Below are 114,707 nucleotides of genomic sequence, written 5' to 3' on the forward strand. Positions count from 1 at the left end.
CTGTTCTGCCTGTGGGTGGGGTGGGGTTGCTGGTGTGGGGCTGTGGGGTTGTGGGTTGGTTGTTTGTTGAGAATTACACAGTGGACGCGAGCATCTTTGTGGTCAAGTTGTCAAGGGCGAACGGTGGATGCCTTGGCACCAGGAGCCGATGAAGGACGTGGGAGGCCGCGATAGGCCTGGGGGAGCTGTCAACCGAGCTGTGATCCCAGGGTGTCCGAATGGGGAAACCTGGCACCAGTCATGTGGTGTCACCCACACCTGAACACATAGGGTGTGTGGGGGGAACGCGGGGAAGTGAAACATCTCAGTACCCGTAGGAAGAGAAAACAAATAGTGATTCCGTGAGTAGTGGCGAGCGAAAGCGGATTGAGGCTAAACCGGTTGCGTGTGATACCTGTCAGGGGTTGCGTGGTCGGGGTTGTGGGACCCTGCTGAGTGTACTGACATGCACTCGAGGAGTTATAAAGTCAGTGGCTAGCCGAATGGTGTGGAAAAGCCAACCGTAGTCGGTGAGAGTCCGGTAGGTGAAAGTTGCTGATCTTCTGTGGGTGTTCCCGAGTAGCGGCGGACTCCTGTAATCTGCCGTGAATCTGCCAGGACCACCTGGTAAGCCTAAATACTTCCTGGTGACCGATAGCGGACGAGTACCGTGAGGGAATGGTGAAAAGTACCCCGGGAGGGGAGTGAAATAGTACCTGAAACCGTTCGCCTACAATCCGTCGGAGCCTTGCGGGGTGACGGCGTGCCTTTTGAAGAATGAGCCTGCGAGTTAGTGGCATGTGGCGAGGTTAACCCGTGTGGGGGAGCCGTAGCGAAAGCGAGTCTGAAGAGGGCGTTTGAGTCGCATGTTCTAGACCCGAAGCGGAGTGATCTAGCCATGGGCAGGCTGAAGCGCGGGTAAGACCGCGTGGAGGGCCGAACCCACCAACGTTGAAAAGTTGGGGGATGATCTGTGGTTAGGGGTGAAAGGCCAATCAAACTCCGTGATAGCTGGTTCTCCCCGAAATGCATTTAGGTGCAGCGTCGTGTGTTTCTTGCCGGAGGTAGAGCACTGGATGGTCTAGGGGGCCTACAAGCTTACCGAAATCAGCCAAACTCCGAATGCCGGTAAGTGAGAGCGCGGCAGTGAGACTGCGGGGGATAAGCTTCGTAGTCGAGAGGGAAACAGCCCAGATCACCAGCTAAGGCCCCTAAGCGTGTGCTAAGTGGAAAAGGATGTGGGGTCGCATAGACAACCAGGAGGTTGGCTTAGAAGCAGCCACCCTTTAAAGAGTGCGTAATAGCTCACTGGTCAAGTGGTTCCGCGCCGACAATGTAGCGGGGCTCAAGCACACCGCCGAAGCTGTGGCATTCACATTTTAACTTCGCGTGCCCTTGATGGTGCGTGCAGGTGTGTGGATGGGTAGGGGAGCGTCGTGCCGGGGGTGAAGCAGCGGGGTGACCTAGTTGTGGACGCGGCACGAGTGAGAATGCAGGCATGAGTAGCGAAAGAAGGGTGAGAAACCCTTCCGCCGGATGACCAAGGGTTCCAGGGCCAGGCTAATCCGCCCTGGGTGAGTCGGGACCTAAGGCGAGGCCGAGAGGCGTAGTCGATGGACAACGGGTTGATATTCCCGTACCCGCGAAGGAGCGCCCGTGATGAACCTCGTTGTGCTAACCACCCGAGCTGGCTGATGTCTTCGGACGGATGTTGGGGAGCGTGGGAACCTGGCGGGTAGTAGTCAAGCGATGGGGTGACGCAGGAAGGTAGCTGATCCCGGCCGGTGGTTGTGCCGGGGTAAGCGTGTAGGCCGTGCCGTAGGCAAATCCGCGGTACACAGGGCTGAGACGTGATGCCGAGCCGATTCAGGTGAAGTCAGTGATCCTATGCTGCCGAGAAAAGCCTCTAGCGAGTTTCGAGCGGCCCGTACCCCAAACCGACACAGGTGGTCAGGTAGAGAATACCGAGGCGATCGGGCGAACTGTGGTTAAGGAACTCGGCAAATTGCCCCCGTAACTTAGGGAGAAGGGGGGCCGGAGACGTGAAGCCCCGTGCGGGTGGAGCGTTGTATGGCCGCAGAGAGCAGGGGGAAGCGACTGTTTACTAAAAACACAGGTCCATGCGAAGAAGTAATTCGATGTATATGGACTGACGCCTGCCCGGTGCTGGAACGTTAAGGGGACCTGTTAGCTCTTCGGGGCGAAGCGGAGAACTTAAGCGCCAGTAAACGGCGGTGGTAACTATAACCATCCTAAGGTAGCGAAATTCCTTGTCGGGTAAGTTCCGACCTGCACGAATGGCGTAACGACTTCCCCACTGTCTCAACCACAGGCCCGGCGAAATTGCAGTACGAGTAAAGATGCTCGTTACGCGCGGCAGGACGGAAAGACCCCGGGACCTTTACTATAGCTTGACATTGGTATCTGAATGGACTTGTGTAGGATAGGTGGGAGCCGGTGAAACCTGTACGCCAGTATGGGTGGAGGCAATCTTGAAATACCACTCTGGTTGATTTGGGTATCTAACTTCGGACCGTTATCCGGTTCAGGGACAGTGTCTGGTGGGTAGTTTAACTGGGGCGGTTGCCTCCTAAAGGGTAACGGAGGCGCCCAAAGGTTCCCTCAGCCTGGTTGGCAATCAGGTGTTGAGTGCAAGTGCACAAGGGAGCTTGACTGTGAGACTGACAGGTCGAGCAGGGACGAAAGTCGGGACTAGTGATCCGGCACTTGCGTGTGGAAGCGGTGTCGCTCAACGGATAAAAGGTACCCCGGGGATAACAGGCTGATCTTCCCCAAGAGTCCATATCGACGGGATGGTTTGGCACCTCGATGTCGGCTCGTCGCATCCTGGGGCTGTAGCAGGTCCCAAGGGTTGGGCTGTTCGCCCATTAAAGCGGTACGCGAGCTGGGTTTAGAACGTCGTGAGACAGTTCGGTCCCTATCCGCCGTGCGCGTAGGATACTTGAGAAGGGCTGTCCCTAGTACGAGAGGACCGGGACGGACGAACCTCTGGTGTGCCAGTTGTCCCGCCAGGGGCACGGCTGGTTAGCTACGTTCGGAAGGGATAACCGCTGAAAGCATCTAAGCGGGAAGCCTGCTTCAAGATGAGGTATCCCACCCCACTTTGTGGGGGTAAGGCCCCCAGCTAGACGACTGGGTTGATAGGCCGGAAATGTAAGCTCGGTAACGGGTTGAGTTGACCGGTACTAATAGGCCGAGGACTTGATAACAAGGCTGCTACGCGTCCACTGTGTAACTCTGAACAAACATCGAACAACCCCCCGGTGTGAGCCTGGGTGTGTGTGTTGTTTGATATGTTCATAGTGTTACGGCGGTCATGGCGGAGGGGAAACGCCCGGCAACATTCCGAACCCGGAAGCTAAGCCCTCCAGCGCCGATGGTACTGCACTCGGGAGGGTGTGGGAGAGTAGGACACCGCCGGACAACCTTTCAGTTGAGGCCAACCCCATCGGGGTTGGCCTCAACTGCATTCCACACCGTTTCTTCCCGGAACCCGGTCCCCGTCACCACCCAGAACACACCCCCCCCGGGGGGTGTTCGCCCGACCCCACGGCCCACCAGAGGCCTCCGAAGGTCGGGGCTGGTGGGCGGGAGAAGCGGTGATCCGGGCACGGAACACCCCTACATCCCCGAAGTCGGGGTAATCGACGGCGTCTCGGCTCCACGCCGGCCCGGCCCGGCGCAGCCCAGCCCGGCGGATCACGGCTGCACCGGCCAGCTCCGTGCATTGCACGGGCGCCCCGGCTGCACGGGCGCCCCGGCTACGTTGAGGCAAGCCCCTGGACCGGCCCGCCCGCCCTGTACCGGAGACTCGTGGGCGACGTTCGGTGAATCGGCCCGGACGACGCCGGTGACCTCGTACCGTCGATGCGGGACCTGACTCCCGGGGCCCCGCGCCCGGGTCGGTGACGACGTGACGTGGTGCACGCCTCGTCCGCAATCGGAGCGGACCTGTCGGGGTACCTGCTGACCGTACGACCGGAACTGACCGTCGGGACCGGCGGAGGCAGGAGTGGCCATGAAGATCGGAATCATTGGTTCGGGGCACATCGGCGGCACCCTCACGCGGCGGCTGAGCGCCCTCGGGCACGACGTGACAGTCGCCAACTCGCGGGGCCCGGAGAGCCTCACCGAGCTGGCCCAGGAGAGCGGCGCGACCGCCGGCACCGTGGAGCAGGCCGTCCAGGACGCCGAGCTGGTCGTGGTGGCCATCCCGCTGTTCGCGGTGCCCGCGCTGCCGGTGCAGCCGTTCGACGGCAAGATCGTGGTCGACGCCAACAACTACTACCCGCAGCGCGACGGCGACATCGCCGAGCTACTCGACCGTAGCCTCAGCTCCAGCCGGTGGACCGCCGACCACATCAAGGGCGCCCGGGTCGTGAAGACCTTCAACAACATCCAGGCGGCGCACCTGATGGACCACGGCAGGCCGGCCGACGCCGGTGACCGGATCGCGCTGCCGGTGGCCGGGGACGACGCCGACGCCAAGCAGGTCGTGATGCAGCTCGTCGACGCCCTCGGGTTCGACCCGGTCGACGCGGGCACCCTCGACGAGAGCTGGCGGCAGCAGCCCGACACCCCCGTGTACGGCACCGACCGGGACGCCGAGGGCGTCCGGCAGGGCCTCGCCGAAGCCCGCCCCTGACCTGGCCTCGTCGGCGGGTCGCGGCCGGGTGGCACCGCCACCCACCACCGCAAGCGACTCGATGTGCCGGGAGGCACCGGAGTGCCCGCGCCGGCCCGGAAGTCCGGTAAAAACCCGGATGTCCGGTAGTCACCGCGTACCCGGGAGACAGCGAGCCCCGTCGGCTGATCAGCCGACGGGGCTCGGTCGTGTCCGGGGTCGGTGTCCCCGACCCGCTCGGGCAGGGGCGTGGGTCAGGGCTTGGGGCCGCAGACGAAGTTGGGCTCGGGGTCGTACGTCCAGGTGAACTTCTCCCGCTTGACGACCTTGCCGTCCTTCTTGATCACACGGAAGGCGTCCTGGGTGAAACCGGTGCTGCCGGCGGCGGCGATGCAGCTCGGGCCGGGCTCCAGGTAGACCGTCCTCGGCGAGGTGATGTTGCGGCGCGGGCCGTACTCGGTCTTCACGCTGTCGTAGATCTTGGTGCTCCACATCGACACGGTGATCGTGTTCGAGGTGTACGCGGTGTCGATCAGGACCCCGTACGGCGTGTTGTTGCGGAACTTGAAGTCCAGGTCCGGCCAGAAGATCGTCGACTCGATCACCGCCGGGTAGCGGCTGAAGTAGAACGAGTGCGGCTTGTGCTCGACGTCCTCCAAGCCGGCGTAGTAACTGGCGTTGAAGAGCGTGGTGGTGAACTGGGAGACGCCGCCACCCACCCCGGGAACCAGCTTGCCGCCGAGGATCACCGGGGCGTCCTTGTAGCCCTGGGCGTAGCCACGCTCGCCGGTGTGCCCGTTGAGCGAGAAGGTCTCCCCGGGCTTGACGATGGTGCCGTCCACGTCCTTCGCCGCCTGGATGATGTTCTGGCTGCGCGGCGAGGAGAGCCCTCCGGGAAACTTCGTGGAGAAGGTGGAGACCCGCTCCTTGATGCCCAGCTCGGCGAGCTTCGCCTCGGTCAGCTCCGGCTCGGCATCCGTGAGCTGCCCGGTGACCGTCCGGCCGTCCGGCTTCGGCAGCACCGCCAGCAGGTCCCGGCTCAGCGCCGCCGAGTCGAGCTGCTGGCCGGCCCGGCCCGGCACCACCTTCGGCTTACCGCCCGAGATGGTCAGCCCGGCGTCCTTGGGTGTCGACTCGATCGCGGCCAGCTTGCTACCCAGCGCCGACCGGAGCCGCTTCACGTCGACCTTCGGCGTCAGCTTCCCCTCGTCGTCGGCCGAGAAGCGCAACGCGCGGGCGATCGCCGTGGGCGGGACGCTCACCGACCCCTTGCTGGAGGTGATCGTCACCGGTGCGGCGACGGCCGGCTTCGCCAGCTCGGCGATCATCCGGTCCACCTCCTCCCGGGTGGTCACCGGGTTCTTCTCCACCACCGGCACCGTCACCGGCTGTCCGGCCAGCCAACCCGCGCGGACCACCCGGGCGGACTGCTCCGGGTCCAGGCTCAGGCTCGGCTTCGGGTAGACCGGCTTCGGCGTGGTGCCGGTGAAGATGATCGCCGGCAGGGTCATGTCCCGACCCTGCTTGCCGAGGATCTGCCGCAACGCCGCGTCCAGCTTGGCGGCGTCGACAGTCACCACCGGATCGACCGACCGGGAACCGAACAGCCGGTCCACCGGGTGCGCCTGCGCGTCGGTGGCGGCGGCGACGGTGGCGTCCACGTCCACTGCCAGGCCGACGTCGGCGGGCTTGATCTCCGCCCGGTTCTCGCCCACCACCACGGTCAGCGGGGCGTCGAGTGTCGCGGCCCGCTTCTCCAACTCGGCACGCAGCTCTTTGGCCGCGTCGGCCCGGCTGCGGCCCCCCAGCTCGGTGCCGAGCACGCTGGTGCCGCGCGGCACGTCCCCGGCGTACGCCCAGGCACCCGCGCCGACCACCCCGGCCAGCACCGCGGCGGTCACCCCGCCGGCGAGCAGCACCCGACCGCGCCGCCACCACGGCCCCGGCCCGGCACCGGGACCTGCGGCCCCACCGGCCGGTGGGGGTTCGTCCTCGGACGGCCAGCTCACCGCGGTGACCTGCACCGTGGGGCGGTCGTCGGAGACCGGTTTGTCGCCGTACAGGGTCACAGCCACCTCGATCGGACGTACCACGTGGGGGGTTGCGGGCCCCCAGGGACACCTACGGTAGCCAACCGGACGGCCAGCCGACAGCGTGCGTCCGGCCATCCTCGCCGTCGCGTGTCGCGGCCGGTCACGCGGTGTATGGGCGTTCGTGGCACGGTGTCCGGATGGCCGCCCGGCGGCTGTGGTCGGCGGCACAGCGACCGACGGCGGTCAGTGGATACGGACGCCGACCGCCGGGGTCGGTGGGCCGTCGTCGCGTCCGTCGGTCACGGCCACCCGGAACTGGTAGTCGTGCCCCCGGGTCAGCAGCACCGCCGTGTGCCGGGTGTCCCGCACCGGGTACGGGTCGGCCCGCCACCGTTCCCCGGCGGTGACGTCGCGCCACTGCACCCGGTAGGCGAGCCCCGGCCCGGCCGGTCGCCAGGTCAGTCGGGCCTCACCGGCACCGACGGCGGTCACGACGAGCCCGGTGGGGGTGGGTAACCGCGGGGTGGCCCGGACCGGCGTGCTGCGCGGGCCCGGGCCGGCCTGGTTCGTCGCGGCCACCGTGAACTCGTACTCATGCCCGTTGCGCAGCCCTGCCACGACGGCCCGGGTGCCCCGGGTGGGGATCTCCTCGGTGGTGAAGTCGCGTTCCCCGGCGGTGACGTCGCGCCGGTGGACCCGGTGCCAGCCGTCCGGCGTCGACGAGCGCCAGGTCAGTTCGACGCTGCCGACACCGGCCTCGGCGCGCAGTTCCCGTGGGGCGTCGCCGGGTGCGGTGAACCGGGCGTGGGCCCGGACCGGCGTGGACCGGGCCCCCTCGCCGCCGCCGTTCACCGCGCTGACCGTGAACTCGTACCCGTGGCCGTGTTCCAGGTACCGGGCGAGGTGCCCGGCGGTGGACTCCACGGCGGGTGGGCCGTACGCCCGGCTGCCGGTGGTCAGGTCGCGCCGGTACACCCGGTAGGAGATGCCCGGCCCGAGGGTGCGCCAGGCCAGCCGGACGGTGCCGTCGGGCAGCCCGGTGGCGACCAGACCCGACGGCGGCGCGGGTGGGGTGACCAGCGCGGTGACCCCGACCGGGGCCGACGGCGGGCTGTCCCCGCCGCCGCCGACCGCGACCACGGTGAACTCGTAACGGTGCGCGTGCCGCAGGAACGCGACGCTGGCGGTGGTGCCGGTGAAGGTGCCGACCGTGCCGCGTTCCCCGGTGTCCAGGTCGTGCCGGTACACCCGGTAGAGCTGGACGAAGGGCACCGGTTGCCAGCTCAGCGCGACGTCACCGGCCCGGCCCGGCACCGCCCGCAGGCCGCCCGGAGGTGGTGGGGGCGGCACCGTGGCGGTGACCCGGCCGGGCGGTGAGGGCGGGCCCTCGCCGCGCCGGCCCACGGCGCTCACCCGGAACTCGTAGTCGTGCCCGTTGACCAGGAAGTCGGCTCTGGAGCGGGGCTCGTCGACGGGTTCGCCGATCCGGACGAAGTGGGTCTGGCCGGCGGTGACGTCCCGCCGGTGCACCTGGTAGCGCAGTTCGTCGTCGGCCCGTACCGGCGGCCAGTCCAGCTCGGCGGTGCCGGCGCCGCCCGCACGGGCGGTCACCGCCGCCGGTGGCGGGGGCAGCTCGGCCGGGTCGGGGCGGCGGCGGGGCCACGGCACCTCGACGAAACGCGGCCGGTAGAGGCCCGCGTCGGCGTAGGTGACCGCGTCGTCGACGTCGTTGACGTTGTAGGAGAACAGCAGCCGGCCGGGACGGGCCAGCTCGGGATGCAGGTCGACGTCGTAGACCAGGTGGCCGGCCGCCGTCTCGGGAGCCCGGTGCAGGTAGTCGGGACCGGTGAACGGGCCGGTCGGGGCGTCGGCCGAGTAGGCCACCAGGTCACCGCTGAACACCAGGTTGTTCTCCTGGGTGACCAGCACGTACCGGCCGTCGACCCGCTGCACGCCGTAGGCGGTGCCGACGCCGCTGAGCAGCCGGGCCGAGGCGCGGTCGTCGGGGGACCAGCCGTCGCCGGTCCAGAACTCCCACCGGCCGGTCAGGTCGTCGCCGGCCACCCGGGCCAGGTGGGCGAACTTCGCCTCACCGGCCGCCTCGGTGCCGTACACGTAGGTGTGGTCGCCGTCGCGCAGCAGCTCGGAGCCCCAGGAGACCCGGGGAGCCAGGGGCAGCGGGCGGACCCCGGTGGGGGTGAGCGCGGGCAGCGCGAAGGTGGCCAGGGCGGTGCCGAGCAGGGCGTGGTCCAGCGGGCTGGCACCGGTACGCCGGTAGCGGTGGACCAGCACCTGGAGGGTGTCGCCGGAGACGGTGGCGTCGCCGATCCAGCTGAACTCGCCGGGCGTCGTCGCGGGGATCAGGTCGCGTGGGTCGTCGGCGGTGCCGCCGTGCAGCGTGGCGGTGAGCCGGTCGCCCTCCTGCACGACTGCCGAGTTGTGCACGAACGGTGCGGTGCGGGGGCGGGAGCCGCCGGGGTGCACCGGGCCGAGGAACGTGTCGGAGAACAGCCAGAGCAGCCGGCCGTCGGGCAGCCGTACCGAGGCCGTCCGGTCGGCGCCGTTCCACCGGCCGGAGGCGTCGCCGTAGTCGTCGAAGGCGGCGGTCAGCCGGGCGGCGGCCGTCCCGCCGTCGGGCCGGGGCGGGTGCGGCGTCGCGGGGGGTACGACGGCGAGCAGCCCCACCAGCCATACGGCGAGCAGCCAGCGGGCACCGCCCCGGCCCACGTCGACCACCGCCACCAGAAACCCCTGTCTACCGGTCACCGGCCCGTAGGGTGTCACGATCGACGGCGGGGGCGGTAGCCGTCGGCCGGGTGGGCGTGGCCGGTGCGTCCGGGTTGCGGCGGATCGTCAGCACGCCGGTGACGAGGGCGGTGACCGCCGCCGTGGCCAGGGCGGCACCGGCGATACCGGCGACGGTGTGCGGCACCACCGTGGCGGTCGCGGCCAGGAAACCCGCCGTGGAGATCCACAGTGGTGCCGAGGGCCATCGCGCGGCCGCCGCGACCCGCGCGTTGATCAGCACGAAGACCAGCGCGTACAGCGCCCCGGTGGCGGCGAACAGCGGGGCGAGACCGCCGTGGCGGGTGTACTCCGGGCCGCCGGCCAACCCGAAGGCCAGGCCGCCGGCCAGCGTCGCGGCGAGCACCAGCGCCGCGCCGGCCGCCCCGACCAGCAGCAGCGCGGCCCGCAGGGTGCCCCGGTCACCCCGGGCCAGCCGGGGCAGCGCGATCACCGTCACCACCTGGGGGGCCCACAACGCGCCCTTGGTGAGCACCGTGCCGACCGCGTACGTGCCGGAGGCGTCCGGGGGCAGGAACCGGCGGGCCAGCAGCAGGTCGGCGTACGACACGACGAGCATCGCCAGGGTCGCCCCGCTGGCGGTGAGCACCGTCCGGGTGGCCAGGGTCGGGGCGACCGGGTCGAGGCCGGCCCCCCGGTTGAGCCGGACCAGCAGCGCCAGCACCAGCACGGAGGTGACCGCCCCGGCCAGCAGCGCGCCGGTCAACCCGCCACCGAGCGCCAGCCCGGCGATCATGCCGCCGTACCGGCCGGCGGCGAGCAACGCCATCCCGCCGGCCAGCCGCAGGAAACGCTGGTCGCCCTGGAGTTCACCGAGCCACCGGCCGGCGGCCACCACGGCCACGGTCAGCACCCCGAGCAGCAGCACCGCCGGGCCGGTCAGCCGCAGCCCGACGGCGGCGACCGGCAACGTCACGGCCAGCAGCGCGGCGGTCACCGTCACGGTCAGCAGGGTGGGGCGGGCGGTGCCGGCCCGACCGTGCCGGGCCCGGTGCACGGCCACCGCGATCTGCAGGCCGGTGCCGGCCACGCCGCCGATCGCGCCGAGTGCCAGCAGGGTGGCCAGCGCGCTCAGCTCGGCCGGTGCGAGGTGCCGGGCACCGAGGACCGGCACCACGTACGCGAGCCCGTTGACGAATACCCCGGCCAGGGTGACGGCCACCCCGGCGACGCCGATCCCGCCCGCCTTGCCCGGCCCGTCGCCCGGACCCCCACTCGGTCCGTCGCCCGGACCCCGGCCCGCGACGTCGCCGGTCCCGGGACGCCTGTCGTGCGCGCCGTCCGATGCTGTGCCCATCACCGCTCCGTGTCGCCGGCCCCGCCGGTGCTCCGCTGCCCGACCGCGATCGCCCGGGTCGTCGGCTCCGCCCGTCGCCAGCAGCGCAAGTACAGTGTCGCCACGCCGGCGCCGATCGCCGGGTCAGCCTAGTGAGGAGGTCAACCCCTGCGGGAGAGGCCGATCCTCGTCGCCACCGGGCTGGCCGTCACCGCGCTGGTGCTGGCCCCGCTGGCCGCGCCCGGGTACGTGCTCAGCTACGACATGGTCTTCGTGCCCCGGCAGCCGTGGCGGGCCGAACTGGTCGCTCCGGTCGACTCGCTGCCCCGGGCGGTGCCGCTGGACGCGCTGGTGTCGCTGGCCAGCCAGGCGGTGCCGGGGTGGCTGCTGCAACGGTTGGTGCTGGCCGGGGTGCTGCTGCTCGCCGCGACCGGGGCCGGTCGGTTGGTGCCCGCCCGGCGGCCGGTGGTCCGGGTGGTCGCCGCGGTCGGGTACGCGTGGACGCCGTACCTGGCGGAGCGGCTGCTGATCGGGCACTGGGGACTGCTGCTGGCGTACGGGGCGCTGCCCTGGCTGGTCGACGCCGCGATCCGGGTGCACCGGCCGGGCGGGGTACGCCGGTTGGTGCTTGTCGCGTTGCCGGCCGTGGTCACCCCGACGGGTGGACTGGTCGCCCTGGTCACGGTCGCCGTGCTGGTCGCCCGACGGGGTGCCGCCCGGACGACCGCGCTGGCCGTCGGCGCGTTGCTGCTGCTGAACCTGCCGTGGCTGGTGGTCGCCGGGTTCAGCGCGGCCGACGCCCGGACCGACCCGGCGGGGGTGGGCGCGTTCGCGGCGCGGGCGGAGAACTGGAGCGGGGTGGTCGGCGCGCTGGCCGGCACCGGTGGGATCTGGAACGGGCAGACCGTCCCGGCGAGCCGCGCGTCGCCGTTGACCCCGCTGGCGACGGTGGTCCTGCTGGTGCTGGCGGGCTACGGCCTGCGGGGGTTGCGCCGGCGGTGGCCGGCCGGGGCGGCGGACCGGCTCGTCGGGTTGGCGGTGGCCGGTTTCCTGGCCGCCCTGGCCGGGGCGCTGCCGGGCGGGTCGGCCGGGCTGGGTTGGCTGGTGGCGACGGTGCCCGGGGCCGGGGTGCTGCGCGACGGGCAGAAGTTCCTGGTCCCGTACGCGCTGCTGCTGGCGCTGGCCGCCGCGCTGGGGGCGGAGCGGTTGGCCGACCGGGTCGCCGCCCGGGGTGCGCCGGGCGGGGCCGGTGCGGTGCTCGTCGCCGTGCTGCTGCTGCCCGTGGTGGTGCTGCCCGACCTGGCGTTCGGTGCGGCGGGCCGGCTGCGTCCGGTGGCGTACCCGGCGGACTGGGACGCGGTGGCCCGGCGGCTGGACGGCCGGTCGGGGGAGGTGCTGTCGCTGCCGTTCGGGGCCTACCGGGCGTACCCGTGGAACGACGGTCGGACGGTGCTGGACCCGCTGCCCCGCTACGTCGACGCCGACGTGCTGGTGGACGACACGCTGTGGGTGGGGACGACGGCGGTGCGGGGGGAGAACCCGCGCGCCGCCGAGGTGGGCCGGGTACTCGCCGCCGGTGGCCCGGTCGCCGCGACCGGGGTGCGGTGGGTGGTGGTGCAGCGGACCGTCGGCGGCCGGGTGGACCCGGCGGCGCTGGCCGGGTTGCGCGAGGTGTACGTCGGGACCGACCTGACCCTGTACGAGAATCCCGCCGGCCGGTGACCGGGCGGTCGCCGCCTGTTTCTGCTGCCTGCCGGGCCGGTGGTTGATCGTCCGCGCGGCTCTCCCGGCGTTGGCTACTTGGTGGTAACGTGCCGCGCACGCAGCTCACGAGGAGGAATACAGCACCATGCGCAGTGCTCTCTCGTTGGTTCTGGTCGCGGTGGCCGCGATCGCTCTGGGTGCCTTCGGCACGGTGGCGTTGGCCACCAGCCTGACCGGCACGTCGGCGGCCGAGGCGGCGAAGGCCGAGCAGGCCGCCCGCACCGAGTCCGGCGGCGGCAACGGTGGTGCCAACCAGCCGCTGGTCTACGGCACCAGGTAGGACTGTTCCACCTGTCCGGCCGGTGATCCCGCCGGCACCGTCGACCCTGACTGTTCTTTCTGCTCCGACCGTTGCGCCGGTGTGTCCGCCGGCCCCGACCGCCCGACCGGCGTGCCCGCCGGTCCGTTCGCGGCCCTCGTCACGAGGGCCGCGAATTTTTCGCCCGAGACCGGCCAGGTGAACCGGGCGGCGTGGGCGCGGGCCGCCGCGCCCATGGTGGCCCGGTGGTCGTCGTCGGTCAGCAGCCGCCGCACCTTGGCCACGAAGTCGTCGACGTCCTCGGCGAGCAGGCCGGTCTCGCCGTCGACCAGGGACTCCTCAACCCCGCCCGCGCCCCGGAAGGCGACCGTCGGGGTGCCGACCGCGCCGGCCTCGACGATGGTGAGCCCCCAGCCCTCCTTGAGCGACGGGGTGAGCGCCACCCAGGCCGAGGCGAGCAGGTGCCGCTTGTCGGCGTCGGAGACGAAGCCGGTGAACCGGACCCGGTCGGTGAGGCCCAGCTCGGCGGTGGTGTGCCGCAGTTGCGCCTCCCACCAGCCCTGCCCGGCCACGGTCAGGGTGAGGCCGGGCAGTTCGTCGGCGAGCGCGGCGAGGGTGGCCAGCGCCACCTCGACCTGCTTGTGCGGGACCAGCCGGCCGAGCACCACCAGGGAGGGTTCCGCCGAGCGGGCCACCGGGCCGACGGTCATGTCCGGGGTGCCGTTGTGCACGATGTCGACCCGGGCCGGGTCGATGCCGAGGGTGGCCAGCTCGTCGCGGGTGGCGGCGGAGACGGTGACGTACCGGCAGCGGCGGTAGACCCGGGGGGCGAGCCAGGATTCCACCCACCAGCCGAACCGGGCCAGGCCCGGGCCGAGCACCACCGGCCACTGTTCCCGGTGCACGTGGTGCACCAGCGCGATGACCGGCCGGCGGGCGTAGAGGGCGGAGAGGAAGGGCAGCCCGTTGCCGACATCGACGATCAGGTCGGGTCGGCCGCCGTGGCGGTGGCTCAGCGGGCCGAAGCCGAGCGCTCCGGCCAGGTACGCCAGCGCCGCCCGGAGATAGACGGTGTGCCGGCCGCCGCGCCGCAGCACGCGTACGCCGTCGGGGGTGGTCTCCTCGCCGGGACCGGCGGGATGGGTGGCGCAGAACAGGGTGGCCCGGTGACCGCGGCGGACCAGTTCGCCGGCGATCCGCTCGACGTAGACCTCCGAGCCACCGCCCTCCGGATTGCGGGTGTCCCGCCAGTTGAGGAACAGAACGTGCCTGGTGGTGGCGGCAGCGGGTGCGTCCAACACTCAACTCCTACTGCCGAGTAGTCTTCGCGGTCGCGTCACACTATGGGCTGCGTCACGCACGTCGCAATGCCCGATCGGAGGCGAGATGCAGCAGTCGCCGGGCCGTCCGGGGACGGCCGAGGGGCAGGACGACACATCGAGCACGGTGTGGCGTGTGCGCTTGGTGGCGGTGTGTCTGGCTTTGTCGGCACTGGCGTTCCTCCAGGACCCCGGGCTGATCGCCATCGACACCAAGGTCGACCTGGCGATCGATCCGGCCGGATGGCTGACCCGGGCCCTGCACGTCTGGGACCCGGACGGCACCTTCGGGCAGTTGCAGAATCAGGCGTACGGCTACCTGTGGCCGATGGGTCCGTTCTTCCTGCTCGGCAAGCTGCTCGCCGTACCGGCGTGGGTGGTGCAGCGGCTGTGGTGGGCGCTGCTGCTGACGGTGGCCTGTGTCGGCGTGGTCCGGCTCGCCGAGCGGCTGCACGTCGGCACCCCGTGGGCCCGGCTGCTCGCCGGGGCCGCCTTCGCGCTCTCCCCCCGGCTGCTCACCGAACTCGGCCCGATCTCGGTGGAGGCGTGGCCCAGCGCGCTCGCCCCGTGGGTGCTCGTCCCGCTGGTCGGGCTGGCCGACGGTGCGCCGGTGCGCCGGGCGGTCACCCGGTCGGCCCTCGTGGTGGCCTGCGCCGGCGGGGTCAACGCGACAGCCGTGCTGGCCGTGGTGCCGCTGGCCGCGCTCTGGCTGCTCGGCCTGCACCCGTTCCGGCTCCGGGTGAAGGCGCTGGCCGCCTGGGGGCTGGCGGTGGGCGCGGCGACCGCCTGGTGGCTGGTGCCGCTGCTGCTGCTCGGCCGGTACAGCCCGCCCTTCCTCGACTACATCGAGACCGCGCCGGTGACCACCACCCCCACCGACACCACCACCGTGCTGCGCGGCGCCTCGCACTGGCACGCCTACCTCACCGGCGCGTACGGGCCGCCGTGGACGGCGGGCTGGCGGCTCGCCACCGAACGTCCCCTGGTGGTCGCCACCCTGGTGGTGGCCGGGCTGGGCATCGCCGGGCTGGCCCGCCGGGGCATGCCGCACCGGCGGTTCCTGGTCACCGGCCTGCTGGTCGGGCTGGCCCTGGTCGGGCTGGGCCACCTCGGTCAGCTCGACGGGTTCGGCGCGCAGACCCAGCGCACGTTCCTCGACGCGGCCGGCGCACCCCTGCGCAACGTGCACAAGTTCGACGTGGTGCTCCGGCTGCCGCTCATCCTCGGGCTGGCCCACCTGGTCGGGCTGGTGCTGCGGGCCGCCCGCACCGGCGACCGGCCGGAACTGGCCGCCGTGCTGCCCCGGGCGCTGCAACCGGTCCGGCTGCGCGCCGGCCTGGTCACCGGCACCGCCCTGGTCGCGGTCGCCGCGGTGGCCACGCCCGCGCTCGGCGGTGGGCTGGCCGCCCAGGGCAGCTTCACCGGGGTGCCCGGCTACTGGCGGGAGGCGTCGGACTGGCTGGACCGGGCCGTCGGCGACGACCGGGTGCTGGTGGTGCCCGCCGCCCGGTTCCCCCGCTACCTGTGGGGCAGCCCCAGCGACGAGATCACCCAGCCGTTGTCCGACCGGCCGTGGGCGGTGCGCAGCTCGGTGCCGCTCACCCCGCCCGGCACCATCCGGCTGCTGGACACCGTCGAGTCGGCGCTGGCCGACGGGCAGGGTTCCGCCGGCCTCGCCGACCTGCTCGCCCGCTCCGGGGTGAAGTACCTGCTGCTGCGCTCCGACCTCGACTACGGCCACAGCGGGGCCGTCCGGCCGGTGGTGGTCCGGCAGGCGCTGCTGCGTTCCCCCGGCATCGTGCCGGTGCGCGGGTTCGGCCCCGAGGTCGGCGGGGGGCGGCTGCCCGGCAACGTCGTCGACCGGGGACTGGACGTCGCGGTCCGGGCCCTGGAGGTGTACGAGGTGCGCCGTGACGTCGACCGGGTCGTCGCGTACGACGCCGCCGACCTGACCACGGTCGTCGGCGGCCCCGAGTCGTTGCTGCCGCTGGCCGCCGCCGGCCGGCTCTCCGCCGCGCCGACCGTGCTCGCCGGGGACCGCCCGGCCGGGCTGGACGCGTCGTCGGTGACGCTCACCGACGGGTTGCGCCGCCGGGAGGTGGCCTTCGGGCAGCAGCACGACAACGCCTCGGCCACCATGACCGCCCGGGACCGCCCCCAGCTCGACGCCCCGGCCCGGGACTACCTGCCGGACTGGGCCGACGGGGAGTCCACGGTGGTGCGCTACCTCGGCATCGGCGGGGTGTCCGCGTCCAGCTCCTGGTCGCAGGCGCAGCCGCTGGGCGGTGGCCGCCCCGAACACCAGCCGTACGCGGCGGTCGACGGCGACCTGAGCACGTCCTGGCGGTCCGCCCCGGGGACCCGCGCGCCGGGGCAGTGGTTCGAGGTGGAGCTGGACCGGCCGCAGGTCGTCCGGCAGGTGCGGATCACCTTCGACACCGGGGCCGACTCGCTGCCCACCAGGATCACCGTGACCGCCGGCCGGCAGCAGACCACCGTGCCGACCGCCGGGCAGACCGTCGAGGTGACCCTGCCCGACGGCTACCCAACCCGGTTCGTCCGGGTCACCGTCGAGGAGGTCTTCGACGTCCGGGCCGGCTTCGGCGGGGTGGGCGTCGCCGAACTCGTCATCCCCGGTGTCGAGGCCGCCCGGACCCTGGTGGTGGCGGACCCGCCGGCCACCGACCGGCCGGCCACGATGGTGTTCACCGCCGCCCCGGCCATCCCGGCGTGCGTCTTCGACGAGGGCCGGCCGATCTGCGCCGGGGCGATGGCCCGCGGCTCCGAGGACAGCGACCGGATCGACCGCACCGTACGGTTGCCGGTCGGCGCGGACCACCGGGTCGCGCTGTGGGCCCGGCCCCGACCCGGCGGGGCGCTCAACGCGCTGCTCGACCCCGGTGGGGCGGCGGCGGTCACCACCGGGGTCACCCCGACCGTGGCCGCCTCGACCGTCGGCGTGTCCCACCCGAGCGCCCGTCCCGGCGCGGTGGTCGACGGGAACCCCGCGACCGTCTGGTACGCCGCCGACGCCGACCGGCAACCGTGGCTGCGGTTGACCTGGCCGAAGGCGCGTACCGTCACCGGGTTGCGGATCACGCTGCCACCAGGTGCTGCGGCGGCCCGCCCGTGGCGGGTCACCGTGCTCGGCGACGAGGGGATGCGCGGCGGGGTGCTCGACGAGGGCGGCACCCTGCTGTTCGACAGGCCGATGCGCAGCGACGACCTGACCGTGCTGATCGCCGACGTGGTGCCGGTGGTGTCGTACGACCCGTACCGGCGGGTGACGCAGGACCTGCCGGTGGGGGTGGGCGAGTTGACCGTGCTGCCGGACGGCCCGGCCACCGCAGTGGACGCCACGAGGCGGGTGACGCTGCCCTGCGGCACCGGTCCCACCGTGACCGTGGCCGGTGGGCAACGCCGGACCGCGCTGGTTGCCAGCCGGCGGGACCTGGTGGAACTGCGCGAGGTGCCGGTGGTGCTCTGCGGTCCGGCCGCGAGGACGCCGCTGCGCCTGGCCGCCGGGGAGAACCGGGTGGTGGCGGCGGGGACCCGGCTGACCGTACCGACCCGGCTCGCGCTCACCCCGACCGGCGGGGCGTCGGCACCGTCGGCCCCGGCCGGTGGCACCGGTACGAGCGGGGCGGCCGGTACCGGGGCCGGCGACGCGACCGCCGGACCCCGGCAACCCGGGGCGACCCGGACGGTGCTGCGCGTCGACGAGTGGTCGGCCACCCACCGGGTGCTGCGCCTGGAGAGCTATCCCGGCCAGCGGGTGCTGGCGTTGCGGGAGAACGCCAACGCCGGCTGGGTCGCCACCGCCGGCGACCGGACCCTCACCCCGTTCGTGGTGGACGGCTGGCAGCAGGGTTGGCTCGTCCCGGCCGACGTGGCCGGCACGGTGACGCTGCGGTTCGCCCCCGACCGGGGGTACGTGCTGGCGCTCGGTGCCGGGGCGGTGCTGCTGGCCGGGGTCGCCCTGCTGGCGGTGCTGCCGTCGCGGCGTACCCCGGGGGCGGTGGTGGTGCGACGGCGGCGCGGCCGGGTGCTCGCCGCGCTCGTCGGCGGTGCGGCGTTGCTGTCGTTCGGCGGGCCGGCGGCGGTCGGGGTGGCGCTGGCGGTGGTGGCCGTGGTGCTGGCCGGGCGGGCGTTGGAACCGCACCTGCATCCGCCGGACCGGCGGGGCATGCACCGGCTGCGCCGGGCCACCGTGCGCTGGCTGCCGGTGGCGTGTTTCGCGGTGGCCGGCTGGTGGGCGGCGACCCGGGGCGGGCACACCGCCTGGCTGCCTCAGTTGGCCGCGGTCGCCACCGCCACCCTGCTCTGGCTGTCGCTGATGCTGCGCCGACGCGGCCACCGGCCGCCCCAGCGCTGGAAGGGGCGCTCCACCGCGTAGTAGCTGACCGCCGCGAGGACCAGCCCACCGGCGACGGTGAGGGCGAACGTGCCGAGCGGGTCACCGGTGAACTCCGGCCGGCCGTCGAGCAGGTAGATCCCCTCCAGCACGAACGGGTGCCAGAGGAACAGTCCGTACGACACCCGGCCCAGCCACCGGCCGACGATGCTGTCGAAGACGCCCTTGGTGCGGGTCTGCGGCCCGAACGCCACCGGCACGATCAGCAGCACCGCGACGACCAGGTAGAGCACCAGCTTGGTGGCGAACTGGCCGGCGGTCGGTTCGGCCAGGTCCCGGGGGCCGGTGACCGGGGTGGTGGCGACGGCCAGCGCGCCCAGGGCGATCGTCCAGCAGGCCAGCGGGGCCCGACCCAGGTCGTCCAGGAAGCGCCAGCGCCCGCCCCGGCCGGTGCGCAGCGCGACCTGCGCGCCGGCCAGGGCCATCCCGGCACCGAACCAGCCGGCGTACGAGGGCAGCCACATGGTGTGCAGGCCGAGGCTGAGCAGGCCCGCGCCCATCAACGCCACCCAGCCCCCGGTCACCACCGTCGCGGCCAGCGCGATCCGCAGCACCCCGTCCGGATGGGCCGACGTCGGTGTGGTCGGTGCCGCCCGCCGCCGGCCGGGCAGGAGGATCGCCAGCACCGGCAGCAGCAGGTAGAACGTGACCTCGGTGGCCAGGCTCCAGGTCTGGCTGAGTCCGTGCCGCAGCTGCCCGTGCTGGTAGATCTGGGTCAGCGTGAGGTGTCGCAGCCAGTCACCTGTCGATGCCGGCCGGTTCTGCGGCAGGACCAGCAGGCAGACCACCACCGCCACCCAGTAGGCGGGCAGGATCCGGGTGGCCCGCCGCCACAGGTAGCGACCGGTGCCCGGGGGCCGCTGGCCCGTCGCCCGAGCGTGCGCGTACGGCCGGAACAGCAGGAACCCGGAGAGGACGAAGAAGACCGCGACGCCCACGTCCAGCCGGGACAGCCAGGCCCCGACGGCGGCGTCGCCGGTGTTGCGCCCGGTGGCGAAGCCGACGTGGTGCCCCACCACGGCGAGTGCCCCGATCACCCGGACGGCGTCGAGGGCGGGCAGCCGCCGCAGGGCCTGATCGGGAATCGGGGCAGACATCAACCGTCCAGAGGGTCGCGGGGCTATGTGACTCGGGAGTAACCTGCGGCCAAGTTTTACATCCTCGATCTTCCGCCGGTAACCGGCTGACCGTCTTTGTTAGGGAGGACCAGTGAAGACTCGCCTGGGTGCCGCGTTGTTCGGCATCGGCGTGCTGTCGCTCGCGGTCGCCGCGGGAACGGCGTACTACGTGGCGCCGTCGGTGACGAAGCTGCCGTACGACCTGACGTTCTGCAACGCGGACGGCAAGCCGGACGGGTGCCTGCGGGCGAGCGTCGCGGTCGCCGACAACGCCACCTTCATGCAGGTGCTCGACGGGAAGCCGACGATCCAGACCGGTCAGCTCAAGGCCACCACCGAGGTGGTGCCGCAGGCGTCGACGACCGAGAAGGAGATGACCGGCGACCTCAAGGGCGAGGCGGTCGTGTGGGACGTCTACGGCACCGTCGTGCGGACCGACAACGGCTCCGACGTCAGCAAGTACGCGGCCGAGTTCGCCCTGGACCGGGTCACCGCCGCGGCCCGGGACTGGGACAAGCAGTACCTGGACACCGACGGCCCGGGCGGCACCGACGACTCGGTGACCTTCGCCGGGCAGACCTACAAGTTCCCGTTCCGCGCCGAGCGGCGGGACCACACCTTCTTCGACCGGGACCTGCGCCGGGCGCTGCCGATCGCGTTCGACGGCACCGAGCAGATCAACGGCACCGAGGCGTACCGGTACGTGCAGCAGATCCCGGAGACCGACCTGGTCACCCCGGCGGGTTCACTGACCGCGTTGGCCGGTGCGCTGGCACCGGGGGCGACCACCGGCAAGGTCACCTACAGCAACACCCGGACCATCTGGATCGAGCCGGTCAGCGGCAACTTCGTCAAGGTGCGTGAGCAGCAGCGGAAGAACTTCGTGCCGAACCAGGGCAGCCCGGTGACCCTGCTGGACGCGGACTTCGTCTACGACGAGGCGACCATCGCCAACAGCGTGAAGTCGGCCGGCGTGACCCGGGACAAGCTCCAGTTGATCGGCCGTACCCTGCCGATCGGGCTGGCCGCCCTCGGTGGTCTGCTGTTGCTGGTGGGCCTCTGGCTGGTCGTCGCCGGGCGGCGGCGCGCGACGCCGGCCGCCGGGTCGGAGAGGGCCGGTGCCGCCCCGGCGGCCGACGTCCCGACCCGCGACGGGAAGGCCGAGCCGGCGGCCGTGGGGCGGTCGGGCGGCCCGCTCACCGATGAGATCCCACCTGCGTCGACGAACTGGCGGGGCGGGGGCGAGCCCGGTTCGCGCTGACCGCGCACGTCGGCACACCAGGGCGGGTCGGGTCTCCCGGCCCGCCCTCCGGGTCTCCGTGGTGACCGTACGCGTCCGTTACGAAATCGTAACTAGTCGATGGTTTATCAACTCACAGTGATGGATGGCGTCGGATTTGACGGCATCTATCCGGTCGACTGTCGGCGGTTGGTTGCACCCAGCGTGAGTGCGGTGACCGGCGCGGGCGATCGACGGTTACCGGTCGGTAGGTGGGGTCTTGTGAGCCACGCCTCAGTGGGTGCACCATCAGGCACGCATTCGTTACCCGTCGGTAACAGATCTTCCGGCCCGGTCGCGGCCCGACCGGCTCCCACGACCGGCACCAGCCTGAGGAGGAATCCGTGCAGAATCGGACCGACGAGCCGGGACGTACCCGGTGGCGGCGCTTCGCCGCGATGATGGTGCCCGCGACGGCCGCCGTGGGCGCCATCCTGTTCGGCATGCAGAGCGGGGCCATCGCCTCCGACATCACCGTCTCCGGGCAGACCTTCAAGATCGGGGCGGAACGCCTGGAGGGCGACGGCTTCACCCAGTACGGCGGCATCGTCAAGGAGAAGAACGGCAAGGTCCACCCGGTCGCCCTCTCCGAGATCAGCAGCGCCCAGCTCTACAAGCTCTGCCAGTCCGTCCGCGCCGACCTGCCCGGCCTGCCGGTGGTGCTGACCATCAACGCCGGTGACGACAAGCCGGCCACCGCCAAGAACATGATGATCGCGATGGACAGCCTGGGCGGCAACGCCACCTTCACCAACATCCGCATCGGCCGGGACGCCACCGACCTCAACGCCTCGGCGCAGGCCGGCTCGTTCGGCCAGGACGCCCAGCACGTCACCATCACCGACCTGCGGCAGGTGTCCCGCTACACCACCGCGGCCACCTTCAACCTGACCGGCCTGCGACTCAAGGTGAACGTCGGGGAGGCCGCGAAGGGCAAGGAGTGCTTCGCGGACGACTGAGCCGCACCCGACGACGCCGGGCCGGACCCCTCGCGTCACCCCCCGCCGGACGGCAGGGGCCCGGCCCGCGGCGACCCCGTACCCATCCGCCCAGGAGGAGCACGTGACAAGCGCGCAACCGCCGTACGCCCCGACCGGCCCCGGTCGCGGGTGGCGGAGCTTCCGCCGGTGGCGACGCAGCCGGCCGTTCTGGGGTGGCCTGCTCACCGTGCTCGCCGGGGTGGAGATGTTCGCCTCCACCAGAATGACCCTCAACGGGCTGAGCTTCTCCTCCGGCGCGACCGGGCTCTACTCACTGCTCATCCCGATCATCCTGGTCACCTGCGGGCTGCTGCTCTGGTTCAGCCCCGGGCAGCGGCTGTTCTACTCGATCGTCGCGGCGGTCACCACGGTCTACTCGCTGATGGGCCTCAACCTCGGCGGATTCTTCCTCGGCCTGCTGCTCGGCCTGGTCGGCAGCGCCCTCGGCTTCGCCTGGACCCCGATCCGCCCCGCCCCACCGTCCGCCGCCGAGCCCGACGCGTCGACCGCCGCCGGCACCGCCGGACCGACCGCAGCCGCAGCCCACCCGGACGCCGACCCCGGTGCCGACGGCGGGTTCGACGCCGACGGCCGGCTCGGCTTCTTCGGCGGCTCCGGGGCGGACGCCGCCGCGCGGCGCGACCCGGCGGAGGATCCTGCCGGCGGGCGGGACCCGCGCCACCTCGGGGTCGCGCTGCTGGTCCTCGGCCTCGCCGCCGGTGGGCTGGTGGCCGCCGCGCCGCAGCCGGTACGGGCCGCCGCGCCGGGCCCGGTACGGGCCGCCGCGCCGGGCCCGGTACGGGCCGCCGCGCCGCAGCCGGCACCGACCGCCTGCCCGCGACCGGCACCCACCGGGACCGCCGCCCCGCGCCCCACGGCGAGCCGGCCGGCGACCCCGACGGCCACCCCCGACCCGGCCAGCCCGTCGCCGTCGCCGGCCGGCAACCTGCTCACCGACCTGCTGCACGGCCTCGGTGACCTGTTCACCGGCGGTGGGAAGACAGATCCAACCGCCACCCCGTCGCCGGGCACCGGGGCGACCCCGGAGGCCACCCCCACCGCCCGGCCGAAGCCCACCGCCACCCGCTCCGGCACCCGCTGCACCCCCGGCAGACCCGCCCGCCCCGGCACCGTACGGCCGGGACGGCCGCTGCCGAGGATCGCCCCCGAGCCGGGGCAGCCGAGGGTGGCCCGGCAGCCGTCGAAGCTGACCGGCACCCGGGTCACCATGACCGGGCTGCGGTTCGAGGGCATCGTCGAGCTGCCCACCGCCGACGGCACGCTGAAGGCGTTGAAGTTCAGCATGAGCCGGGCGGTCACCGTCGACTTCAGCCTGGTCGCGGACGGTCCGGCGGGCCGCCACCAGCGGTACGTCACCGACGAGCTGACGGTGCGGGGCGACGTCGCGTTCTACGCCACCCGGTTCGTCGGCAAGCTGCTCGGCATCACCATCACGCTGACCCCCGACCTGCCGTTCCCCGACGGCATCCCGGTCACCTCGCCGGTCCCGATCACCTTCACCGACCCGGCCATCGACCTGGCGTTCGTCGACGCCGACACGCTGACCGCCCGACCGGCACTGGCGTTGAGCCTCTCCTGACCCTGCTCCCACCCCCACGGTGTGTCGGGGGCGGGCATCCGCCCGCCCCCGACCACCCGTCACGCCCGCCGACCGGCGGTGCGGATCAGAGCCGGGCCAGGGCCCGGCGCAGCGGGTCGAGGCCCAGCGCACCCAGGTCGAGCGCCTGCCGGTGGAACTCCTTCAGGTCGAAGTCGGCGCCCTTGCGGGCCATCGCCTCCTCCCGGGCCTGGAGCCAGATCCGCTCGCCCACCTTGTACGACGGCGCCTGCCCCGGCCAGCCCAGGTAGCGGTTCAGTTCGAAGCGCAGGTTCTCGTCCGGCACCCGGCAGTGCGCCCGCATGAACTCCCAGCCCAGCTCCGGCGTCCACCGCTCACCCGGGTGGAAGCCGAACGGGTTGTCCCGGGGGATCTCCAGCTCCAGGTGCATGCCGATGTCGACGATCACCCGGGCCGCCCGGAACGCCTGCCCGTCGAGCATGCCGAGCTTGTCGCCCGGGTCCTCCAGGTAGCCCAGCTCGTCCATCAGCCGCTCGGAGTAGAGCGCCCAGCCCTCGCCGTGGCCGGAGACCCAGCACAGCAGCCGCTGCCAGCGGTTGAGCAGCTCCGCCCGGACGGCGGTCTGCGCGACCTGGAGGTGGTGGCCGGGGACGCCCTCGTGGTAGACGGTGGTCACCTCGCGCCAGGTGGAGAAGTCGGTGACGCCCTGGGGCACCGCCCACCACATCCGCCCCGGGCGGGAGAAGTCCTCGCTCGGCCCGGTGTAGTAGATCGCCCCGTCGCTGGTCGGGGCGAGGCAGCACTCGATCCGCCGGACCTGCTCGGGGATGTCGAAGTGGGTGCCGTGCAGCTCGCTGATCGCCTTGTCGGCCAGCGCCTGCATCCAGTCCCGGAACGCCTCCTTGCCCTGGATGGTGCGCGCCGGGTCGGCGTCCAGCACGGCCACCGCCTCGTCGATGGTGGCACCCGGGCCGGCGATCCGGCCCGACACCATCCGCATCTCGGCCTCCAGGCGGGCCAGCTCCGCGAAACCCCAGGCGTACGTCTCGTCGAGGTCGACCTTCGCGCCGAGGAAGTACTGCGAGGCCAGCTCGTAGCGTTCCCGGCCGGCGGCCTGCTTGTCCCGTCCCAGCGGAACCAGCTCGGTACGCAGGAACTGGCCGAACTCGGCGGTCGCCGCGGTCGCCGCCGCCGCGCCCCGGCGCAGCTCGGCACCGAGCGTGCCGTCGGCGTCCAGCCGCTGCACCAACCCGTGGAAGAAGTTGTCGCCGTGCGGGTCCGTCCAGGTGTCGCACTGCTTGGCCACCTCGGTCAGCTGCACCTTGGAGCTGACCCGACCGGCGGCGGCGGCCTCACGCAGCGTGGTCTTGTAGCCCTCCAGGGTGGCGGCGAACCGGTTGAGCCGGGCGGCGACGGCGGCCCGACCCTGCTCACCCTCGGTGGGCATCAGGTCGAAGACCATCCGGATCTCGTGCAGTCCGCTGGCGATGACGTTCACCTCGCTGGTGATCTCGCCCGCGTCGTGCCGGGCCAGCTCCAGCCCCAGGCGTTCCTGCATCGCCTCCTTCGCGGTCCGCTCCGCCTCGGACTCCGGCTCGGTCACGTCCAGGTCGGTGAGGGCGCGCCGGGTCAGTTCGGCCCGTGCCTCGTAACCGGCGGGCGAGAGGTCGTCGAGCTGGTCGTCGTAGCCGGCGATGCCGACGTAGGTGGCGCCGGTCGGGCTAAGCTGCGCCCAGTCGGCCACGTACCGGTTCGCGAGGTCATCGATTCGTCCCACGCTGCGACCCTACGTGACCGTCGGGGCCGGTTGTCGAGTGTGTTTGCCGGGCCGGGGTGAACGGCACGCCGGAGCCGATGTTGCGGTATTCCTGGGCTCGGATACCGCAACATCGCCCCAGAAGGGTGGATCAGCCGCCGGCGCGGGCGCGGGTCCAGTCGACCAGGCGGTCCGCCGGCCAGGTGTTGACCACCCGGTCGGCGGGGACGCCGCACAGGGCTGCCCGCACACAGCCGAACCGCTGCCAGTCGAGCTGCCCGGGGGCGTGCGCGTCGGTGTCGATGGCGAACCGGCAGCCGGCCTCCATGGCCCGGCGGATCAGCCGCTTCGGCGGGTCCTGCCGCTCCGGCCGGGAGTTGATCTCCACGGCCACGTCGTGTTCCGCGCAGGCGGCGAAGACCGCGTCCGCGTCGAAGTCGCTCTCGGCGCGGGTCCGCGCCCGGTGCCCCCGGTCACCCGGGCCGGTCACCCCCGCCGGTCGGGACGACACCATCCGCCCGGTGCAGTGGCCGAGGATGTCCAGGTGCGGGTTGGCGATCGCGGTGAGCATCCGGCGGGTCATCCGGGCCCGCTCGTCGCGCAGCCCACTGTGCACCGAGCCGACCACCACGTCGAGCCGGGCCAGCAGCTCCTCGTCCTGGTCGAGGGTGCCGTCGGCGAGGATGTCCACCTCGATCCCGGTGAGGATGCGGAACCCCTCGGGCAGCGCCGCGTTCACCGCCGCCACGTGGTCGAGCTGCCGGCGCAGCCGGTCGGCGGTGAGGCCCCGGGCCACCGTCAACCGGGGCGAGTGGTCGGTCAGCACCACGTACTCGTGGCCGAGTTCGACCGCGGCGAGCGCCATCTCCTCGATCGGTGACCCGCCGTCGGACCAGTCCGAGTGGGTGTGGCAGTCGCCGCGCAGCGCGGCCCGTAACGCGCCGGCCGCCTCGTCGAGGTCGACGCCCTCGGTGGCGACCAGCCGGCGCAGGTAGACCGGTTCCTCGCCGGCCAGCGACTCGGTGACGCAGCGGGCGGTCACGTCGCCGACCCCGGGCAGGTCGGTGAGGGTGCCGGCCCGGGTCCGTTCGGCCAGCTCCGCCGCCGGCAGCGCGGCCAGGGCGGTCGCCGCGCTGCGGAACGCGCGTACCCGGTAGGTGGCCTCGTTGGCCCGCTCCAGCAGGAACGCGATCCGGCGCAGGTCGGCGACGGGGTCTCTGGCGCTCATGGATGGCAACCTACGCGCCCGCGCCGCCGGTCGGGGGACGACCGGCGGCGCGGGGTACGCGGGGAGGCGGATCAGGAGTACGGCAGCTTCACCACCGACTGGTTGCCGGTGCCGAGGGTGGACGGGTTGACGCCGATCGCCGACCAGACCTCCACCCTGACCGTGCCGCCGGACAGGTTGCCCAGCGTGCCGGTGGCCGAGTGCAGGCCGGCGTTCTGCGTGTAGTGCTCGTAGCCGGGCACCGGGTCGGTGGCGAAGTACCGGTAGGTCTCCACCCGGTCGAAGGTGCCGTCCCCGGTCAGGTCGTAGGAGACCCGGGCCTGTACCCCGTTGCCGACCGACTGGCCGGCGTCGAGGAACAGGTCGAACCCGGTCTGGCCGCCGGTGTAGGCGAGGTTGAGCCGGGTCGCGGTGAACACCACCGGGTTGCTGGGGGTGCCGTCGTGGTTCGCGCCCCCGGAGCCGGGGACGGTGGTCGTCGCCGCGCTGCCGGCGGAACCGAGCCCACCACCGGGCAGCAGGAACCGGGTCGGCGAGCCGGCCGGTGGGGTGGTCGGCGGCGGCGTCGGGCTGGTCGGGGTCGGCGACGGCCCGGTCGGCGTGGGGGTCGGGGTGGGCGACGTCGTCGGGGAGGTGGTCGGCGTCGGGCTCGGGTTGGTGCCGCCGGCCGCGTTGCCGCCGCTCCAGGTGTACGCCCCGGTCGTGGCGGTCTTCCCGGCGGCCACGGTGAGACTTGTCCCGTCGGAGAACCGTACGGTCAGCGGCGCGGCGGTGATGTTGCTGGCCACGTAGGTACGTACGCCGTTGCGGCTGAACACGGCGGCCAGCGGGTGGCTGGCGGTGACCGTGGTGTCGACCTGGCCGAGCGCGGCGAGGTTGCGGACCCAGTGGAAGGTGTGCGCCCGACTCTCGCCCTCCTCCGGGGTGTAGCCGGGGTTGGCGCGCAGCTTGGCCAGCGCCGCGTCCGGGTCGCCGAGGGCGAGGAACTGCCAGTGGATGTCCTGCCACACGGTGGGTTCGCCGCCGTTGTTGCGGACCAGTTCGGCGTAGTTGGCCCGGTTGTAGGCCGGCCGGTAGCCGAGGTAGAGGTGGCCGCCGGTGACGGGGAGCATGTTGATGCCCTGGATCATCTCCGGCTCGGCGCTGAACCAGGTCGCGTACGCGCCACCGTCGCCCCAGACCATGCCGACGGTGGAGTGCCCGAACGCCTCGGGGTAGTTCTCGTCGTCGACGTCGAACCAGTATTCCTGGATCGCGGCGGCCTGGGTGGTGTAGATGAATACGCCCGCGTCCCGCACGGCGGTGTTGCCGGTGGCCTGACCCCACTGGATCAGGGCGTTGGCGAAGTTCATCCCCTCCGACGAGGACTCCTGGTTGTTGCCGGCGTTGAACGAGCCGTGCCCGGAGGCCCAGTCGTGTCCGGCGTAGATGTCGTAGTCCCGCAGGTAGGGGAAGCGGGTGTCGGAGCGCTGGTAGTTGTTGGCGTCCCGGATGAGCAGGTCGACCATGCCGCCGTACTGGCTCTGCGCGGCCCACGCTGGGTCGAACTTGGCGAGCGTCGCCGCCGCCGCGATGAAGTAGCCGTAGTGGAAGTGGTGGTCGTTGAGTTCCTGGTCGGAGCCGTACGACGCGGGGTAGCCGATCAGGGTGCCCCAGTTGCGGTCGTAGTAGAAGACCTTCGCGGCCTTGCCCGGGGTGGCGGTGAACCAGTCGGTCAGGGTGCCGCGGATGGCGGCCAGCGCCGCGTTGCGGGTCTCGGTGTCACCGACCTGGTCGGCGATCTCGGCGATCCGGGCGGCCCGGCCGAGGCCCTTGCCGGTCCAGTAGGTGTCGCCGCCGCGCTGGTCCATCGGGTTGCCCCGGACGGCGGCGAGCTGCTCCTTCAGTTGGGCCAGGTCGGACCCGGAGCCGGTGGCCACGGCCGGCACCTCGGGCAGCACCCCGTGGAACCTCATCGCGGTGCGGAAGGAGGCCACCCCGGTCAGCACCTTCATCCGGCCGCGCGCCGACGGGTAGGTCTGGGTGAGCGGGGTGCTGCCGGCGAGCGCCTTCCACTGGTGCGGGTAGAGGCTCACCACCGTCTGCGTGGCGGTGCCCTCCCGGGCGGTGGTGGTGAACGAGTACGTGGTGGTGACGGTGCTGGTCGCCGGGTCGTAGGTGTAGCCGACCCGGGTGCCGGTGACGTGCGCGTGGGCGTACCGGCCGTAGCTCGTGGCGAGCGAGGCGCGGGCGGTGGCGTCGGTGGTGGGCGGCAGCAGGGCGACCGAGAAGTAGCCCTTGCCGGCCAGGCCGGAGGTGATCCGTCCGTTGGTGACGGTCCAGGTCGCACCGGTCGGGGCGTACCCGACGTAGTCGTGGCCCCGGACGGTGAAGCCGATGGTGCCGCCGCTGTTGGACCAGACGGTGGCCGCGCCGCCGGTCGGGTTGATCTGGGCGTCGGCGCCGCTGGCCTGGAAGTAGGCGAACGGCAGCCCGTGGCCGATGGTGGCGCGCAGGGTCCGTGCCCCGTCACTCCAGTACGGGGTGACCGTCCAGTCCGTCCAGTCGTCGACCTTGACCACCGGTGCGCCGAGCGCGGCCACGCCGACCCGGATGTCCTCGGTGTAGGTGTACTTGAACTCGCCCACCCCGGTCGCGGTGCCGCTGACCGTGGCGGCCGACGGTGCCGAGAAGCCGAGCCCGTCGCCGAACGGCTGGTAGGACAGTGGGTGGGCGTGCAGCGGCTCGCTGTAGGAGCAGTTCGTCTTCTTCCACAGCAGGGACGACCACCAGTCGTTGGTGGGGACCGGCCCGGCGGGGGCGTTCGCGGTGGCGAACTGGCGGGGGTTGGTGGACAGGGCGCCGCAGCCGGCGGGGAGCGGGCCGACCGGGTCGGTGGTGTAGCTGCCGGCGCCGACGGTGGCCGCCTCGGCGGGGGTGCCGGCGGTGGTGAGGGTGAGGCCGCCCGCGAGGACGGTCAGGGCGGTGGTGGCGGCCAACACCCAGGGGGTGCGGCGGCGGGGGACGGGAGGTGTCATCGTGCCTCCTCCGCGCGCGGGCGGGTCGGCCGGTAGCGCGCGGTTCGTCGGAATTCGGGGGATTGGTGAGTCGAGAGAGCGCTCTCTCTAGCGGGACGTTAACCGACGGGTAATACCTACGTCAATGCGTACGGCCGCTGACGCCGCCGCCTGTCCCCGGTCAGCCTGCGCCGGAGGACCCGCGCGGCGCGCGCGGGCAGCCGTGCTCACGCTCCCAGGCCGTCACCGCCGCCACCGGGGACCGGTTGCCCTTCTTCCGCCACGAGTCCAGGTACTTCGCCGGCCACACCACGCCCCGCCGGATCCACCAGTCGTCGTGCCCGGTGCACTTCGGCGACAACCCGAAGTGCAGGTGACAGACGTTGTTCGCGTTCCCCGTCCGGCCCACCTCGCCGAGCTGCTGCCCGGAGCGCACCCGGACCCCGGCCTCGATCCCCGGGCTGACCACGCTCAGGTGCGACCCGTAGTACCGCACCCCGTCGTCGCCCAGCAACGACACGGACAGGCCGCCGTTGTACGGCCCCAACGGCCCGTCCCTGCGGAACCGGTCCACCCGGCTCACCTCCAGGACCGTCCCGTCGGTGACCGCCACCACCGGCTCGCCGCAGTCGGCGAAGATGTCGGTGCCCGGATACCCCGAGTGCGTCGGGTGGTAGGCGACGTTGCCCGCCCGTACCGGGAAGACCCGGCGCAGGGCCGCCGCATCCGGCGTGGCCGACGGCGTCCCGCTCGGAGCCGGGGTGCCCGACGGGCTGCCGGCCGGGGCCGTCGGGGTCGCCGGCTGGTCGCCCGTCGCCACCGTCGACGGGCCGTCCCAGACCGGGCCCGCGACCGGCTCGTCCGTGCCGCACCCCGCCAGCACCGCCGCCACGAGCAGCAGCACGGGGTACGCCGGACGGGTACGCCGTGAGCCGGGACGCAGCAGGGACATTCGGACATCCTGACAGACGGCTACCGTGGAGGTCGCACCGCCAGCGGCATCCGGCCGACGACGCCCCGCAACGGCCCGCCGACCCGGTCCCGGTCGACGACGGTGCTACGGGTTCCGTGCGGCCGGAGGGGGAGCAGTGACCATGACCGACCACCAGCCCGGACGTGTCCCGTACGCCGCCTCGGGGCTCTTCCCCGCCGGTCCGCCCCGCCGGCCGACATGGCGGGAACCACACCCCGTCACCGGCGCGGCGGTGGCCGCAGGTGGTGCCCTCGCCGCCGCCTGGCTGGTGCTCTTCGGGCTGCTCGGCCACGACGTCGCAAGCTACGCCTGGTGGACGGTGATCGCCGGCGTGCTCGCCTGGCTCGCCGCGTTCGCCCTGGTCCGGTACGGCGACCGGGGAGCCGGTACGGGTGTGGCCATCGTCACCGCCGGTGGCTGGAGCATCGCGTTCGCGGTGGTCGTGGTGCGGTGGGCGGTCAGCGCGGACTGGCCGATGTGGTGACGCTGCGTCGTCGCGCGGCTTCGTTTGCCGCACCATCTTGACGTACCCGCTGTGACTGAGGACGCTCTTCGGTATGGCCTGGAACACCCCGCGGCTCGACTCCGAGCGGAGCCGCCGCCGCCTCCAGATTCTCGCCGAGCTGGCGGGAGCCCGCTCCGTACGCCAGCGGGAACGGCCGCAGCGGGAACGCACCGAGCGGCTGCGTCAGCTCATCGCGACCCGTCGCCGCGTCGCCGGCTGACGAACTTTCCCCGGATTGCCGGCCCTTCGGGGCGTTGAGCGGTCGGCTGCCGACCCGACCGGTTAACGTGCACGCGTAACGAGTCGGCTGTGCCGAGGTCTTTGGGGGAACCATGTCGTACTTCGCTGCCGCCGTGGTGCGCGACGAGGGCGGCTGGAACGCCGCCGAGGTGAACCTGCGCGGGGCCACCGACATCGACGAGGTCGCCGACCGGCTGCGTGACGTCGAACCCGACGCCGACGTGTCGCTGCTCTTCGTCGAGGCCGACGACGCGTACCTGGTGGTGCTGCGCCTCGACGAGGGGGAGGACCTGCGGGTCTTCGGCTCCGATTCGGCGTACGCCGAGGAGTCCCGGCTGGGCGCGCTGCTCGTCGGCGACCTCAAGACGTCGGTCACCGGCCTCGACGACGTCGACGAACCGCCGTCGGCCACCGCCGGTGGCGGCGACGAGGACAGCGAGCAGCCGGTCGTCGACCCGGAAGCCGATCCGGTGGGCGACGCCGACATCCTCGCCGATCTGGGCATCTCCGCCCAGCGCCTGCTCAAGCTCTGCGCCCACGAGGGCATGCTCCCGGCCGACGTGACCGCCGAGGTGTGCCAGGTGCTCGGCTGCGCCGACGAGGTCGAAGAACTGCGTGAGGTCTGACCCTCCGCACGTCGGCGACGTCACGTCCGGGGCCGGAGGTGGCCCGGCGTCGCCCGGTGCCGCCGGGCCGGTCGACGCCACCGATCCCGCCCTGGGCACCGTACGGCCCGGGCAGCCGACCCCCGGCGCGGCCGGACGGGTCGGTCCCGGGGCGACCGGGGGACTGGCCGCGCCGGATGCCGCCGGTCGCCGGCAGCGGCACGAACGGTGGATGCGCCGCGCCCTGGAGATCGCTGTGACCGGCCCGGACCTGCCCCCCGCCGACGCTTCCGCCGGGCCCGACGGGGTGGTGGGGGACGTGCCGGTGGGGGCGGTGGTCTACGGCCCGGACGGCACCGAACTGGCCGTCGGCCGCAACGAACGGGAACTGACCGGCGACCCGACCGCCCACGCCGAGGTGCTGGCGTTGCGTCGGGCCGCCGCGCGGTCGGGCCGGTGGCGGCTGGACGGCTGCACCCTGGTGGTCACCCTGGAGCCGTGCACGATGTGCGCGGGAGCGCTGGTGCTGGCCCGGATCTCGACGGTCGTCTTCGGTGCGTGGGAACCCAAGACCGGCGCCGCCGGATCGCTCTGGGACGTCCTGCGCGACCGCCGGCTCAACCACCGCCCCGAGGTGTACGCCGGGGTCCTGGAGACCGAGAACGCCGCCGTCCTGCGCGCCTTCTTCCGCTGATCCGGGCCGGGCCTGACCCGGCCGGTTTGGGGCTGCGGGGCCGATGTTGTGGTGTCCCCGCCCCGGGACACCACAACATCGGCCCCCTAGCGAGCCTGCGCGGCGGCGGTCAGGAGGCGGCGACGGTGTCCAGGGCGATCTCGACCATCTGGCCGAAGGTCTGCTCACGCTCCTGCGCGGTGGTCTTCGCGCCGGTCTTGATGTGGTCGCTGACCGTCAGCAGGGTCAGGGCGCGGGCCTTGAACCGGGCGGCGATCGTGTAGAGCGCGGCCGACTCCATCTCCACCGCCAGCACCCCGTAGTCGGCGAGGGTGTCGTACAGGTCGGGCCGGTCGGTGTAGAAGGCGTCGGCGGCGAGGATCGGGCCGACGTGCATGGTGATGCCGCGCCGCTCGGCCACCTCGACCGAGGTACGCAGCAGCCCGAAGTCGGCCACCGGGGCGTAGTCGATCAGCCCGTCGAAACGCATCCGGTTCATGTTCGAGTCGGTCGACGAGCCGATCGCCGCGATCACGTCCCTGAGCTGGAGGTCCTCGGTGAGCGCGCCGCAGGAGCCGACCCGGACCAGCGTCTTCACGCCGTACTCGTTGATCAGCTCGTGGGCGTAGATGGACGCGGACGGCATGCCCATGCCGGAGCCCTGGACGGAGACCTCCACGCCGTTCCACCGCCCGGTGAAGCCCAGCATGCCCCGCACCGTCGAGTAGCAGGTGGCGTCCTCGAGGTAGGTCTCCGCGATCCACTTGGCCCGCAGCGGGTCGCCCGGCATCAGGACCCGCTCGGCGATCTCGCCCGGCTTCGCGCCGATGTGCGTACTCATGGCAAAGATCCTGCCAGGCCGGCCCGGGGGATACCGGTGCGGCATCCGAACCGGTGTTCCTGTACCCTCGTCGGCGGTGGCGTGTCCGAGTGGCCTAAGGAGCACGCCTCGAAAGCGTGTGAGGGTTTACGCCCTCCGCGGGTTCAAATCCCGCCGCCACCGCTCGTGAGCAGCGAGAACGCCCGGTGCGATCCGCGAGGATCGCACCGGGCGTTCTCGCTGCTCATCTCAGTTCCGGATCCGGTCCGCAGGAGGTCCGGGGCCGGGATCAGGGGTTCTTTCGTGTCATGGCCTACGATCGTCGGCGGCGTGGAGGGGGCGGGGCGTGTCGGACTGGGAAAAACTGCTCACCCGGGAGTTGCAGCGGTTCCTGCCCGAGCCGCTGACGGGCGACTCGCGCAGGCCCCGCTACGCGTTCTACCACTGGGACGACATGCTCGCCGGCGAGTTCTTCGAGGACGCGGACCTCGACCGGCTCGCCGCGCTCGCCGAGCCGCAGTCGTGCGTCGTGGCCGGGAGCGGGACGAGCGGCATCGGCTGGGACCGGTGGGCGTTCGACCTCGGTCGCTCGATCTTTCCGGTCGACGATGCGGGAAAGATCGAGGCGTTGGCGGGCGGGCCCGCCGCCGATCTGCTGGCTGCGGCCCACCCGTCCGGCGGCCGGGCTGTGGTGTCCGGTGTCGAGCTGGCGCGGGTGCTGAGCCGGCACGGCGTGGCACCGGAGGACCTCGCCGAGGACGGCATGGTCATGCCGATCCACGTGCGGGTGGTAACCGACGGGAGCCTGCTCGACGCGCTCCGGGCGGCCACCTGCACGATGGACCGAGCCGGGCTGGAGCCCGCCGACCCGGACGCCGAGGTCGACCCGCAGTGGCGGGCGGCGCTGGACGGCATTGCCGACCCTGAGCTGCGTTCCCACCTGAGCGCGCTGTTTCTCGACGCCGAGTCCGCCCGTGCCTACGGCGGCGAGTACTGCGGAGCCCGGTGGCCGAGCGGCAGCGAACCGGTCCGGTCCGCCGCCGCCCGGGTCGTCGCGGGTTGGGAGTTCGGCGAGGGCCAGGCATGGTCGGTGGTCGTCGAACTGGCCGACGACCACCGACCGCCGAAGGTCTGAGCCAACCCGCCCCCCGTCCCGGCGGGCGGGGCCGTACCACGTGCTTGCGGTCGGACAGCACGCCCACCGACGGACAGTGGCGGCACGACCCATCGCCCCGGGCGTCGCGACCGGTCAGGAGGTGGCGGCGTTCCGGTGGCCCAGCCGGTAGGTGGCGGTGTTGCCGTCGGTGTCCAGCAGCACGGTGACCGGGCCGGGAGGCAGCGCGCAGGTGACAGTGCCCTGGGCGGCGCGGTCCGTCCCGCACGTCGACCGGCCCGTCCCGTCGAAGACGGTCAGCCGGGCCCGGCCGGTGCCGCTGGTGCGCGTCCAGGTGAGGGTCTGCCGGGCGGCGTGCTGGTCGGCCGGGACGGTGAAGCAGGCCGCGAGGCGGTCCGGCCCGGTGGTCACGGTGGTGTCCGTGGTGTCCCGGGTCAGCGTCGGGCAGGCTGGCGCGTCGGTCCGGGCGAAGCCCACCGTGTACGCCAGCTGCGTGACCCAGGTCTGCCCGGTGAGCAGCGCCGAGTGCGGTGCCGGGCCGTCCAGTTCGCAGCCGTGCCAGGTGTACCACCAGAGGCTGCACTCCGCCTCACCGTCCGCGTCCACGATGTCGACGTTCAGCGCGGCGTCGACGGGCAGCAGCGCGGCGATCGACGCCCCGGACGGGGTGGGCAGAGCAACGCAGTTGACCTGGCCGGAGACGTCGATCCGGCCTCGGTGCGGCGCGTCGGCCCAACCGGCGTCGGAGACGGGCGTGCACCCGGTCGGCCGCAGCGGCAGCAGGGACACCGCGAACGCGGTGGTGCTGGTGGCGTCCACGCTGGCCAGCAGGGTGTGCCGGCCGGCGGGCAGCGGGCAGCGGACCTGGGCGCAGACCGTCCGGCCGGCGGTGTCGAGGACCCGGGCGAACGTGGTCACGTTGTCGCCGTGCAGGGCGGTCACCCGGTAGACCCCGGCGGCCGGGACCTCCAGGATCCGGCACGCGACCGGGGCCGGGGTGCCGGCGGGCGCCGCACCGTAGCTGCCGGGCCGGACCGTGGGGCAGCCCACCGGGTCGGAGATCCGCCGGATACCCAACGGGTACGTCTCGGCGGTGTTCCCGCTCAACTCCCGGTACGAGATCACCCGGTAGTCGCCGTCGGCCGGGAGCACGCAGCCGACCTGGTCGGACGACTCGGTGCAGATCCGGTTTCCACCCGTGTCCTGGGTCCAGCGTGCGCCGGACACGATGACCCGTTCACCGGCCCGGCCGGTGAAGGGCTGGCAGTTGGTCTGCACCCGGGCGACCTGGCCCACCTGGAGGGCCGGTTGGTCCCAGGGGGTGTAGCCGGTGGCCGCCGCGCACCCGTCGGCCCGGTCGAGCGGGTTCAGTGCCACCTCGTACCGGTGGGTCCGGTCGGTGTAACGAGGGCTGCTGACCAGCAGGGTGTACCGGCCGGCAGCCGGCACGGCACAGACCGGGACGCCCTCCCGGGCGCAGACCTCAGCGCCCGTGGCATCCAGCACCTGCCAGTCGAAGCTGGTGGCGTCGAGGCTGACGGCGCGGACGAGTAGCGGCCGGGCCGCGTCGGTGCTGAAGGTGTGGCAGGTCGTATCGCCGGCCGGGGTCGCACCGCTGTTCACGGCGCTGCCCGGGTCGCCGTACGGGGCGAGCGGCAGGCTCTGGCAGCCCGCCGGGTCGGACAGCCGCTGCGCCTTGACCAGGTGGGTGCCCTCCTTGCCGTACTGTTCCCAGCTCAGCAGCCGGTAGGGGCCCGGTCGGTCGAGCCGGCAGTCACCGCCGCCGTAGCTCAACTCGCAGAGCGTCAGCTGCTGCCCGTCGAGGATCAGCCCCCGGATGTCCCGCGGACCGCCCGGGTCGGCGAACCGCAGCAGCGCGCCGCGCGGCTGGTCGAACAGGTGACACCGGGCGGCCGCCCCGGCCGGCAGCGTCACGGTGCTCCCCGGGGACCCGAAGTCGAACAGGTCCACCGGCAACTGCCCGCAGTTCGACGGGGTACGCGTCGACTCGGCTGCGATCGTGTAGTCGCCCCGCCCGGTGGGGTACGGCAGTTGCAGGGTGATCCGGTACGCCCCGGCGGCACCGACCCGACAGCGGTTCGCGTCCACGCCGAGCCGGCAGAGCTCCCGGCCGGTGGCATCGGTGACCCGGCCACCGACGGAGTCCCGCCCGGTGCCCCGACCGAGCTGGATCAGCAGCAGGTCGTCGGCGGCGGTGGTGGTGACGGTCCAGACGTCCTGCGCCTGGTCGACGATTGCGCCGCAGGTGGCGACCGTGCCGAGGGCCAGACCGCCGCCGCAGCGGGAGCGGGGTGGCTTGGGCTGCCGGATGACGGTGGCGGACCGGGCACGTGGCTGTCCGGTGCTCAGCCGGGCGGCCGGCGTACCCGGGGAAGGGGTCGTCGCCCGCTGCGGCGCGGCCCGCTCGGCTGCGGGGACCGGCAGGTCCCGGTCCGGCGTCTCCCGGGCCGTGGCGGGCGGCGACACCGGGTCCGATGTGGCGGGTGCCGACGGGTGGGTCGGCCCGCTGTCGGACGATCCGACCGCCGCAGCCGGGGTCGGTGCCCCGTCACCCGTGGCGATCGGGCCCACGGCCAGGGTCGAGACGAGCAGGGTGACGAGCGCGAGGCGCGGCAGTGACGTCCCGGCCCGGAATACCGGGCGGGACATGACGGTACGTGACATCTATCCCCCGTGACCTGCCACGCCGACTGCGTGGCCAGGAGATGTTCTCATCAGGACCGGTCACGGACAATCCACGTGGTGGTCGGAGTTCAGCAGGGGCTGTGGCCTTCGTCGAAGAGACGGCGGGCCCAGTCGGCGTACCCGGCGATGATCTCCCGGACGGCCGTACCGTCGTGCAGGAAGAGGTACCCCCGGTCGCCGTCGCGGGCGAGCAGCCCGTCGAACCGGTACGTCCGCTGTGGAGCGTGCAGCCGGACCGCCGACGGGTAGCGGGCCAGCACCTCCCGGACGGGGGTGCCGACGGTGATCCCCTCCGGGGTGCTCATCGGGTCGTCGAGCCAGAGCAGCACCAGCCGGCCGTCGACGAAGATCGGGCTGGCCGTACCGTGCCCGACCAGCGTCGTACCGCAGGTGTCGGCGTCGGAGTGCAGCACCCCGCGCCGGGTCAGCTCGGCCTCGGTGTCGCCGAACGCGGCCCCGGCCACGCCGTGCAACCCGACCACCTGGCTGACCCCGATCGGTCGCGCCGGAACCTCGGGACCGGACGGATGGTTGCCGCTGCCCGCAGCCGTGGCAGCCAGGATCAACGCCGCAAGAACGGCAAATTGTCGTAATTTCATGGAATCCCCCAGTCCCCAACGGGACCGGGGCGTTCAGGTTGCTGGTCGGCCGCGAATTCCTGCTCTTCCCATTCCTCGGCCAGCTCGTCCCAGTAGTCGGCGGTCAGGCCGCGCCGTCCGTGGGTCAGCCAGCCGTCCGTGTTCCGCTCCAGGTGCAGGCCAAGCTCGGCGAACGGGTCCAGCCACCGACCGGGCTCCACGCCGAGCCGGGCCAGCGCCGCGTTGATCGGCCACTCCCCGCGCGGCAGGGTGAAGGTCGAGTCGAAGCGGGGACCCCAGCTCAACCGGCCGCCCAACCAGACCGCCGACGCTTGGTGGCCGAGCCCGCCGGCGAACTCCGCCTCCAGATAGGCCACCGGACCCCGCCGCGACCAGCGGTCCAGCAACCCGCCCAGGGCCGCCGAGATCACCAGCTCGAACGGCTGCTCGGCGGTCGGTTCCCCGGGGTGGTAGTCCGGCAGCGCGCCGGTCAGCTCCTCGACCAACTGCGGGGTCACCGGCAGCAGCGCGAAATCCTGCCGCAGCGCCGCCAGCACCGCGTGATCCAGGTCGGCGGTCTGCTCGCGGAGCAGCTCGACATCCGCCACGACCGCGCTGAGCTGGTAACTCATCCGACCCCCCGCCGCCCACACCCTGTGGATAGCACATGTGTACGACGGTTCCGGGCCGTCGCGAGTGCCCGCACCGTACCGGGGTTCGCAGCGAAAGGCATGCCGGTGTTGCTGCTGCCCTGCCCTACGGGCCGGGCGGCTACTCGTCGTCTTCCGCAGGTGGGCGGGGCGGGCGGTGGTGGCGTGCCCACTCGTCCACCTCGTCCGCGTCCCAGACCGTGGTGCCGATCAGGCGGGCGAGTGGTTCGGGGAAGCCGGGTCGGCGGGTGATCTGTAGGACCCGTTGCCGCGACACGTTGAACAGGGCAGCCAGTTCGCCCGGTCCGTACAAGCGCGGTCGCTTCACCGTTCGACCGTAAGCACGGCATTGGATTGACTATCGCTCCTTGCTGATTGACAAGTGGATGCCAGGTGCGGTGAGGTAGAGATGGCCTCCGGCCCGGTGGAGGAGCTTCCCGGCGGGTCGGGGTGCCGCGAAGTTCGGACCCACCTCGGAGGCGACATGCAGAGACACGCGCCGCTCAGACCTCTCTGGATCTGCACCGCCGATGCGCTGCCCTGGCCCTGCGGGAGGGCTCGGCTCGACCTGGTCGCCGAGTACGCGGGGGAGCGGGTCAACCTCGCGGTCGACCTTGCCGAGTTGTTCCGCGAGGCAGTGGCCGACCTCACCCGGATCTGTCCCGAGCCGCCCGACCCGATCGGCACGTACCAGCGCTTCCTCGGCTGGGTGAAGACCACGCCCCGGCTCTGAACCCTCCTGGCCGCCCTGTCCTGGCACAGCTTCGGGAAGCGACGAAAGGTCGGCTCCGGATCAGGGCCGGCCCTCGCGTTGGTGCTGCTCAGACGAGCGGAGGATGAACGGTATGCGTCCCGTGCTTACGTCGTCAGTCGTGTTCGACGGCGATCTCCCGCAGCAGCCCGGCGAGCAGCTCCGGGTGGGAGAGCATCGGATGGTGCCCGGTGGCCAACTCCACCGTCCGCCCCGCCCGTGCCGCCTGGGCGCGCTGCACCTCCGGCGGGGTGGCGCGGTCCCCGGCACAGACCGCCCCCGTCGACGGGGTCGACCGCCAGCCGGCGCACCGGACCGGGGTGGTGAGCACGGCGGCGTCCTGCCGGACCAGCCGGGCCAGCGCACCCTCCACCGCCGCCGGGTCACAGTCGTGCAGGAACAGCGGCGGGACCAGTTCGGGCCGGGCTGCGAACGTGCCGTCGGGGAAGAACTCCAGGTGGGGCGCGGGTCCGGCGGGCCCGAGATCGGCCAGGGACTCACCCACGTCGGGCAGGAACGAGCTGACGTAGACGAGGTGCCGGACGTCCCCGGCGTCTGCCGCCGCAGTGGCGACCACCCCGCCGTAGGAATGGGCGACGAGGATCGTCGGCCCGCCGTCGCGCAGGACCCGACGGGTCTCCTCCACGTCGTCGTCCAGCCCTGCCGGCCGACGGGCGTCCGGCAGCTCACCGCAGCTCGGTAGCCGTACCGCGACGCTCGCCGTCCCGCCGGCCGCGAGCAGCGCGTCGACCCGGGACCACCACCACGCCCCGTCGCGTACGCACGCCCCGTGCACGAAGACGATCCGCATCGCTGCCTCCCCACCGGGCGGCCCGCCCACCGGCCCACCTGCGGTGACCCTAGAGAAGGGGACGAGGCGCGGTACGCCCGTTCTGCCACGGGCATAGCGCAGCGGGACCGGGCGCGCGGCCGGCGGGCGGGGCGCTGGACGTCGCAGGAAACGACGAAGGGCCGGCTCCCGATCGGGGCCGACCCTGTCGTTTTCCTGCTCAAGAGAGCGGAGGATACGAGATTCGAACTCGTGAGGGTTTTATCCCAACACGCTTTCCAAGCGTGCGCCCTAGGCCTCTAGGCGAATCCTCCGCGAGCCAGGATACAGGTCCCCGGCGGCCGGGCCACCCCACCACCCCCCGAAGATCCACCAGGGGTCGGGTAGGGTGGGCGGTACCTCCCGTGCGGCGGTATCTCGTGAACCTCCCCAGGGCCGGAAGGCAGCAAGGATAAGCGAGCTCTGCCGGGTGCACGGGAGGCCTTTTTGTCTCCGGCCACCGGTACCGTACCTGCGGGCCGGGTCCCGGGGTGGTGGGTGGTCACCCGCGCCCGACCGGCGCAGAATGGCTCGGTCGAGAGGAGGCGGGGCGAGTGACGCTGGCGCTCTACCGCAAGTACCGGCCGCGCACCTTCGCCGAGGTCATCGGCCAGGAGCACGTCACCGAGCCGTTGTCGCAGGCGCTGCGCAGCGGTCGGCTCAACCACGCCTACCTGTTCTCCGGCCCCCGGGGCTGCGGCAAGACCTCAAGCGCCCGCATCCTGGCCCGTTCGCTCAACTGCGAGCAGGGCCCTACCCCGGAGCCGTGCGGGCAGTGCGACTCGTGCCGGTCGCTGGCCGTCGACGGCTCCGGCTCGATCGACGTCATCGAGATCGACGCGGCCAGCCACGGCGGCGTCGACGACGCCCGTGAGCTGCGCGAGAAGGCGTTCTTCGCGCCGGCCCGCAGCCGGTTCAAGATCTACGTCATCGACGAGGCGCACATGGTCTCGTCGGCCGGTTTCAACGCCCTGCTCAAGCTGGTCGAGGAGCCCCCGGAGTACGTCAAGTTCATCTTCGCCACCACGGAGCCGGAGAAGGTCCTCGGCACGATCAAGTCGCGGACCCACCACTACCCGTTCCGGCTGATCCCGCCGAAGGTGCTCCGGCCGTACCTGGAGCAGCTCACCCAGGCGGAAGGGGTGACGGTCGATCCGGCGGTGTTTCCGCTGGTGGTGCGCGCCGGTGGCGGCAGCGCCCGGGACAGCCTCTCCGTGCTCGACCAGCTCATCGCGGGGGCCGGCCCGGAGGGGGTCAGTTATCCCCGGGCCGCCGCGCTGCTCGGCGTCACCGACTCCGCGCTGATCGACGAGATGTGCGACGCGCTGGCCGCCGGGGACGGCGCGGCGGCGTACGCGACCGTCGACCGGGTGGCCGAGGCCGGTCACGACCCGCGCCGGTTCGCCGCCGACCTGCTGGAACGGCTGCGCGACCTGATCGTGATCCAGCAGGTGCCGGACGCCGCAGGCAAGGGCCTGATCGACGGCCCGGCCGACCAGATCGAGCGGATGGCCGCCCAGGCCCAGCGGCTCGGCCCGGCGACCCTGTCCCGCTGCGCCGACATCGTGCACAACGGCCTGGTCGACATGCGCGGCACCACCGCTCCCCGGCTGCTGCTGGAGCTGATCTGCGCCCGGATGCTGCTGCCCGGCGTCGACGACTCCACCGGTGGCCTGCTCCAGCGCCTGGAACGGATGGAGCGCCGGCTCACCCTGGGTGCCGTCGACCTGCCACCGGCCGCCGCCGGCTCCGCGCCTCCCCCCGCCCCCACCGAGGTACGCCCCCAGCCGGCCCCGGCCGCCGCCGACACCCCGGCGGCTCCGGGAGCCCTCACCGGGGCGGCTGCCGCGCGGGCCGCCGCTGCCGCTGCCCGCCCCGGACCGCCCCCGCCGGCACCTGCCGCGCCGCCGTCCGATGGCGCACCGGTCGCCGACGCCGCTCCCGTACGCCGTCCGGTGCCGCCGTCGGCGGTGCTGCCCGATCCGGCGACACCCGAGCCGCCCCGACCGGGCAGCGACCCGGTGGGCGCGCTCGACGCGGTGGCCGTGCGGCGGGCGTGGCCGGAGGTGGTCGGCAAGGTCAACCGGACGAACAAGCGGATCGCCGCCCTGATGCGGGACGCCGTGGTCCGGGACCTCGACGGGGACACGCTGGTGGTGACCGTTAAGTCGGTGGTGCTGGCCAAGATGATGGCCGACCATGCCCGGGTGCTCACCGACGCGCTCTACGAGGAGCTGGGCGGTCGCTGGCAGATCCGCTGCGAGGTGGCCGGCGAGCGGGGCGGGGTGACCCCCGGTGGTCCGTCCCGGCCGGCCCGCCCGTCCGCGCCTCCCGCCGGCTCCCCGCCCGGCCCGGCCGACGGTGGCGCTCCGCGCCCGGCCTGCCCGTCTGCAGGCCCGGATGCCGGTTCCGGCCCGTCGGGCGTGGCTGGCGGCCCGGCGGCCCGGCCTGACGCTTCCCCGCCCGCTGACGCGACCAGCGCGAACGGCGGGCCCAACGCGAACGGCGCGGCGGGCGGGCCCGGCCCCGATGCCCCGCACGTGGTTCCGGGTGTTGTCGGCTACGGCCGCGCGAACGGTGCCGGTGCGGTGGACGGTTCCGGCGCGGGCGGGGCGACCGCCGTCGCGGTGCGGGGCGGTGACCCGCAGGCGCAGGGCGACGGGACAAGCCCGGCCGATGACGACTGGCCCGAGCCGGCCCGTCCCGGTGGCGAGGACGGATGGCCGGCGGCTGCCCGCCCCGGCGGGGCCGGCAGTGCGGGCGATGCCGGCGACTGGCCCGAGGCGGCCCGTCCGGGCGGCGCGGTGGCCACGGCGACGACGGCTGGCGGTGCGGCACAGCCCGGGTCGGCGGGCGGATCTCCTGCCGCCCAGGCCGGACCGGGCACGGCGGGGGCATCCGGAGCACGGGTGATGGCACCGGCGGCCGGGGCGGCGACCGCGCGTGCCGGCGGGGCGGCTCCTGCCGTACCCAGGCCTGTGGGGCAGGCGACGGCTCCGGCGCAGACCGGTGCGACCGCCCCCGGCGCGGCCCCGGTGAGCAGCGCGATCGCGGCGGCGCGGGCGGCTGCGGCGGCGGCTGCGGCCGGCACCGCCAAGGGGCCGCGGACAGCCCAACCGGCGCGCCGGACGGCGGACGCCGACTGGGCCGGTGAGCCGCCGTACGACCCGGACTACGACGGGCCGGGGCGTGCCGGTGGTCGCTCGCAGCCGGCGGCGGCCCCGGCCTACGAGGGCTTCGACCCGGGTGACGAACCGCTGGACGAGGTGATCGACGAGCGGACCGCCCGGCAGTCCAGCGAGGAGCAGGCGGTGCAGTTGCTCCGGGAGGCGTTCGGGGCCGAGAAGATCGACGAGGTGGACGCGCGCTGACCCGCCGTCGCCCGGACCGGAGACACCGGCCGTGCCCGACTAGGCTGGGCGCGGCCGAGCAGACGAGTGCGAGAAGGAGCCATCCGTGCGCCCAGGTGGACAGCCGAACATGCAGCAGATGCTGAAGCAGGCGCAGAAGATGCAGCAGCAGATCGCCAAGGCGCAGGCCGAGCTGGCCGAGGCCGAGCTGACCGGCACCGCCGGTGGCGGTCTGGTCACCGCGACCGTGTCCGGCTCCGGCGAGGTCAAGAGCATCAGGATCGACCCGAAGGCGGTCGACCCGGAGGACGTCGAGACCCTGGAGGACCTGGTCGTCGCGGCTTTGCACAACGCCGCCGAGGCGGCCAAGGAGTTGACCGACAAGAAGATGGGCCCGGTGGCCGGCGGCATGGGCGGCCTCGGCCTGCCCGGATTCTGACCCGCAGATGTACGAGGGTGCCATCCAGGACCTGATCGACGAGTTGGGGCGGCTGCCGGGCGTCGGCCCGAAGAGCGCCCAGCGGATCGCCTTCCACGTCCTGTCGGCGGACCCGGCCGACGTCACCCGGCTCGCCGGTGCGCTGCGCAAGGTCAAGGACCTGGTCCGGTTCTGCACCACCTGCTTCAACGTCGCCGAGTCGGAGCAGTGCCGGATCTGCCGCGACCCGCGCCGCACCGACGAGGTGATCTGCGTGGTCGAGGAACCCAAGGACGTGGTGGCGATCGAGCGGACCGGTGAGTTCCGGGGCCGCTACCACGTGCTCGGTGGGGCGATCAATCCGCTGGAGGGGATCGGCCCGGACAACCTGCGCATCCGTGAGCTGATGAGCCGGCTGAGCGCGGGGACGATCCGCGAGCTGATCCTCGCCACCGACCCGAACACCGAGGGCGAGGCGACCGCGACGTACCTGGCGCTGATGGTCAAGCCGATGGGCATCGCGGTCACCCGCCTGGCCAGCGGCCTGCCGGTCGGCGGCGACCTGGAGTACGCCGACGAGATCACCCTGGGTCGGGCCTTCGAGGGCCGCCGCGCGGTCTGACCCTCGCCGCCGGCCCCGGCCGGTGCAGACACGCCGATGGCCGGCACCCCGGGCGGGGTGCCGGCCATCGTGTCGTACGCGGGTCAGCTGTTCCAGTGCTCGGCGACGAGGTCGGCGGCCTGCTGTTCCCACTGGGCGTAGTGGTCGGGGTAGGCCGATACCTGGACGGTCTGGGCGGCCTTGGTCAGGGGCATGTCCTGCCAGCCGTCGACCTGCTTGAGGCCCTTGAGGAACGCGAGGGTGGCGTACTCGGGGTCGGTGATCTGCTCCACCGTGCCCCAGCCACTCGACGGACGCTGCTGGAACAGGCCCTGCGAGTCGTGGTCGTTGCGGTCGCCGAGGTGGCCGAGGTTCTCCAGCTTCGACTCCTGTAGGGCGGTGGCGATCGACACGACCGCGGCCCGTTCGTCCATGCCGGCCTTCTTCGTCGCGGCGATGATCGCCTTGACGTTGCTCGTCTGCTCGTCGTCGAGGTCGATGTGGGACTGGTCGCCCTGTACGCCGTGGGGGATCAGCTTGCCGGTGTCCACGGCCGGCTTGTCGGTTTGGACGGCGGCGACGGGGTGGGTGTCGATGGTGGGGGTGTCGTGGTTGAGCGGGCCGGCGGCCAGTCCTGCGGCGACGGCGAGACCGGCGATGCCGAGGATGCTCTTGCGCAGGATGGTGGTGTTCATGGGGTTGCTCCTTCGGGGGTAGACGCCCCGGCCCTGGCCCGTGGCGGGCTGGGTGTGCCCGTGGTGGGTGGGCGGCGCAGGGGGGCGTGGGCACCACGTCGGGGCGCTCATGCGGGGGAGGGAAGGTTCGGGGGTTTCCCGGCCGGGGTGGTGGCCGCTCGTGCCGGGGTCAGGTGTAACGACCGGGGGTCCGGGGCCATTCCCGCAGGGGTGCGGGGTCGGCCGGGTGCTGCTGCGGTCGTACGTGGGGATGTAACGACCGTCGGTGCCGGGTCATTCCGCCGGCGGCCGGGGCGTCGGGCGGCCCGGGGTGCTGCTGCGGTCGTACGGAGGGTGTAACGCCGGGGGCGGGGTCGGGATTCCGGCCCGGGGGTGCCGCCGGTCACGGGACGCGGACCCCATGACACGCACGTAGCGCCGGACCGGCGCGGAGCGTACCCCCGGAACCGGACACGGGTGCGGACGGCGACCGTCGGGGAGCCGCCTCGCGGGAGCCGGTGGCGGCGGGGCATGACGGTGGGTGACCGGTGGCGGTGACTGATTCGGATACCCGGGTGATTTACGGACAAAACCGCGACGCGTCGCTGTGACAGTCCCGTTTGTCGGGAGATCCGGCGGTGTCAGACGGAGCGCTTGGTGTCGGGTTGGTAGCGATTGCCTAACGGCCGTTCCGCTTCGGTGTGTCGTGTCATAGCCTCCCGCTCACGGACCGAGCCATGGACCGGCGTTGTTCAGGCGGATGACAGAGGTGAGAGATGCAGGCGAGAAGGCTAAGGACGGCCGTGAGCCTCGTGGCCGTTGCAGCCCTGGCGGTCGGCGCGGCCGGCTGTGCGGAGAGTGACCGCGGCGATGACAACAGTGGCGAGGCCAAGACGGGCGGCACCTTCATCTTCGCCGGTGCCGGTGACCCGAAGAACTTCGACCCGATCTTCAACGACGACGGTGAGTCGTTCCGGCCGGTCCGGCAGATGTACGACACGCTGGTCCAGCACAAGCCGGGCACTGCCGACCTGGTGGGTGGCCTCGCCGAGAGCTGGGAGCACGACCCCGAGGGCAAGGTCTGGACCTTCAAGCTGCGCCAGGGCGTGAAGTTCCACGACGGCACCCCCTTCAACGCCGCCGCGGTCTGCTTCAACTTCGACCGCTGGTACAACATGAAGGGCGCCGCCGCCCAGTCGCAGATGATCTACTACCAGGACGTCTTCGGCGGGTTCGCCAAGAACGAGGCCGAGGGTGCCGGCGAGGCGCTCTACAACAAGTGTGAGGCCAAGGACGACGGCACCGCCGTGGTCACCCTCAACAGGTACAAGGGCGCTTTCCCGGGCGCGTTCGCGCTGACCGCGCTCTCGATCGCCAGCCCGGAGGCCCTCAAGAAGGGCGACGCCGACACGGTCAAGCAGAACGGCGACTCCTTCGAGTACAGCTCGTTCGCGACCACCACCCCGGTCGGCACCGGTCCGTTCACCTTCGGTGGCTGGGACAAGGCCAAGAACGAGATCACCCTGAACCGCAACCCCGACTACTGGGGCGAGAAGGCCAAGGTCGACAAGGTCATCATCAAGGTGATCAAGGACGAGAACACGCGTAAGCAGGAGCTGCGCGCGGGCACCGTCCAGGGCATCGACTTCCCGGCCCCGGCCGACCGCAAGGCGCTCTCCGGTGAGGGCTTCCAGGTTCTCGACCGCCCGGCGTTCAACATCCTCTACCTGGGCATCAACCAGAAGAACCCGAAGCTGAAGGACCTGCGGGTACGCCAGGCGATCGCCTACGCCCTCAACCGTCAGCAGCTCGTCCAGACCAAGGGCCCGGGTGGCACCAAGGTCGCCGACGAGTTCATGCCGGACACCGTGCTCGGCTACGCCCCGGACGTGCAGAAGTACGAGTACAACCCGGACAAGGCCAAGCAGCTGCTCAAGGAGGCCGGCGCCGAGGGGCTGACCCTCAACTTCTACTACCCGCCGGACGTCTCCCGGCCGTACATGCCGAACCCGCAGGAGATCTTCACCGTCCTGGCCAACGACCTGCAGGCCGTCGGCATCAAGGTCAACGGCGTGCCGCGTCCGTGGAACGGTGGCTTCAAGGACGACGTGCAGCAGTTCGGCAAGCAGGACCTGCACATCCTCGGCTGGACCGGTGACTACAACGACCCGGGCAACTTCGTCGGCACCTTCTTCGGCCGGGGCAAGGTCGAGTTCGGCGACCAGGCCATGACCGAGATGTTCGACGCGATCGCCAAGGCCGACGCCACCGTCGACGAGGCGGGCAAGAAGGCGGCCTGGGAGCAGGTCAACCGCGACATCGCCGCCAAGTGGCTGCCGGCCGTGCCGGTCTGGCACGCCCCGCCGGCCATCGTCGTCACCAAGGACGTGCAGGGGCTGGTCGCCAGCCCGCTGACCGACGAGCGCTTCAACACGGTCAGCGTCAGCAAGTGACGTCCGTCGGCTGACGCCGTAGGCGTGCATCGGCCCGGGTCGGGAGCAAGTGCCGGCCCGGGCCGATGCCGCGAACATCGAGAGTCTGGTGTGTGAGAGATGTTGCGAGTCATAGTCCGCCGCCTGCTCCAACTGGTGGTGACGCTGATAGCGCTGTCGGCGCTGATCTTCGTCTGGTTGCGGAACCTGCCCGGCGGCCCGGTCGAGGCGCTGCTCGGCGAGCGGGCCACCCCGGAACGACGGGCGCTGCTGATCAAGGCGCTCGGCTACGACCAGCCGATCCTCGTGCAGTACGGCAAGTTCATGCAGCGGGTCCTCACCGGGGACCTGGGCAACTCGATCCGGACCGGTGACCCGGTCACCGACGTCATCGCCCGCGCCTTCCCGGCCACCATCGAACTGGCCATCGCCGCCATGATCATCGCGGTGGGGCTGGGGGTGCCGCTGGGCTATCTCGCCGCCCGCTACCGGGGCCGACTCCTCGACAACCTGACGATCGCCGGCACCCTGCTCGGCATCTCGATCCCCATCTTCTTCCTGGGCTACCTGCTCAAGGACGTGCTCACCCAGGACATCCACTGGTTCCCGCCGTCCGGGCGGATCAGCACCGGGATGGACAACACCTCGGTGACCGGGTTCTACGTCCTGGACGGACTGCTCACCCGGGAGTTCGACGCCAGCGCCGACGCGCTCTGGCACCTGATCCTGCCGGCGGTCACGCTGGCCACGATCCCGCTGGCGGTGATCGTCCGGATCACCCGGGCCAGCGTGCTCGACGTGCTCAACGAGGACTACGTACGGACCGCCGAGGCGAAGGGCCTGCGACACCGCACCATCCGGGGCCGGCACATCCTGCGCAACGCCCTGCTGCCGGTGGTCACCACCATCGGCCTGCAGACGGGCGCGCTGCTCTCCGGCGCGGTGCTCACCGAGAAGGTCTACAACTGGGGCGGGCTCGGCACCCTGATCACCGACTCGATCAGCGGCGGCCGGGACTACCCGGTACTCCAGGCGATCATCCTGCTCGCCGCGCTGGTCTTCGTGCTGGTCAACCTGCTGGTCGACCTCTCCTACGCCTTCATCGACCCGAGGGTGCGTGTGCGATGACCGACCCGACCACCCGCCCCGGCGTGGGCAAGCCACGCACCGGCGACACCCCCACCGACCAGCCCGCCGGGAACCCGACCGAGGACCGCCCCGCCGGGCCGGCCGGCGAGACCCCGGAGCAGCGGCGGGAGCGCAGCATCGGTCGGCTCGGCGACCGCAAGCGGGCCCGGCTCGACGAGTTGGCGCGGGCCACCGCCGACCCGGGCGGGGTCAGCCTCTACCGGGACGCGCTGCGCCGGCTGCGCCGTAACCCGGTGGCCATCGTCGGGGCCGTCATCGTCGGGTTGTTCGTGCTGGTGGCGCTCTTCGCCCCGCTGATCGCCCCGCACGACCCGGTGCAGCGCTTCGACGAGCTGACCCGGGACCTGACCGTGGACAGCATCCCCGGGGCCACCGCCGGGCACCCGTTCGGTTCGGACCCGCTCGGCCGGGACTTCCTCTCCCGGATGATCCACGGCAGCCGGCAGACCCTCTTCGTCGGCGTGCTCGCCACCCTGATCGGCCTCACCCTGGGTGTGCTGCTCGGCGCGATCGCCGGTGCCTTCGGCGGCTGGGTCGACGTGGTGCTGATGCGCCTCACCGACGTGATGCTGGCGCTGCCCAGCCTGCTGCTGGCGATCACCCTGGTCGCGATGGCCAGCCGGTCGAGCCAGTGGACGGTGATCTTCGCGGTGGCGATCGTCAGCGTGCCGATCTTCGCCCGGCTGCTGCGCGGCTCGATGCTGGCCCAGCGGGAGAGCGACCACGTCCTCGCCGCGCGGGCGTTGGGCGTCAAGGAACGCAACATCGTCCTGCGGCACATGCTGCCCAACTCGCTGACCGCGGTGATCGTGCAGGCCACGCTGACCTTCGCGGTGTCGATCCTGGACGCGGCGGCGCTGTCCTTCCTCGGCCTCGGCGACCCGGACATCAACCGGGCGGAGTGGGGGCTGATGCTCGGCGTCGACGGCCAGCGCTACTTCGAGGTCCGCCCCGAGCTGGCCTACTATCCGGCGCTCGCGATCATCGTGGTCGCGCTCGGCTTCACCCTGCTCGGTGAGGCGATGCGCGAGGCGATCGACCCGAAGAACCGGCGGTGACGGCCGTGCGGCGGGCCGGCGCGACCGGCCCCGGGCCGGGCGGGAGCCGGGCGGACCGGCGACCGCAGCCGGGAGCGAACGACCAGCACAGTGAGGATGTGACCCGATGAGCCTGCTCGACGTACGCGATCTGAGCGTGGTGTTCCAACGCCGGGGCGAGCGGCCGTTCACGGCGGTCGACCAGGTCAGCTTCACGGTGGAGCCGGGGCAGACGGTCGGCCTGGTCGGCGAGTCCGGCTGCGGCAAGAGCGTGACCAGCCTGGCGGTCATGGGGCTGCTGCCGAAGCGCGGCAACCGGGTCACCGGCGAGGTGCTGTTCGAGGGCACCGACCTGCTCAAGCTGCGCCCGGACGACCTGCGGGACCGCCGCGGCCGGGACATCGGCATGATCTTCCAGGACCCGCTGTCCTCGCTGAACCCGGTCGTCCCGATCGGGGTGCAGGTCGCCGAGGTGCTGGAGCGGCACCGGGGGATGGACCGCCGCAAGGCGCTGCGGGAGGCCCGGGAACTGCTCGACGCGGTGGGCATCCCCGACCCGGACCGTCGGCTGACGGAGTTCCCGCACCAGATCTCCGGCGGTATGCGCCAGCGTGCCCTGATCGCCATCGCGCTGGCCTGCAAGCCCCGGCTGCTCATCGCCGACGAGCCGACCACCGCGCTGGACGTCACCATCCAGGCGCAGATCCTCACCCTGCTCAAGCAGCTGGTCGACGAGACCGGCACCGCGCTCATCATGATCACTCACGATCTCGGGGTGGTGGCCGGCCTCTGTGACACGGTCAACGTGCTCTACGGCGGCAAGGTGGTGGAGCGGGCCGCCCGGCACGAGCTGTTCGCCAGGCCCCGACACCCGTACACGCACGGGTTGCTCAACTCGGTGCCCCGGCTCGACTCGGTGCGGGGCGAACGGCTGCACGCGATCCGTGGCTCGGTGGCCGACAACATCCCGTGGGTCGAGGGCTGCGCCTTCGCGCCCCGCTGCGACAACGTGGTGGACGCCTGCCTGGACGGCCCGCCACCGTTGGAGCCCACCGCCACCGGCGGCGACCTGCGGTGCAACAACCCCGTTTCGGAGGAGGTGGCGGTGCCGTGACCGAACGGACCGGAAACACGGATGGTGCCGCGACGGACGACGCCGCGACCGGGCAGGCCGGGGCGGGGGGTGCGGCGGAACAGGGGCGGCCGCTGATCGAGCTGCGCGACGTCAAGGTGCACTTCCCGATCAAGAGCGGGCTGCTCTTCGACCGTACCGTCGGCTACGTCTACGCGGTCGACGGTGTCTCCCTGTCGATCAACGCGGGTGAGACGTACGGGCTGGTGGGCGAGTCGGGGTGCGGCAAGTCGACGCTCGGCCGGGGCCTGCTGCGGCTGGTCGAACCGACCGACGGCGAGATCGTCTTCGACGGCACCGACGTACGCGCGCTCAAGGGCGAGTCGATGCGCAGGGCCCGCCGCCGGATGCAGATGATCTTCCAGGACCCGCTCTCCAGCCTGGACCCCCGGCAGTCGGTGGAGTCGCTGCTGGTGGAGGGGCTCAAGGCGCACGGCCTCGCCGACGACAGGGAGGCGACGAACCGGCGGCTGCGGGACACCCTGAAGGCGGTCGGCCTGCCCGCCTCGGCGTTGAGCAGGTATCCGCACGAGTTCTCCGGCGGGCAGCGCCAGCGCATCGGCATCGCCCGTGCGCTGGTGCTCGACCCGGACCTGATCGTCGCCGACGAACCCGTCTCCGCCCTGGATGTGTCGATCCAGGCTCAGGTGCTCAACCTGTTGGAGGACCTCCAGAACGAGCGCGGGCTGACGTACCTGATCATCGCGCACGACCTGGCGGTGGTCCGGCACATCGCCGACACCGTCGGGGTGATGTACCTGGGCGGGCTGGTGGAGGAGGCTTCCAGCGACGACCTCTACCGGGAGCCGATGCACCCGTACACGAAGGCGTTGATGTCGGCGGTGCCGGTGCCGGACCCGCTGGTCGAGGACCGGCGGGAGCGCATCCTGCTCGCCGGTGACCTGCCGTCGCCCACCAACCCGCCGGCCGGCTGCCGGTTCCACACCCGGTGCCCGTGGGCGCAGCCGACCCGCTGCGCCGACGAGCGGCCGGCGCTGCGCGAGGTCGTCGGCGGCCACCGGGTCGCCTGCCACTTCGCCGAGGAGATCGCCGCCGGGCGGCTGCGCCCGCACGAGGTGGAGCCCGAGTTGGTCCGGCCGGACGAGGGCGGGGCCCCGGGCGACCCCGGTGAGCTGATCCCCACCCCGTGAGCAGTAGGACAGGGCCCCTTCCCGGTCACCGGGAAGGGGCCCTGTCCGTGGGTGCGGCGGGCGGCTCAGCCCTCGGGGCGGTGCAGCAGGGCGAGCGCGACGGTGTGCACGGCGTCGAGGTCGGCCGGGTCGGCGAGCTTGGCCGTCCCGCCGGTCACCGCGTACCACTCGTCGGCGTCCTTGTACTGCACGGTGAGCGCGACCTGCCCGTCGGCGTACCGGGACTTCAGGGTCAGCTCGCCGGTCACCACGCCCACCTCGTCGGTCATCACCCCGCCGGGGCCGGCGACCAGGTCGGCGGTCAGCTCGCGGGGCCCGCCGGTGCCGCCCGCGTCGGCGGTCATCCCCGCGCCCGGCACCGCGGCCGGGGCGGCGGTTCGCCCGTCGGCGGTCATCCCGGCGGTGGCCGCCCCCGGGCCCTCCTGCGATCGGTCGGCCGGTGTCCCGGCCGGGTCGGCGTCGGCACCGGCCGGTGTCAGCGCTTGCTCGCCCATGTGCAGCCCCCCAACATGTCGGTGATGGCGGCCTTCTCGGCGCTGGTCACCGTCAACTTCCAGTGGTGCTTGACCTCTACCCAGTGTTCCGCGTACGTGCACCAGTAGGCGCGGTTCGGCGGTTTCCACTGCGACGGGTCCTGGTCACCCTTGGACCGGTTGGAACTGGCGGAGACCGCGAAGAGCTGCGGTCGGGTCAGGTCGTTGGCGAAGTCGCCGCGCTTGGTGTCGTCCCACTCGTCGGCCCCGGAACGCCACGCGTTGGCCAGCGGCACCATGTGGTCGATGTCCACGTCGGAGGGGTCGGTGAAGGTCCGCCCGTCGTAGACGCTCTCCCACCGCCCGCCGACCACGTTGCAGCCGGAGAGCCGGATGTCCTTGCCGTCGCGCTGGAGCACACTGTCCCGCACGTCGCAGTTCTTGCCGGTGTCCCGCCAGTGCGGGAACCGGTTGCGGCTGTAGCCCTTCATCGAACCGGCCTCGGCGACGGTCAGCTCCGAGAGCTGCTCACCGACGTTGCCGGAGCTGCCAGGTGGCGCCTCCGGCTCCTCCACCGAGACGTCACACCCACCCGCGCCGAGGGCGAGCAGCGCGGCAAGGGCCGCCGCCACCGCCGCGCGGCCTCCTGATCTGGTACGCACAGACGACACCTTTCCAGCTTGCGGGCTTCCGGCGATCCCGCACAGTACCCAAGGCGCGGTTTCCGCGTTTCGTGGCGTCTCCGGTCGAGGGCGTGCAGATTGGTACCCATGACGGCACCCGCTCACGCGCTCCGTATCCGTACCACGGCCGGGCGGGGGACACTGCTCGCCGCGATCCTCGCCTCGGGCATGGTGTTCCTGGACAGCACCGTGGTCAACGTGGCGCTTCCCCGGCTGGGCGCCGACCTCGACGCGACCGTCGCGGGCCTACAGTGGACGGTCAACGGGTACGCGCTGATGCTGGCCGCGTTCGTCCTGCTCGGTGGGTCGCTGGGGGACCGGTTCGGCAGGCGGCGGATCTTCCTGATCGGGGTGGTCTGGTTCGCGGTCGCCTCCGTCCTGTGCGGCCTCGCCCAGGACACCAGCCAGCTGATCGCGGCCCGGTTCCTCCAGGGCGCGGGCGGGGCGCTGCTCACCCCCGGGTCGCTGTCGGTGCTCCAGGCGAGCTTCCACCCGGACGACCGGGGCCGGGCGATCGGCACCTGGTCGGGGCTGTCCGGGGTGTCCACCGCGCTCGGACCGTTCGTCGGCGGGTGGCTGATCGACGCGCTCTCCTGGCGGTGGATCTTCTTCATCAACCTGCCGCTCGCGGCCGGGGTGCTGCTGGCGGCGGTGCGCTGGGTGCCGGAGAGCCGGGACGAGAACGCCTCCCGCACCGCCGGCCGACGGTTCGACATCGCCGGGGCGCTGCTCGGCGCGCTGGCCCTGGGTGGGCTCACCTACGCCCTGATCGACGCCCCGGTACGCGGCCCCCGCTCCTGGTCGGTGCTGCTCGCCGCCGCGGTGGGCGTCCTCGCCGCGGTCTGCTTCGTGCTGCTGGAACGGCACCGGGGCGAGGGGGCGATGCTGCCCACCACGATCTTCGGCAGCCGGCTCTTCTCGGTGCTGAACGTGTTCACCGTGCTGGTCTACGCCGCGCTGAGCGGGTTCACCTTCTTCCTGTCCGTCTACCTCCAGAACGTCGTCGGCTGGTCGGCGCTGCGCACCGGGTTGGCCACCGTGCCGATGACCGTGCTGTTGCTGCTCGGCTCGGCACGGGCCGGGGCGCTGTCGGCACGGATCGGCCCCCGACCGCTGCTGACCGTCGGCCCGGTCGTCGCCGCCGGTGGTCTGCTGCTGTTGCGTCGGGTCGGGCCGGGTGCGTCGTACTGGTTCGACGTGCTACCCGGGGTGCTGCTGTTCGGCGTCGGCCTGACCCTGGTGGTGGCGCCGCTGACCGCGTCGGTGCTGGCCGCCGTGGCGGACCGGTTCGCCGGGGTGGCCAGCGGCTTCAACAACGCCGCGTCGCGTACCGGCGGCCTGCTCGCGGTGGCCGCGCTGCCGCTACTGGTCGGCCTGTCCGGCACCGGCTACGAGCAGACCGCCGCCCTGACCGACGCGTTCCGGGGCGCGATGACCTGGTGCGCCGGGCTGCTGCTCGGCGGCGCGCTGCTGGCCGGCCTGCTGGTGCACCGCCCGGCGTCCCCCGACGGCGCGCCGGACCGGGCCGCGCGCCCGGCCACGGGCGGGTGACGGCCCTGCCGAATGGCGACGGGGCCCTGACGGCACACGCCAGGGCCCCATGCTCGTCCGGGATCAGTGCCGGATGCGGTTGGCGGCGCTGGTGACGGCCTTGATGGAGGCGGTGACGATGTTGGGGTCGGTGCCGACGCCCCACACGGTCTGGCCGTTGATGTCGCACTCCACGTAGGCGGCGGCCTGGGCGTCGCCACCCGAGGACAGGGCGTGCTCGTGGTAGTCCAGCACGCGTACGGCCACACCCACCGACTGGAGCGCGTTGACGTACGCGTCGATGGGGCCGTTGCCGACTGCGGTGAGCGTGCGCGCCGCGCCGTCGACGACCACCTGGGCCTCGATCTCGACCTTGCCGTCGACGGTGCCGATCGTGTAGCCGGTCAGGTTGACGGCCGGGTCGACCTGGTGGTCGAGCAGGTAGTTGCGGGCGAAGATTTGCCACATGGTGCCCGGCTCGACCTCGCCGCCGTCGTGGTCGGTGACCTGCTGCACGACGCCCGAGAACTCGATCTGGAGCCGGCGCGGCAGGTCCAGTTGGTGCTCGGTCTTCATGATGTACGCGACGCCGCCCTTGCCGGACTGCGAGTTGACCCGGATGACCGCCTCGTAGGTGCGGCCCAGGTCCTTCGGGTCGATCGGCAGGTAGGGCACCGCCCAGGTGAACTCGTCGATCGGCACCCCGGCCGCCTCGGCGTCGCGGGTCAGCGCGTCGAAGCCCTTCTTGATGGCGTCCTGGTGGGAGCCGGAGAAGGCGGTGTAGACCAGGTCGCCGGCGTACGGGTGGCGCTCGTGCACGGGGAGCTGGTTGCAGTACTCGACGGCCCGCTTGACCTCGTCGATGTTCGAGAAGTCGATCATCGGGTCGATGCCCTGGGAGAACAGGTTCAGCCCCAGCGTCACCAGGTCGACGTTGCCGGTGCGCTCGCCGTTGCCGAACAGGCAGCCCTCGATCCGGTCCGCGCCGGCCAGCAGGCCCAGTTCGGCGGCGGCGACCCCGGTGCCCCGGTCGTTGTGCGGGTGCAGGCTGAGCACCAGGCTGTCCCGGCGGGGCAGGTGCCGGTGCATCCACTCGATCGAGTCGGCGTACACGTTCGGCGTGGCCATCTCGACGGTGGCCGGCAGGTTGATGATCAGCTTGCGGTCCGGGGTGGGGTCGATCACCTCGATGACCTTGCCGCACACCTCCACCGCGTACTCCAGCTCCGTGCCGGTGTACGACTCGGGCGAGTACTCGTAGTAGATGTCGGTGTCCGGGGTGTGGATCTCGGCGTACTTGCGGCACAGCCGGGCGCCCTGGGTGGCGATGTCGGTGATGCCGTCGCGGTCCAGCCCGAAGACCACCCGCCGCTGGAGCGTGGAGGTCGAGTTGTAGAAGTGCACGATGGCCCGCCGCGCGCCGCGCAGCGACTCGAACGTCCGCTCGATCAGGTGCTCCCGGCACTGGGTGAGCACCTGGATGGTCACGTCGTCGGGGATCAGGTCCTGCTCGATGAGCTGCCGGACGAAGTCGAAGTCGGTCTGGCTGGCCGACGGGAAGCCGACCTCGATCTCCTTGTAGCCCATCTGCACCAGCAGCTGGAACATCCGCCGCTTGCGCTCCGGCGACATCGGGTCGATCAGGGCCTGGTTGCCGTCGCGCAGGTCGACCGCGCACCAGCGGGGGGCGGCCTCGACGTGCCGGGTCGGCCAGGTGCGGTCCGGCAGGTCGATCCGGAACTGCTTGTGGTACGGCTGGTAGCGCTGGTACGGCATCCGGCTGGGACGTTGCCGGGCGATCTGATCGGCGTCGGCGTCGGTGGTGACAGGTTGAGCCATGACGGAGTGCTCCCGTGGGTCAGGTGGCGTCAGCATTGCGAAGGTGTCGGCGGATGTCGGGCGGCGATGCCCGGACGGTTGCCGAGATGGAGTTCGGATCTGCTGGACGGCGCGGTTCGACTCCGCGACGGGGTGCCGGCCGGTCAGGCCCCGTCGCGGCGACCAAGGAGAAGGTACGCCCGCCACATGACAGAGTGACCCTACGTGATGAGCCGGGGGGTGCAAAGGTGGGTCCGGACTCTGAGACCGGAATCGCACCCGCCCGGGGCCGCCGTCCCGGGGCCCGCCGTCACCGTCGAGGGTGGGAGCGTCAGCCGAGCAGCAGGGCGTGGACCGGGTGCCGGCGGCGCAGCGCGGTCTCCCGGCGTAGCAGGTCCCCGGGCAGGGCGGACGGGTCGCCGAGCGGGCCCACGGCGGTCACCACCAGGGGGCGTACCCCGGTGGCCAGGTCCAGGTCGGCGGCGAGCGCGGCCCGGTCGAAGTCGCGGATCTGTCGTACGTGCAGACCGAGGGCGGTGGCCTGGACGCTCAGGTGGGCGACCGACTGGCCCAGGTCGTACGCGCACCGCTCCGGGTCGCCCGCGACGTGTGCGCCCAGCAGCAGCGCGGCGGCGTGCCGGGCCCAGCGCTGGTCGGCCCCGGTGAGGCTGACCAGGATGCGTTTCCAGGTCTCGTCGTCGCGGTGGCCGAGGGCGAACCGCCACGGCTGGGCGTTGCCGGCCGACGGGGCCCAGCGGGCCGCCTCCAGCAGGGACGCCGCCTCGTCGCCGGTCAGTTCGGCCGCCGGGTGGAACGCCCAGGGGCTCCAGCGGAAGGCGAGCAGCGGGGTGAGGTGAGCCATGCGAAGAGAATCCCGTATGGGTTATTTGGTGGATTAGCCCGCTATGGCAAATGTGGTCAAGGCCACCCGTAACCCCCCGAACAGGTCAGGACGTTTCCGGGCTCGGGTCCGCCGCCGACGAACCCGAATCCCGGCCGAGTGGCTCTCCGGGCACCACCGGCCCGGCCAGCGGCACCGTGTCGGGCGCGGGGCCGGGCGGCCCGGCCAGGGTCAACGTGCCCAGCGCCGCCCGGACGAAGGTGGGCGTCCCGTCCGGCTGGTAGCAGTAGATGCCCACGTCCAGCGGCGGGTGCAGCGAGGCGGCGGTGCTCTCCACCGCGTAGCAGGTCCCCGGCACCCCGGGGGGCGTGGTCGCGGTGGAGACCGACAGCGCGGCACGCCGGTCGGTGAGCACCTCCAGCCAGTCGGTGAACGGGTGCTGCACCCGGGGGTCCAGCCGGTGCGGCACCGTGTCGTCCCGGTCGCCAAGCCGTACGCAGCTCGCCGGCTCGGGGCGACCGGCCGAGGGCAGGCCGCACTGGAACAGCCCGTCCCGGGTGGCGGCGAGCGCGACGTCGGCCGTCCCGCCGAGCGCGCCCCCCGGCACGTCCACCCGCCAACTGCCGTCGTTCGCGCTGGTCACGGTGATCTCCCGGGTCGGGTCGCCGGTGCCGGTCAGGGTGTACCGGGCGGTCAGGTGCCGGTCCCGGGCGGCGGCGGCCAGCGCGGCCAGATCGTCGCGGGCGCTGTCGACCGCGGCGGGCGGCGGATCGGACGGCGACCCGGTCGGCGGGGCGTCCGGCCCGTCCGAGGCGCAACCGGCCAGCAGCACCAGCACCGGCAGCACCGGCAGCACCGAGCGGACCGGCCACCCCCGGCGGCCGGGCGGTTCCGGGGACGGCGGGATCGGGTGGGGATGGGCATGCACCGGGTCATTCTGCGCCCGACGACCGTCCCGGACGCCCCCGCCCGCACCGGTGACGGGCCCGGCGTGTCAGGTCGCGTCGCCCGCCCGGACCCCGCTGGGTGGCGGTGGCCTGCGCCGGATGGTGGGATCACCCGACCCGCACTCGCGTACCGCCCGATACCCTGGGGTGGTCTGACACGCGCCGCCGGACTTCAGCCGGCGGCGTCGGCACGCTCAGGGTCGTCGCTGGGAGGGAGTGCGCCGTCGTGGCACTCGTGGTGCAGAAGTACGGCGGGTCCTCCGTCGCCAACGCCGAGCGGATCAAGCGGGTGGCCGAGCGCATCGTCGCCGCCCGCAAGGCCGGCGACGACGTGGTGGTGGTGGTCTCCGCGATGGGCGACACCACCGACGAGCTGCTCGACCTGGCCAACCAGGTCAGCCCCCTGCCGCCGGGCCGTGAGCTGGACATGCTGCTCACCGCCGGGGAGCGGATCTCGATGGCGCTGCTGGCCATGGCGATCCACAACCTGGGGTACGAGGCACGCTCGTTCACCGGCTCGCAGGCCGGCGTGATCACCACCTCGGCGCACGGCCGGGCGCGGATCATCGACGTCACCCCCGGGCGGCTCAAGGGCGCGCTCGACGAGGGCGCGGTGGTGATCGTGGCCGGCTTCCAGGGCGTCTCGCAGGACACCAAGGACGTCACCACGCTGGGCCGGGGCGGCTCGGACACCACCGCCGTGGCGCTCGCCGCCGCGTTGCACGCCGACGTCTGCGAGATCTACACCGACGTCGACGGCATCTTCACCGCCGACCCCCGGATCGTGCCCAACGCCCGGCACATCCAGCACATCACCTACGAGGAGATGCTGGAGCTGGCCGCCTGCGGCGCCAAGGTGCTGCACCTGCGCAGCGTGGAGTACGCGCGCCGGGCGGGCTTGCCGATCCACGTCCGTTCGTCATACTCGACCAACACCGGCACCATGGTCACCGGATCGATGGAGGACCTTCCCGTGGAACAGGCACTGATCACCGGGGTTGCCCACGACCGCAGCGAGGCGAAGATCACGATCGTGGGGGTGCCCGACGAGCCGGGTGCCGCCGCCAGCATCTTCGACACCGTGGCCGGTGCCGAGATCAACATCGACATGATCGTGCAGAACGTCTCCACCGAGGGCACCGGGCGCACCGACATCTCGTTCACCCTGCCCAAGGCCGACGGGCCGACCGCGATGGCCGCGCTCAGCAAGATCCAGGAGCCGGTCAAGTTCAAGGGCCTGCTCTACGACGACCACGTCGGCAAGGTGTCGCTGATCGGTGCCGGCATGCGTTCGCACCCCGGCGTCGCGGCCGGTTTCTTCGCCGCCCTCGGCGCGGCCGGTGTCAACATCGAGATGATCTCCACCTCCGAGATCCGGGTCTCCGTGGTCTGCCGGGACACCGACCTCGACCGGGCGGTACGCGCCATCCACGACCAGTTCGAGTTGGGCGGCGACTCCGAAGCCGTGGTGTACGCGGGAACCGGGCGGTAGCCCCGATGGGACCGCAGCCCACCCTGGCCGTGGTCGGGGCGACGGGGGCTGTCGGCACCACGCTGTGTGACCTGCTCTCCTCCCGACGCAACGTCTGGGGCGAGATCAGGTTGGTCGCCTCGGCCCGTTCGCTCGGGCGGCAGGTGCGCTGCCGGGGCGAGGAGTTGACCGTCGGTGCGCTCACCCCCGAGGTGTTCGACGGGGTCGACGTGGCGGTCTTCGACGTGCCCGACGAGGTGTCGGCGCACTGGGCACCCGTCGCCGTCGAGCGGGGCGCGGTGGTCGTCGACAACTCGGCCGCGTTCCGCATGGACCGCGACGTCCCGCTGGTGGTGCCCGAGATCAACCCTGAGCAGGTGCACCACCGGCCCCGGGGGATCATCGCCAACGCCAGCTGCACCACCCTGACCATGATCATGGCGATCGCCCCGCTGCACCGCGAGTACGGCCTGCGGGAGCTGGTGCTCGCGTCGTACCAGGCGGTGTCCGGGGTGGGGCAGGCCGGGGTGGACGCCCTGCACCTGCAACTCGGCAAGATCGCCGGGGACCGGGTGCTCGGCTCCCGACCCGGCGACGTGCGGCAGGCGGTCGGCGACGAGCTGGGCCCGTTCCCCGCGCCGCTGGCGTTGAACGTGGTGCCGTGGGCGGGGTCGCCGGCCGGGCAGGGCTGGTCGTCGGAGGAGATGACGGTCCGCAACGAGTCCCGCAAGATCCTCGGCCTGCCTGACCTCAAGGTCTCCGCCACCTGCGTACGGGTGCCGGTGGTGACCGGCCACTCGGTCGCGGTGCACGCCGTCTTCGCCACCGAGGTCGACGCTGAGGGGGCCCGGGAGGCGCTGCGCAACGCCCCCGGCGTGATCCTGGTCGACGACCCGGAAGCCGGGGAGTTTCCGATGCCCATCGACGCGGTCGGCACCGACCCGGCCTGGGTCGGCCGGATCCGTCGGGCCGTCGACGACCCGCGCGCCCTCGACCTCTTCGTCACCGGCGACAACCTGCGCAAGGGCGCCGCCCTCAACACCGCCCAGATCGCCGAACTAGTCGTCAACCCCCGCCCCCGCCCCTGACCCCCACCCACCCCACCCCAACCCTGTGTCGATCAAGGAGTTGTGGTGCTCGCAAACGGCGTGGACCAGGGCGAAAAGCCCACCACAAGTCCATGATCGACACGGGGTTGGTGACGGGGTGGGGCGGGGTCAGGGGGTGGAGAGTTGCACCCGGTCCCGGCCCCGGTGCTTGGCCGCGTAGAGGGCCTGGTCGGCGCGGTGCAGGGTGCGGTCGGCCGGTTCGCCGGGCAGCGGTAGCGCCACGCCCACGCTGATCGTGCGGCCGGTGCGCCGGGCGGCCTCGGTGAGCCGTTCGGCGATGCGGACCGCCTCGTCGGCGTGGGCCACCTCGATCACCGCGACGAACTCGTCGCCGCCGGTGCGGTACAGCTCGTCGCCGTGCCGCAGCGCCGCCTCCAGGGCGCGGGCCAGCCCCACCAGCAACCGGTCCCCGGCCTGGTGGCCGTACGTGTCGTTGACGCTCTTGAAACCGTCCACGTCGATGGCGAGCAGCGCGGTACGCCCGGGGGTGGCCGCCGCGATCCGCCGCCCGAACGTGCCGGTGTGCCGCAGCCCGGTCAGCGGGTCGAGGCTGGCCTGCTCCCGCAACTGCGCCAGGGTACGCAGCCGCTCCAGGGCCGCCCAGGCCTGCCCGGCGAGCAGTTCCATCAGGTTGACCGTGGTCGGGTCGGGGCGCAGCAGCCGCTCGTCGGCGACCAGCAGCACCCCGCCGTCGTCGGGTGGGCCGACCGGCACCGACACCAGGGTGCGTACCCCGGCCCGGGCCAGCGCCAGGTGCTCCTCGGTGGGCGGGCAACCCGTCTCACCCAGGGTGTACGCCGCGCCGTACCGGTGGGCCCGCGCGACGAGCCGGTCGAGTTGCGTGGTCGAGGCGTCGGCCAGCGCGGCCCGGACCCGCGCCTCCCACTCGGTGGGCACGGTGGCGGGTGCGCCGACGCGGGGGCCGTGCCGACCGGCGAGCACCAGCACGGCGGTGGAGAGGGTGGAGACCTCCCGGGCGGCGGTGAGCGCGGCGGTCAGCAGGTCCCAGTCGGTGGGGGCGGCGGTCATCGCGGTGGCGTGCCGGAGCAGTTTCTCGCTGCGGCTCTCGGCGGGCGGCCCGCCCAGCGCCGCGATCCGGGCACCGAGCCGCTCGGCGAGCCGGTCGGCGGTCTCCCGCCACGGCGCGAGGTCCACCGGCCCGCTCCACTGGAGGTCGAGCACGCCGATCGGCCGGCCCTGCGGGTCCCGCACCGGTACGCAGATCTCGGCCGTGACGTCGGGGCGTAGCGGCAGGTAGTCCGGGTCGGCGGTGACGTCCCCGACGGTGGCCCCCACGCCGGAGGCGTACACCCGGCCGACGATGCCCGACTTCGGCGGGACGGCGGAGAAGACCTGCCAGGCCCCGGTGGCGGCGATGCAGCGCAGCCGGTCGTGCACCTGGAGGAGGACGGAGATCGTGGCGGGGGCGTACCGGGCGAGCGCGGTCACCGTCCACCGGCAGGCCTCGGCGGCGGTCGACGCCATCGACAGGCGGACCGTGACGTCCCGGACGACTCGCTCGTGATCCACGTTCTTCCAGGTGGGAAAGGGCCCGGCGGGTGCCGGGGCTGCGATCAAGCGTACTCAGCGGTGCGTAGTCGGCCGTATCAAGATCACATCGTTCGTACACATGTTTCATCCACAGGGTGTGGACAGGGCCTGTGGAGCGCTAGCGTGGGGACCCCGGCGCGGTGAGGGGGCGGGATGGAACTGCTCTGGTACGTCGCCTACGGGTCGAACCTGCACGCCGCCCGGCTCGGCTGGTACCTCTCCGGCGGCCGGCCGCCCGGCGGGCTGCGGACGTACCCCGGCTGCCGGGACTGCCGACCGCCGCGCCTGACGCTGCCGGTGCTGATCCCCGGCGGCATCTACTTCGCCGGCGAGTCCCGGGCCTGGACGGGCGGGATGGCCTTCTACGATCCGACGCTGCCCGGCGTCGCGGCGGCCCGGGGCTACCTGCTCACCCGGGCGCAGTTCGCCGACCTCGCCGCCCAGGAGATGTACCGGCCCCCCGGCGACGATCTGCCCGCGCTCGACGCGGCGGTGGCCGACGGCCGGGCCACCCTCGGCCCGGGACGCTACGAGACGCTGCTGCGGGTCGGCACCCGCGACGGGCTGCCGATGCTCACCTTCACCGCGCCCTGGCGGGCCACCGACGTGGCGTGGACCCCACCCGCCCCGGTCTACCTGCGGATGATCGCCGAAGGGCTGCGGGAGGCGCACGGCTGGACGCCGGCCGGGACTGTCGACTACCTGGCCGACCGTCCCGGGGTGGCCGGGCACTGGACCCGACCCCGACTGGTCGACCTGATCCGCCCGCCGGACGAGTGCGGATCGGTGGAAGGGACGCCGTCGCCTGACGATCGCGCCACCCATGATCACCATTAGGGTCCCGCTGCCGGGACTGGCGGACCGGATCGGCGACGCGGCGCGTTTCCGGTCCACAGTCGCCGGCCCGCGTCGATAACCTCGGCCCACTTTCCGTGACCGGTCCCCGTGGACGCCGGTCCGTGAACCTGTGGGGGTACGCGTGAAGCACACCAGACTCGTCGGATTCGCCGTGGCGCTCGCCGTCGCCGTCGGCGGCCCGCTCACCGTCGCCGGGCCGGCCCAGGCCGCCACCCCGGCCGTCGAGATCACCAAGGTCTACTACAACTCCCCGGGCAGCGACACCCGCTCCAACACCAGCCTCAACGCCGAGTACGTCAAGCTGACCAACCGGCGCAGCTCCACGATCAACCTGAAGTCCTGGACGCTGCGCGACAAGTCCAAGCACGTCTACACGTTCTCCGGCGACGTCCGCCTCGCCAAGGGCGCCAGCGTCTACATCCACACCGGCAAGGGCAAGAACACCTCCACCCACCGGTACTGGGGCTCCGGGAACTACATCTGGAACAACACCGGCGACACCGCCTACCTGCGCAACTCCGCCGGCACCGGGATCGACTCCTGCTCGTGGGGGAGCAAGGGCAGCTACACGTACTGCTGAGCACCGCTCGGACCCGCGGTGACCGGAGCGTTGAGGGGCGTACTCCGGCCATCGTCCGACCGTCCCGGGAAGGGCGGCCGGCGACTTCTCGCACCGGGAGTCGCGGCCGGTCCCGGGGCGGTCGACCCGTTTGCGCCCGTGCCGACCCGGCCCCGGTGTCCGGCCGGGGCCGGGTCGGTCGGCTCTGCCATGCTGGGCCGGTGACGGTGACCTGGCGACACCTGCCCGCCCCGGCCCGCGAGATCGCGGTGGCCGCCACCGCAGCGGTCGAGGCCGCCCAGGCCCGCGACAGCGCGGCGTACGACGACGCGGTGCCCCGGCTCGCCGGTGCCGACCGCGCCGGGCTGGTCCTCGGCGGGGTGGTCCGGCTCCTGCTGGAGCAGGCGCACCCCGACGGGCTCGACAGCGACGACGTACGGCAGGTGCTGGAACGCTGCGTCCGCGCAGCCGCGACCTGGCGACCCGACGTCGACCCGCACGTGGTCCTCGTGCTGCTGGCCGGGGCGCTCGGCGTCTACGACCCGGGTGACGACGACACCCCGCCCGACCCGGCCGCCGTCGCCGCCCACGCCCCGCTGCTGGTGGTCGACCTGCTCGCGGTGACCGGGGTCCCGTTCGCCGGATGCCTGGAGGCGGCGTTCGCCGAGGTCGCCCGCACCGAACGCCACGACGACTGACGACGCCCCACCCGCGACGGCGGCGGGGAGGACACCGGTCGCCCGGTGGCCTCCCCGCCGTCGCGGCCCCGCCGGTCAGGAGGTGGCGGCCACCTGGAACGAGTACCAGTTCGCGTAGTCGTGGACCGTGCCGTCGGCCCGGACCGCGTACACGGTCAGGGTGACCCAGCCGGCGGTCTCCGGCGTCCAGGTCACCGTCGCCCGGCCGGCGGAGTCGGCGGCCACCTCGGTCGGCCCACCGTCGCCGCCGAACGAGTACCGGTAGGCGGCGGTGTCGGTCCAGCCGGGCGGCGGGGAGAAGGTGAAGGTGCCGGCGACCCCCACACCGCCTGACGGTTCGCCGCTGTCGGGGTAGACGTCGGACCGCACCCCCGGCCACGGCAGGAAGTACGCCTGCCAGGTCGCCTCGGGTGAGACGAACCCGTTCCCGCTGTGGCTGCGCACCCGCACGGTGTGCCCGTCGGGGTTGTTCGCGACGAAGCTGAAGTACGCGGTGCCGTCCTCCTCCGCCTGCCGGGTCTCCGGCTGGGCGTTGTCGAGCACGATCTCGTACTCCTGCACACCGGTGACCCCGCTGGCCGGGACGAACTTCAACAGCACCTCCTGGCCCCACTGCGGCGTCCCGCTCTCCACCCGGATCTCGGGGGTGGACGACGGCACGAAGGTGCGGTAGACGGTCTCGGCGGAGACGTTCCCGGCCGCGTCGATCGAGCGGACCGTCAGCCGCTGCGGCCCGGAACCGATCGGGTTGAGGGTGATCGTCGCCGAGCCGCCGGGCGTGGCCGCCCGGACGGTGCCCGGGTTGCTGAACGGGTCCTTGCAGACCAGTTGCCCGTACTCGCCGCTGTATTCGCAGACGCCGGCCGCGCCGAGACCATTCCAGGAGTACTGGAAGCCGGCCACGTCCTTGTCGCCCATGCCGGAGAAGGTGAAGACCGCCGGTTCGCCGGCCGGGGCCCGCTGCCCGGTGTCGTCGGCCGGGTAGTTCGACGAGCTGACCGCCGGGGCGGTCGGGGCGGTGCCGTCGTAGGTGAAGAAGCACTTCTTCGACCAGGCGGAGGTGTCCGTGCCGTCACCGACGCGGGCCTGCCAGCCGTACGACTTCCCGTCGACCAGGGCACCGTCGGGCACGGTGCCGCTGGCGACCCGCCCGAACGTGCCACGGTCCGAGCTGAACTCGGTGCGCTGCTCCGGTTGGCCGGTCGGCCAGATCGCGAAATCCGTCCGGGGGGAGTCCCACTCGTCGGCGTCGGTGCCCCGGGCCTGGAGCAGGCCGGCGAACCCGCCGATCCGGGGGTACGGCTTCAGCTGGGTGCAGAGGAAACCACCGTTGTAGAGGTGTTCGCTGTCGACCTTCGGCAGCGAGTTGTAGCTGACGCTGAGCTGTACGTTCTTGTACCAGTACAGCTCCCGGCCGTACGACGGGTCGGCCTCGTGCTCCTCCGGTACCCGGATCTCGAAGGTGACCCGGCGCTGCTTGTGGGCCACCGCGTCCTGCACCGCCGCGCCGACGTCGAAGGCGAGGGACCGGGGGCAGTACGTCGAGCTCCCCTCCTCGTCCAGCTTGACCAGGGGTTCGGGCTGCTTGTTCCAGGTGGGAGTGGCACCCACCGGCTTCGTACGCCAGATCTCGACGGCCCGTTTGGTGCAGTCGGCGGCACTGTGCTCCTGGACGAAGACCTTGCCGTCGTAGATCTTCTTCCCCTCGTACCGGGACAGGTCGAAGGTGGCGTAGACGCGGGCGGTATGGGTCTTGCCGGCGGCGTCGACCCGGGTGCCGAGCGGCAGGTTGGTGTCCCCGTCGGCCTGGTAGGCCGTCTTCGGCGTGGCCGAGTCGACCCAGCCGACCTGCACGGATGGTGGGCTGTCGGAGTGCGGTGCCGCCGACGCGACACCGGCGGTGGTGGCGACGGCGAGCCCGGTGACGCCGAGCGTCAACGCGAGCGCGCCGGTGAGGCCACGACGTGGCCGGAATGTGAGCACAGTGGATCGTCCTCCCCGTGTGCCGTCCGGGCACCCGCCCGGGACAGTTACTGGCATCAAACCGTCGCGGTGCGACACCGGCAACCACCTTTCGGCCGGTGCCGGCCGGGTTGTGTGGCCTTCGTTCGGCGGTGGCCGGTGCGGGATCGGCGGCGGGTCAGGGGCTGGCGGCGAGGAAGACGAACGCGGCGAGCAGCACCAGGTGCACCCCACCCTGCAGGACGGTGGCCCGGCCCGGCACCACCGTCAGCACCCCGGTGACGACGGTCAACGCCAGCAGGGTCAGCTGGGTGCCGCCGAGGCCGAGCAGCAGCGGCCCGTCCAGCCAGATCGAGGCGAGCGCGATCGCCGGGATGGTCAGGCCGATGCTCGCCATCGCCGAGCCGAGCGCCAGGTTGAGGCTGATCTGCACCCGGTCCCGGCGGGCGGCGCGGGCGGCGGCCAGGGTCTCCGGCAGCAGCACGAGCAGCGCGATGACCACCCCGACGAAGGACTGCGGCAGGTTCGCCGCCGCGACCCCGGCCTCGATGGTCGGCGAGACGGTCTTCGCGTCACCCACCACGGCGACGAGGGCGACCAGGAGCAGCACCAGACTCGTCACCGCGGTACGCGTCGACGGCGGGTCGGCGTGCCCGTCGCCGTCGGCGTCGGGCACGCTGCCGTCGCTGGTCACCGGCAGGAAGTAGTCCCGGTGCCGGCCGGTCTGCACCATCACGAACAGCCCGTAGAGCGCCAGCGACGCCACGGCGGCGAAGGCGAGCTGGGCGGGGGAGAACTCGGGGCCGGTCTTGCTGGTGGTGAACGTCGGCACCACCAGGCTCAGGGTGGCGAGGGTCGCCACGGTGGCCAGCGCCCCACCGGTGCCCTCCGGGTTGAACACGGCCACCCGCCGCCGGAGCGCGCCGAGTAGCAGCGAGAGCCCGAGGATGCCGTTACAGGTGATCATCACGGCGGCGAAGACGGTGTCCCGGGCCAACGCCTGGGTCTTGTCGCCGCCACTGATCATCAGGGTGACGATCAGGGCGACCTCGATGACGGTGACCGCCACCGCGAGCACCAGCGACCCGTACGGCTCACCGACCTTGTGGGCGACCACCTCGGCGTGGTGCACGGCCGCCAGCACCGCCCCGGCCAGCAGGAGGGCCACCACCGCCACCGCCAGGCCCGGCAGTTTCCGGTTCCAGGTGACGAGCAGCAGCAGCACCGCCAGGACGGGTACCACGATCGTCCAGTCGGACATCCGGGGGCGGCGCAGCGCGGGCATGACGTACACCTTGCCAGGAAAACCGGGTCGTCGCGCCGCGCCCGGCGGCGGACGCCACCGCGCGGGATCACCGCCCCGGCTCGACCACCGCCGCCTCACCCGGGACGCCCCGGTCGACCTCGACCGGCGGGTCACCCGGCCGCCGCCACGACCGGTAGTGCCGGAAGGCCATCGGCACACCCCGGGCGGCGTACGGGTCGGCGGCGTCCATCACCTGTATGTGCAGGTGCGGCTGGGTGGAGTTCCCCGAATTGCCGCAGCCGGCCAGCTCCTGCCCGACGTCGACCTCGTCGCCCACCGCCACCCGGACCGAACCGGCGCGCAGGTGGGCGAGCAGGACGTACCCTCGGTGCCCGGCCGGCTCGACGATCACGTGGTTGCCGGCGACGGCGCCCGCGCCCCGGCGGACCCGGGCCGCCTGGGTCAGCGCGTAGGACAGCAGCGTCGTCGGCGACCGGCGGGCCTCGTGGTCGGCCTCCCCGTCGTGTACCGCCACCACCCGGCCGGCGGCGGGGGCGAGGATCGGCCGTCCGAAGGCGAGGAACCGCTGCGGCGGCTCGGTCGACAGCACCGTCCGCCAGTCCCGGACGGTCGCCGTCCGTCGCCCCCGCACCGCCACGAAATCCATCGCGTACGTGGTGGCGAAGAGGTCGGTGCCGTGGCTGGGCACCCGCCGGGCGGGGCTGTTGCGCACCAGCCAGGTGCCCCGGAACGGCAGGGCGAGCACGACCGGATCGGGGATCGACATCGGGCTCCTTCCCGGTCTCCCGGCCACCGACTCTAGGACCGCCGCGCTCGTCTCCTACTCCCCGCCCCACGCTGGCGCGTCGTGGTCGACCCGGAGGGACGGTCTTCGGGTGAGGGCTCCATGCCCCTCAGGCATATTTATGCCTGACAGTCATATCGGCTCGTGGGTGATCGGTGCTGCCCCGTTCGGGTGGTCGGCCTGTGGCGGTACCACGGACGCGCCCGGTTGATGATTCTGAGTGTCAGCTATGCAGTATCGGGCCAGGTGAGACGGTGTCTCACCTGGCCCGATCTCCTCGGTCGGGGTGGCCGGATTCGAACCGACGACCTCTTCGTCCCGAACTGCCGGCACGCCGGTCGGATCGGGTGTCATCCGAGGTCATCCGGCCTGCTGGGGTTCGTCCGGGTCGGGTGTGGTCGGCTCGGTTGCTGTACTTCGCTGCTGTACTTCTTCCGCCGAGCGCAGGACGTTGCGGGCGGCGGTCGCCACCGGGCAGCCTGCGGTCCGGCAGACCGGACAGCGGCCGTCGGGTCCGGGCTGGTGATCGCGGAGGACGGCACGGGCGGTGAGGATCAGCCGGTTGCGGATCTGCGCCAGGGACAGGTGAGGACCGGTCACCGTTCAACCCGTTCCGAGCATGTCGACGAGTTGGGTGACCGTTGCCGGGGCGTCGGGGTCGCGGGCGACCTGGGCGAGGATGTCCCGGCCGGCTGGTCGGTGGCGAATCTCGGCCGGTGCGGTCCGGTGGGCCTCCATCAGGACCCGGCCGGCATTGACCGGGTCGTCGACCTGGAGGTAGGCGCGGGCAACGTCGATCAGGTACGCGGCACGGTGTTCGGCGGGCAGCCACCGCCAGCCATCCCGCACGGTCACCTTCTCGTGCCAGGCCACGGCCGCCTCCGCGTCGCCCAACTCCACGGCTGCGGTGATCCGGGCCAGCTCCACCGCCGTTGGCCCGAACCCGGTCCGGTGATGGTCGTGACCGTCTCCTACCTGCGCCGCCATCTCCGCAGCCTCGTCGACCAGCTCGACGGCGGTGCCGTCGTCCCCGGCGCAGGCAGCGGCCAAGGCGGCCTGTACCAGCAGGGTCCCGCACAGAGACAGCTCGGCCGGGGGGCCGCACTCGATCACGGGTGGGGCGATCCGGTACGCGGCGGTCAGCATCACCGACTTCGCCACCCGCGCCCGTCCCGAGCCGCGCAACACCTGACCGAGCTGCACCGCAGCGGCCGCCACCAACACCCGGTCACCGGTGGCGACGGTCATCGCCCGGTCGACCGCCAACCACGCCACGTCGAAGACACCGAGCTTCACCAGCAGCGACGCCGTCACCCGGTACGCCTCCACCAGCGGCAGCCGCCCCGCACGGGGATCGTGGGCGTGGGTGCGCTGCGCGTCGGCCACCAGCTCCGGTACCAGGTCGATCACCTGTGGGTAGCGGGCGTGCTGGAAGGCCGTCCACACGTGCGCGGTCTCCCGCGTCAGCCTCTCGGCTGTCAGTACAGGTCGGCGGACGTTCGGGCGCGCCAAAGCGATCTCGTACGTCGTCAGGGCCGCGCGGATCCGTTCCACACCCTCGGCGCGTTCGGTCACCCCGGCCGGCTCTGCGTGCCGGCCGAGCAACACCCCCGGTTCGATCCGCAGGACGGCGGCGATGTCCTGGAGCGTCGACACCTTGTCCAGCGACCGGACACCCCGCTCGACCTTGTCCACCCAACTCTTCGACTTACCCAGCCGATCGGCCAACACCTGCTGGGAGAGCTTCCGCCGTCCCCGCCAGTACGCCACCCGACGACCGACCGGCAACAGGTCAACGCTGTCCACGACGCCACCGGCGATCCGGCAATGCCCGATCCGTCTCCTCGGCCGGTATCCGGTCCGCCTCGGCCTGCGCGAGGATCCGCTGCCGAGCCGCTTCCCGTTCCGCCTGCTGGATCTGCTCGCCCCTGGACTGGTCCGGAACGTCGCCGCTCATTCCCGCCTCCACCGTTAGAGGGGGCGCGGCGACACTGCTCTCGGGGGGACCGACGCCGCCGCGCCCGGCTAGCGACGTGACCAAGCCCGGTCGTCGCACCGGCCGCGCTGACCACGTCTGGTGTCTACTCTTGTGATCCCACGACTACGCTCGGAAGTGGCTCGATGCTTTCAGGACCTTTCACGGGGGCTCCGATGGATGACCTCGGCGCACAACTGAGGCAGGCTCGTACTGAGGCAGGCGTGACGCTGGCCTCCATCGCGGCCCGTACCAGCTATTCGGCTTCGCACCTGAGCAACGTCGAGTCGGGACGCCGGACCGCGACGCCGGACATCGTGCTCGCCTACGCGCGGGCGTTGGGAGACCCGGACGTGAGACGCAGGCACCTTCTCCAAGCCGCCACCATCGGCCCGATCGCCGCCAACGAGCTGATCCGATCCGGCTTCACCGCAGCCCTCGCCGGCCGACGGGACAGTGAAGACCGCTGGCGCGACCGGGTCGAGCAGTACGGTCGCGACTACATGGAGATCGGCGCGGACAGCCTTCAGAACAGGCTTGCCAGTGACCTCGTCGTCCTGCAACAGCAGCTCGACTCCCCGACGATGTGGGCGACCACCGCCCGCGCACTCACCACCTACGGCAAGACCACCAAGGACCCGACCGAGGCGATCGGCTGGTACGACACCGCCCGGATCGCCGCCGATCGCTCCGGCGACCTCGCCGTCCGGGTCTGGGTACGTGGCAGGGCCGCCATCGCCCTGGCCTACGAAGGCGCGGCCCTACCCGTCGCCAAGCGGTACGCCGACGAGGCCATCGCCCTGTCCGACCGTCCGTCGCTGGGACGCCTCCAGGCGCTGATGGCCCGCGCACACGTCGCCGCCGGACGAGGCGACATCGGCGGAGCCATCACGGCCGACGAGGACGCACGACGGATCTTCGACCAGACCGCCTCTCCAGACGGGGAGATCTCCGACGCCGCCGTGCCCGCCTGGCGCATGGCCACCTTCCGGTCGATGCTCTACGCCCGACTCGGCATGGTCGGTCCCGGCGAGCAGGCCCAGACCGACGCCGACCGGCTCCGGCCGCCAGCGTTGACCCGGTTCGCCACCCACATCGAGCTGCACCGAGCCCTCATGATGGCCAAGTCCGGGGACCGTTCCGGGGGACTTGCGTATGCCCGACGAGCCTGGGCGACGCTGCCAGCAGACCGCCGCTCGCAAACCCTCGGACTGGTGCTGCAAGAAGTGGAGAGAGCGGCACGCAAGCCAGTCTGACCCCCGCTGGGGCGGGCCGGACACAGCTCGTCAGCTTGTGCCGAAGGTCGCCAACCAGTGCGGTCGAGCAACTGACGCTAGGCGTTCTCTGCTGGCCCGTACCCGTCCAGATCAGGAGATTATGCTGCCTGATCGCTGCCTTTAGGCTCGCCGTGGTCGTCGGTGTCCTGGTGGCTGGTCGGTTGTTCGCGGGGCGCGTTGCTGACCACGGCTAGGGTCGGCGGCATGGACGCCGTCCGGCGCTATCTGAAAACTCCCGCCAGTTCCGCCATCGGCATGCTTGCCGCCGCCGTCGCGTTCGGCGGGGCGACGGTCGGCCTCTTTGTGCTTGCCGAGCACGTTCGTTACCACGGGTATCTCGGCCGACTGGTGGCCGTGATCGGATTCTATTTCGCGGGTGGCGGTGCGCTGATCGTCACGCTGCTTCTGCTAGTGGCCGGGCTGGGGCCGAACCTGACCGCGAAGCTGTTCTTCGTACCCAACAGAATGCTCACCCCCGAAGCGGTCCGCGACCTGAAGGTGAAGGAGGCAGCGCCCGGCACGGTCCCGATTACACCAAGGCAGGGCGTGCTACGAGTCATTCCGGTAAAGCCCGAGTGGTGGCTCGACGAAGACGCCTCTACCCACGACGCCGCGCCGGTCGTCGCCGTCGAGGGCATCGAGTATCGGTTGCCTGGGTGGGATCCGTACGATGTCGCGGTCCCGGCCGGCGCCGTCGATGTCGTGGCCTGGGTGCCGCGTCGTAACGGAAGTCCGGGGCGACGAGTCCGTAATTCCATCCCAGTGCCCGAAGGGCGTGTCGGTGCCCTGGTATTCCGACCGTCATCGCTACCGGAACTCCCCGGCACGGTGGAGCCGCTGAACAGCGAGTTGAGGGGAACTCTTTCGCTGTTCCGGCTCGCGCTGGCAGCTGCGGCGCTCATCGCGTTCGTCTATACGGCATGGCGGCTGACCAGCGGCTAAACCACAGCACTCTCGGTGTCGGAGCCCTCGGCCGGGATCGAGCCGGCGACATCTCGCTTACAAGTTCTGGGCGCTACGTCCGGTAACGTCCGCGCACGTCTCTGACGTCGGGCTCTGATCCGCAGCCCTCCGCCACTGGCCCCCGTCGTCCGGCTCTGTTGCTGTCGACAGCAACAGAGCTTGATCTGTTCGTTGATAGCTCGGGTGACCACCAGCTATGGGAGCGGCCAACGAACCTTGATCAAGCCACGCCAGCCGCAGTTGCCCCGGATGGTCGTCATGTCCGGGTCGGTGGCCCACCACCCTGCCGCGAAGTCGGGTACCGATCGCCGGCAACGGGCGGCCATGTGGCCACGTTGCAATGTCGAATAAGGCCATGGCATCCGGCACCTCATCGAGTTCGACGAAAACCCCGAACACAGCCTCGGCGACCACCACACCGTTTGCCACGGTACCCAAAGGATGTCTCCCCATGACCTCAGGCAATGCGGAACAGGCGGCCGCTTTCCTGGCCTCGTACCAGCCCGCTGGATTGATCAATGCCACACGAGCATCCTGCCCGCTATCTCCGTCCTACCACTTGCCCCCCCCAGGCAACATTGAGGCGGCGTTGACCTGCCGAATGTCGTGCTCTAAGTTGGCCCGTCGGTCCGCCGCCGTCCACCGATGTCCGGTCTGGTGCACGTCAGTTAGTCCCTCACAGCCGAAGGCTGCGAACGGTGCGCGGTGGGATCTGCGAGACTTAAAGCTGTGCGGGACACAGAACCAACGGCCGATGAGAGCACCTTCTTCGGGGAACTCGCCAGGCACATACCGGATGTCCAGGACTGGTACCACCAGGACGATGGCGGCACCTTGTGGATGACCGCGTCGTACGACTTTGTCCAGGGCAACCAGATCTACCAGACCCTACGGCTTGACTACGACGGCAAGTGCCTGCGTGGAGGCTGGAGCCCTTCCTGTCTCAACTGGGACGACGGCGTGCGAGCCGACGAGGCCATGGTCGACACTGCGGGTCCCGACGGGCTGCGGCTCGGTTCTGTTGACCCAATAACCGATGCCGCTGCGGCGGTAGCGTGGTTCCGGCGGCATCTCGATCACTGGCAGGCGCAACCACGCTGAGACGCCACGCGCGGCACCATCAGCTTGGGAATCGTGTTGATCTGCACAATGGGTGACTGCGTCACCAGGGATACCGCTACCGAGCGTCGGGCAGCGGTCAGCTCAGGTGCCGGCGCTGCCCTGTATTGACCCCTGCATCGGGCCCGGATCGGGCACGTTCCGACGGGTAGCGCTGGCAAATTGACTCATGCATCATCACCGTCATGACGGAGCACGATCTTGCCGCAACCTGGCGTCGCATCATCCGAGGGGACAGCAAGTCATGGGTAGCATTTGCCCACGGCACGTGTGTCGTGCTACCGGACCCCGGACCCACTGCGGAACTCGCCGCCCAGGCCGTGGACATCCTTCGCGAGTTTGGGCCCGTCTACGCAGGCTCACCTGCCGGCGACTTCAGTACGGTGATCCTGGATCCCGGTCCAGGATGGTTGGTCTACGGCCACCACCCGGATGTGCTGACCTACGTAGGCGCGGACGAGGTCTCAGACAGTAGCGGTGTGGCCGTCGGCTTGTACGGGCGCCGCAAGCGGGACACTGACGGCCACGAACTACACGTCGTTCACGTTGAGGACAAGCGACATCGGTAGTAAGGGCTCGTACGCTCCACCCGTCAGGCTGGCCGCCCCCTTCCGTGTGAAGGAATGATCACCGTCGCCTGACCTGCTGTTTGATGAGCCTACGAGCTGCGCGAACGACCCCCGACCATCCGTGGTTGTCCCTCAGCCTTCACCTCGGTAGTCACCTGGTTAGACACACCCTGATACTTGCGTTTCCTTCTACACCAGTTCGGTTTCCCAATCTTCGAATGGCGGATCGATGATGTAGTTCGGGTCGCAGTACCGGCGCACATATTGAGCTGCCCGGTACATGGCTTCTCCTGCGTTGGTAACGCTGCCGTCAGGCTGCACGTCGAGCACGTTTGTGAAGATCGCGAAAGCTTGCTCGAGTGGCGACCCGAACTGCACGAGGGCTGACCTGTAGTCGATACCGTCGAGAAGCTCGACATCGAGGGTGCCGTCGGCGATATAGAACGCGAAGTACCGACAGGCCGACCGCACGTCCTCGGGGAGTTGGCTCACGCTGGGCATCTTGGCAGACCCGCTGACGCCCCGATACGCCTTCACCACCGCGACCATCCCGTCTGCCGTCGACCCGCACTCCTGTGGGAGCGGGCCGCCGCCCGGCCCGCCATGTCAAGACGGCCTTGACGGCTCGTCCGGACGCTGGCGGGTCGGGCGGTGGTCTGCTCGGCTCGCCCGGGTCGACGGCAGACGGAATGGCTCCCCACCGCCACCACTCACGGACCGCAAGCCGCCGACGGACCCCCGGCCATCCCGGAGCCGGAGCGCCCCCGCCGGAGGCGCAGTAACCGCAACCCCGCCACCGACCCGGCAGCCGCCGACGGACCCGGCGTGCGCTCCCCTACGCCGCGCGGTGCTCGCCGCGCGGCCCGGCCGGCTGCCGGCCCCACAACCCCACCGGAAACGGCCTGTCGTCATCCGGCGGCCCACCGGGCTACCCGCCCTCCGAGCCAGCCCGCCGGGCGTGTTGCGTGGCCGGAGTCGGAGCGCCAGCGGAGCGACGGACGCGCGCCCAGGCGGCGGCGCGTGCGGCCCGTCAAGGGCCGCCTTGATAGATGTACAGAAAGTCCTCCCACGCGGGCTGGCAGCCCTGGCAGCCCTGCTGTCGTAGCCTCCCGGGGTGAACATCTACGAGGATCCGCCGCTGGTGTCACACGGTCTGGCGGATGAGGTGCTTACTGCTGCTCTTGATGGCAGGGACCAAGCGGTTTCGCCGAATTCGGTGTTGGTGGGGTTGGCGCTCCACGACGACGACCGCCTGTTCGTCGAGCGATGGTGCTACCGGATCGCGCAGGATTGCGCTGACCTATGGCTCGTCGCCACGGCGTCGCTTTGCCTGGGTCACCTCGCCCGACGCTTCGGGTATTTGGAGCCCGCGTCAGTCGTGCTCGTCCGCGAGCTTGCCGAGCGGACGGACCTCGACGGCCGGGTCTTCTCCGCTCTGGAAGACGTGACGTTCTTCCTTGAGGAGTTGCCCAACCGGAGGAAGGCGGAACAGGGCAACTAGGCCGAACGTCAAGCATGTCCTGGGACCGAACCGTCAAGCATGGGGTGGGACCAGACAGGGCGGCATCCGGTTCGAGCGCCTTCGACGCGGGATTCACGGCGGGTTGACGTGTCGGTACCCGGTGCTACTCTGGCCCTCGTCGAGCACACCAGCGCGGCCTTCCCGCCGGATCGCTGAACTCGACTTCGGAGTTGCCGAGCGGCCTTCCTGCCGCTGACGCGGGTCACGTCCCGCCGGCCCTCGATCGCCCCAGCCACTGCGCCGACCCGAAATCCGCTGAGCGGCCCAGCACGGCCTTCGCGCCGTCCACGATGGCCCTCGGATTCGCGCACCTCGACGGGTGGGGATCGCCTGCGGCAACCCACCGGAGGCCGACGACCAGGCACCCCACCCGTCCCGGCATCACCCAAGATCCAGAAACCCAGCTCAACGGCGGTCCAAGGCCGATGGCCAACCCCCGCCCTCCGGCGTGAGCCGCCCTTTCCGGCGGTGCCAGGAGACACCACGAACACCACCGACGGACACCGCTCCGGCGTCCGGTGGCAGTTCGTCGCCCGTCCCCTGCCACCCCTTGAGGAGAGAACCGTGTCCACCCTCACCGCCGGCCGTGACGCCCAGGCCCTGCACCGCGCCGCCGCCCCGGACTACTTCGGCTGGCTGGAGCACACCCGCGCCGCCGGAGGCTGCACCCGCCCGATCCGCCTGACCGGCACCCTCACCGCCGTAGAACCCGACACCGGCCGGGTCCTGGCCGAGCGGCACACCGACGAGATGCCCGACCGGACGCTCTACAAGGCGTGCGGCAACCGCCGTGCCGCCCAGTGCCCCGACTGCGCCTGGGTCTACGCCGGTGACGCCTTCCAGGTCGTCCGCTCCGGCCTGACCGGCGGCAAGACCGTCCCCGCCACCGTCAGCGCACATCCGGTCGTCTTCGCCACCTTCACCGCGCCATCCTTCGGCCCGGTGCACCACCGGCACATCCCCCGACACACCTGCGCCACCCGGCGGCGTTGCGACTGCCGCCCGGCACCCTGCCGCGCCCGGAGCACCGCCGGCACCTGCCCGCACGGGCGGCCCGCAGCCTGCTTCACCCGCCATGACGCCGACGATCCGCAGCTCGGTCGACCGCTCTGCCTGGACTGCTACGACCACGACCACCAGGCCGTCTGGAACCACTTCTCGGGCGAGCTGTGGCGGCGCACGAAACAGGCGATCGAACGCCATCTCGCCGCAGTGTGCCGCCGACGCGGCATCCCCCACGTCCAGGTCGTCACCGACTCTGGCCGAATCCGGCGGGTGCCTCCGGTGCGGGTGTCCCACGGGAAGGTCGCCGAGATGCAGCGCCGGGGCGCGGTGCACTTCCACGTCCTGCTGCGCCTCGACGGCGTCGACCCGCACGACCGGCACGCCCTGGTGCCGCCGCCGGCCGGGATCACCGTCGACGACCTCGACGCCGCCGTCCACGCCGCCACCCGACAGATCACCGTCACCACCACGCCGCACCCCGACCGCCCGCAGGGCTGGCCGATCGCCTGGGGTGAGCAGATCGACGTACGCCGCATCGGCACCAGCGACGGCGACGTGACCGACGCCAAGGTGGCCGCCTACCTCGCCAAGTACGCCACCAAGTCCACCGAGGTCACCGGCCACCGCTCCACCCGACTCACCCCCGACGCCTACGCCGACCCGGAAGGCGACCACCTCGCCCGGCTCATCGACGCCTGCTGGCGACTCGGCCGCCCCATCCACCACCACACCACCCGGACAGCCGGGAAGACAGAAGACCGTCAAGGCGACCTTGACACCACACCGAACCCCTACGCCGGGCTGCGCCGCTGGGCGCACATGCTCGGCTACGGCGGCCACTTCCTCACCAAGGCCCGCCGCTACTCGGTCACCTTCGGCCTGCTCCGCGACTCCCGCGCCGCCTACCGCCGCACCGAGCACACCGACACCGCCGACAGCGACAACGCCGCCGGCACGGTCACCGTCGGCACGTTGGCCTTCGTCGGTTCCGGCTGGCTGACCGACGGCGACGCCCTGCTCGCCAACACTGCCGCCGCCCAACGTCGGGAACGCCAACGCGTCGGTCGGGAGGAAATCGCCCACCAGGCGTGGTCGGGGGTGGCGGCGTGACCCGACCCCTCACCCCGCGCTGGTATTCGCCGGCCGAGGTCGCCGTGCTGCTCGGCTTCGGCCTGTCCAAGGTCAAGATGAAGATCGCCACCGGCGAGCTGCGCTCCATCAAGGACGGCAAGTACCGGCGCGTCCTGCCCGAGTGGGTCGACGAGTACGTCCGCGAGCAGGTCCAGCGGCAGGAGGCCGCCTGATGCCCGCCCGCACCCGCGCCAACGGCGAAGGCTCGATCTTCCCGTACCGCAACGGCTTCGCCGCGTACGTCTGGGTCACCAAGCCCGACGGCAAGCGGACCCGCAAGTATGTCTACGGCCCGACCCGGGAGGTCGTCCACGACAAGTGGATCAAGCTGCACCAGCAGGCCAAGGCCGGGCCGGTCGCCACCCGCGTGCCGACCCTCGGCGACTACCTGACCTACTGGCACCGGGAGGTCGTGCGCCCCAACCTCGCGCCGCTGACCTGCGCCACCTACGAGACGATCCTCCGGTTGTACGTGATCCCCGGCCTCGGTGGGAAGCGGCTCGACCGGCTCCAGGTGCGCGACGTGCAGACCTGGATCAACGAGGTGGCCCGCGCCTGCCAGTGCTGCGCCCAGGGCAAGGACGCCCGCCGCCCGGAACTCAGGCGGCGCTGCTGCGCGCTCGGCCGCTGCTGCGGTGACGTGCCGTCCGCCCGCACGGTCAAGGACGTCCGGGGTGTGCTGCGCTCGGCGCTCAACCACGCCGCCACCGAGGAACTGGTCACCCGTAACGCCGCCGCCCTGGTCAAGCTCCCACCGGTCCGCCGCCGCCGGGGCCGGGCGTGGACCAGCGACGAGGCGCGTCGCTTCCTGGAGTCCGCGCGGGCCGACCGCGATCCGCTCTACGCCGCGTACGTGCTGATCCTGGTCCTCGGCCTGCGCAAGGGTGAGGTGCTCGGCCTCACCGGGGACGCCGTGGACCTGGCGGCGGGGGAGTTGTCGATCGGCTGGCAGTTGCAGCGGGTCGGCGGCCAACTGCTGCACCGGGAGACCAAGACGCAGACCTCGGACGCCACCCTCCCGCTGCCGGACATCTGCGCGGCGGCACTCGACCTCCGCCAGCAGGCGAGGAAGGCCGACCGCGACGAGGCGGGCATCGCCTGGCAGGGCTCGCCGCTGTTGTTCACCACCCGCTACGGAACGCCCGTCGAGCCGCGCAACTTCAACCGGTCCTGGGACGCCCGCTGCGCCCGCGCCGGAGTTCGGAGGATCACCGTGCACGACGCCCGGCGTACCTGCGCCACCCTGCTCGTCGACCTGGACGTGCACCCGCGCGTCATCATGCAGGTGCTCCGGCACGCCGAGGTGTCCGTCACGATGGAGATCTATTCGCAGGCGTCCTCGGACGCCACCCGCGACGCCCTCAAGCGCCTGGGCGAGAGCCTGCGCTGACTGCTGCTGTACTCCACTGCTGTACAGAAGCACTAGAGGGCACATCCATGGATCGGATGTGCCCTCTGACCTCTGTCGGGGTGGCCGGATTCGAACCGACGACCTCTTCGTCCCGAACGAAGCGCGCTACCAAGCTGCGCCACACCCCGAGGCGTGCGGTGAAATAGTAGCCCACCCGCTCCGCCGATCAAACTCGGTACCCCCCGGCTCCGGCCGCTCGGGGCCGGGGGTGTCTCTGATGGCCCTCCGTCGCCCGGTTCCGCGCTGCTGCCGACCGGGGCACCCCACCCGCTGCATGATCAGATTGCGATTTCGCGCAGTGTTGACGGCGTGTCGTCTGCATTTCGGCAATCTGATCATGGAGTGGGCGAGAAGGCGTAGCGGTGGAGCGGTGGGGGCGGCAGAGCAGGGGTCAGCGGGGGGTGAGGGTGAGGATGCTGGCCTCGGGTGGGCAGGCGAAGCGGACCGGGGCGGTGGGGTGGGTGCCGAGGCCCGCCGAGACGTGCAGCCAGGAGTCGGAGCCGGGCCAGCGGTGCAGGCCCTTCGCCATCGCCCTGGGCAGCCCGCAGTTGGTCACTAGCGCGCCGTAGCCGGGTACGCAGACCTGACCGCCGTGGGTGTGCCCGGCCAGCAGCAGGCCGAAGCCGTCGGCGGCCATCTGGTCGAGCAGGGCCGGTTCCGGGGCGTGGGCGAGCGCGATGGACAGGTCGGCGGCGGGGGTGACCGGGCCGGCGACGGCCGGGTAGTCGTCCTGCCCGATGTGCGGGTCGTCCACGCCGACCAGCTCGACGAGGCGGCCACCGGCCTTGAGCGAGGTACGCGCGTTGTTGAGGTCCGCCCAGCCGGCCCCGGTGAGGACGTCCCGCAGTTCCTCGTACGGCAGGGCGGCGCCCTCGGTGTACTCGCGGTTCGGCAGGAAGTAGGTGAACGGGTTCTTCCAGACCGGCCCGGTGTAGTCGTTGGAGCCGAAGACGAACGCGCCCGGATAGTCGAGCAGGGGTTGCAGGGCGCGCAGCACCCCGGGCACCGCGTCGGGGTGGGCCATGTTGTCCCCGGTGACCACCACCAGGTCCGGGTCGAGGGCGGCCAGCGACGCCACCCACTGCTGCTTGCGCCGCTGGTCGGGCATCATGTGCAGGTCCGACAGGTGCAGCACGCGCAGCGGCTCGGCGTCGGCCGGCAGCACCGGCACGTCGTACCGGCGCAGGGTGAACATGTTGCGTTCGACGAGGGACGCGTACGCCAGGGTGGCCGCCCCGGCGGCGACGGTCCCGGCGGCGAGGCCGAATAGTGTGCGCTTTCGCATGCCGACCAGGGTAGTTTGACCGTCCATGAGCACGCTGAAGGACCGCCTGACCGCAGACATGCGCGCCGCCCTCAAGGCGCGCGACGAGCTGACCACCTCCACGTTGCGGATGGCGCTGGCCGCCGTCGGTAACGCCGAGGTCGCCGGCAAGGCCAAGCGCGAGCTCTCCGACGACGAGGTGCTCGCGGTGCTGACCAAGGAGGCAAAGAAGCGCCGGGAGGCGGCTGCCGCGTTCGCCGACGCCGGCCGTGCCGAGCAGGCCGACAAGGAGACCGCCGAGGGTGCGGTGCTGGACCGCTACCTGCCCAAGCAGCTCTCGGAGCAGGAGCTGACGGAGCTGGTGTCGGGGGCGCTGGCCGCGGGCGGCTTCACCGAGAAGTCCCAGATGGGCCCGGCGATGAAGGCGGCCCAGGCCGCGGTGGCCGGCCGGGCCGAGGGTGGTCGCGTCGCCGCCGAGGTACGCCGACAGCTCGGCCTCTGACCCACGCCGCGCTGGTCGGTCCGCCCACCGGTACGTCGGACACGCGACGGGCGGGCACCCCGTGTGGGGTGCCCGCCCGTCGTCGTCGGTACGGGTCAGTTGTTGCCTGGTGGTCGGCCCCCCGGCCCGCCGGGCCCGCCTGGCGTGTTGCCGCCCTGGTTCGGGGTGCTGCCGCCACCGCTGCTCACCTCGATGGTGACCACGCCGCCCTTGATGGTGCGGCCGTTGGGGCTGGTGCCGGCGACGGTGCCGGCCGGGCACTCCGAGGCGATCTTGTTGTCGGAGACGACGACGGAGAAGCCGGCCTCCTTGAGCTTGCCCCGGGCACCGTCCACCGACTGGCACTTCACGTTCGGGATGGAACGCTGGTCACCGTTGATGATCTTGCCATTGGGTGGGGTGAACTCGATGCCGGGCTTGCCCTTCATGGCGTCCCGCAGAGTCTGGTAGACCGCCGGGTTGATGCCGGTCGGCGTGTCGTGACCCATCTGCTGGTTGGTCTGCGCCCAGTCCGGGTCGGCCATGATGCCGGCCACCGCGAACTGCTTGGTCATCACCACCAGCGAGGAGGTCTTCTCGCTGTCGGTGGTGCCGGACTTGCCGGCCACCGGCTTGCCGACGATGCCCCGGACGTTGCGGGCGGTCGCCCCGGAGCACTTGGAGACCGACGACCGGTCACCGACCGGGCAGCGGGCCGCGTCCACGGCGGCCCGGGCCACCTCGGTCGAGATCCGCTGCTCACAACGCGGGTTGGCGACGTCGAGCTTGTTGCCCTCCGGGTCCTTGATCTGCTGCACCGGGATCGGCTCGCAGTACTTCCCGTCGGCCGCCAGGGTGGCGTAGGCGTTGGCCAGCTCCAGCGGGGTGGTCTGGGAGACACCCAGGGTGAACGCGCCCCACTGGTTGGCGCCGCCCTCCTTGGTGGCCCGGCGGGCGTCGTCGCTGCTGCGGAAGGTGATGCCGAGCTTCTGCGCCGCCTTGATCACGTTCTCCGCGCCGACCTGCTGCTCCAGCGGGACGAAGTAGGTGTTGACCGAGCTGCCGAAGGCGGTCCACATGTTGTGCACGCCGGCCATGCTCGCCGAGGCGTTCTTGGGGCAGTAGAAGTGCGTCCCCGGGCAGGCGGCGGGCGAGTTCTGCTCGACGATGTACTCCGACTTGAAGACCGGCGGCGAGTTGATCTGGTAGGCGAGCGGGATGCCCTTCTCCAGCGCGGCCACCATGGTGAACATCTTGAACGTCGAGCCGGCCTGGTAGCCGGTGATGCCCTGGCCGCCGCTGAGCAGCGGGTTCACCGTGTTGGGGTAGTTGCCGCGGATCTTCTTCTTGGCCTTCTTGGGGTCGCTGGAGAGCTTGTTCTGCGGCTTCTTCGGGTCATCGATCTTGAAGTTCCGGTTGACCGACAGCGCGCGTACCCGACCGGTGCCCGGCTCGATCGCGGCGACCATCCGGGCGGCCTTGCTGTTCACCCCGAGGTTGCGGCGGACGGCCCGGTCGGCACCGTTCTGCGCCTGCACGTCGAGCGTGGTGGTGATGGTGTAGCCACCGCTCTTGAGCCGCCGCTCCCGGTCGTACGTGGTGGAGCCGAAGGTCTCCTGCGAGAGCCACCAGCGGTAGAAGTAGTCGCAGAAGAAGCCCCAGTCCTTCTGGTTGGTGGCGACGCAGCCGTTCGGGGTGCGCTTGTCCTTCACCACCAGCTTGGTCGCCTTGGCGGCGTCGGCCTCCTGCTGGGTGATGGCCTTCGTCTTGACCATGTTGTCGATGACGTAGTTACGCCGGTCGAGCGCGAGCGGGTAGCCGCTGCGGGTGGTCGGATCGTTGGTGGTCGGCGCCTTGACCATGCCGGCCAGCAGCGCCGCCTCCTCGATCTTGAGGTTCTTGGGGGACTTGCCGAAGTACACCTGGCTGGCGGCGAAGATGCCGTACGCGCCGTTGCCGAAGGAGGCGAGGTTCAGGTAGCGGGTGAGGATCTCGTCCTTCGAGAACTCCTTGTCGACCTGGAGGGCCAGCCGCATCTCGCGGATCTTGCGGGAGCTGGTGTCCTCGGTCGCGGCGACCACGTCGGCCGGGTGGGTGGCCGAGTAGGCGATGGCCAGCCGGACGTACTGCATGGTCAGGGTGGACGCACCCTGCTGCGAGTTGGTGCCGGACTGGTTGTTGACGAAGGCCCGCGCCACGCCGTTGATGTCCACGCCGTTGTGCTTGTAGAAGTCGTGGTCCTCGGCGGCGATGATCGCCTTCTGCATGTACGGGGAGATGTCCGCGAGCTTCACGTCGCGCCGGTTCTCGTCGTACATGGTCGCCAGCGGGGTCTTGCCGTCGTTGGCGAGCAGGTAGCTGATCTGTGGCGCGCGGGCCACCGTCAGCTCCTTGGGCAGCGCTCCGAAGGTCTCGGCGCCGGCCTTGGCCGCCAGGCCGGACATCGCCACCGCGGGGAAGGCCGCCGCTGCCACCACCACACCGGCCAGCAGGCCGCAGATCAGTAGCGATGCGGCGTTGGTGAAGACATTGTGGTCACGTTTCCGCATCCAGGTCACCTCGACAGGGTACGCGAGTAGGGAACGAGGGGCGCCGGGGCGTTCTTTCCCCATTTCCTGCGCGCGCCGACCTCGTTGTGCTAAACGCACGACCCCCGCTGCGAGGTTGCGGGTGACCGCGTCGAGTCTCCACCGATCGGTGGAGCCCGCGCAGCGTTTTCACGTACTCCGAGGGGGTAAGCGGCGATCGAAGGCCCGGGAAGCCGGGACTGTCCGTAATGTTGGATTTCGCCGACAACGTTGCGTAATCATGCGACTACAGAGCATGATGGTGGCGGCGACAAGAGCCACACGTCGTCCGTGCCTCCTTGGGGAAGGAACGGGCCGGACGACCGGGGGGAACGACGGCTGGTCGCACGAGTCGGTTGGTACTGCAAGGGGGGACGTGTACAGATGGGGATGATCACTGACTGGCCGTCGCTGGCGGCGTGTCAGAACGGGGACCCGGACGCGTTGTTCGTACAGGGTGCCGAGCAGAACGTCGCGAAGCGGATCTGCCGAAGCTGCCCGGTGCGGTACGAGTGCCTGGCCGACGCGCTCGACAACCGCATCGAGTTCGGCGTGTGGGGCGGCATGACCGAACGGGAACGCCGCGCCCTGCTGCGCCGGCACCCGCAGGTGGCGAGCTGGCGCAAGATGTTCGAGGCGGCGATGAAGAAGAACGCCAAGGACCGCAGCGGCAAGGACAAGATCCTGGTCACCACCGCCGGTTGAGGCCCGACCGTGGTCCGACCGGACTGCGGTCCGCCCGGTGCGGGCCCGGCCAGGTGGACCGGCCCGCAGGTCAGGGGTGGCTGATGGCCGCGCCGATCGTCCGCAGCCCGTCGACGTCGTGCACGTCGGCGGGCTGCGCGGTCACCGACACCGTCGGCACCGCCGGGAACGCCTCGGTGAACCGCCGGGCCACCTGCTGCTCACGGGCCGCCTGCTGCGCCAGCGCGGCGTGCGCCCGCAGCACGTCGACCGTCGCGTCGTGCCCGCCCAGCTCGACCAGCCGGTCGGCCGCCGCCCGGCTCGTCGCCGGGTCCAGGTCGACCGCCGGCCGGTGCACCCGGTTGAGCACCAGCCCGGCCAGCGGCATCCGTTCCGCGCCCAACCGCCCGGCGAAGTAGGCCGCCTCCCGGACCGCGTCCGGCTCAGGTGTCGCCACCAGCAGGAACGCCGTCTCGCTGGCCTGGAGAATGCGGTACGTCTGCTCGGCCCGCTGCCGGAACCCGCCGAACATCGAGTCGAGGGCCGCCACGAAGCCGGAGAGGTCGGTCAGCAGCTGCGCCCCGAGCACCTTCTGCACCACCCTGGAGAACATCCCGAAGCTGGCGGTGACGAAACTGAACATGCTCCGCCCCCCGCTGCGGGCCGGGGCGAGCAGCAGCCGCAGCATCCGGCCGTCGAGGAAGCGGGACAGCCGGGCCGGGGCGTCGAGGAAGTCCAGCGCCGAGCGGGACGGCGGGGTGTCCACCACGATCAGGTCCCACTCGCCCCGGGCGTGCAACTGGCCGAGCTTCTCCATCGCCATGTACTCCTGCGTGCCGGCGAAGGTGGAACTCATGGCCTGGTAGAACGGGTTGGCGAAGATCTCCGCCGCCTTCGCCGGGTCGGTGTGCTGGAGCACCACGTCGTCGAAGGTGCGCTTCATGTCCAGCATCATGGCGTGCAGCTCACCGCCGCCCTCGACGTCGATCCCCTTGACCCGGCGGGGGGTGTTGTCCAGCTCGGTCAGGCCGAGCGACTGGGCCAGCCGGCGGGCCGGGTCGATGGTGAGCACCACCGTGCGCCGGCCGTGCCGCTCGGCCGCCCGCAGCGCCAGCGCCGCCGCGGTGGTCGTCTTGCCCACCCCGCCGGCGCCACAGCAGACCACGATGCGCACGCCGGGGTCGGCGAGGATCTGGTCGACGTCCAGCACGGGCGCCGCGTCTTCGGAAGGCACCAATCGAGCGTATCGGGCCGGTGGGGTCCGTGCGCCCGGGCCGACGTGAGGTGTGCGTCAATCCGCCCGACGGAGGATCTCGGCGAACGCCGCCAGGCCGACCGAATCCACCCCGTCGGGCAGCAACGGCAGCTCGGTCACCGGCCGCCCCAGCTCCACCAGGTCGGTCCGCAGCGAATCCTCCAGCTCCCGCCGTATCCGCTGGTCCCGCGCCTCGCCGGCCAGCCCGGCCACGGTCGCCTGATCGGTCGGCAGGCCGGCGGCGGCCAGCCCGCGTCGCAGCTCCGCCCGGGTGGCCTCCCGGCCGGTGGTCGACGGCGGGCGGGCCGCGTTGACGATCACCCGGCCCACCGGGAAGCCGAGCTGGGTCAGCTCGGCGATCGCGTCCACCGTCTCCTGGACCGGCATCTCCTCCAGCAGCGTCACCACGTGCACCGCGGTCATCGGGGAGCGCAGCAGCGCCGACACCCCGTCGCTCTGGGTCTTGATCGGGCCGACCTTCGCCAGCCGGGCGGTCTCGGCGGTGACGTTGAGGAAACGACCGATCCGGCCGGTCGGCGGGGCGTCCAGCACCACCGCGTCGTACACCCGGCGCTGGCCGGCGGTGCGGGTGGTGGCCTCCTTGACCTTGCCGGTGAGCAGCACGTCCCGCAGGCCAGGGGCGATGGTGGTGGCGAAGTCGATCGCGCCGAGCTTGCGCAGCGCCCGACCGGCCGCGCCGAGCTTGTAGAACATGTCGAGGTACTCCAGCAACGCCTCCTCGGCGTCCACCGCGAGGGCGCGCACCTCGCCGCCGCCGGGGGCGTCGACGAGGTGCCGCTCGGCGTACGGGAAGGGTTCGACCCCGAAGAGCTGGGCGATGCCCTGCCGGCCCTCCACCTCGACCAGCAGGGTGCGGTGGCCGCCGGTGGCCAGGGCGAGTGCCAGCGCCGCCGCCACGCTCGTCTTGCCCGTGCCGCCCTTGCCGGTCACCACGTGCAGGCGGGACGGCCATCCGGTACCGGCCGGGTCGGCCGGCCGCTCAGCTGCTCGCACCGGTCGAGCCTATCCACCCCGCGCGGTCAGCCGACCTCGCAGACCCACCAACCCGTCTTCCGTACGACGGTGAACCGCAGCGGCTGCTCGGCGATCTTCTCGTCGGCGGTGGTCATGGTGAGGGTGGTGGAGACGGTGGCCCGATCACCGTTCTGGCTGTCGACTGTCGGGCTGGACCAGCGGAACCGCGGGTTGATGTAGGTGGTGGCGTACCGCTGCACCTCGGCCACCTTCGCGTTGATCTTCTGCGGGTCGCGCGATTCCGCGCAGACGAAGTTGGCCGCCCTGCCGGCGTCGCGTTCCTGGTAGACGGCGGTGAGGAAGCCGTCCACCGCCACCGTCGGCTCCTTGGCCCCCTCACCGCCCTCGGAGTCGCGCAGGGTCAGGAAGGCGAGCGTCCCACCGCCGCCGCAGAGCACGACCGCCGCCGCCAGCGCGAGCCAGGCGACCAGCGGGCCGCGCCGCCGCGCCGGGGTCGCCGCCCGGTATCCGGGATGCCCCGTCGACGGCGGCCCGCCGACACCGGACGGGGGGAGGCCGGGAGCGGTCGTACCGCCCGGGTCTGGTGGGTCCTGCCGTGGCGGTGGCCCGCCTGGCGATCCGCTCGCGCCACCGAACGGTGGATGGGTCATGTGGTCCCCCGGGGGATGGGGCGCCGTCGCCGCCCCTGGCGACGACGCGGGTACGGGCGCGGCGGGCGACCCCTGATCGCCCGTCCGAGGCGCAAGGGTAACGGTCGATGGGCGGCGCGTGGCGGACCGCTCACGACCTGCGGTGGGTCGCGATCGCTTTCCGGACCAGGCGAGTGTCACATATGTGACTTTGAGTGATCGAACGTGCGCGTCCCGTTGTCCCTTCCCGGGGTGGGGTCCTACGTTCGTCCGGGTGTGGGGGAGCGGATCGGGTCGGCGCCCGGTCCGGACGGCGGTCATTCATGGTACGAGGCCGGAGGAAGGTACATGCGCGACGCGGAGAACATCGCCCGAGCCCACTTCTCAGCACCGGGGGACCGGGGGAGGCGGGGCGGTTCGGCCGGCGACGCGGACCCCCCGGGCGTGGGGCTGCCGATGAACGAGCGCTCCTACCGGCGCTGCGCCGAGCCCACCGAGGTGCTGCGGATGCTCGGCCGCGGTGAGCGCGGCCGGGACGACGAGGAGCCCGGCTACGTCATCCACCTGCCGATCCGGGTGGCCGACCTGGCGGCGGCGACCGCGCTGGCCGGCACCGTGGCCACCTCCCTGGGTTTCCTCGTCGAACTCGACGCCGGCGAGACCACCGTCTCCACCGCCGACGACCAGAACAACAGGCACCGGGTCTTCTGCGACCTGCTGCTGCCCGACCGGTCCCGCTGCCCCCAGCCGTACGACCACACCGGGCAGTGCGGCGAACTGCCCACCGCCCCCGAGCAGCGTCCCGCGCCCCGGCCGTCACCCGGACCGTAGGCTGTCGGCGACACAGTCCACGCCAGGCAAGGGAGCCTTCCACCGATGCAGAAGTGGGAATACGCCACGGTCCCGCTGCTGGTCCACGCGACCAAGCAGATCCTCGACAACTGGGGCGAGGACGGCTGGGAACTCGTCGCCGTGATCCCCGGCCCGAACCCGGACCAGTTGGTCGCGTACCTCAAGCGTCCCAAGGGCTGAAGGGGTCCGACGATGAGCAACGGACCCCACGCCAAGCTGGCCGAACTCGGCCTGGCCCTGCCCGACGTGGTGCCGCCGGTGGCCAGCTATGTGCCGGCCGTGCAGTCCGGTCAGCACGTCTACGTCTCCGGTCAGCTGCCGGTGGCCGAGGGGAAGCTGCTCGCCACCGGCCAGGTCGGCGCGGGTGTCTCGCCCGAGCAGGCCAAGGACCTCGCCGAACGGTGCGCGCTGAACGCCCTCGCCGCCGTCGACTCCCTGGTCGGCCTGGAGAACATCGTCAAGATCGTGAAGCTGACCGGCTTCGTGGCCTCGGCGCCGGGCTTCCACGGCCAGCCGGGTGTGATCAACGGGGCCTCGGACCTGCTCGGCGCGGTCTTCGGGGAGGCCGGCCGGCACGCCCGCTCGGCCGTCGGGGTGGCCGAGCTGCCGCTGGACGCCCCGGTCGAGATCGAGTTGATCGTCGAGGTGGCCTGACCGCACCGCCACTCCCCGCGAGGTGACCCGACCGGTCGGTCGAAAGCCGTGAAGGACCACAAACCAGTGGGCCGGTTCGGCAAGATCGCGGGGAGTGGCGCACAGGGTCGTACGATCGCAGCCATGACCGGGCATGTGACGGCACCGCCGGCCGCACCGGCCGACCGGCTGCCGCAGTGGGTGACGTTGCTGCGCGCCCCCAACCCGGGGCCGATGACCCTGGAGGGCACCAACACCTGGCTGCTGCGCGCCCCCGACGCGGCACGGGCGGTCGTCGTCGACCCCGGCCCGGCCGACGAGGGGCACCTGGCCGCCGTGGCCGCGTCCGGCCCGGTCGGGCTCGTGCTGATCACCCACGGGCACCCCGACCACACCGAGGGCGCCCCCCGGCTGAGCGACCTGCTCGGCGGGGTCCCCGTGCTCGCCGTCGACGCGGCGCACACCGTCGGCGGGGACCCGCTGACCGGGACGGCCGGGCAGCTCGACGGGTACGGGCTGGACATCGACCTGGTCGCCACCCCCGGGCACACCGCCGACTCGGTCTGCCTGCTGGTGTCGTACGGCACCGAGCGGGTGGTGCTGACCGGGGACACCATCCTCGGCCGGGGCACCACCGTCGTCGCCCACCCCGACGGCCACCTCGGCGACTACCTCACCAGCCTGGAGCGGCTGTCGGCGTACCAGGGGATTCCGGCGCTGCCCGGCCACGGCCCGGCGCTCGCCGACTGCGGCGCGGCGGCCGACTTCTACCTCGCCCACCGCCGGGCCCGGCTCGACCAGGTCCGGGCCGCCGTCGACGCGGGCGCGCGCACCGCACCCGAGGTGGTGGCCACCGTCTACGCGGACGTGGACCGGTCGCTGTGGTGGGCCGCCGAGTGGTCCGTCCGCGCCCAACTGGAGTACCTGGGAGTGGAGCAGCCGTGACCTGCCCGGTGTGCGGCACGCTCGCCGTCCCGGGCGCGCGGTTCTGCCACAACTGCGGGGCGGCGCTGCCGGCCGCCGCCGGCCTGCCGACCGCCGAACGCCGGGTCGTCACCGTGCTCTTCGGCGACCTGTCCGAGTTCACCTCCTGGTCGGAGGACCTCGACCCGGAACGCGTCGGCGCGGTCACCGACCGGGTGCTCGCCGCGCTCGCCGGCGCGGTGAAGACGTTCGGCGGGCACGTCGACAAGCTCACCGGCGACGGCATCATGGCGGTCTTCGGCGCACCCGTGGCCCACGAGGACGACGCCGAACGGGCCGTCCGGGCCGCCCTGTCGATGCAGCGGGCCGTGCGCCGGGTGCTCGACGACGAACGTGGCGGCGGCGCACCGCTCGGCCTGCGGGTCGGGCTGAACACCGGCGACGTGATCGCCGGCATCCAGGCCGCCATCGAGTACACGGTCATCGGGGACACGGTGAACACCGCCGCCCGGCTGGCCGACGCCGCCGCCGTCGGCGCGATCTACGCCGGTGCCCGTACCTCGTCGGCCACCCGGCACGTCGCCTCCTGGCGGGTGCTGCGCCCGCTGCGGCTCAAGGGCAAGCGCGAGCCGGTCGAGGCGTACGAGCTGCTGGGTCTGCTCGACGCCCCGGGCACCCGGTCGGGGCTCGGCGACGAGGCGCCCTTCGTGGGGCGGGAGACCGAGATCGGCCGGGTCGCCAGCCGGCTCGCCGAGGTGATCGACCGGGGCGAACCCCGGGTGCTGCTGATGACCGCCGAGGCGGGGATCGGCAAGTCCCGGTTCGCCGCCGAGGTGGAACGCCTCGCCGCCGGCTACGACGTCGGCGCTGGCCGGTACGCCGCCCACAGCGGGGCCCGGGTGCTCTCGGTACGCTGCGCCGCCTTCGGCGAGCGACGTCGGCTGGCCCCGCTGGCCGACCTGGTCCGGGCCGCCGTCGGCCTGCCCAGCGACACCTCCACCGCGTTGACCCGACCGGCCGTGGAGGAACGGCTGCGCCGGCTCGCCCAGCGGCTCGGCCGGCTGCGCGCCGACGCGCCACCGCTCGCCGGTGACCAGCTCCTGGCCCTGCTCGGGTACGCGGAACTGCCCGCCGGCAGCCCCGGCGACCAGGGCGGGTGGGGGGCCACCCCGCCGGCCGCCGACGCCGAGGCGGTGCCGGTCGCGGTGGCCGGGCTGCTCAGCGCCCTGGCCGCCGAGGCACCGCTGGTGATCGTGGTCGACGACCTGCACGACGCCACCGGCGAGACGATCGCCGCTCTCGGCGCGACGCTGTCCCGGCTCACCGGTCCGGTGCTGGTGATGCTGCTGGGCCGCCCGGAGCTGGTCCGTACCGCCGGGGCGTTGACCTGGATCGCCGACGCCGAGGTGCAACCGTTGCCGCCGCTGCGCGGCGCGGACGCCTCCCGCCTGCTCACCAGCTATCTCAACGGCGGCAGGCTGCCCCAGGCCGACGCCGACCGGCTGCTCGCCACCGCCCAGGGCAACGCCTTCTACCTGGCCGAACTGGTCACCCTGCTGCGGGAACGGGGGGCGTTGACCGCCGGCCCCGACGGCGACTGGCGGCTGGTGCCCGGGTCGCTGGGCAGCCGGCTGCTCTCCCGGGACCTCGCCGCCGTGCTCGCCGCCCGCATCGACGCGCTCCCGCCGGAGGCCCGGTCGGTGCTGCGGGACGCCGCCGTGGTCGGCGACGTGGTGCCCACCGGTGCGTTGGAGGCGCTGCGTGAGCAGCGGTCCGGGCAGGCCGGCCGGCCCGGCGCGGTGGCCGCCGTCGAGCTGGAACGGGCCGTGGAGGAGCTGCTGCAACGCCGGATGCTGCACCGCACCCGCAGCGGTTTCGCATTCGCCACCCCGCTGATGCGGGAGGCCGCCTACGCCGGGGTGAGCAAGGCCGAACTCGCCGAACGGCACGCCGCGCTGGCCCGCTGGGCGACCGGCGTCCCCGGCGCGTCGGTCACCCCGCCGGGCGGGTTCACCGACACGGCCCGCGACGACTTCGTGGCCGAGCAGGTCGAGCGGGCCGCCGTCCTCGCCGACGCGGTGAAGCTCCGCCCGGACTCGCCGGCCCGGACGGTCGCCGGGCTCGGGGTGGCCGCGCTGGGCCGGGCCGCCCGCCGGGCGTTGCAGGCCGGCGAGCCGGCGCTGGCCGTCGAGTACACCGAACGCGCCGCCGACCTGGCCCGCGACGGGCTGCCCCCCGCCGACCGGGTGGTGCACGCGCGGGCGCTGCTCCAGGTGGGCCGGGTCGGTGACGCGCTCGCCTTCGCCGAGAAGATCGCCGCCAACGCCGGCGACGACGCCGGCACCCGGGCCAGTGCCCTGCTGCTCGCCGGTCAGGCCCAGCAGACCCAGGGCGACCAGGCCCGCGCGGTGGCCTGCTGGCAGGAGGCGTTGCAGGTGGCCACCGCCGGGGAGGTCACCAACCTGCGGGCCTCGGCGATGCGCCGGCTCGGGATGGCCGACTTCGTCGCCGGCCGGCTCGGGCAGGCGAGCAGCCGGCTCGCCGCCTCCTACCAGATCAGCCTCGCCGCGAAGGACCTGCGCGGGCAGGCGTGGGCGTTGCAGAACCTCGCCTGGGTCACCACCACCCGGGGGGACTTCGCCGGCACCGACGCGGTGCTCGGCCGGGCCGCCCGGCTCTTCGCCGAGCTGAAGGACCCGTACGGGCGGGCCTGGCTGCGCGGCACCACCGCCTTCGCCCGGCTGCTGGCCGGCCGGCTGGGGGAGGCCTGCCGGCTGGCCGGGATCTTCCTGCCGTTCGGGGAACGGGTCGGCGAGGCGTGGGCGGTGGGCACGCTGCGCGCGGTCGAGGCGTTCGCCGGGGCGGAGATGGGCGAGGTCGCCGAGGCGGACCGGTCGGCCCGTCGGGCGTACCGGGACTTCGCCGCCGTCTCCGACGACTGGGGGCGCGGGTTCGCGCTGGTCGTCCGGGGGGTGGTGGCGCGCGGGCTGGGCGAGCCGGAGCACGCCGCCGACCTGTTCACCGACGCCCTCGCGTACGCCGGGCGGACCTCGCACCCGCTGCTGACCGGGATGGCCGGCACGTTGCGCGGCTTCGTGGCGCTGGACATGGGCGACTGCGAGACCGCCGAGCGGGACGCCCGTGCGGTGCTGACCGCCGTCGAACCGCACAACCCGCAGGCCCCGGCGCAGGCCGCCCCCCGGGTGCTGCTCGCCACCGCCCGGCTCGCCGCCGGTGACCCGGCCACCGCGGTCGGGTTGCTCGCCCCGGTGGCGACGACCGCCGCGAAGACGCCGACCCTGCTGTTCTCCCGCCGGCAGACCCTCGCCCGGTACGCTTCCGCGCTGCTCGCCCACGGCCAGCCGGAGCAGGCGCTGGACTGGGCCCGGCGGGCGGTCGCCGCCCCGGCGGAGGATGTCCGCAGTCAGGTGATCGGCGCGGAGGTGCTGGCCGAGGCGTTGGCGGCGTGCGGTCGCCCGGCCGAGGCGTCGGCCAGCGCGCAGGAGGCGGTGCGGCTGGCGTACGCCACCGAGCAACGCAGCGAACGGGCCAGCGCCGACGCCCTGGCGGCCCGGCTGGCCGGCGGGGTCTGACCGGGGCGGTCGGCGGGTGCCGGCGGTGGCCCGCCGACCCGCGGTCGTCGGCGGACGTCAGGTCTGTCGGTTCCGGGGATGTGCGCCTGTCGGCCGGGACGGTTAGCGTGTCACTTCACGCGACCGCCCCTCGGTGCCGGTCGCGCCGTCGGGGTGGGGGGCAGGATGAGGTTGCCGCGTTCGGGCGCCGGTTGGACGATCGCGGTCTTCGGGGTGCTGGCGGTGCTGCTCGGCGCGCTCGGGCTGGTGTGGCCGGAGGCGCAGCTGCGGATGCTCGGCTTCGAGGTGCCGGCGACCCGGGCACCCGGCGACTACACCGGCACCTTCCTCACCGCGTCCTCGATGGCCGCGTTCAACATGGGCGTCTACTACCTGTTGGCGGTGGCGACCGAGTGGCGGGCGTTCTACCGGTTCACGGTGGTCTTCCGGCTGGTCACCTTCACCGTCTTCACGCTGACCGTGCTGGCCGACGTGGCGCCGGACCGGTTCATCGGGGTGGCGTTGTGGGAGGGTGCCGGCGCGGTGGCGACGGCGCTCGGCCTGCGCTTCGACGCCCGTCGTTCCGCAGGTGGGGGCGGTAGCGCTCCCAACTCGACACCGTCCCAGGTCAGCGGCGTGTCCGGGGGTACGACGAGCCGGTCGGCCGCCGCCGGTCCGGCCGCCGCCGCCGGTACGGACCGCTGAGCGCCCCGGCGGAACGGGTATTTTCGAGCCGTGACCGAGACCCCGCCCGGCGCCCTCCGGCTGCCCAATGTGCCCGGTCTGACCGACTTGCAGGTCTTTGCCCGGGGCGGCTACGCCACCGTCTACCGGGCCACCCAGATCTCCGTCGGTCGGGAGGTCGCCGTCAAGGTGGAGAACCGCACCCTGGACAACGAACGCGACCAGGCCCGGTTCCTGCGGGAGGCGCGGGCGGCCGGGCGGATGTCCTCGCACCCGCACGTGGTCGACCTGTTCGACGTCGGGGTGACCGTCGACCAGCACCCCTACCTGATCATGGAGTTGTGCGACGGGTCGTACGCCGAACGGATGCGGACCTCGCCGCTCGACGCGTCCGAGACCCGAGACCTCGGCATCAAGATCGCCGATGCGCTGGCCCACTCGCACGCGGCCGGGGTGCTGCACCGTGACGTCAAGCCGGCCAACATCCTGCACTCGCACTTCAACTCGGCGGTGCTCGCCGACTTCGGGCTGGCCGTGCTGGCCGAGGCGCGGGACGCCTCGGTCACCCTGGAGGTGCTCACCCCGGCCTACGCCCCGCCGGAGATGTTCAACCACAGCCCGCCGTCACCGGCCGTCGACGTGTACGCCCTCTGCGCCACCCTCTACGCGGTGATGACCGGCCGCCCCCCACGCTGGCAGTCCGAGCGCAACCCGAGCCTGGTCACCGTGCTGGAGCTGTTCCACCAGCCGATCCCCGACCTGCCCGGGGTGCCCACCGAACTGGTCGACGTGCTGCGCGCCGGGATGTCCAACGACCCCGACGCCCGCCCCTCCGCCCTCGAACTGCGCGACCTGCTGACCGCGCTGCCCGTCGATCCGGCCCCCGCCCCGGTCAGCGGCGCCCCGGTGTCGGGCGGGCCGTCCGGGGGCACCGGCGGCGGGGGGCCGTACACCCTCGGGTGGACCACCAGCCAACCTGGACGGACCACCGGGCAGCCCGCCCCCCGCCCTCCGTCCCAGGACGACCACCCGACCGTGCCGCACGGCGCACGGCGGCGGCGGCGCTGGTTCTTCGGTGGGGCCGGGGTGCTCGCCCTGGCCGCCTCGGCGAGCGCCGGGGCATGGGTCGCCGGTGGCGCGCCGCCGCTGGCCGGGCCGACCGCCGCCCCGTCGACCGTCGGCTCGTCCAGTCCGGCCGCCCGCTGGGGTGCCCTGCCCGGCTGCGCCGCCGACGGCACCGCCGCGGTCCTGCCGCCCGGCGCCCGGTGCGCCCCCGTGCTGGAGTGCTTCGGCCCCGTCCGGCTGCGCGGCGACCGGGCCGAGGCCGCCCAGGTCTCCTGCGAGGGGCGGCACACCTGGGAGACGTACGTGGAGGGGCAGTTGCCGGCCGCACTGGCCGCCGCCGGGCACGCCGCGATCAGCGCCGACCCGACCGTCCGGTCGGTGTGTAACGCCCGGACGTTCCGGCTGACCAGCGGGATCGACTACGCCAACGGCTGGCGGCTCGAAGTGCTGCCGCCCGGCGAGAAGGATTTCGACCGCACCTACCGCTGTCTCGCCGGGCGGGGCGTGAACGCCCTGGTCGCCCCCACCCTCACTGGTCGCTGACCTCGCGCATCCGGTGCAGCCGGCTCAATACCGCCGCGCTGTCCAGCGCGTCGAGGGTGTCGGCGTCGAGGAACGAGCCCGGCTCCAGTTGCCCCGGCGGCGGCGTCGCGGGCGGTGTCTCCCGGTCGTCGCGTTCGCGCAGTGCGGCCAGCGCGGTGCCGGTCACCGTTGCGAAGAGGACACCGAGCAGCGCCAACCCCACCGTCATGATGCCGGCGGGATGCCGGATGACCAGCACCACCACCACCGCGGCGGTCGCCAGCGCCGCGACCACCGCCACGGTCCGCGCGTCCGGCCTCAGGAATCGCCTCACCCGCCAAGCATGACCTTTTCGGGCGTGCTGTCAAACCGTACGGCCCGGTGTGGTTGTCCGTTCTGCTGAGCGTGACGAACGTCGAGACGTCGTCGGGGTGGGTGGCCCGCCGTGGCCGGGGCTACGCCGGCCGTACCGTCGGCCGGGCGGTGCGACGGAGATGGACCGGAGCCGCTACCCTCGGTGTCCCCCAGGCTGTCCGTCAGCGAGGTGCGCCGATGAACCACATCTCCGCCCGACACCGGGTCCGATCGGTCACCACCACCCTGGCGGTGGCCCTGACCCTCACCCTGGCCGCCGCCGCCGGCTGCGAGAACCGCCGTGAGCCGTCGCTGCCCTCGGTCCGCGACAAGCTGCGCGAGTCGCACATCGACGGTCAGCCGAAGATCAAGATCGGGGTGGCCACCACCGAGCCGCTGATGGGCGAGCTGCGCAACGGCATGCACACCGGCTTCGACGTGGAGATCGCCCGCTACGTCGCCTCCTACCTCGGCTACGAGGGTGACCAACGCATCGAGTGGGTCTCGGTGACCACCGAGGACCGCATCCCCGCCCTCCAGGGTGGCGTGGTCGACCTGGTGTTCTCCAGCTTCTCCATCACCGAGGAGCGGGAGAAGCTGGTCAGCTTCGCCGGGCCGTACTTCGTCACCACCCAGGAGGTGATGGTGCCGACCCGGCTCAGGGACAAGATCCGCACCATCGAGGACCTCCGCGAACCGGCCTACAAGGTGTGCACCAGCGGCGGCTCCACCACCGAGGCCGAGCTGGCCAAGCACGACGTCAAGGCGCTGGTGGTCAAGGAGGTAGGCGACTGCGTCAAGGGCATCCGGGAGGGCCGCTACGACGCGGTCAGCTCCGACGAGACGATCCTCGCCGGGTTCCTCTCCCTCTACCCGACCGAGTTCGAGATCGTCGACATGCCCTTCGGCACCAGCGAACTCATCGGCGTCGGGGTGCCGATCGGTGATCCCGCCCTGCGTGACCTGGTGGCCTTCGCCCTCCAGAAGAGCTACCTGGCCGGTCGTAGCGGGATCAGCAGCCCGTGGCTCACCGCCTACAACAAGACCCTCGGGCCGTGGTTGAAGGCGGACAAGGCGCAGCCCCAGCCGTTGAACGTGCCGGAACTGGTCGACTTCGACGACAAGGCGCCGACCCGGTGACCGCCCCGGCCGTACCGCAGGATCTGGGCGCCACCACCGTTCCGGTGCGCGACGGCTGGGACCCGGCGGCGGAGCGGCGGGCGCGGGCCAGCCAGTCGTTCTGGACGGCCGTGGTCGGCGTGCCCGCGATCTTCTCCGTGCTGCGCCTCGGCGTCGAGGCGGGCGGCGAACTTCAGACCACGCTGCTGCTGGTGGCGAACGTCGGGCCGGTGAACCTGCTCGCCGGCTTCCTCACCACCGCCGCCCGGCTGCTCTCCACCGGCCTGGTAGCGGTCTTCGCGCTCGGCGCGGTGCTGCGGGTCAGCGTCGAACGGATGCCGCCGGCCATGCGTCGCCCCCTCTTCGTCCGCTGGGCGGACCTCACCCCGGCCTGGTTCGTGCTGGCCAGCTTCCTCACCGCCCTGGTCACCTGGCAACTGCTCTACCTGCCGCTGCTGCTGCCGGCGTTCGTCGCCGCCTTCCAGCTCACGCCGGCCCGCCTGCACGAGCACGTCGTGCCCCGGACGCTGATCGTGGTGGCGCTGCTCGGCGGCTACGGGTGGCTGCTCGCCCCCACCCTGGTCGACGCGTGGCAGCAACGGGAACTGCTCGTCCTGGCGCTGCTCGTCGCCCCGCCGCTGCTCGCCCTCGCGGTGACCGGCCCGCTGCCCGGGGCGGTGATCCGGCCGCTCGCGTCGGTCACCGAGGCGGCGGTGCTGGCCATGCTGGTCTGGGCGGCGCTGCCGGTGATCACCACCCCGGTGCTGCCGCTCACCGTGACCACTGTGGAGTCGGGCCCCGGCGTCACCGAGGACGTCCGGGGGCACGTCGTCACCGTGGACGACGTCAACATGGTGCTGCTCCAGGAACGCGGCGGCGTCCGGTACGTGCCGGTGGACGACGTCCGCGCCCAGGTGCTCTGCCCCAGCGAGGAGGAGCTGCCCCGGCACCGGCTGCGCATCCGCGACTACCACGTCGAGGACTCGCTGCTGGAGGGGCTGGGCCGGCGGGTGCGCCCGGTGCACCGTACCGACGCGGCCTGCCGCGCCCTGCGCTGACCGGAGGATCAGTAGGACTTCTCCTGGCCCAGCACGTGCTGGGCGACGAAGTTGAGGATCATCTCCCGGCTGACCGGGGCGATCCGACCGGCCCGCACCGCCCCGAGCAGCGTCGCCACGCCGTACTCGGTGGTCATGCCGGCCCCGCCGAGGGCCTGCACGGCGGTGTCCACGGCCAGCGCGGCGGCCTCCCCGGCCGCGTACTTGGCCATGTTGCCGGCCACGCCGGCCTCCAGGTCGCGGCCCGCGTCGTACAGGGTGGCCGCCTTGTGGATCATCAGTCGGGCGAGTTCCACCTGCACCGCCGCGTGCGCCAACGGATGCGCCACACCCTGGTGCGCGCCGATGCTCCGCCCACCCCAGACCCTACGGGTGGCGGTGTAGTCGGTGGCCCGCTCGATGGCGTACCGGCCGGTGCCGACACCCATCGCGGCGACCGTGATCCGCTCCGGGTTCAGCCCGGCGAACAGCGCCGGCAGGCCGGCGTCCAGCGACCCGCCGACCAGCGCGTCGGCGGGCAGCCGGACGTCGTCCAGGTAGAGCAGGAACTGGTTCTCCGGGGAGACGATCTCCATGTCCAGTTTGGACCGGGTCAACCCCGCCGCGTCGGTCGGCACCAGGAACAGCGCGGGCTTGAGCTTGCCGGTCGCCGAGTCCTCGGTACGGGCCACCACCAGCACGTACTGCGCCTCGTCCACGCCGGAGATGTAGCACTTGCGGCCGGAGAGCAGCCAGTCGTCGCCGTCGCGGCGGGCCACCGTGCCGAGCCGGTGAAAGTTCGACCCGGCCTCCGGTTCGGTGATCGCGAAGACCACCTTCAGCGAGCCGTCGGCGAACCCGGGCAGGAACCGCTTGCGCTGCTCCTCGGTGCCGTGCTTGTGAATCACCGTGGCGGCGATGGCCGGCGACACCACCAGCAGCAGCAGCGGGCAGCCGGCGGCGGCCAGCTCCTCGCAGACGATGGCCAGCTCGGTGAGGCCGCCACCGCCGCCGCCGTACTCGGTGGGGACGTTCACGCCCAGGTAGCCGAGCCGACCGGCCTCGTCCCACAGTTCGGTGGTGTGCCCGCCGGATTTCGCCTTCCCGACGAAGTAGGAGTGGCCGTACCGGCGGCCCAACGCGCGGACGGCGTCGCGGAGCTGATCCTGCTCGGGGGTGAGGTCGAAGTTCATCAGGGTGCCTCCTCGGGGTTGACCACGGCCAGCACCGCACCCGTCTCGACCTGCCCACCGGCGGGCACCGGCAGGTCGGCGACCACGCCGTCGGTCGGGGCGAGCACGGGATGTTCCAGCTTCATCGCCTCCAGGGTCAGCAGCAGCTCGCCGGCGGCGACCCGCTGACCGGCCCCGACGTGCACCCGGGTCACCGTGCCGGGCAGCGGCGCGAGCAGCGACCCGACCGCCAGCGCCGCGCGGGGCAGCGGGAACCGGGGCAGCTCGGTCAGCTCCGCCGCGCCGTCCGGGCCGTCCACGAAGACCGCCGACCCCGCCCGGTGTACGCGCAACACCCGCCGCACCCCGGCCACGTCGAGCAGCACCCGGTCCGGGGCCGCCGACACCAGCGCCACCAACGGCGGGGCGTCCGGTGTGTCGGCCGTCGTCGGGTCGGTGCCGGTCGGGTCGGTGGACCAGTAGGCGAGCGCGCCGGACCGGTCCAGCCGGTAGCGGACCTCGATCTCGTCCCCGGTCGTCGTGGCGTACCTGACGACCTGGGGGACGGCCGGCACGTTGCGCCAGCCGGAGGGGAGACCGGCGAGCACCGGGGCGGCGGCCCGGCGTGCGGCGGCCCCGGCGAGCGCGGCGGCCAGCGCGGCCACCGGGAGCAGGTCGGCCGGCAGCAGCGGCGCGAAGACCTCGGGGTGCGCGTCCAGGAACCCGGTGTCCACCTGCGCCGCGCCGAACTCCGCGCTGCGCAGCACCCGGACCAGCAGGTCCCGGTTGGTGGCCACCCCGTGCAGCTCGGCGCGGGCCAGCGCCCCGGCGAGCGACCGGGCCGCCTCGGCCCGGGTCGGCGCCCAGGCGACCAGCTTGGCGAGCATCGAGTCGTAGTGCACGCCCACCGTCGACCCGGTGGTCACCCCCGAGTCGAGCCGCAGGCCCCGGGTCGGGGTGAACGCGCCGGCCACCCCGGGCACCGCGAACCGGTGCAGCGTGCCGGTCGCCGGCCGGAACCCCTGCGTCGGGTCCTCCGCGCACAGCCGTACCTCGATGGCGTGGCCGTCGGCCGGCGGGGTCGCCGGCACCGGCAACGCACCGCCCTCGGCGACCAGCAGTTGCAGCCGGACCAGGTCCAGCCCGGTGACCGCCTCGGTGACCGGGTGCTCCACCTGGAGCCGGGTGTTCATCTCGAGGAAGAAGAACTCGCCCGTCGGGGCGAGCAGGAACTCCACCGTCCCCGCCCCGACGTATTCGACCGCCCGCCCGGCGGCGACCGCCGCCGCGTGCAGCCGCTCCCGCACCCCGTCGGGCAGCACCGCCGGGGCCTCCTCGACGATCTTCTGGTGCCGCCGCTGGATCGAGCAGTCCCGCTCGCCGAGCGCCACGACCGTACCGTGGGTGTCGCCGAAGATCTGCACCTCGACGTGCCGGCCGCGTTCGACGTACCGCTCGACGAAGACCGTGCCGTCGCCGAACGCGGCGGCGGCCTCGCGGCGTGCCGAGTCGACGGCCGTCGGCAGGTCGTCCGGGTCGCGGACGATGCGCATCCCCCGGCCGCCGCCCCCGGCGGACGCCTTGACCAGCACCGGGAAGTCGGTGACCGCGTCGCCGTCGGTCCAGGTGGGCAGCATCGGCACCCCCGCTCCGGCCAGCAGCTCCTTCGCGGCGATCTTGTCGCCCATCGCCGCGATCGCCCAGGCCGGCGGACCGACCCAGGTCAGGCCCGCGTCGGTCACCGCCGCCGCGAACCCGGCGTGCTCGGCGAGGAACCCGTAACCCGGGTGGACGGCGTCCGCGCCGGTGCGCCGGGCCGCGTCCAGGATCAGGTCGACCCGCAGGTACGTCTCGACTGGCGTGTTCCCCGGCAGCCGGACCGCCTCGTCGGCCTCGGCCACGTACGGCGCGTCGGCGTCCGCGTCGGAGTGCACGGCGACCGTCGCCACGCCCAGTGCCCGGCAGGTGGCGAAGACCCGTCGGGCGATCTCCCCCCGGTTGGCCACCAGCAGTTTCCGAATCACGAGCCCCTGCCTTTCGTTGGTGGCTACATCCGGAAGACGCCGAAGCCGTCGGCGCCCTTCACCGGTGCGTTGTGGATCGCCGACAGGCAGAGCCCGAGGACGGTACGGGTGTCCCGGGGGTCGATCACCCCGTCGTCGTAGAGCCGGCCGGACAGGAACAGCGCCCCCGACTGCGACTCGATCTGCTGCTCGACCATCATCCGCATCGCCGCGTCGGAGTCCTCGTCGTAGTCCCGACCCCGGGCGGCGGCGGCCTGCCGGGCGACGATCGACAGCACCCCGGCCAACTGCGCCGGACCCATCACCGCCGACTTCGCGTTCGGCCAGGTGAACAGGAACCTCGGCTCGTACGCCCGGCCGCACATGCCGTAGTTGCCGGCACCGTACGAGGCACCCAGGTTGACCGTCAGGTGCGGCACGGTCGAGTTCGCCACCGCGTTGATCATCAGGGCGCCGTGCTTGATGATGCCGCGCTGCTCGTACTCGGTGCCGACCATGTAGCCGGTGGTGTTCTGGAGGAAGACCAGCGGGGTGTCGGCGGCGTTGGCGAGCTGGATGAACTGGGCCGCCTTCTGCGCCTCCGCGCTGAACAGCACCCCCCGCGCGTTCGCCAGCACCCCCACCGGGTAGCCGTGCAGCTCACCCCAGCCGGTGACCAGCGCGGTGCCGTACGCCGGCTTGAACTCGTCGAACTCGCTGCCGTCGAGGATCCGGGCCAGCACCTCACGCGGGTCGAACGGCACCTTCAGGTCGGCGCTGACGATGCCCAGCAGCTCCTCCGGGTCGTACCGGGGCGGACGCGGGGCCGGGTCGCGCGGCGGTGGACCCTGCTTGCGCCAGTTGAACCGGCGTACGCAGCGCCGGGCCAGCCGGATGCCGTCCCGCTCGTCCTCGGCGAGCTGGTCGGCGAGGCCGGACGTGCCGGCGTGCATCGCCGCGCCGCCGAGCGACTCGTCGTCGGTGACCTCGCCGGTGGCCATCTTCACCAGCGGCGGCCCGGCCAGGTAGACCTGCGACCGGTCCCGGATCATGATCACGTGGTCGGACATCCCCGGCACGTACGCGCCCCCGGCGGTGGCGTTGCCGAAGACCACGCTGACCGTGGGGATCCCGGCGGCGGAGAGCCGGGTCAGGTCACGGAACACCCGGCCGCCCGGAATGAAGATCTCCGCCTGGGTGGGCAGGTCCGCCCCGGCGCTCTCCACCAGGTTCACCATCGGCAGCCGGTTCGCCAGGGCGATCTCGCCGGCCCGCCGGGTCTTCGCCAGCGACCACGGGTTCACCGCGCCGCCGCGTACCGTCGGATCGTTGGCGACGACCAGGCACTCGACACCCTCGACCACGCCGATGCCGGTGACCACGCTCGCCCCGACCGGGAAGTCGGTGCCGTACGCGGCGACCGGCGACAACTCCAGGAACGGGCTGTCCCGGTCCAGCAGCAGCTCGATCCGCTCCCGGGGCAGCAGCCTGCCGCGCCCGTGGTGCCGGGCCACGTACTTCTCGCCGCCGCCGGCCCGCGCCCGGTCGAGCGCGGCGTCCAGCTCGGCGAGCCGCTCCCGCAACGCCTCCCGGTTGGCCACGAAGGCCGGCGCGGCCGGATCGACCGCACTCTCCAACATGGTCATAGGCCCAGACCCTTCGCGATGATCTCGTTCATGATCTCGGTGGTGCCGCCGCCGATGCCGAGGATGCGGGCGTCCCGGTAGTGCCGCTCCACCTCGGCGTCGCGCAGGTAGCCGAAGCCGCCGTGCAGTTGCAGCGCCGCGTCGACCACCTGGTCGCAGGCGGCCACCGCGACGTTCTTCGCCATCGCCACCTCGGTCACCACCGGCTCGCCCGCCGCCACCCGGGCGGCCACCTGGTGCACGTACGCGCGGGCCGCCTCGGCGCGGGTGTGCATCTCGGCGAGCCGGTGCCGGACCAGTTGCCGGCTGGCCAGCGGACGGCCGAACGTGGACCGGTCCCGGCACCAGCGGATCGAAAGGTCCACGCAGCGCTGCGCGGTCGCGTACGCCTGGGTGGCCAGGGAGAGCCGCTCGGTGGCGAAGTTCTGCATGACCGCCAGGAAGCCGGTGTCCTCCTCGCCGATCCGGTTGCCCACCGGCACCCGCACGTCCACGAAGGACAGCTCGGCGGTGTCCGAGCAGTGCCAGCCGAGCTTGTCCAGCTTCCGGCCGACGGTGAACCCGGGGGTGCCCTTGTCGATCACCAGCAGGTGCAGCGACCCGCTGCCGGGGAAGTCGCCACAGACCGCCGTGGTGACGAAGTCGGCGCGTACCCCGCTGGTCACGTACGTCTTCGACCCGTTGACCAGGTAGTGGTCGCCGTCGCGGCGGGCGGTGGTGCGGATCGAGGCGACGTCGGAGCCGCCGTCCGGTTCGGTGACCGCCAGCGCGCCGATCAGCTCGCCCGCCAGCGTCGGCCGGACGTACCTGGTGACCAGCGGGTCGTCGGCGGCCGACGGGCGGGCGGCGAGCCGGCCGCCGAGCGTGCCGCCGGTCCGCCCGCCGGCCGCCGCGACGATGTGCGGCAGCGCGATACCGTGCGTGAACAGCGCCGCGACCAGCCCGGACGAGCCGCCGGAGCGGATGATCTCCTCGGTGACCACGATCGAGTCGAGCAGGTCGCCGCCGCTGCCGCCGACCGACTCGGGGAAGCCGATGCCGAGCAGGCCGAGCTTCGCGGCGGTGACGTGCAGCGTGCGGGGGACCTCGCCGGCCCGCTCCCAGTCGGCCAGGTGCGGCAGCACCTCCCGGGTCACGAAGGCCCGGGTCAACTCCCGTAACTGTCGCCGCTCCGGGGTGTCCACGATGGTCACCGGTCCGCCTCCATGGCTGCGGGCGGTCCGGCGGTGAGGGTGGCGGGCAGGTCGACGGTGCGGGAGCGGAGCAGCTCGCCGAGCGCCTTGGCCTGCGGGTCGAACCGGGTGGAGGCGGCCACCCCCGGCCCGAGCAGGCCCCGGATGACGAAGTTGACCGCCCGCAGGTTCGGCAGCTCGTACCGCTCGACGGTCGACGCGGCCGTCTCCGGCAGCAGCCCGGCCAGCCGCTCGACGGTCAGCCACCCGCGCAGCCACTCCCAGGTCGCGTCGGTACGCGCCCAGACGCCGAGGTTGGCGTCGCCACCCTTGTCACCCGACCGCGCCCCGACCAGCTCACCGAGCGGCCCCCGCCGGGTCGGCCCGGCGGCAGGGGTCGGGCCCACCGGGCAGGGCGTCGGTCCGGCCACGGCCGGTGCCACCGTCAGCGGCGGGGGGACCGGCAGCCGGGTGCCGTCCGGCAGGACGGCCACGTGCGGCACGTCGGCCTGCGGCACCGCGTCGGCGGTGAAGACCCCGTACGGGGTGGCGTCGCCGGGCAGGGTGGTCAGCGTGCACCCGGGATAGGAGGCGAGGGCCAGTTCCACCGCCGCCGCCGAGAACGCCCGCCCGGCCCGCGCCCGGTCACCGTCGCGCAGGTGTACGTGCAGCAGCGCGCTCGCCGTCTCGGTGTCGGCCGCGTCGACGTGGTCGGTACGGGCCAGCGTGAACTCCAGCCCGTCGGCGCCGACCGCCGCCTCGATCTGCCCCCGGACCAGGGCGGCCTTGGCCGGGATGTCCAACCCGCAGAGCACGAACGTCATCGCGTTGCGGAACCCGCCCAGGTTGTTGACGCCCACCTTGAGGGTGGCCGGCGGTGGGGTGCCCCGGACCCCGTCCACCCGGACCCGGTCCGGCCCGTCGGGGTGCAGCCGTACCGTGTCCAGCCGGGTCACCACGTCCGGGCCGAGGTAGTCGGGGCCGTCCACCTCGTACAACAGTTGGGCGGTGACCGTCTCGACGGTGACCGCGCCGCCGGTGCCGGGGTGCTTGGTGAGCACCGACGAGCCGTCCGGGTGGATCTCGGCGATCGGGAAGCCGGGCCGGTGCCCGCCGTCAGGCAGCTCGGTGAAGAAGCTGAAGTTGCCCCCGGTGACCTGCGCCCCGCACTCGATCAGGTGCCCGGCGACGGTCGCCCCGGCCAGCGCGTCCAGGTCGTCACGTCCCCAGCCGAACCGGGCGATGGCCGGCCCGACCGCCAGCGAGGCGTCGGTGACCCGGCCGGTGACCACCACGTCAGCCCCGGCGTCGAGGCAGGCGGCGATGCCGAACGCGCCGAGGTAGGCGTTGGCGGTGAGTGCGTCCGGCCGGGCCAGGGCGTCACCCTCGACGTGGGCGACCCGGACGGCGAGGCCGAGCCGGTCGGCGAGCGTGCCGATCGCGGCGGCCAGCCCGGCCGGGTTCAACCCGCCCGCGTTGGTGACGATGCGTACCCCCCGGTCGAGGGCGGTGCCGAGACACCCTTCGAGCTGGCGCAGGAACGTCTTCGCATAGCCGAGCCCGGGGTCGCGCAGCCGGTCCCGGCCGAGGATCAGCATGGTCAGCTCGGCCAGGTAGTCGCCGGTCAGCACGTCCAGCTCACCGCCGTCGAGCATCTCCCGCCAGGCGGTGGACCGGTCGCCGTAGAAGCCGGAGGCGTTGCCGACCCGCAGCACCCCGGTCACCGGACGGCCGTCCCGGCTGCGCGGGCGCGGATCGTCCGGCCGGGGGCCGTGTCCACCCCGGCGGGCGGTGTGACGGGCCGGTCGGACCCGTCGGTCGGGTCGACGGGCGGTGCGGTCGGGTCGACCATGGTGCCTCCGGGCGGGTGGGCCGGTGAGTACCGGTCAGGTCGGGTCGGCGTCGTGGTGCTGGTCCGGTGCCGCCCCGGGGGCGAGCAGGGCGGCGAGCTGGTGTTTCCAGGTGCGCAGCAGCGCGGTGCGCCGGGTCGAGTCGTCGTTGAGCAGGTTGGCCACGCCGAGCCCGCGCAGCAGGTCGAGGGTGGCCTGCACGGCCTCGCGGACGCCGGGGCGGCGCTCGTCCACGTCGAGCAGCGCCACGGTGAGCCGGTGCATCTCCCGACCGACCCGCGCCTCCAGCGGCACCAGCGCGTCGCGCAGTTCCGGGTCGGTGCGGGCGGCCACCCACAGCTCCAGCGCGGCGACGAAGAGCGGCCCGGTGAAGGCGACGCCGAGCAGGTCGACCACCCGGTCGAGGCGCTGCGGCCCGACCGGCAGCGCCTCGGCCTCGACGCGTAGCTCCTCGGCGCGTAGCTCGGCGAGGTGGGCGACGGCGGCGGTGACCAGGGCCGCCTTGGTGGGGTAGTGGTGCAGTTGGGCACCCCGGGAGACACCGGCGTGGGCGGCTACCACGGTCGTGGTGGTGCCCGACCAGCCGTACCGCACCAGGCAGTCGACCGTCGCCTCCAGCAGCCGGGCCCGGGTGGCGCGGCTGCGTTCCTGCTGCGGGACGCGGGTCGACGGGGTGGACACGGGAACAGCGTGCCGCCGTCGAAACAAACAGTCAAGCCTGACTTTTTTATGCCCCCGGTTCGCGCTGCCGGCGCTCGCCGGGTCACCCCCCCCGATCGCCTTGGTCACCTCGCACGGATCGTGGAGAGTTCTTGTCGCCCAGGCGACAAGAACTCTCCACGGTCCGGTCGGCGCGCCGACCGGACCGCCGATGACGGCCGGTCAGGCCGGACAGGTCAGGGCGGTCCACCGCCAGGGTGGTGGGGCTGCACCGGCCGGAATGCCGACGAGCCAGGGCCACCGGTAGAGGCGGCCCTGGCTCGGGGTGCGTACGCGGTGCCGGTCAGACCCGGGCGCGGCGGGCGAGACGCTCCGGGTCGAGGATGATGATGCTCTTGCCGTCCAGCCGCAGCCAGCCCCGCGAGGCGAAGTCGGCGAGCGCCTTGTTGACGGTCTCCCGGGAGGCGCCGACGAGCTGGGCGATCTCCTCCTGGGTCAGGTCGTGGGTCACCCGCAGCACACCGCCGTCGCGGGTGCCGAACCGACCGGCCATCTGGAGCAGGTTCTTGGCGACCCGGCCCGGCACGTCGGTGAAGATCAGGTCGGCCAGCGAGTCGTTCGTCCGGCGCAGCCTGCGGGCGAGCACCCGCAGCAGCTGCTCGGCGATCTCGGGCCGGTTGTTCAGCCAGGGCCGCAGCGCCTGCTTGCGCAGCCGGACCAGGCGGGTGTCGGTGACCGCGGTGGCGGTGGCCGTACGCGGGCCGGGGTCGAAGAGCGACAGCTCACCGACCATGTCCGACGGGCCCATCACCGCGATCAGGTTCTGCCGGCCGTCGGCTGCCCGCCGCCCGACCTTGATCTTGCCTGACAGGAGGATGTAGAGACTGTCGCCGGGCTCGCCCTCGTTGAACACGATCTCGCCCTTACGGACGTCGATCGTCTCCATCTCCTTGGCGAGCGCCTCGGCAGCCTCCGGGTCGACACCCTGGAAGATCCCGCTGCGGGCCAGTACCTCGTCCATCGCGCACCTCCGGTTGCGCGTTGCCGTCCCTCGGCCGGGTCCGCCGTCCGCTGATCCCTCGCGCGCCGCCAAGTCTAGGCGCACGTGAGGACGAATCAGAGCTGCACCCCTGGAATCTTGATCGTTGGGCGTAACCTCACCGACCCGATCGGGCACTATGATCGTCCGCCCGAACCACCTGGTCACCGGGGTCGGCCACCGCCGGTCGTAGGGTGTCGGGGTGCTGAGCGACCCGGTGCTGACCCACCGCCTGGAGGACGGGTGGGACATTCCGGTGCTCGTGTGGCGGGCCGGCGCCCCGCTGCGGGCGGTCAGCTCCGGCCCGCTCGGTGGCGGCGTCGGCACCCGCAACTGGGTGGTCAACGCGACCGTGCCGATGTCGTACCACCGGGACGACCCGGCGGCCCACCTGGCCGCGCTCGCCCACCGGTTCGACCTCGACGGACCCGGGGTCGGCCTGCTCACCGGCGTCGACGTCGCCGAGGTGGTGACCCGGACCGACACCGGGGTCCGCGCCTGGGCCACCGTCGGCCTCGGCACCCCCCTGTGGGCCGCCGCCCCCGACCCCGCCCACGCCCCGGCGCAGCGGGTGGGCACGGTCAACATCGTGGTGTACGTCCCGACGGCGCTCGGCGACGCGGCGCTGGTGAACGCCGTCGCCACCGCCACCGAGGCGAAGTGCCAGGCGATCGGGGAACTCGGCCTGCCGGGCACCGGCACGCCCACCGACGCGGTCACCGTGCTCTGCCCGACGGGCGACCCGGCCGAGTCCTACGGCGGACCCCGGTCGACCTGGGGCGCGCCGCTCGCCCGTGCAGTCCACGCCGCCGTCCGGGCCGGCGGCGCGGTGCCCTGCGTCCCGTGGTCGCAGCGGCGGACGGGCTGAACTTCCGTCCGATCGGCCCGTCGTCGGTCGATTGGCCACCCGGTAGCGTCGCGGGCGATGTACTCTGCCGCCTTCCTCCAGCCCCGTCCCCGCCGCCGCACCGCGCTCGCCTGCGGCGCGCTGCTCACCGTGCTCCTCGCCGGCTGTGGCCAGTCGTCCGACAGCCCGGACCCGGTCTGGCGACCGGGCGGCGGCGGTGGCGCCACCGGATCCCCGGTGCCGACCACCGGGGGGACCGGCAAGACCGAGGCGATCACCCTGTCGGCGACCGGGGACATCGTCATGGGGATGGCCCCGTCCCGGCTGCCCGCCAACGGCGGCAAGGGCTTCTTCGACGAGGTCAAGGGCGCGCTCAAGGCCGACCTGGTGATGGGCAACCTGGAGGAGCCGCTCACCACCGACACCGGCACCGGCAAGTGCGGCGCGAACTCCAGCAACTGCTACCAGTTCCGCGTCCCGCCGGAGTACGCGGGCCACCTCAAGGACGCCGGGTTCCAACTACTCAACCAGGCCAACAACCACGGCTACGACTTCGGCCCGCAGGGCTACGACAACACCCAGCAGGCGCTGGAGAAGCACGGACTCAAGCACACCGGCGCGCCCGACCAGATCACCGTGGTCGAGGTCGGGGGGGTGAAGGTCGCGGTGGCCGGCTTCTCGTCGTACCCGTGGTCCAACAGCCTGGTCGACATCGACGCCGCCAAGGGGGTCGTCGAGAAGGCCGCCACCATGGCCGACCTGGTCGTGGTGCAGGTGCACATGGGGGCCGAGGGGTCGGACAAGACCCGGGTCCGCCCCGGCACCGAGATGTTCCTCGGCGAGAACCGGGGCGACCCGGTGAAGTTCTCCCACGCCATGATCGACGCCGGGGCCGACCTGATCGTCGGGCACGGCCCGCACGTGCTGCGCGGGATGGAGTTCTACCAGGGGCGGCTGATCGCGTACAGCCTGGGCAACTTCGCCGGGGGCGCCCGGTCGCTCAACCCGACCGGCCGGCTCGGCTGGGGCGGGGTGCTGAAGGTGTCGCTCAAGCCCGACGGCAGCTTCGCCGATGGCTCGTTCACCTCCACCAGGATGAGTTCGGTGGGCAAGCCGGGGATGGACCCCGCCGGGCAGGGGCTCGGCCTGGTCAAGCAGCTCAGCACCAACGACTTCCCGCGTACCGCCGCCCGGTTCGACACCAAGGGGAAGATCAGCCCGCCCGACGCCGACTGACCCCGGGGGCGTGCTCCGGCGGCCCGTCGGGGCGGCGACGTAGGCTGGCCGGCGTGACCATCAGCTCTCCCGGCCGGGTCGAGACGGATCTCGGCCGCACCCGGCGTGCCCGGCGGATCGGCCGGGCGCTGACCGAGGCACACCCGGACGCCCACTGCGAACTGGACCACACCACCGCGTTGGAGCTGGCCGTCGCCACGATCCTCTCCGCGCAGTGCACCGACAAGAAGGTCAACGAGGTCACCCCGAAGCTGTTCGCCCGCTACCCCACGGCCGCCGACTACGCCGGGGCCGACCGGGGCGAGCTGGAGGAGCTGATCCGGCCGACCGGGTTCTACCGCAACAAGACCGACTCGCTGATCAAGCTGGGCCAGGCCCTGACCGAGCGGTACGACGGCCGGGTCCCCGGCCGGCTGGCCGACCTGGTGACGCTGCCCGGGATCGGCCGCAAGACGGCCAACGTCATCCTCGGCAACGCCTTCGACGTCCCGGGGATCACCGTCGACACCCACTTCCAGCGGCTGGTGCAGCGGTGGGGGCTGACCATCCAGACCGACCCGGTCAAGATCGAACACGAGATCGGGGCGATGTTCCCGAAGCGGGAGTGGACCATGCTCTCCCACCGGATCATCTTCCACGGCCGGCGGGTCTGCCACGCCCGCAAGCCCGCCTGCGGGGCGTGCACCCTCACCCGGCTCTGCCCGTCGTACGGGCTCGGGCCGACCGAGCCGGCCGCCGCCGCCAAGCTGCTCAAGGGCCCCCGCGCCCGGGACCTCGCGGTCGCCGCCGGGGTCGACCCGGAGCTGGTGCCCGCGCAGGCCGCCGCCGCGGAGGCACCGTGAAACCCCGGCTCGCCGCACTGCTCGTCCCGGTGCTGCTGGCGCTCGCCGGCTGCACCGCCACCACCGGCGGGGAGGGCCCCGCAGCCGGCCCCACCCGCGCCGCCCGCCCCTCGCCGTTCGCCGACTGCGCCACCCTGACCGGCCCGGCCGCCCCCACCGGGTCCGCCCGTGCCGGCGACGGCAGCGGTACGGCCGGCAGCCCGGCTGCGGCCGACGGCGGCGGCAGCCCACTGCCCGAACTGGTGCTCTCCTGCTTCACCGGCGGAGCCCCGGTGAAGCTGCGCGACATCCACGGCCCGGCCGTGATCAACGTGTGGGCCTCCTGGTGCCCGCCCTGCCGCCAGGAACTGCCGGCCTTCCAACGGCTCAGCGTCCGCGCCGCCGGCCAGCTCCAGGTGATCGGGGTGAACAGCCGGGACAGCCGGGACGGCGCACAGGCCATCGGCGAGGACTTCGGCATCCGCTTCCCGGTCCTGTTCGACCAGGGCGAGGCCCTGCAACGGGAGCTGCGCCGCACGGCGGTGCCGCTGACCCTGCTGGTGGACGCGCAGGGACGGATCAGGCACACCGACACCTCCGGCGCCCTCGACGACGCCCGCCTCGCCGACCTCGTCCGCCGGCACCTCGGCCTGGTGGTGCCCGCGTGAGGCCGACCGTCGGTGCCGGGTCGACCCGATGAACCGCCGTCCGCCGTCCTGGTTCGATCCGCTGCTGGGCCGGCTCGGCACCGCCCGGGCCGAGGACTTCACCCGGCTGACCACCCCCGAGCAGGGCGGCCGGGAGAGCGCGGTGCTGGTGCTGCTCGGCGAGGAGCCCGGCGTCGGTCCCGACGTGCTGGTCCTCCAGCGGGCCGCCACCCTGCGCAACCACGCCGGCCAGCCGGCCTTCCCCGGCGGCGCGGCCGACCCGGGGGACGCCGACGCGCGGGCCACCGCCCTGCGCGAGGCCAACGAGGAGGTCGACCTCGACCCGGCCAGCGTGACCGTCCTCGCCGAACTGCCGAGGCTCTGGATTCCGGTAAGCGAGTTCGTGGTCACCCCGGTGCTCGCCTGGTGGCACAGCCCGCACCCGGTGCACCCCCGGGAACCGGCCGAGGTGGCGCACGTCGCCCGGCTGCCCGTCGCCGAACTGGTCGACCCGGCCAACCGGATGCGGGTCCGCCACCCCAGCGGCTGGACCGGCCCGGCGTTCTCCGTCCGGGGGATGCTGGTCTGGGGCTTCACCGCCGGGGTGCTCGCCGCGCTGCTGGAGATGGCCGGGTGGGCCCGTCCGTGGCCCCGGTCGCGGGTGGTCGAACTGCCGCCGACCGGGGCCACCCCGGCCCCCTCCGCCGGCACCGACAAAGCCGACGAACTGGCCGGTCCGCTGACCTGACCGTTACGTTCCGCAGCCGCTGCGTCGTACCGGTGTCCGGTGCACGTACCCTTGACCGGTGTCGGCCGTGGATCTCGTTCTGCTCCTGCTCATGCTCGTGTTCGCGATCAGCGGATACCGTCAGGGCTTCGTCATCGGGGCGCTGTCGTTCTCCGGGTTCTTCCTGGGCGCGCTCATCGGCCTCCAGCTCGGGCCGATGCTGGCCCGCCAGTTCATCGACAGCGGGACGCGGGTGCTGGTCAGCCTGGTCGCCGTCTTCGGGCTCGCCGTCCTCGGCCAGGCGCTGGCCGGCTGGCTCGGCTCCCACCTGCGGCGCACGATCACCAACGACGTCGCCAAGCGGGCCGACGACATCGGCGGCGCGTTCGTCTCGATCCTCGCGGTGATGCTGGTGGCCTGGCTGGTCGCCGTGCCGCTGGGTTCCTCGTCGCTGCCCTGGCTGGCCGCCTCGGTCAAGAACAGCGCGTTGCTGACCGTGGTCGACCGGGTCCTGCCCGACCAGGCCCAGGAACTGTCCACGGCGCTGCGCGACACCGTCGACACCAACGGGTTCCCCGACGTCTTCAACGGGCTGGGGCGTACCTCGGCCCGACAGGTCGCCCCGCCGGACCCGGCGCTGGCCGGCTCGCAGGTGGTGGCGAACAGTCAGCGGGCGGTGGTGAAGGTGCTCGGGTCCGCGCCGAGCTGCTCGCGCCGGATCGAGGGTTCCGGCTTCGTCTACGCCGACGACCGGGTGATGACCAACGCGCACGTCGTCGCCGGCACCCGCTCCGTCGCCGTCGAACTGCGCGGCGAACGGTACGACGGCGTGGTCGTCGTCTACGACCCGGACCGCGACCTCGCCGTGCTGCACGTGCCGGGGCTGCCCGGTCCGTCCCTGCGCTTCGCCGCCGGGCAGGCCGGCAGCGGCGCGGACGCGATCGTGCTGGGCTTCCCGCTCGACGGCCCGTACGACGCCCGCCCGGCCCGTATCCGTGACGTCGACCGGATCGAGGGCCCGGACATCTACAACGCCAGCAAGGTCAACCGGGAGATCTACACCATCCGGGCGCTGGTGCGCAGCGGGAACTCCGGCGGGCCACTGGTCTCCTCCAACGGGCTGGTGCTCGGGGTGATCTTCGCGGCGGCGGCGGACGACCCGAACACCGGCTTCGCGGTGACCGCCGAGGAGGCCCGGCCGGTGGCGCTGGCCGGCGCGGAGCGTACCCGGGGAGTGGGCACCGGCGACTGCACCTGAGCCCCCGGACGTGCCCCGACCGGTCGGGGCCGGGGTGCCGTTTCACCGACGCGGCAGGGCCGGCGGGGTCAGCCGGCGGCCGGCGCGGTGGCCGGGGCGTCACCGCCGGCCGGGGTGAGGCCGGGCAGCTTGGCCCGACCCCAGGTCAGCGACCTGTCGAGCACCGCCCGTGCCATGATCGCCACGCAGGTGCCGCCGTTGACGAAGGACGCCACCACGTCGCTCGGGTGGTGCATCCCCCGGTACATCCGGGTCAGCGCCACCCCGACCGGGACCAGCACCAGCAACGTCCACCAGGTGACCTTGCCGGCGGTGCTCCGGGCCCGCAACGCCAGCAGCAGCGCGATGCCGACATACAGGGCGACCGCCGCCGAGGTGTGCCCGGACGGGAAACTCGACGTCGGCGGGGACACGTCCATGTGCTCCACCGCCGGCCGACGCCTGTCGATCGCCATCGTGGTGAGCAGGAAGACCAGCGCCTGGGCGGACACCGCCGCGCACAGGAACAGCGGCTCCCGCCAGCGGTGCAGCACCAGCCGGAGCACCAGCGCCACCAGCACGGTGACCACCACGATCAGCTGGGTGCTGGCCAGCGTGCTGAACACCAGCGAGACGTCGTTCCACCCGGCCGTCCGGTCGGCCGCCAGCTCGCGGTTGACCGCGTCCTCCACGGTTAACGGCCAGACGTCGTCGAGGACCCGGGTCACCAGCAGCCCGAGCAGGACCATGAACGAGAGCAGCAGGGTCACCGGAAGGAGCACCCGCTTGGCGACCTGCGCAGCGATGGCGGACATGGCCGCCCAGTACCCGGACCGCAGGGTCGCTACGCGTGCGGGTCGGTCTGCTCCGGCGCGACCCCGTCGACCGTGGCCCGGCCGCCCGGCAACCCGACCCGCTCCCGCCAGGTACGGAACCCCGCTGCGGTGGCCGCCACCACCGCCACCCCCAGCAGACAGCCGCCGAGCACGTCGCTGACCCAGTGCACGCCCAACGCCACCCGACTCAGGCAGGTCACCCCGACCAGCAGCACGGCAATCGTCCACAGCGCCACCCGCGCCGCCGGACGGCCCCGGGTGAACGGCAGGAACACCAGCAGCAGCACCCCCGCTGCGAGGGTGGCGTTCAGCGCGTGCCCGGACGGGAAGGAGTACCCGGCGGCCCGCGCCACCGGCTCGAGCAGCTCCGGGCGGTCCCGGCCGACGAGCAGCTTCAACACCGCCCCCAGCGCCCCGCCGACGACCATCGTGGTGACCACCCAGAGCGCCAGCCGGCGGGCCCCGCGACGCCACAGCCCCACCACCACGACCAGCGCGGCCACCCGCAGCGGCCCCGGTGAGGCCAGGTGCGTCCACGCCGTCATCACCCGCACCCACAGCGGATGGTCGGCGGCGAACCGGTGCAGGGCGTCGGTGACCGCCGCGTCCAGGTCGTGCAACGGCGGCCAGGCCCCGACCACCAGCACCGCCAGCAGCGCGAACGGCACCAGCACCAGGAACGCCGCCACCGACGCCAGGGTCAGCCGCAACCCGAGCGAATGGTCCCGGTCCAGGCGGCGGTCCCGCCAGGACCGGGCCGACGGCGATACGGAGGTACGCGGACCGGAGGAACTCATGCGACCTGCTCTACCCACCCGGACCCGAGATCAGGCCC

At 72.5% G+C, this 114,707-nt stretch carries 94 protein-coding genes, 3 tRNA genes, 2 rRNA genes, 1 other RNA gene and 1 pseudogene; 55 read left to right on the top strand and 46 right to left on the bottom strand.

The window, feature by feature from the left end; genetic code table 11:
• Nucleotides 1-100 precede the first annotated feature (100 nt).
• From ACN260_RS00235 to ACN260_RS00245, 3 genes are all read left to right on the top strand, one after another.
• Nucleotides 101-3,209: ribosomal RNA gene (locus tag ACN260_RS00235) — 23S ribosomal RNA — on the top strand.
• A gap of 97 nt (nucleotides 3,210-3,306) precedes the next feature.
• Nucleotides 3,307-3,423: ribosomal RNA gene (rrf, locus tag ACN260_RS00240) — 5S ribosomal RNA — on the top strand.
• A 595-nt stretch (nucleotides 3,424-4,018) separates the two neighbouring features.
• A complete protein-coding gene (locus ACN260_RS00245) occupies nucleotides 4,019-4,645 on the top strand; it encodes an NADPH-dependent F420 reductase (RefSeq protein WP_422754228.1) in 627 nt (208 codons plus the stop codon).
• Nucleotides 4,646-4,878: 233 nt separating this feature from the next.
• On the opposite strand, the gene ACN260_RS00250 is transcribed toward ACN260_RS00245, so the two are convergent.
• The 3 genes from ACN260_RS00250 to ACN260_RS00260 all read right to left on the bottom strand — a co-directional run bounded on the left by ACN260_RS00250 (nucleotide 4,879) and on the right by ACN260_RS00260 (nucleotide 10,759).
• A complete protein-coding gene (locus ACN260_RS00250) occupies nucleotides 4,879-6,699 on the bottom strand; it encodes a VanW family protein (RefSeq protein WP_422754229.1) in 1,821 nt (606 codons plus the stop codon).
• Between the two features lie 201 nt (nucleotides 6,700-6,900).
• The gene (locus ACN260_RS00255; RefSeq protein WP_422754230.1) at nucleotides 6,901-9,423 is read right to left on the bottom strand and encodes a DUF5005 domain-containing protein; all 2,523 of its coding nucleotides are present in this window, start codon (nucleotides 9,421-9,423) and stop codon (nucleotides 6,901-6,903) included.
• On the bottom strand, nucleotides 9,413-10,759 hold the full coding sequence (locus ACN260_RS00260; protein ID WP_422754231.1) for a polysaccharide biosynthesis protein: 1,347 nt from the start codon (nucleotides 10,757-10,759) through the stop codon (nucleotides 9,413-9,415). The genes ACN260_RS00255 and ACN260_RS00260 overlap by 11 nt, the downstream gene beginning before the upstream one ends.
• A 198-nt stretch (nucleotides 10,760-10,957) precedes the next feature.
• Here ACN260_RS00260 and ACN260_RS00265 point away from each other — a divergent pair, with 198 nt between their 5' ends.
• Nucleotides 10,958-12,460, top strand: a complete 1,503-nt coding sequence (locus tag ACN260_RS00265; protein WP_422754232.1) for a hypothetical protein — start codon at nucleotides 10,958-10,960, stop codon at nucleotides 12,458-12,460.
• A gap of 127 nt (nucleotides 12,461-12,587) precedes the next feature.
• Entirely contained in the window at nucleotides 12,588-12,782 is a 195-nt protein-coding gene (locus ACN260_RS00270) for a hypothetical protein (protein ID WP_145922205.1), read from the top strand.
• 131 nt (nucleotides 12,783-12,913) lie between these two features.
• On the opposite strand, the pseudogene ACN260_RS00275 reads toward ACN260_RS00270, so the two are convergent.
• Nucleotides 12,914-14,059, bottom strand: a pseudogene (locus ACN260_RS00275) (glycosyltransferase family 4 protein); the annotation flags it as partial.
• 172 nt (nucleotides 14,060-14,231) lie between these two features.
• On the opposite strand from ACN260_RS00275, the gene ACN260_RS00280 reads away from it, so the two are divergent.
• Complete coding sequence (locus tag ACN260_RS00280) at nucleotides 14,232-18,476, top strand: alpha-(1->3)-arabinofuranosyltransferase domain-containing protein (RefSeq protein WP_422754233.1); 4,245 nt, start codon at nucleotides 14,232-14,234, stop codon at nucleotides 18,474-18,476.
• Here the strand turns inward: ACN260_RS00280 and ACN260_RS00285 are convergent.
• Entirely contained in the window at nucleotides 18,371-19,591 is a 1,221-nt protein-coding gene (locus tag ACN260_RS00285; RefSeq protein ID WP_422754234.1) for an acyltransferase family protein, read from the bottom strand. The genes ACN260_RS00280 and ACN260_RS00285 overlap by 106 nt on opposite strands.
• A gap of 112 nt (nucleotides 19,592-19,703) precedes the next feature.
• Between ACN260_RS00285 and ACN260_RS00290 the strand changes: the two genes are divergently transcribed.
• The 3 genes from ACN260_RS00290 (at nucleotide 19,704) to ACN260_RS00300 (ending at nucleotide 23,471) form a co-directional block, all read left to right on the top strand.
• Nucleotides 19,704-20,873, top strand: a complete 1,170-nt coding sequence (locus ACN260_RS00290) for a DUF3068 domain-containing protein (protein ID WP_422754235.1) — start codon at nucleotides 19,704-19,706, stop codon at nucleotides 20,871-20,873.
• Nucleotides 20,874-21,235: 362 nt separating this feature from the next.
• Entirely contained in the window at nucleotides 21,236-21,850 is a 615-nt protein-coding gene (locus ACN260_RS00295; RefSeq protein WP_204926973.1) for a DUF6230 family protein, read from the top strand.
• 103 nt (nucleotides 21,851-21,953) lie between these two features.
• Entirely contained in the window at nucleotides 21,954-23,471 is a 1,518-nt protein-coding gene (locus ACN260_RS00300) for a DUF6114 domain-containing protein (RefSeq protein WP_422754236.1), read from the top strand.
• Nucleotides 23,472-23,556: 85 nt separating this feature from the next.
• On the opposite strand, the gene ACN260_RS00305 is transcribed toward ACN260_RS00300, so the two are convergent.
• The 4 genes from ACN260_RS00305 to ACN260_RS00320 all read right to left on the bottom strand — a co-directional run bounded on the left by ACN260_RS00305 (nucleotide 23,557) and on the right by ACN260_RS00320 (nucleotide 30,382).
• Nucleotides 23,557-25,227, bottom strand: a complete 1,671-nt coding sequence (locus tag ACN260_RS00305) for a DUF885 domain-containing protein (RefSeq protein ID WP_422754237.1) — start codon at nucleotides 25,225-25,227, stop codon at nucleotides 23,557-23,559.
• Nucleotides 25,228-25,357: 130 nt separating this feature from the next.
• On the bottom strand, nucleotides 25,358-26,434 hold the full coding sequence (locus tag ACN260_RS00310) for a PHP domain-containing protein (protein ID WP_422754238.1): 1,077 nt from the start codon (nucleotides 26,432-26,434) through the stop codon (nucleotides 25,358-25,360).
• 71 nt (nucleotides 26,435-26,505) lie between these two features.
• Nucleotides 26,506-29,451, bottom strand: coding sequence for a glycosyl hydrolase (locus ACN260_RS00315; protein WP_422754239.1), 2,946 nt, complete (start codon nucleotides 29,449-29,451; stop codon nucleotides 26,506-26,508).
• A gap of 160 nt (nucleotides 29,452-29,611) precedes the next feature.
• Nucleotides 29,612-30,382 (bottom strand): M23 family metallopeptidase, encoded by a 771-nt coding sequence (locus ACN260_RS00320; protein ID WP_422754240.1) that lies wholly within the window; start codon nucleotides 30,380-30,382, stop codon nucleotides 29,612-29,614.
• 142 nt (nucleotides 30,383-30,524) lie between these two features.
• On the opposite strand from ACN260_RS00320, the gene ACN260_RS00325 reads away from it, so the two are divergent.
• The 4 genes from ACN260_RS00325 to ACN260_RS00340 all read left to right on the top strand — a co-directional run bounded on the left by ACN260_RS00325 (nucleotide 30,525) and on the right by ACN260_RS00340 (nucleotide 32,447).
• A complete protein-coding gene (locus ACN260_RS00325) occupies nucleotides 30,525-30,887 on the top strand; it encodes a hypothetical protein (RefSeq protein ID WP_422754241.1) in 363 nt (120 codons plus the stop codon).
• A gap of 73 nt (nucleotides 30,888-30,960) precedes the next feature.
• The gene (locus tag ACN260_RS00330) at nucleotides 30,961-31,128 is read left to right on the top strand and encodes a hypothetical protein (protein ID WP_204926980.1); all 168 of its coding nucleotides are present in this window, start codon (nucleotides 30,961-30,963) and stop codon (nucleotides 31,126-31,128) included.
• Between the two features lie 112 nt (nucleotides 31,129-31,240).
• A complete protein-coding gene (locus ACN260_RS00335; protein ID WP_422754242.1) occupies nucleotides 31,241-31,774 on the top strand; it encodes a tRNA adenosine deaminase-associated protein in 534 nt (177 codons plus the stop codon).
• A gap of 211 nt (nucleotides 31,775-31,985) precedes the next feature.
• Nucleotides 31,986-32,447: a nucleoside deaminase gene (locus ACN260_RS00340; protein ID WP_422756574.1), complete on the top strand. Its 462-nt coding sequence runs from the start codon at nucleotides 31,986-31,988 to the stop codon at nucleotides 32,445-32,447.
• Nucleotides 32,448-32,556: 109 nt separating this feature from the next.
• On the opposite strand, the gene deoD is transcribed toward ACN260_RS00340, so the two are convergent.
• On the bottom strand, nucleotides 32,557-33,267 hold the full coding sequence (deoD, locus tag ACN260_RS00345; protein WP_422754243.1) for a purine-nucleoside phosphorylase: 711 nt from the start codon (nucleotides 33,265-33,267) through the stop codon (nucleotides 32,557-32,559).
• A gap of 75 nt (nucleotides 33,268-33,342) precedes the next feature.
• On the opposite strand from deoD, the gene ACN260_RS00350 reads away from it, so the two are divergent.
• Both ACN260_RS00350 and ACN260_RS00355 read left to right on the top strand, forming a co-directional pair.
• Nucleotides 33,343-33,429: transfer RNA gene (locus tag ACN260_RS00350), tRNA-Ser, on the top strand.
• A 163-nt stretch (nucleotides 33,430-33,592) separates the two neighbouring features.
• Nucleotides 33,593-34,381 carry a hypothetical protein gene (locus ACN260_RS00355; RefSeq protein ID WP_422754244.1) on the top strand — a complete coding sequence of 263 codons (789 nt, stop codon included), beginning with the start codon at nucleotides 33,593-33,595 and terminating at the stop codon, nucleotides 34,379-34,381.
• A 114-nt stretch (nucleotides 34,382-34,495) separates the two neighbouring features.
• Here the strand turns inward: ACN260_RS00355 and ACN260_RS00360 are convergent, their stop codons facing one another.
• From ACN260_RS00360 to ACN260_RS00375, 4 genes are all read right to left on the bottom strand, one after another.
• Nucleotides 34,496-37,030: a hypothetical protein gene (locus tag ACN260_RS00360; protein ID WP_422754245.1), complete on the bottom strand. Its 2,535-nt coding sequence runs from the start codon at nucleotides 37,028-37,030 to the stop codon at nucleotides 34,496-34,498.
• 104 nt (nucleotides 37,031-37,134) lie between these two features.
• The gene (locus ACN260_RS00365; protein ID WP_422756575.1) at nucleotides 37,135-37,629 is read right to left on the bottom strand and encodes a hypothetical protein; all 495 of its coding nucleotides are present in this window, start codon (nucleotides 37,627-37,629) and stop codon (nucleotides 37,135-37,137) included.
• A 32-nt stretch (nucleotides 37,630-37,661) separates the two neighbouring features.
• Nucleotides 37,662-38,276 (bottom strand): hypothetical protein, encoded by a 615-nt coding sequence (locus ACN260_RS00370; RefSeq protein WP_422754246.1) that lies wholly within the window; start codon nucleotides 38,274-38,276, stop codon nucleotides 37,662-37,664.
• A gap of 139 nt (nucleotides 38,277-38,415) precedes the next feature.
• A complete protein-coding gene (locus tag ACN260_RS00375; RefSeq protein ID WP_088646531.1) occupies nucleotides 38,416-38,622 on the bottom strand; it encodes a helix-turn-helix transcriptional regulator in 207 nt (68 codons plus the stop codon).
• Nucleotides 38,623-38,778: 156 nt separating this feature from the next.
• Here ACN260_RS00375 and ACN260_RS00380 point away from each other — a divergent pair, with 156 nt between their 5' ends.
• On the top strand, nucleotides 38,779-39,027 hold the full coding sequence (locus ACN260_RS00380; protein ID WP_422754247.1) for a flavin reductase: 249 nt from the start codon (nucleotides 38,779-38,781) through the stop codon (nucleotides 39,025-39,027).
• Between the two features lie 133 nt (nucleotides 39,028-39,160).
• On the opposite strand, the gene ACN260_RS00385 is transcribed toward ACN260_RS00380, so the two are convergent.
• Both ACN260_RS00385 and ACN260_RS00390 read right to left on the bottom strand, forming a co-directional pair.
• Nucleotides 39,161-39,856 carry an alpha/beta hydrolase gene (locus ACN260_RS00385; protein WP_422754248.1) on the bottom strand — a complete coding sequence of 232 codons (696 nt, stop codon included), beginning with the start codon at nucleotides 39,854-39,856 and terminating at the stop codon, nucleotides 39,161-39,163.
• A 208-nt stretch (nucleotides 39,857-40,064) separates the two neighbouring features.
• Nucleotides 40,065-40,149: transfer RNA gene (locus tag ACN260_RS00390), tRNA-Ser, on the bottom strand.
• Between the two features lie 82 nt (nucleotides 40,150-40,231).
• On the opposite strand from ACN260_RS00390, the gene ffs reads away from it, so the two are divergent.
• From ffs to recR, 4 genes are all read left to right on the top strand, one after another.
• An RNA gene (ffs, locus tag ACN260_RS00395) (signal recognition particle sRNA small type) lies at nucleotides 40,232-40,321 on the top strand.
• Between the two features lie 107 nt (nucleotides 40,322-40,428).
• The gene (locus ACN260_RS00400) at nucleotides 40,429-43,245 is read left to right on the top strand and encodes a DNA polymerase III subunit gamma and tau (RefSeq protein WP_422754249.1); all 2,817 of its coding nucleotides are present in this window, start codon (nucleotides 40,429-40,431) and stop codon (nucleotides 43,243-43,245) included.
• A gap of 109 nt (nucleotides 43,246-43,354) precedes the next feature.
• Nucleotides 43,355-43,663: a YbaB/EbfC family nucleoid-associated protein gene (locus ACN260_RS00405; protein WP_422754250.1), complete on the top strand. Its 309-nt coding sequence runs from the start codon at nucleotides 43,355-43,357 to the stop codon at nucleotides 43,661-43,663.
• 7 nt (nucleotides 43,664-43,670) lie between these two features.
• Nucleotides 43,671-44,264, top strand: coding sequence for a recombination mediator RecR (gene recR / locus ACN260_RS00410; protein ID WP_088647762.1), 594 nt, complete (start codon nucleotides 43,671-43,673; stop codon nucleotides 44,262-44,264).
• Between the two features lie 83 nt (nucleotides 44,265-44,347).
• Here the strand turns inward: recR and ACN260_RS00415 are convergent, their stop codons facing one another.
• Nucleotides 44,348-44,938 (bottom strand): hypothetical protein, encoded by a 591-nt coding sequence (locus tag ACN260_RS00415; protein WP_422754251.1) that lies wholly within the window; start codon nucleotides 44,936-44,938, stop codon nucleotides 44,348-44,350.
• A 755-nt stretch (nucleotides 44,939-45,693) separates the two neighbouring features.
• On the opposite strand from ACN260_RS00415, the gene ACN260_RS00420 reads away from it, so the two are divergent.
• From ACN260_RS00420 to ACN260_RS00440, 5 genes are all read left to right on the top strand, one after another.
• Entirely contained in the window at nucleotides 45,694-47,370 is a 1,677-nt protein-coding gene (locus ACN260_RS00420) for an ABC transporter substrate-binding protein (protein WP_422754252.1), read from the top strand.
• A 99-nt stretch (nucleotides 47,371-47,469) separates the two neighbouring features.
• Complete coding sequence (locus ACN260_RS00425; RefSeq protein ID WP_088643793.1) at nucleotides 47,470-48,477, top strand: ABC transporter permease; 1,008 nt, start codon at nucleotides 47,470-47,472, stop codon at nucleotides 48,475-48,477.
• Nucleotides 48,474-49,556, top strand: a complete 1,083-nt coding sequence (locus ACN260_RS00430; protein ID WP_281902199.1) for an ABC transporter permease — start codon at nucleotides 48,474-48,476, stop codon at nucleotides 49,554-49,556. Before ACN260_RS00425 ends, ACN260_RS00430 begins: the two co-directional genes overlap by 4 nt.
• Nucleotides 49,557-49,662: 106 nt before the next feature.
• On the top strand, nucleotides 49,663-50,649 hold the full coding sequence (locus ACN260_RS00435; protein WP_204957384.1) for an ABC transporter ATP-binding protein: 987 nt from the start codon (nucleotides 49,663-49,665) through the stop codon (nucleotides 50,647-50,649).
• Between the two features lie 92 nt (nucleotides 50,650-50,741).
• Nucleotides 50,742-51,818: an ABC transporter ATP-binding protein gene (locus ACN260_RS00440; RefSeq protein WP_422756576.1), complete on the top strand. Its 1,077-nt coding sequence runs from the start codon at nucleotides 50,742-50,744 to the stop codon at nucleotides 51,816-51,818.
• 65 nt (nucleotides 51,819-51,883) lie between these two features.
• Here ACN260_RS00440 and ACN260_RS00445 read toward each other — a convergent pair whose 3' ends face one another.
• Entirely contained in the window at nucleotides 51,884-52,312 is a 429-nt protein-coding gene (locus ACN260_RS00445) for a hypothetical protein (RefSeq protein ID WP_422754253.1), read from the bottom strand.
• Nucleotides 52,294-52,953 carry an HNH endonuclease family protein gene (locus ACN260_RS00450; RefSeq protein WP_422754254.1) on the bottom strand — a complete coding sequence of 220 codons (660 nt, stop codon included), beginning with the start codon at nucleotides 52,951-52,953 and terminating at the stop codon, nucleotides 52,294-52,296. The genes ACN260_RS00445 and ACN260_RS00450 overlap by 19 nt, the downstream gene beginning before the upstream one ends.
• A gap of 108 nt (nucleotides 52,954-53,061) precedes the next feature.
• Between ACN260_RS00450 and ACN260_RS00455 the strand changes: the two genes are divergently transcribed.
• Complete coding sequence (locus ACN260_RS00455) at nucleotides 53,062-54,525, top strand: MFS transporter (protein WP_422754255.1); 1,464 nt, start codon at nucleotides 53,062-53,064, stop codon at nucleotides 54,523-54,525.
• Nucleotides 54,526-54,588: 63 nt separating this feature from the next.
• On the opposite strand, the gene leuA is transcribed toward ACN260_RS00455, so the two are convergent.
• From leuA to ACN260_RS00470, 3 genes are all read right to left on the bottom strand, one after another.
• Complete coding sequence (leuA, locus tag ACN260_RS00460) at nucleotides 54,589-56,343, bottom strand: 2-isopropylmalate synthase (protein ID WP_422754256.1); 1,755 nt, start codon at nucleotides 56,341-56,343, stop codon at nucleotides 54,589-54,591.
• 310 nt (nucleotides 56,344-56,653) lie between these two features.
• Complete coding sequence (locus tag ACN260_RS00465) at nucleotides 56,654-57,184, bottom strand: nitroreductase family protein (protein ID WP_422754257.1); 531 nt, start codon at nucleotides 57,182-57,184, stop codon at nucleotides 56,654-56,656.
• 85 nt (nucleotides 57,185-57,269) lie between these two features.
• Complete coding sequence (locus ACN260_RS00470) at nucleotides 57,270-58,091, bottom strand: hypothetical protein (protein WP_422754258.1); 822 nt, start codon at nucleotides 58,089-58,091, stop codon at nucleotides 57,270-57,272.
• Between the two features lie 245 nt (nucleotides 58,092-58,336).
• Here ACN260_RS00470 and ACN260_RS00475 point away from each other — a divergent pair, with 245 nt between their 5' ends.
• Both ACN260_RS00475 and ACN260_RS00480 read left to right on the top strand, forming a co-directional pair.
• Entirely contained in the window at nucleotides 58,337-59,602 is a 1,266-nt protein-coding gene (locus ACN260_RS00475) for an aspartate kinase (RefSeq protein WP_088643814.1), read from the top strand.
• A 5-nt stretch (nucleotides 59,603-59,607) separates the two neighbouring features.
• Nucleotides 59,608-60,669 (top strand): aspartate-semialdehyde dehydrogenase, encoded by a 1,062-nt coding sequence (locus ACN260_RS00480; RefSeq protein WP_422754259.1) that lies wholly within the window; start codon nucleotides 59,608-59,610, stop codon nucleotides 60,667-60,669.
• A gap of 129 nt (nucleotides 60,670-60,798) precedes the next feature.
• On the opposite strand, the gene ACN260_RS00485 is transcribed toward ACN260_RS00480, so the two are convergent.
• Nucleotides 60,799-62,220 carry a diguanylate cyclase gene (locus ACN260_RS00485; protein WP_422754260.1) on the bottom strand — a complete coding sequence of 474 codons (1,422 nt, stop codon included), beginning with the start codon at nucleotides 62,218-62,220 and terminating at the stop codon, nucleotides 60,799-60,801.
• A 174-nt stretch (nucleotides 62,221-62,394) separates the two neighbouring features.
• On the opposite strand from ACN260_RS00485, the gene ACN260_RS00490 reads away from it, so the two are divergent.
• From ACN260_RS00490 to ACN260_RS00500, 3 genes are all read left to right on the top strand, one after another.
• The gene (locus ACN260_RS00490) at nucleotides 62,395-63,078 is read left to right on the top strand and encodes a histone deacetylase (protein ID WP_422754261.1); all 684 of its coding nucleotides are present in this window, start codon (nucleotides 62,395-62,397) and stop codon (nucleotides 63,076-63,078) included.
• A gap of 142 nt (nucleotides 63,079-63,220) precedes the next feature.
• On the top strand, nucleotides 63,221-63,679 hold the full coding sequence (locus tag ACN260_RS00495; protein WP_363650421.1) for a lamin tail domain-containing protein: 459 nt from the start codon (nucleotides 63,221-63,223) through the stop codon (nucleotides 63,677-63,679).
• Between the two features lie 200 nt (nucleotides 63,680-63,879).
• Nucleotides 63,880-64,356, top strand: a complete 477-nt coding sequence (locus tag ACN260_RS00500) for a hypothetical protein (RefSeq protein ID WP_422754262.1) — start codon at nucleotides 63,880-63,882, stop codon at nucleotides 64,354-64,356.
• A gap of 75 nt (nucleotides 64,357-64,431) precedes the next feature.
• On the opposite strand, the gene ACN260_RS00505 is transcribed toward ACN260_RS00500, so the two are convergent.
• From ACN260_RS00505 to ACN260_RS00530, 6 genes are all read right to left on the bottom strand, one after another.
• Nucleotides 64,432-66,339, bottom strand: a complete 1,908-nt coding sequence (locus ACN260_RS00505; RefSeq protein WP_422754263.1) for a hypothetical protein — start codon at nucleotides 66,337-66,339, stop codon at nucleotides 64,432-64,434.
• 157 nt (nucleotides 66,340-66,496) lie between these two features.
• On the bottom strand, nucleotides 66,497-67,603 hold the full coding sequence (locus ACN260_RS00510; protein WP_422754264.1) for a calcium:proton antiporter: 1,107 nt from the start codon (nucleotides 67,601-67,603) through the stop codon (nucleotides 66,497-66,499).
• Between the two features lie 67 nt (nucleotides 67,604-67,670).
• Nucleotides 67,671-68,351: a M23 family metallopeptidase gene (locus ACN260_RS00515; RefSeq protein ID WP_422754265.1), complete on the bottom strand. Its 681-nt coding sequence runs from the start codon at nucleotides 68,349-68,351 to the stop codon at nucleotides 67,671-67,673.
• A gap of 378 nt (nucleotides 68,352-68,729) precedes the next feature.
• Nucleotides 68,730-68,969 carry a hypothetical protein gene (locus ACN260_RS00520; RefSeq protein ID WP_421489907.1) on the bottom strand — a complete coding sequence of 80 codons (240 nt, stop codon included), beginning with the start codon at nucleotides 68,967-68,969 and terminating at the stop codon, nucleotides 68,730-68,732.
• A gap of 3 nt (nucleotides 68,970-68,972) precedes the next feature.
• Complete coding sequence (locus ACN260_RS00525; RefSeq protein WP_422754266.1) at nucleotides 68,973-70,175, bottom strand: helix-turn-helix domain-containing protein; 1,203 nt, start codon at nucleotides 70,173-70,175, stop codon at nucleotides 68,973-68,975.
• A complete protein-coding gene (locus tag ACN260_RS00530) occupies nucleotides 70,162-70,326 on the bottom strand; it encodes a hypothetical protein (RefSeq protein ID WP_421489909.1) in 165 nt (54 codons plus the stop codon). The genes ACN260_RS00525 and ACN260_RS00530 overlap by 14 nt, the downstream gene beginning before the upstream one ends.
• A gap of 194 nt (nucleotides 70,327-70,520) precedes the next feature.
• Between ACN260_RS00530 and ACN260_RS00535 the strand changes: the two genes are divergently transcribed.
• The 3 genes from ACN260_RS00535 to ACN260_RS00545 all read left to right on the top strand — a co-directional run bounded on the left by ACN260_RS00535 (nucleotide 70,521) and on the right by ACN260_RS00545 (nucleotide 73,685).
• Nucleotides 70,521-71,600 carry a helix-turn-helix domain-containing protein gene (locus ACN260_RS00535; protein WP_421489910.1) on the top strand — a complete coding sequence of 360 codons (1,080 nt, stop codon included), beginning with the start codon at nucleotides 70,521-70,523 and terminating at the stop codon, nucleotides 71,598-71,600.
• 225 nt (nucleotides 71,601-71,825) lie between these two features.
• Nucleotides 71,826-72,563 (top strand): hypothetical protein, encoded by a 738-nt coding sequence (locus ACN260_RS00540; RefSeq protein WP_421489911.1) that lies wholly within the window; start codon nucleotides 71,826-71,828, stop codon nucleotides 72,561-72,563.
• A gap of 750 nt (nucleotides 72,564-73,313) precedes the next feature.
• Nucleotides 73,314-73,685, top strand: coding sequence for a hypothetical protein (locus tag ACN260_RS00545; protein WP_421489912.1), 372 nt, complete (start codon nucleotides 73,314-73,316; stop codon nucleotides 73,683-73,685).
• Nucleotides 73,686-74,461: 776 nt separating this feature from the next.
• Here ACN260_RS00545 and ACN260_RS00550 read toward each other — a convergent pair.
• Nucleotides 74,462-74,764: a DUF7677 family protein gene (locus ACN260_RS00550; RefSeq protein ID WP_422754267.1), complete on the bottom strand. Its 303-nt coding sequence runs from the start codon at nucleotides 74,762-74,764 to the stop codon at nucleotides 74,462-74,464.
• Between the two features lie 622 nt (nucleotides 74,765-75,386).
• Between ACN260_RS00550 and ACN260_RS00555 the strand changes: the two genes are divergently transcribed.
• The 4 genes from ACN260_RS00555 (at nucleotide 75,387) to ACN260_RS00570 (ending at nucleotide 79,320) form a co-directional block, all read left to right on the top strand.
• On the top strand, nucleotides 75,387-75,773 hold the full coding sequence (locus ACN260_RS00555) for a hypothetical protein (protein ID WP_421489914.1): 387 nt from the start codon (nucleotides 75,387-75,389) through the stop codon (nucleotides 75,771-75,773).
• A gap of 585 nt (nucleotides 75,774-76,358) precedes the next feature.
• Complete coding sequence (locus ACN260_RS00560) at nucleotides 76,359-77,909, top strand: replication initiator (RefSeq protein ID WP_422754268.1); 1,551 nt, start codon at nucleotides 76,359-76,361, stop codon at nucleotides 77,907-77,909.
• Complete coding sequence (locus ACN260_RS00565) at nucleotides 77,906-78,103, top strand: excisionase family DNA-binding protein (RefSeq protein ID WP_204927039.1); 198 nt, start codon at nucleotides 77,906-77,908, stop codon at nucleotides 78,101-78,103. Before ACN260_RS00560 ends, ACN260_RS00565 begins: the two co-directional genes overlap by 4 nt.
• Nucleotides 78,103-79,320, top strand: a complete 1,218-nt coding sequence (locus tag ACN260_RS00570; protein WP_422754269.1) for a tyrosine-type recombinase/integrase — start codon at nucleotides 78,103-78,105, stop codon at nucleotides 79,318-79,320. Before ACN260_RS00565 ends, ACN260_RS00570 begins: the two co-directional genes overlap by 1 nt.
• Nucleotides 79,321-79,395: 75 nt before the next feature.
• On the opposite strand, the gene ACN260_RS00575 is transcribed toward ACN260_RS00570, so the two are convergent.
• Both ACN260_RS00575 and ACN260_RS00580 read right to left on the bottom strand, forming a co-directional pair.
• Nucleotides 79,396-79,469, bottom strand: a tRNA-Pro gene (locus tag ACN260_RS00575).
• 263 nt (nucleotides 79,470-79,732) lie between these two features.
• Nucleotides 79,733-80,626, bottom strand: a complete 894-nt coding sequence (locus tag ACN260_RS00580; protein ID WP_422754270.1) for a metallophosphoesterase — start codon at nucleotides 80,624-80,626, stop codon at nucleotides 79,733-79,735.
• A gap of 25 nt (nucleotides 80,627-80,651) precedes the next feature.
• Here ACN260_RS00580 and ACN260_RS00585 point away from each other — a divergent pair, with 25 nt between their 5' ends.
• On the top strand, nucleotides 80,652-81,107 hold the full coding sequence (locus tag ACN260_RS00585) for a GatB/YqeY domain-containing protein (RefSeq protein ID WP_088643824.1): 456 nt from the start codon (nucleotides 80,652-80,654) through the stop codon (nucleotides 81,105-81,107).
• Between the two features lie 95 nt (nucleotides 81,108-81,202).
• Here ACN260_RS00585 and ACN260_RS00590 read toward each other — a convergent pair whose 3' ends face one another.
• Nucleotides 81,203-83,635: a penicillin-binding protein gene (locus ACN260_RS00590; RefSeq protein ID WP_422754271.1), complete on the bottom strand. Its 2,433-nt coding sequence runs from the start codon at nucleotides 83,633-83,635 to the stop codon at nucleotides 81,203-81,205.
• Between the two features lie 402 nt (nucleotides 83,636-84,037).
• Here ACN260_RS00590 and ACN260_RS00595 point away from each other — a divergent pair, with 402 nt between their 5' ends.
• Nucleotides 84,038-84,358: a WhiB family transcriptional regulator gene (locus tag ACN260_RS00595; RefSeq protein ID WP_145922143.1), complete on the top strand. Its 321-nt coding sequence runs from the start codon at nucleotides 84,038-84,040 to the stop codon at nucleotides 84,356-84,358.
• A 70-nt stretch (nucleotides 84,359-84,428) separates the two neighbouring features.
• Here ACN260_RS00595 and ACN260_RS00600 read toward each other — a convergent pair whose 3' ends face one another.
• Genes ACN260_RS00600 through ACN260_RS00610 form a run of 3 tightly spaced genes read right to left on the bottom strand, consistent with a single transcriptional unit; the run spans nucleotide 84,429 to nucleotide 87,238 of the window.
• Nucleotides 84,429-85,574, bottom strand: a complete 1,146-nt coding sequence (locus ACN260_RS00600) for an ArsA family ATPase (RefSeq protein WP_422754272.1) — start codon at nucleotides 85,572-85,574, stop codon at nucleotides 84,429-84,431.
• A gap of 54 nt (nucleotides 85,575-85,628) precedes the next feature.
• Nucleotides 85,629-86,606: an ArsA-related P-loop ATPase gene (locus ACN260_RS00605; protein ID WP_422754273.1), complete on the bottom strand. Its 978-nt coding sequence runs from the start codon at nucleotides 86,604-86,606 to the stop codon at nucleotides 85,629-85,631.
• Between the two features lie 26 nt (nucleotides 86,607-86,632).
• Nucleotides 86,633-87,238 carry a hypothetical protein gene (locus ACN260_RS00610; protein WP_422754274.1) on the bottom strand — a complete coding sequence of 202 codons (606 nt, stop codon included), beginning with the start codon at nucleotides 87,236-87,238 and terminating at the stop codon, nucleotides 86,633-86,635.
• 327 nt (nucleotides 87,239-87,565) lie between these two features.
• Here ACN260_RS00610 and ACN260_RS00615 point away from each other — a divergent pair, with 327 nt between their 5' ends.
• The 7 genes from ACN260_RS00615 to ACN260_RS00645 all read left to right on the top strand — a co-directional run bounded on the left by ACN260_RS00615 (nucleotide 87,566) and on the right by ACN260_RS00645 (nucleotide 95,490).
• Nucleotides 87,566-88,048: a hypothetical protein gene (locus tag ACN260_RS00615; protein ID WP_422754275.1), complete on the top strand. Its 483-nt coding sequence runs from the start codon at nucleotides 87,566-87,568 to the stop codon at nucleotides 88,046-88,048.
• A gap of 45 nt (nucleotides 88,049-88,093) precedes the next feature.
• Nucleotides 88,094-88,249, top strand: a complete 156-nt coding sequence (locus ACN260_RS00620) for a DUF4177 domain-containing protein (RefSeq protein ID WP_088643831.1) — start codon at nucleotides 88,094-88,096, stop codon at nucleotides 88,247-88,249.
• A gap of 12 nt (nucleotides 88,250-88,261) precedes the next feature.
• Nucleotides 88,262-88,723, top strand: a complete 462-nt coding sequence (locus ACN260_RS00625; protein WP_422754276.1) for a RidA family protein — start codon at nucleotides 88,262-88,264, stop codon at nucleotides 88,721-88,723.
• A 123-nt stretch (nucleotides 88,724-88,846) separates the two neighbouring features.
• Nucleotides 88,847-89,647: an MBL fold metallo-hydrolase gene (locus ACN260_RS00630; protein ID WP_422754277.1), complete on the top strand. Its 801-nt coding sequence runs from the start codon at nucleotides 88,847-88,849 to the stop codon at nucleotides 89,645-89,647.
• Nucleotides 89,644-93,219, top strand: a complete 3,576-nt coding sequence (locus ACN260_RS00635; protein ID WP_422754278.1) for an adenylate/guanylate cyclase domain-containing protein — start codon at nucleotides 89,644-89,646, stop codon at nucleotides 93,217-93,219. The genes ACN260_RS00630 and ACN260_RS00635 overlap by 4 nt, the downstream gene beginning before the upstream one ends.
• A 165-nt stretch (nucleotides 93,220-93,384) precedes the next feature.
• Nucleotides 93,385-93,903 carry a hypothetical protein gene (locus ACN260_RS00640; RefSeq protein WP_422754279.1) on the top strand — a complete coding sequence of 173 codons (519 nt, stop codon included), beginning with the start codon at nucleotides 93,385-93,387 and terminating at the stop codon, nucleotides 93,901-93,903.
• 30 nt (nucleotides 93,904-93,933) lie between these two features.
• Nucleotides 93,934-95,490: a serine/threonine-protein kinase gene (locus ACN260_RS00645; protein WP_422754280.1), complete on the top strand. Its 1,557-nt coding sequence runs from the start codon at nucleotides 93,934-93,936 to the stop codon at nucleotides 95,488-95,490.
• Here the strand turns inward: ACN260_RS00645 and ACN260_RS00650 are convergent.
• Nucleotides 95,477-95,803, bottom strand: a complete 327-nt coding sequence (locus ACN260_RS00650; protein ID WP_422754281.1) for a hypothetical protein — start codon at nucleotides 95,801-95,803, stop codon at nucleotides 95,477-95,479. The two genes, ACN260_RS00645 and ACN260_RS00650, sit on opposite strands and share 14 nt — an antisense overlap.
• Nucleotides 95,804-96,021: 218 nt before the next feature.
• Between ACN260_RS00650 and ACN260_RS00655 the strand changes: the two genes are divergently transcribed.
• Nucleotides 96,022-96,963 (top strand): transporter substrate-binding domain-containing protein, encoded by a 942-nt coding sequence (locus ACN260_RS00655; RefSeq protein WP_422754282.1) that lies wholly within the window; start codon nucleotides 96,022-96,024, stop codon nucleotides 96,961-96,963.
• Nucleotides 96,960-98,000 carry a hypothetical protein gene (locus ACN260_RS00660; protein WP_422754283.1) on the top strand — a complete coding sequence of 347 codons (1,041 nt, stop codon included), beginning with the start codon at nucleotides 96,960-96,962 and terminating at the stop codon, nucleotides 97,998-98,000. Before ACN260_RS00655 ends, ACN260_RS00660 begins: the two co-directional genes overlap by 4 nt.
• Before the next feature lie 8 nt (nucleotides 98,001-98,008).
• Here ACN260_RS00660 and ACN260_RS00665 read toward each other — a convergent pair whose 3' ends face one another.
• From ACN260_RS00665 to ACN260_RS00695, 7 genes are all read right to left on the bottom strand, one after another.
• Nucleotides 98,009-99,172, bottom strand: a complete 1,164-nt coding sequence (locus tag ACN260_RS00665) for an acyl-CoA dehydrogenase family protein (protein WP_422754284.1) — start codon at nucleotides 99,170-99,172, stop codon at nucleotides 98,009-98,011.
• Nucleotides 99,172-101,175, bottom strand: a complete 2,004-nt coding sequence (locus ACN260_RS00670) for a biotin carboxylase N-terminal domain-containing protein (RefSeq protein ID WP_422754285.1) — start codon at nucleotides 101,173-101,175, stop codon at nucleotides 99,172-99,174. The genes ACN260_RS00665 and ACN260_RS00670 overlap by 1 nt, the downstream gene beginning before the upstream one ends.
• A 23-nt stretch (nucleotides 101,176-101,198) precedes the next feature.
• Complete coding sequence (locus tag ACN260_RS00675) at nucleotides 101,199-102,800, bottom strand: acyl-CoA carboxylase subunit beta (protein WP_422754286.1); 1,602 nt, start codon at nucleotides 102,798-102,800, stop codon at nucleotides 101,199-101,201.
• Nucleotides 102,797-103,993, bottom strand: a complete 1,197-nt coding sequence (locus ACN260_RS00680; protein WP_422754287.1) for an acyl-CoA dehydrogenase family protein — start codon at nucleotides 103,991-103,993, stop codon at nucleotides 102,797-102,799. Before ACN260_RS00680 ends, ACN260_RS00675 begins: the two co-directional genes overlap by 4 nt.
• Nucleotides 103,990-105,627, bottom strand: a complete 1,638-nt coding sequence (locus tag ACN260_RS00685) for an acyclic terpene utilization AtuA family protein (protein WP_422756577.1) — start codon at nucleotides 105,625-105,627, stop codon at nucleotides 103,990-103,992. Before ACN260_RS00685 ends, ACN260_RS00680 begins: the two co-directional genes overlap by 4 nt.
• 231 nt (nucleotides 105,628-105,858) lie before the next feature.
• Complete coding sequence (locus ACN260_RS00690) at nucleotides 105,859-106,503, bottom strand: TetR/AcrR family transcriptional regulator (protein ID WP_422754288.1); 645 nt, start codon at nucleotides 106,501-106,503, stop codon at nucleotides 105,859-105,861.
• 322 nt (nucleotides 106,504-106,825) lie between these two features.
• Nucleotides 106,826-107,503 carry a Crp/Fnr family transcriptional regulator gene (locus ACN260_RS00695; protein WP_067306583.1) on the bottom strand — a complete coding sequence of 226 codons (678 nt, stop codon included), beginning with the start codon at nucleotides 107,501-107,503 and terminating at the stop codon, nucleotides 106,826-106,828.
• 220 nt (nucleotides 107,504-107,723) lie between these two features.
• Between ACN260_RS00695 and ACN260_RS00700 the strand changes: the two genes are divergently transcribed.
• The 6 genes from ACN260_RS00700 to ACN260_RS00725 are packed head-to-tail and all read left to right on the top strand — an operon-like array spanning nucleotide 107,724 to nucleotide 113,057.
• Nucleotides 107,724-108,389 (top strand): adenosylcobinamide amidohydrolase, encoded by a 666-nt coding sequence (locus tag ACN260_RS00700; RefSeq protein WP_422754289.1) that lies wholly within the window; start codon nucleotides 107,724-107,726, stop codon nucleotides 108,387-108,389.
• A 57-nt stretch (nucleotides 108,390-108,446) separates the two neighbouring features.
• Entirely contained in the window at nucleotides 108,447-109,604 is a 1,158-nt protein-coding gene (locus ACN260_RS00705; protein WP_422754290.1) for a CapA family protein, read from the top strand.
• A 53-nt stretch (nucleotides 109,605-109,657) separates the two neighbouring features.
• On the top strand, nucleotides 109,658-110,446 hold the full coding sequence (nth, locus tag ACN260_RS00710; protein ID WP_422754291.1) for an endonuclease III: 789 nt from the start codon (nucleotides 109,658-109,660) through the stop codon (nucleotides 110,444-110,446).
• Nucleotides 110,443-111,093: a TlpA family protein disulfide reductase gene (locus ACN260_RS00715; RefSeq protein WP_422754292.1), complete on the top strand. Its 651-nt coding sequence runs from the start codon at nucleotides 110,443-110,445 to the stop codon at nucleotides 111,091-111,093. The genes nth and ACN260_RS00715 overlap by 4 nt, the downstream gene beginning before the upstream one ends.
• A gap of 28 nt (nucleotides 111,094-111,121) precedes the next feature.
• On the top strand, nucleotides 111,122-111,820 hold the full coding sequence (locus ACN260_RS00720; protein ID WP_422754293.1) for an NUDIX hydrolase: 699 nt from the start codon (nucleotides 111,122-111,124) through the stop codon (nucleotides 111,818-111,820).
• 58 nt (nucleotides 111,821-111,878) lie between these two features.
• The gene (locus ACN260_RS00725; RefSeq protein ID WP_088643850.1) at nucleotides 111,879-113,057 is read left to right on the top strand and encodes a MarP family serine protease; all 1,179 of its coding nucleotides are present in this window, start codon (nucleotides 111,879-111,881) and stop codon (nucleotides 113,055-113,057) included.
• Between the two features lie 68 nt (nucleotides 113,058-113,125).
• Here the strand turns inward: ACN260_RS00725 and ACN260_RS00730 are convergent, their stop codons facing one another.
• Nucleotides 113,126-113,851, bottom strand: coding sequence for a phosphatase PAP2 family protein (locus ACN260_RS00730; protein WP_422754294.1), 726 nt, complete (start codon nucleotides 113,849-113,851; stop codon nucleotides 113,126-113,128).
• A 29-nt stretch (nucleotides 113,852-113,880) separates the two neighbouring features.
• Nucleotides 113,881-114,669, bottom strand: a complete 789-nt coding sequence (locus ACN260_RS00735; protein WP_422754295.1) for a phosphatase PAP2 family protein — start codon at nucleotides 114,667-114,669, stop codon at nucleotides 113,881-113,883.
• Nucleotides 114,670-114,707: the final 38 nt, after the last annotated feature.

The organism is Micromonospora sp. WMMD708 (genome assembly GCF_049315245.1).
Lineage (GTDB): Bacteria > Actinomycetota > Actinomycetes > Mycobacteriales > Micromonosporaceae > Micromonospora > Micromonospora wenchangensis.

What these genes read in the sequence shown, in the direction of transcription:
- ACN260_RS00245 (WP_422754228.1), top strand. Translation starts at nt 4,019, where the DNA reads ATGAAGATCGGAATCATTGGTTCGGGGCACATCGGCGGCACCCTCACG.
- ACN260_RS00260 (WP_422754231.1), bottom strand. Translation starts at nt 10,759, where the DNA reads ATGGGCACAGCATCGGACGGCGCGCACGACAGGCGTCCCGGGACCGGC.
- ACN260_RS00270 (WP_145922205.1), top strand. Translation starts at nt 12,588, where the DNA reads ATGCGCAGTGCTCTCTCGTTGGTTCTGGTCGCGGTGGCCGCGATCGCT.
- ACN260_RS00285 (WP_422754234.1), bottom strand. Translation starts at nt 19,591, where the DNA reads ATGTCTGCCCCGATTCCCGATCAGGCCCTGCGGCGGCTGCCCGCCCTC.
- ACN260_RS00310 (WP_422754238.1), bottom strand. Translation starts at nt 26,434, where the DNA reads ATGAGCGCCAGAGACCCCGTCGCCGACCTGCGCCGGATCGCGTTCCTG.
- ACN260_RS00315 (WP_422754239.1), bottom strand. Translation starts at nt 29,451, where the DNA reads ATGACACCTCCCGTCCCCCGCCGCCGCACCCCCTGGGTGTTGGCCGCC.
- ACN260_RS00320 (WP_422754240.1), bottom strand. Translation starts at nt 30,382, where the DNA reads ATGTCCCTGCTGCGTCCCGGCTCACGGCGTACCCGTCCGGCGTACCCC.
- ACN260_RS00325 (WP_422754241.1), top strand. Translation starts at nt 30,525, where the DNA reads ATGACCGACCACCAGCCCGGACGTGTCCCGTACGCCGCCTCGGGGCTC.
- ACN260_RS00330 (WP_204926980.1), top strand. Translation starts at nt 30,961, where the DNA reads ATGGCCTGGAACACCCCGCGGCTCGACTCCGAGCGGAGCCGCCGCCGC.
- ACN260_RS00335 (WP_422754242.1), top strand. Translation starts at nt 31,241, where the DNA reads ATGTCGTACTTCGCTGCCGCCGTGGTGCGCGACGAGGGCGGCTGGAAC.
- ACN260_RS00340 (WP_422756574.1), top strand. Translation starts at nt 31,986, where the DNA reads ATGCGCCGCGCCCTGGAGATCGCTGTGACCGGCCCGGACCTGCCCCCC.
- deoD (WP_422754243.1), bottom strand. Translation starts at nt 33,267, where the DNA reads ATGAGTACGCACATCGGCGCGAAGCCGGGCGAGATCGCCGAGCGGGTC.
- ACN260_RS00360 (WP_422754245.1), bottom strand. Translation starts at nt 37,030, where the DNA reads ATGTCCCGCCCGGTATTCCGGGCCGGGACGTCACTGCCGCGCCTCGCG.
- ACN260_RS00370 (WP_422754246.1), bottom strand. Translation starts at nt 38,276, where the DNA reads ATGAGTTACCAGCTCAGCGCGGTCGTGGCGGATGTCGAGCTGCTCCGC.
- ACN260_RS00380 (WP_422754247.1), top strand. Translation starts at nt 38,779, where the DNA reads ATGCAGAGACACGCGCCGCTCAGACCTCTCTGGATCTGCACCGCCGAT.
- ACN260_RS00385 (WP_422754248.1), bottom strand. Translation starts at nt 39,856, where the DNA reads ATGCGGATCGTCTTCGTGCACGGGGCGTGCGTACGCGACGGGGCGTGG.
- ACN260_RS00405 (WP_422754250.1), top strand. Translation starts at nt 43,355, where the DNA reads ATGCAGCAGATGCTGAAGCAGGCGCAGAAGATGCAGCAGCAGATCGCC.
- recR (WP_088647762.1), top strand. Translation starts at nt 43,671, where the DNA reads ATGTACGAGGGTGCCATCCAGGACCTGATCGACGAGTTGGGGCGGCTG.
- ACN260_RS00415 (WP_422754251.1), bottom strand. Translation starts at nt 44,938, where the DNA reads ATGAACACCACCATCCTGCGCAAGAGCATCCTCGGCATCGCCGGTCTC.
- ACN260_RS00420 (WP_422754252.1), top strand. Translation starts at nt 45,694, where the DNA reads ATGCAGGCGAGAAGGCTAAGGACGGCCGTGAGCCTCGTGGCCGTTGCA.
- ACN260_RS00425 (WP_088643793.1), top strand. Translation starts at nt 47,470, where the DNA reads ATGTTGCGAGTCATAGTCCGCCGCCTGCTCCAACTGGTGGTGACGCTG.
- ACN260_RS00430 (WP_281902199.1), top strand. Translation starts at nt 48,474, where the DNA reads ATGACCGACCCGACCACCCGCCCCGGCGTGGGCAAGCCACGCACCGGC.
- ACN260_RS00435 (WP_204957384.1), top strand. Translation starts at nt 49,663, where the DNA reads ATGAGCCTGCTCGACGTACGCGATCTGAGCGTGGTGTTCCAACGCCGG.
- ACN260_RS00445 (WP_422754253.1), bottom strand. Translation starts at nt 52,312, where the DNA reads ATGGGCGAGCAAGCGCTGACACCGGCCGGTGCCGACGCCGACCCGGCC.
- ACN260_RS00455 (WP_422754255.1), top strand. Translation starts at nt 53,062, where the DNA reads ATGACGGCACCCGCTCACGCGCTCCGTATCCGTACCACGGCCGGGCGG.
- leuA (WP_422754256.1), bottom strand. Translation starts at nt 56,343, where the DNA reads ATGGCTCAACCTGTCACCACCGACGCCGACGCCGATCAGATCGCCCGG.
- ACN260_RS00465 (WP_422754257.1), bottom strand. Translation starts at nt 57,184, where the DNA reads ATGGCTCACCTCACCCCGCTGCTCGCCTTCCGCTGGAGCCCCTGGGCG.
- ACN260_RS00480 (WP_422754259.1), top strand. Translation starts at nt 59,608, where the DNA reads ATGGGACCGCAGCCCACCCTGGCCGTGGTCGGGGCGACGGGGGCTGTC.
- ACN260_RS00490 (WP_422754261.1), top strand. Translation starts at nt 62,395, where the DNA reads ATGGAACTGCTCTGGTACGTCGCCTACGGGTCGAACCTGCACGCCGCC.
- ACN260_RS00510 (WP_422754264.1), bottom strand. Translation starts at nt 67,603, where the DNA reads ATGCCCGCGCTGCGCCGCCCCCGGATGTCCGACTGGACGATCGTGGTA.
- ACN260_RS00515 (WP_422754265.1), bottom strand. Translation starts at nt 68,351, where the DNA reads ATGTCGATCCCCGATCCGGTCGTGCTCGCCCTGCCGTTCCGGGGCACC.
- ACN260_RS00530 (WP_421489909.1), bottom strand. Translation starts at nt 70,326, where the DNA reads ATGAGCGGCGACGTTCCGGACCAGTCCAGGGGCGAGCAGATCCAGCAG.
- ACN260_RS00535 (WP_421489910.1), top strand. Translation starts at nt 70,521, where the DNA reads ATGGATGACCTCGGCGCACAACTGAGGCAGGCTCGTACTGAGGCAGGC.
- ACN260_RS00540 (WP_421489911.1), top strand. Translation starts at nt 71,826, where the DNA reads ATGGACGCCGTCCGGCGCTATCTGAAAACTCCCGCCAGTTCCGCCATC.
- ACN260_RS00570 (WP_422754269.1), top strand. Translation starts at nt 78,103, where the DNA reads ATGCCCGCCCGCACCCGCGCCAACGGCGAAGGCTCGATCTTCCCGTAC.
- ACN260_RS00580 (WP_422754270.1), bottom strand. Translation starts at nt 80,626, where the DNA reads ATGCGAAAGCGCACACTATTCGGCCTCGCCGCCGGGACCGTCGCCGCC.
- ACN260_RS00585 (WP_088643824.1), top strand. Translation starts at nt 80,652, where the DNA reads ATGAGCACGCTGAAGGACCGCCTGACCGCAGACATGCGCGCCGCCCTC.
- ACN260_RS00590 (WP_422754271.1), bottom strand. Translation starts at nt 83,635, where the DNA reads ATGCGGAAACGTGACCACAATGTCTTCACCAACGCCGCATCGCTACTG.
- ACN260_RS00595 (WP_145922143.1), top strand. Translation starts at nt 84,038, where the DNA reads ATGGGGATGATCACTGACTGGCCGTCGCTGGCGGCGTGTCAGAACGGG.
- ACN260_RS00610 (WP_422754274.1), bottom strand. Translation starts at nt 87,238, where the DNA reads ATGACCCATCCACCGTTCGGTGGCGCGAGCGGATCGCCAGGCGGGCCA.
- ACN260_RS00615 (WP_422754275.1), top strand. Translation starts at nt 87,566, where the DNA reads ATGCGCGACGCGGAGAACATCGCCCGAGCCCACTTCTCAGCACCGGGG.
- ACN260_RS00620 (WP_088643831.1), top strand. Translation starts at nt 88,094, where the DNA reads ATGCAGAAGTGGGAATACGCCACGGTCCCGCTGCTGGTCCACGCGACC.
- ACN260_RS00625 (WP_422754276.1), top strand. Translation starts at nt 88,262, where the DNA reads ATGAGCAACGGACCCCACGCCAAGCTGGCCGAACTCGGCCTGGCCCTG.
- ACN260_RS00630 (WP_422754277.1), top strand. Translation starts at nt 88,847, where the DNA reads ATGACCGGGCATGTGACGGCACCGCCGGCCGCACCGGCCGACCGGCTG.
- ACN260_RS00640 (WP_422754279.1), top strand. Translation starts at nt 93,385, where the DNA reads ATGAGGTTGCCGCGTTCGGGCGCCGGTTGGACGATCGCGGTCTTCGGG.
- ACN260_RS00655 (WP_422754282.1), top strand. Translation starts at nt 96,022, where the DNA reads ATGAACCACATCTCCGCCCGACACCGGGTCCGATCGGTCACCACCACC.
- ACN260_RS00665 (WP_422754284.1), bottom strand. Translation starts at nt 99,172, where the DNA reads ATGAACTTCGACCTCACCCCCGAGCAGGATCAGCTCCGCGACGCCGTC.
- ACN260_RS00675 (WP_422754286.1), bottom strand. Translation starts at nt 102,800, where the DNA reads ATGACCATGTTGGAGAGTGCGGTCGATCCGGCCGCGCCGGCCTTCGTG.
- ACN260_RS00685 (WP_422756577.1), bottom strand. Translation starts at nt 105,627, where the DNA reads ATGCTCGACGGCGGTGAGCTGGACGTGCTGACCGGCGACTACCTGGCC.
- ACN260_RS00695 (WP_067306583.1), bottom strand. Translation starts at nt 107,503, where the DNA reads ATGGACGAGGTACTGGCCCGCAGCGGGATCTTCCAGGGTGTCGACCCG.
- ACN260_RS00705 (WP_422754290.1), top strand. Translation starts at nt 108,447, where the DNA reads ATGTACTCTGCCGCCTTCCTCCAGCCCCGTCCCCGCCGCCGCACCGCG.
- ACN260_RS00720 (WP_422754293.1), top strand. Translation starts at nt 111,122, where the DNA reads ATGAACCGCCGTCCGCCGTCCTGGTTCGATCCGCTGCTGGGCCGGCTC.
- ACN260_RS00730 (WP_422754294.1), bottom strand. Translation starts at nt 113,851, where the DNA reads ATGTCCGCCATCGCTGCGCAGGTCGCCAAGCGGGTGCTCCTTCCGGTG.
- ACN260_RS00735 (WP_422754295.1), bottom strand. Translation starts at nt 114,669, where the DNA reads ATGAGTTCCTCCGGTCCGCGTACCTCCGTATCGCCGTCGGCCCGGTCC.